Genomic DNA, 108,709 nt, shown 5'->3' with positions numbered 1-108,709 from the left:
GGCCAGCCAGAACAAGGCCGAAGCCGCGCAAAAGGCCGGCAAGTTCAAGGACGAGATCATTGGCTACACCGTAAAGACCCGCAAGGGCGATACGGTGGTGGATCAGGACGAATATATCCGCCACGGTGCCACGCTGGACAGCATGGCAAAGCTACGCCCTGCCTTTGCCAAGGATGGGTCGGTTACCGCAGGCAATGCGTCTGGCCTGAATGACGGTGCTGCCGCCGTTCTTCTGATGACCGAAGAAGAAGCTGCCAAGCGCGGTCTGACCGTCATCGCCCGCATCGCCTCTTATGCGACCGCCGGACTTGACCCGTCGATCATGGGCGTTGGCCCGATCCATGCCTCGCGCAAGGCGCTGGGCAAGGCAGGCTGGTCGGTTGGCGATCTGGATCTGGTGGAGGCGAATGAAGCCTTTGCCGCACAGGCCTGTGCGGTGAACAAGGATATGGGCTGGGATCCGTCGATCGTGAACGTCAACGGCGGTGCCATCGCCATCGGCCACCCGATCGGGGCTTCGGGCTGCCGCATCCTGAACACGCTGCTGCATGAAATGACACGGCGCGATGCGAAAAAGGGTCTGGCGACCCTGTGCATCGGAGGCGGCATGGGTGTCGCCATGTGCCTGGAGCGTTAAAAGAAATTAGGACAATAACTGCGCAATGGGCGCGCAATAATCTTGCGCGCCCATTGTCTTAACGATAGCTATATTTCAAGGATTGCCAGAATAGGGAGGATACCATGGCTCGTGTTGCATTGGTTACGGGGGGGTCGCGCGGGATTGGCGCGGCGATTTCCGTAGCTCTGAAAGCCGCTGGCTATACGGTTGCCGCGAATTACGCCGGCAATGAAGAGGCGGCAAACGCCTTTACCAAAGAGACCGGAATCCCGACCTATAAATGGTCCGTGGCTGATTATGATGCCTGCGCTGCTGGCATCAAGCAGGTGGAGGCGGATCTTGGCCCCGTCGATGTGCTGGTCAACAACGCGGGAATCACCCGCGACTCGATGTTCCACAAAATGACCCCCGGGCAGTGGAAAGAGGTGATCGACACCAACCTGAGCGGGCTGTTCAACATGACCCATCCGCTGTGGACAGGCATGCGCGACCGCAAGTTTGGCCGGGTGATCAACATCAGCTCGATCAACGGGCAAAAGGGGCAGGCCGGGCAGGTGAACTATTCCGCCGCCAAGTCGGGCGATCTGGGCTTTACCAAGGCGCTGGCGCAAGAGGGCGCACGGGCAGGCATCACGGTCAACGCGATCTGCCCCGGGTATATCGGCACCGAAATGGTGCGGGCGATTGATGAAAAGGTGCTGAACGAACGCATCATCCCGCAAATTCCGGTGGGCCGTCTGGGCGAGCCTGAGGAAATTGCGCGTTGCGTGGTGTTTCTGGCGGCAGAAGATGCCGGTTTCATCACCGGGGCCACGATCACCGCGAATGGCGGCCAGTATTTCGTCTGATCCGGCCTGACAAAAGGAAAGGGCCGTCCCAAGCGGGGCGGCCCTGTTCTGTCAGACTTTCGCCATGCCGCCCATTGGCTTGCGGCGGAAAAAGCTGATGATGCTGCGCATCAGGTCTGCCATGGCTTGGGCACGCAAGGCGCGGGCTTCGCGCATGATTGCGTCGTGGTCGATCTTCACTGAGGTTTCCATCGGACATTCCTTGAATGGACATGTCCTCCCTGTGTTTGAAAATGCCTGTCCTTTCAGAGTATTGCAAGGGCAGAGGCCATGCAGTCTGTGCATTGCCGCTGCCCGCAAAGTGCAAGTCCGGGCTTGACCCGGGCGCGCCGCTGGCGTCTGGTCTGCGCCGGTTGACGGGTGCAAAGGGGCGGAAACGTGACACAGGGCAAGGCCACCGCCATCGGTTTTTCCGCCGTTCTGATGTGGGCGCTGCTGGCGCTTTTCACCATCGGATCGGCCCCGGTGCCGCCATTCCTGCTGAACGCCCTGTGTTTCGGCATTGGCGGCGGGTTGGGTCTGATCTGGACCGCGCGGCGCGGCTTCGGGGTGCTGCGCCAGGTATCGTGGAAGGTCTATGCCTTTGGCACTCTTGGCCTTTTTGGCTATCACTTCCTGTACTTCACCGCATTCCGCATCGCACCAACAGCGGAAACCGGCTTGATCGCCTATCTGTGGCCGCTGTTCATCGTATTGTTCTCGGGCCTGCTGCCGGGGGAGCGTTTGCGCGCCCAGCACATCATCGGCGCGTTGGTGGCCTTTGCCGGGGCGGCGCTGATCGTGCTGCGCGGCGGGGTTGATCTGACCGGGGCCTCGGCCCCCGGTCTGCTGCTGGGTTTTGGTTGCGCGATCACCTGGGCGGGGTATTCGGTGCTGTCGCGGCGTCTGGGCAAGGTGCCGACCGAAAGCGTGACGGTGTTCTGTCTGGCCACCGCAGCGCTGTCTTTGGGGGCGCATCTGGCGCTGGAAGAAACGGTCTGGCCGGCGACGGGCCTCGGCTGGCTGTCGGTTCTGGCGCTTGGCCTCGGGCCGGTGGGGCTTGCATTTTTTACCTGGGATATCGGCATGAAAAAAGGCGACATCCAGATGCTTGGAGTCGCCTCTTATGCTGCGCCCTTGCTGTCCACGCTGGCGCTTATTGCTGCCGGGGTTACGCCTGCCACCCCGGTTATCGGCGTGGCCGCGCTGCTGATTGCCGGGGGGGCTGCGCTGGCGGCGCGGGCAAGCGCCGCCGCGCCAAAACCCTAGGGCGTTTACGCCTGCGCCAGGCGGATGATTTCTTCCTTCAGCTTCATTTTCTGCTTTTTCAGATCGGCGATCTTCAGGCCATCCGTTGCCGGACTGCGCTGCTCCCGTTCGACGATTTCCGAGAGGTGCTCATGCTTGCGGCGCAGTTCCTGCAGGTGCGAAGCAACGGTCATCTTAACCCTCCTTTGGTCGGTTCAAGTATGACGATTGCATCACAAGACCCGAGTCGTGTCGCCCTAAATCGACAGGAAGGTCACGGCTGTTGTCTCAAATTCAGCGAAAACGCGCCAAAAGATCACTTCCTGAGCGCAGAACCGCGCTCGCCTCTGGCGTGTAACTTTCGCGGTCGCCGTCATGGGCTTGTCCGGCATGAATAACCAGCGGGGAGAGCAGCCGGAACGGCCCGCGCCCGCCCTTGCGCGCCTGCACGATGATGCGCAGCGCGGTGCGCCCTTCGCGCGGGGCCAGCGGCAGCACGGCGATCGACCCCAGCTTTGCCATGCCAGCCAGTACGGCGGGCAGACCGTCGGTGCCACAGATCAGCGTCAGCCAGCCGCCGGGGGCCAGTCTGCGCGCCCCGGCCAGCACCCAGTCGCCCAGCGGCAGGTCGACCTGCATCGCACGGGCGCGTTCCGCGACCGGCGAGCGTGTGCCTGCGGGCGGGTAATAGGGCGGGTTCATGATGACATGGTCGAAATCCACCCGCAGCGCCGCCGGCATCTGCGACAAATCGCCGTCATGCACCTGCATGGCAATGCCGTTGCGCGCCGCATTGCGCCGGGCAAGATCGGCATAGGCGGGCTGCACCTCCAGCCCCGAAAGCTGCGCGCCGGGCACCCGCGCGCCAAGGCACAGACTGGCCGCCCCGGCACCGCAGCCGATATCCAGCACGCGCTGACCGGCCTGCGCCGGGCAGGCGGCGGCCAGCAGCACCGGATCGGTCGCCGCACGGTAGCCGCGGGCGGGTTGCAGCAGGTTCAGCCTGCCGCAGAGGAATTTGTCATCGGTCAGATCGGCATCACCGAACATCGCGGACCCTGCCTCTATTGACCAAGGTCGATATCATTGTCGCGCAGCACGCTGCGCGCGAGGAACAGATCGGAATCGCGTACCATCAGCCGACGCGGCAATATGCCAAGGCTGCCATCAAGGATGCTCATGTGGACGTCCATTTCAAAGGTCGCTATACCCTCGCCCTGTAGAAGGGCCTGTGCATAGGCGATCACGGTGATGTCGTTGGTGCGCAATAGCTCTTTCATGCGCCCAGAGTTATGGTCTTTTCCATGAAAAGGCGAGAGTGGAGCAGACAGGGGATGAGTTTGGATCACATGGCAGCAGGGCAGCCCGCGCAAAAGCCGCAGGAACGGCTGTCTGCATGGTTGGCAGGCGATATGGATGCGGTCAATCTGCTGATCCGCGACCGCATGGCCAGCGAACACGCACCCCGAATCCCGCAGGTAACCGCGCATCTGATCGAGGCGGGGGGCAAACGGCTGCGCCCGATGCTGACTTTGGCGGCAGCGCGGCTGTGTGGCTATGACGGGCCTTTCCATGTGCATCTGGCGGCGACGGTTGAATTCATTCACACCGCCACCCTGCTGCATGATGATGTGGTCGACGAAAGCGCGCAGCGGCGCGGGCGGCCCACAGCGAACCTTTTGTGGGACAACAAATCGAGTGTGCTGGTCGGCGATTACCTGTTCGCCCGCAGCTTTCAGCTGATGACCGAAACCGGCAACATGCGTGTGCTGGCTATACTGGCCAATGCGTCCGCCGTGATTGCCGAGGGTGAGGTGTTGCAGTTGACCGCCGCGCAGGATCTGCGCACGGATGAAGGCATTTACCTGAAAGTGGTGCGCGGCAAGACCGCCGCCCTGTTCTCTGCCGCGACAGAGGTGGGCGGCGTGATCGCCGGGGCCACGCCCGCACAGGTGCAGGCGCTGTATGAGTATGGCGATGCGCTTGGCATCGCCTTTCAGATCGTCGATGACCTGCTCGATTATGGCGGCACTGACGTGGCCATCGGCAAGAACACCGGCGACGATTTCCGCGAACGGAAATTGACCCTGCCGGTGATCAAGGCCGTGGCCTTGGCCAGCCCCGAAGAACGGGCGTTCTGGGAGCGGGTGATCGAAAAAGGTGACCAGCGCGACGGCGATCTGGATCACGCCCGCGCAATCATGGCCCGGCACGGCACGATGGAGGCGGCGCGTCAGAATGCGCTGGCCTGGGCGGCAAAGGCCCGTGCGGCGCTGAATAGTCTGCCCGAGCATGATCTGCGCGACATGCTGGCCGATCTGGCCGATTACGTGGTCGAACGCATCAGCTGAGCATCCGCGCCGGGGCGACCCACCAATCGGGCTGCGCGGCGTGAATGGCGCGGGCGGCGGCTTGGGCGGTTTTCTCATGGTGGAACAGGCCAAAGCAGGTGGCCCCTGACCCCGACATCCGCGACAGCAGGCACCCCGGCTGGGCCGACAGGGCCGACCGGACGCTGCCGATCACCGGCGCAAGTTCCGTCGCCGCCGCTTCCATATCGTTGCGCATCTGCTTCAGGAAGGCGGCAAGCGCCGCAACACTGGGGACGGGCGGAAGCAGTTGCGGCATCGGCGGGTTGTCCTTGCGGGTCACCCCGCGAAAGACCAAAGGGGTTGCCACGGCCACGCCCGGATTGACCAGCACCAGCCAGGCCTGCGGCAGATCCGGCACCGGGGTCAGCACTTGCCCTACGCCCTGCATCCGGGCGGCGCGGCCCGTCAGGCAGACCGGAACATCGGCCCCGAGGGCCAGCACGGCGCTGTCCTCCGGCAGGGGCTGGCGGTGCAGCCGCGCCAGCGCCCGCAGGGTGGCGGCGGCATCTGCCGACCCGCCGCCGATGCCCGAAGACACTGGCAGGATCTTCTCCAGCACGAGTCCCGCCTGCCCGCCCATCAGCCGTGCGGCGCGCAGCACAAGGTTATCCTCCGTCACCGGCAGCGCGGCTGCCTGCGGTCCGGTGATCTGCAACTGCACCCCATCCGCCGCGCGCACCGACACAAGGTCACCCACATCGGCGAACACGACGAGCGAATCCAGCAGGTGGTAGCCATCGGCGCGTTGCCCGGTGACGTGCAGCGTCAGGTTGATCTTGGCGGGCGCAAATTCGGTGACGGGCGCCTCAGTTGCCATTCGCCACCGCTTGCAAAGACGGCGCGCCCTCTTCGACCAGCACGGCGTCCAGCCCCACTTCCAGCTTGCGCCGGATGCGCGCCGCATCCTTTTCCACCGGGTCAAAAGACAGCGCGCGCCGCCATTGGAACCGCGCCTCCAGCTGCCGCCCGACTGCCCAGTACACATCGCCCAGATGGTCGGTGACCACCGGATCAACAGGCTCCAGCAGGCTGGCCCGTTCCATCTGCGGCAGCGCATCGGCGTAACGGCCCAGCCGGAAATAGGCCCATGCCAAGGAGTCGATGATATAGCCCGCATCCGGGCGGGCGGCGACCGCGCGTTCGATCATGCCAAGCGCCTCGTCCAGATTCTCACCCCGGTCGACAAAGCTGTAGCCAAGGTAATTCAGCACCTGCGGCTGGTCGGGGTTCAACGCCAGCGCCCTGCGAAAATCGGCTTCGGCCTTGTCCCATTGATCAGACCGTTCATGCGCCACGGCCCGGGCGTAAAACAGGCCCCAGTGCCGGTCTTGCGGGTCAGGGACAAGTGCCACAGCGGCATCATAGGCATTGGCCGCCTCTTCAAACCGGTCCACCCGGCGCAGCGCGTCGCCATAGGCCATCTGCACCATCAGCAACGTCGGATGGCTTTCCGACAGCGCCTGAAGCACGGCCACCGCCTCGTCTTTCTGGTCGCGCGCGAACAGGGTGGCCGAGCGGCCGATTTCGGCGGCATGGAAACTTGGGTGACCGGCTGGCAGCAGCGCATAGGTGTCGCCGGCCAGTTCCGGCTGGCGCAACTGTTCCAGCAATCCCGCCGACAACAGCAATGCTTCGGCATGGTCGGGTTTCAGGTCAAGGGCAGCCCGCGCATACAGCAGGGTGTACCCATTCTCAGCCTCACCGTTCAGGGCGACGGCGACGGTAAAGAACACCTCGGCGATGCCGTCCTTTGCGCTGCGCACCACATCAAAGGCCAGCGGCGTGTCGGCCTGCAGGGCCGTGCGCAGGGCCAGCAGCTCCGGTTCGGGTTCGGTGCCGAAGCTGCGTTCCAGCAGGGCCAGCGCGTCGTCGAACTTCTCCAGCTGGCTCAGAATCTGGATATGGGCGATGATACCCCGGCGATTGACCACCAAGGGCCCTTCGGCCCGGCCCGACAGAATGTCATCGGCACCCTCAAAATCCCCGACCGCGGCCAGCGCCAGCGCCTTGTGATACAGGCCAAAAGCTTTCAGCCCGTCGGTGCGGGCAATGGTATCAAACGCCGCCACGGTCTCCGACATCCGGCCTTTGCCGAATTCGGCCCAGGCGCGGGTCAGATCGTCCAGCAGGTTGCCGATCTTGCGGCTGTCGGGCAGGGTCAGGATCGCATCGTAATCCTCGGCCTGCACGTCGCGGACCAGCAGCGCGATGTTGGCCCCGATGCTGCGACCGCCAAGCTCGGTCAGCCGTGCAGCGGCCCCGGCGGAGTTCGCAAAATCACCGACGCCGATGTAGGACAGGATCGCGCCTTCCAGCATCTGCATATTGTCGGGGTCGCTTTGCAGGGCCCGGGCAAACCAGCGCGCGCCTTCGCGGAAATTGCTTTGCACCGCCGCTGAACGCGCCGCCAGATAGGCCCCGGCGTCGCCTGGCTCCATCACTTGCGTTGCGGGTTCGGTCGGTGTTTCCGGTTCGGTCTGGGCGGCCAGCGCCTCCGGCTGCACGAAGATCAGGGCCGCCAGCATCAGGGCAGTCAGACGGGGCGGCAAAGCGTGGGTCATTTGTGCACTTTTCCAAAGGTCATTGTGCGCAAAACTAGCTGTCGCCCTTGCCGGTGGCAATGGCGGCGGGCGGGATCAGGCGATGATCGCGCAAATGTCAGAGCAGACGCAGGACCGCAATCACCAGCCCCGCCAGAACCGGAAGCCCGATCACGATCAGCGGCACGTTCAGCCATTGCCGCGATGGGGCCACGGTCAGCACCGGATAGATCACCGGCCAGTGCCCGGTCTGCGCGGCCTGTGTCAGCGTGCTGACCGCAACCGGCAGGCGCACCCCGAACAGATGCGGCGGCGCAAACGGCCAGCCGGGGCGCAGGACGCGGCCCGCGTCACGGTGATGAAAGCGCGGTTCATATCCGGTCAGGTCCACCCCGAACCGGGCCGCAAAGCTGGCCATGAAGGCTGCGGCAGCATCGCCATCGGCGTCCAGCGCCGCCAGCACATCGGCCTCTTGCATCTGCGTCAGCCGCCGACCGGACCGGGATTCGATAAACATCAGAATGTCTTCCCGCCCCGGTCCGTTCATGCCGCCTCACATATTGGGGTAGTTCGGCCCGCCCGCCCCCTGCGGCGTGGTCCAGACGATGTTCAGACTGGGGTCCTTGATGTCGCAGGTCTTGCAATGCACGCAGTTCTGGAAGTTGATCACAAAGCGCGGCTCCTTGCCCTCTTCGACCACCACCTCATAGACCCCCGCCGGGCAATAGCGCTGCGCCGGTTCGGCATATTTCGGCAGGTTGACCGCAATGGGGATCGACGGATCTTTCAGCTTCAGATGCGACGGCTGCGCTTCATCATGGTTGGTGAAGCTGTAGGCCACATTTGTCAGCCGGTCGAAAGACAGTTTGCCATCGGGGCGCGGATAGTCGATCGGTGCGAAATCCGATGCCAGCCCGGTTGCCGCGGCATCGGATTTGCCGTGTTTCAGCGTGCCGAACAGCGAAAAGCCAAGCGTGTTGGTCCACATGTCCAGACCCCCACCCAACAGGCTGGCGATCAGGCCGTACTTTGACCACAAGGGTTTGACATTGCGCACCTTTTTCAGATCGCGCCCAATGGCACCACCGCGCACCTCTGCCTCGTAATCGGCCAGCTCGTCGCCCTGCCGCCCGGCCTTGATCGCGGCATTTGCAGCCTCTGCCGCCGCCTTGCCCGACAGCATGGCGTTGTGGTTGCCCTTGATGCGCGGCACGTTGACCATGCCGACCGAACAGCCCAGGAGCGCCACGCCCGGCGCGACCATCTTCGGCATCGACTGATAGCCGCCTTCGGAAATCGCCCGCGCGCCGTAAGCCACGCGTTTGCCACCCGCCAGCAGGTCAGCCACCATCGGGTGATGCTTGAAGCGCTGGAATTCCATATACGGGTACAGATGCGGGTTTTCGTAGTTCAGATGGACCACAAAGCCGACGTAAACCTGATTGTTTTCCAGATGATAGATGAACGACCCGCCGCCCGCGTTCTTGCCCAAGGGCCAGCCCATGGTGTGGGTGACCGTGCCCTCACGGTGCTTGGCCGGATCAATCTCCCAGATTTCCTTCATGCCAAGGCCGAATTTCTGCGGGCAATGGCCTTTGGACAGGTCGTACTTCGCCATCACCTGCTTGGCCAAAGACCCGCGCACGCCTTCGGACAGGAACACGTATTTGCCGTGCAGCTCCATCCCCGGCTCGTAGAATGCACCCGGCTCGCCGGTTGCCGGGTCACGCCCGAATTCGCCCGCCACCACACCGGCCACACGGTCACCGTCATACACCAGCTCGCTGCATGACATGCCGGGGAAGATTTCAACCCCCAGCCCCTCGGCCACGCCCGCCATCCAGCGGCAGACATTGCCCATCGACACGATGTAATTTCCGTGGTTGCCCATCAGCGGCGGCATTGGAAAACTTGGAATGCGGATCTGCCCGGCAGGCCCGAGCATGTAGAAATTGTCTTCCGTCACCAGGGTCTTGATCGGCGCACCCATGCTGCGCCAGTCCGGCAGCAGCGCGTCCAGCCCCGACGGGTCCAGCACCGCGCCCGACAGGATATGTGCACCCACCTCTGACCCTTTTTCCAGCACCACGACCGAAAGATCGGCATCCAGCTGCTTCAGCCGGATCGCCGCAGACAGGCCCGCCGGGCCTGCGCCCACGATAACCACGTCATAATCCATTTTCTCGCGCGTGATCTGGCTCATCTTAGGTCTCCGCTCGCCGGGCAGGCCCGGTATCTGGTCTGTTGATTTTGCTGGAACCGTCATTGCCCGATGGCGCACCCACGGTCAACCGTAACGCAACATCACGGTTCCGCATTGCAGCATTGGGGCAATTATATTTCTCTTTGGCGGGCGGCTTTCTGTCCTGTGGGCAACAAGGTGCCGCCTTCGGGCGCCATGCCCCCTTGCAATTCATGTCGCCATCCGCTTGGGTAATGTTCAGTAAGCGCCGGGCCATGGCCCCCGACAGGGGCCGTGGCCTCCCTTTTCGTGGAAGATGACGATGGAAAAGATCCCGATGACCCGCGGTGGGTATGATGCTCTGGATGAAGAGCTGAAAATCCTCAAATCGGTGGAGCGCCCGGCGGTGATCCGCGCCATTGCCGAAGCGCGGGAGCATGGCGATCTGTCCGAGAACGCCGAATACCATTCCGCCCGCGAAAAGCAGTCCTTCATCGAAGGCCGCATCAAAGAGCTGGAAGGTATTCTCTCGCTGGCCGAGGTCATTGATCCGACCAAGCTGTCCGGCTCGATCAAATTCGGGGCTACGGTGGTGCTGGTGGATGAAGACACCGACGAGGAAAAGAAATTCCAGATCGTCGGTGAGACCGAGGCCGATATCGAACGCGGGCTGCTGAACATCCGCTCGCCATTGGCCCGCGCGCTGATCGGCAAGGACGAAGGCGACAGCGTCGAGGTGAAGACCCCCGGCGGGGATCGCAGCTATGAAGTGCTCAGCATCCGTTACGTCTGAACCCCGGAACGGAACGAGGCGACAATGCCCGACAGTGCCGACAAACGCAGCGACCCGGCGGCCTTTGCCCGCGGCGAAGAGCCGGGCGTTTCAATGACTGAAATCGTGGCGGCAGCACTGGCGGTGGTCTGGGTGGCGGCAGTGGTCATCTATGTGGTGACCGCGCCCGAAGGTGCCGGATCAGACAGCACCGGCACGTTGGGGCTGGTGATGACCCTGCTGGTGGTGTTTCTGCCGCTGGCGCTGATCTGGGCGGCGGTCACCACGCTGCGCTCGGTCCGCGTGCTGCGCACAGAGGCGGCGCGGCTGCAGGCCTCGGTCGATGCCATGCGCAACGCCTATATCAGCAGCCAGCAGACCGGGGCCGCCGCGCGGCACCCGTCGGTCGACAAAAAGCTGGAGGAAATTGCCCGGCAGACCGAAACCGCGCTGGCCACCTTTTCCTCGCGTCGTGATGCGGTGCTGACCCAGGCCTCGGCTGACCGCAAGGCAGCGCTGATCCCGGCACCTGCCCCGCCGCCCGGCGAAGAACAACCCGGTCTGGCCCTTGGCACGCCCGCCGATGCATTGCGGGCGCCGCTGTCGGTCAGCGATTTCATCCGCGCGCTGCAGTTCCCCGAAAACCCGGATGACCGTGACGGCTTCCGCGCCCTGCGGCTGGCGCTGGAAGACCGCGATGTCGCCAAACTGATCCGCGCGGCGCAGGATGTGCTGACCCTGTTGTCGCAGGAAGGCATCTACATGGATGACCTGCGCCCCGACCGCGCCCGGCCAGAGCTGTGGCGGCGCTTTGCCGCCGGCGAACGCGGGCGCGGCATTGCGGCCATCGGCGGCGTGCGCGACCGCTCGTCTCTGGCGTTGACGGCAGGGCGGATGCGTGAAGACCCGGTGTTCCGCGATGCCGGTCACCATTTCCTGCGCACCTTTGACCGGATGTTCCAGCAGTTTGAAAAGAACGCCTCCGATGCCGAAATCGCCGATCTGGCCGACACCCGCACCGCCCGCGCCTTCATGCTGTTTGGCCGGGTGATGGGTGTGTTTGATTAAGGCTGAACCGGGGGCCGCGGTGCCGCCGCCCGGCGCAGCCGGTCATTGATCGCGCGGCCCAGCCCGGTTTCGGGCACCGGCGCAAAGCCAATCCGCCCGCCCGGTCCGGCCAGCGCGTCCGCCTCGCGCAGCGTCTGGAACAGCGCCGCCGCCGCCTCCACCAGATCGCCATCGGGCGACAGGGAAAGCGCCGCCCCTTCGCAACCGGGGCCAAAGCCCACCCAGATCTCACCCGCCGCAGGTTCCGTCACCCCCAGCCGTACCCCGGCCTCGGGCGCGTAATGGCTGGCCAGTTGACCGGGGGCGTTGGGTTTGTGCGCATCGCCGCCCATGGCAATCGGCCCCAGCATCGCCTCCAGCGCCTCAACCGGAATGCCGCCGGGGCGCAGCAGCGCGGGCGGGCCGTCCAGCCCCAGAATTGTTGATTCGATCCCCACCGAACAAGGCCCCCCGTCCAGCACAGCCTCAATCCGCCCCGCCAGACCCTGCCGCACATGATCGGCCCGCGTCGGCGATACCCGCCCCGATGGGTTGGCCGAAGGGGCCGCCAGCGGCCCGCCAAAGGCCCGCAGCAGCGCCTGCGCCACGGCGTGCGCCGGGCAGCGGATCGCCACCGTGTCCAGCCCTGCCGTGACCAAGGGCGACAGCCCGGCATCTGGTCGCAGCGGCAGCACCAGTGTCAGCGCCCCCGGCCAGAATGCCGCCGCAACCGCCCGCGCCCGGTCGTCAAACACGGCCAGCGACTCTGCCATCGCCACCCCGGTCACATGCGCGATCAGCGGGTTGAACGTGGGCCGCGCCTTGGCGGCAAAGATCCGCGCCACGGCCACGCCATTGCGCGCATCGCCCGCCAGCCCGTAGACCGTTTCGGTCGGCATCGCCACCAGCCCGCCCGCCCGCAAGATTGCGGCGGCGCGGGCAATGCCTTCGTCCGAAGGCTTAAGGTCTTGCGTATCAAATGTCATGTGACGCAGCGTAGGGCTTGAGAGGTCGGCCCCCATGGCTAACCTTATGCCCATCGCCCATACGCCCGCCCGCCGCCTTTGCCAAGACAAGCCACCCAGACCCGAGGTTCCGATGCCCTACCGCGCCCCCCTGTCCGACCTGCGATTCCTGATGGATCATGTGGTTGGCTTCGCTCAGGTCTCTGCCACCGACCGCTTTGCCGAAGCCACGCCGGAAACGGTCGAGGCTGTGCTGACAGAGGCAGGTCGTCTGGCGGCAGAGGTGCTGGCCCCGGTCAACCGCGCGGGCGACACCCATCCGGCGCGGCTGGAAAACGGGGTGGTGCGCACCTCGCCCGGCTATGCCGAGGCCTACAGTGCCTTGGCGACAGGCGGCTGGGTCGCGATCACCGCCGGGGCAGAGCATGGCGGCATGGGCCTGCCGCTGACCCTTGCCAGCGCGGTCAATGACATGTTTTCGGGGGCCTGCCTGTCGCTGCAGCTGAACCCGCTGCTGACGCAAGGTCAGATCGAGGCGTTGGAGCATCACGCCAGCGATGAGCTGAAAGCCACCTATCTGCCCAAGCTGATCTCCGGCGACTGGAACGGCACGATGAACCTGACCGAGCCGCAGGCCGGGTCAGATGTGGGCGCCTTGCGGTCAAAGGCGGAACCGAACGGCGATGGCAGCTACGCCATCAGCGGGCAGAAAATCTACATCACCTGGGGGGATTCGGATTTTCAGGCCAATACCATCCATCTGGTGCTGGCCCGCCTGCCGGATGGTGCCCCCGGTACCGCTGGCATCAGCCTGTTTCTGGTGCCGAAATTCCTGCCCGATGCTGCGGGCGAACCCGGCCCGCGCAACAGCCTGTCGGTGGTCAGTCTGGAACACAAGCTGGGCATCCACGGCAGCCCGACCTGCGTGATGCAGTTCGATGGTGCCAAGGGCTGGCTGGTCGGTGCCCCGCACAAGGGGATGGCCGCGATGTTCACCATGATGAACAACGCCCGGCTTGGTGTTGGCCTGCAAGGCGTGGGCGTGGCCGAGGCGGCGTATCAGCATGCCTATGATTATGCGATGACGCGGCAGCAGGGCCGCACTGCAGACCCGGCGACGCCCAGCATCATCGGCCATGCCGATGTGCGCCGGATGCTGGCCACGATGAAGGCACAGGTGTTTTCCGCCCGCGCCATCGGCCTGTCCTGCGCTGTGGCCATCGACATGGGCCATGCCACGGGCCAGCCGGACTGGAAGGCCCGCGCCGCCTTCCTGACCCCGATTGCCAAGGCCTACGGCACCGATGTCGGCGTCGCGGTCGCGTCCGAGGGCGTGCAGATCCATGGCGGCATGGGGTTCATCGAAGAAACCGGCGCGGCGCAATTCCTGCGCGATGCCCGCATCACCCCGATCTATGAAGGCACCAACGGCATTCAGGCGATGGACCTTGTGGCCCGCAAGATGGCGGATAACGGCGAAGCCGCCTTCCGCCTGATCCGCGAAATCGAAATGGGCGCGCAATCGGCCCGCGCCGGGTTCCCCGATCTGGCCGAAGATGTCTGGCAGGCCTGCGAATCGCTGCGCGAGGCGACCGAAGGCTTGCTGGCGCAGGAACTGACCGACCGTTTCGCCGGGGCCGTGCCCTATCTGCGCGCCTTCGCGCTGGTGCTGGGCGCGCATTTCCACCTGAAGGCCGCCGGGGCCGAAGGCGGCACCGGCCCGCGCGCGGCCTTGGCCCGGGTGGCGATCAAACGGCTGCTGCCAGAGCATTCCGGCCTGCTGGCGCAGACCCGGATCGGCGCCGCCGATCTTTATGCGCTGACGCCCGATGATTTCGCCGCATGAGCGCTGACGGCCTGACCGGCATCCGCCACCCGTTCCCCGAAGCCCCCACCGAAGGGCAGGCGACCGAGGTCGCACCCGGCATCCTGTGGATGCGCCTGCCGCTGCCGATGGCGCTGGACCATGTCAACGTCTATGCGCTGGACGATGGGACAGGCTGGACCGTGATCGACACCGGGCTGGCCAGCAAACGCAGCCGCACAATCTGGCAGGCGCTGCTCGATGGCCCGCTGGCAGGCCGCCCGGTGCGCCGGGTGATCGTCACCCATCACCACCCCGACCATGTCGGCCTCGCCGGCTGGTTTCAGGCGCAGGGTGCCGCGCTGTCGATGCCGCGCACTGCATGGCTTTATGCCCGGATGCTGACCCTCGACGACCAGCCCCTGCCGGGGCCCGAGGCCCAGACGTTCTATCAGCGCGCCGGAATGTCCGCCGAAATGCTGGCAGACCGCGCCACCCAGCGCCCGTTCAATTTCTGCGATGTGGTGGCCCCCATGCCGCTGGGCTTCACCGCCCTGCAAGATGGCGGGACCATCCATATGGCCGGGCGCGACTGGACCATCCGCTTTGGCTCTGGCCACGCGCCCGATCATGCCACCTTCTGGTCGGGTGATCTGATCCTTGGCGGCGATCAGCTGCTGCCCGGCATTTCCGCCAATATCGGCGTCTACCCGACCGAACCCGATGCCGACCCGTTGGCCGACTGGCTGGCAAGCTGCCGCCGGTTTCAGCCGCTGGCGCGCGACAGCCAGCTGGTGCTGCCCGGCCACAAACTGCCCTTCACCGGCCTGCCGCTGCGGCTGACCCAGATGATCGACAACCACATCGGCGCGCTGGACCGTCTGGCCGCGCATCTGGCCACCCCCCGCACCGCCGCCGATTGCTTTGTGCCGCTGTTCAAACGCGAGATCACCGGCCCGGCCTATGGCATGGCGCTGGTCGAATCAGTGGCGCATCTGAACCATCTGCTGCATCAGGGCCGGGTATCGCGGTCCCTGTCGCCCGAAGGGGCCTGGCTGTGGCACAGGCTGTAACGCACACCGGACTCCCTGCAAAAACGCCGCATGTCACAGTCAGGTTTGTCGCATCTCCGGCCCCGTGACAGGGGCCGCTGAATCGGATATCAGCGGGAAAAGACCAGTCAGAGGATGTGACATCATGGCCGAACACAAGCATGGCAGCATGGATACCACCGCGCAGGAAAAAACCTTTGCCGGGTTCATCCGCCTGGTGACATGGGGAACCTGCATCAGCATCGGCATCCTGGTTTTCATGGCCTTGGTCAACGCCTGAAAGGCACACTCACATGCTTCGCCTGATCATCGCCCTTGTGGCGACGCTGACGCTTGGTGCCTGCGTGGCCGAACCCAAGTGGGCCACTGACGAGGCAGTGGCGCAGGCGCGCTATGTGCACAATGGCCCGTCGTCGATCACCCTGTTCACGGTCCTGTCCACACGGGACGGGTCGGGTGCCCATTCCGGTCTGTTGATCAACGGGTCCGAACGCATCATGTTCGACCCGGCGGGCACCTGGCATCATCCGCGCCTGCCGGAACGCAACGACGTGCATTTCGGCATGACGCCGAAGATGGTCGCCTTCTACATCGACTATCACGCGCGCGAGACGTTCGATGTGGTCGAGCAGACGGTCATTGTCTCGCCCGGCGTGGCGGAACTGGTGGCGCAGCGGGCCAAAGCCTATGGCGCCGTGCCAAAGGCGCAATGCACCAAATCGATCTCGGCCATTCTCCGCGATGTACCGGGGTTCGAGTCGCTGCCCTCCACCTGGTATCCCGCCAGATATATGGAAGCCTTCGCCAAGCTGCCCGGCGTTACCAGCCGCAAGATTACCGACTCGGATGCCGACAACAACCATGGTGTCCTGCTTGTGCAGGCAGACGATCCGCGCGTTCAGGATTGACCTTATTCTGTCTGACCTGCCGGTCAGACAGAACACGCCTTACAGCCACAACACCGCGTACAGCGTGACACCCCCGGCCATGATCGCCCCGATCACGCTGCGGGTGATGATCCCCACCACCAGCGTCACACAGGCGGCGGCCAGCCGGGCCGGGTCGGTTGCGCCTCCGGTTGCTGCGGGCCACAGCACCGCAGGGGCCACCAGCCCCGGCAGGATAGCCACCGCCGTATAGCGCAGCGCGCGGCGCAAGCCCGCAGGCAGCGGCTGGTTGCCCAGCACCCCCAGAAACGACAGCCGGATCAGATAGGTGCCGATCGCCAGCGCGGGCAGCACGATCCAGAACGTGGTCGGATCAATCTTCATGTGCCGTGCCTTTCCGTGTCAGCGCCACCTCGGCCCCGGCCCCCGCCGCCATCGCCAGCGCCGCCGCCAGCAACAAGCCGGTGCCATAGGGCAGCCCCGCCAACAGCAGCGCCGCCAGAATGGACACCGCCGCCGCAACCACATGCGGAATGCTGCGCAGCATCGGCGCACAAATCGCCAGAAAGGTGATCGGCACCGCGAAATCCAGTGCATATTCCGGCGGGATCGCCTCGCCCACCACGGCCCCGGCAAAGGTGGCCACAAACCACATCGGCGCAATCGGCGTGACCGTGCCGAAAAAGAACGCGACCTTGTCGGCCAGCGGCTGATCGGGGCGGCGCTCAAACTCTGCCTGACTGGCGGCAAAGCTCTGATCCACCAGAAAATACGCCATCAGCGCCCGGGTGCCAAAGGGGGCCGCGCCCAGATGCGGGGCCATCGCCACCGAATACATCACCATCCGCAGATTGACGGCGAGCGAGGTGGCCAGCACCACCAGCACCGGCGCCTGATCCTGCATCAGCTGCACGGCGGCAAATTGCGACGCGCCCGCAAACACGCTGAACGAAAACAGCATCACCTGAAGCAGGTTCAACCCGGCCTCGGTCGCCACCACGCCAAACAGCAGCGCAAAGGGGATCACGACAATCACAAAGGGCGCAGAGGCCACGCAGCCGCGCAGAAACGAAGATCGGACGGGGGTCATGCTTTGGCCTTTACCGGGCGTCCCCCACGGCTTAGGCATTTTGAACGCGACTGAAAAGGGACAAACAGGGTGCATGTCAGTCTTGGCCTTCCCGAACACCTGAAATCGCAGGCGGCCGATCTGTATTGGCAGGCCTTTGGCGGCAAGCTGGGCCGGGTGATGGGGCCAGAGGCGCGGGCGCACGCCTTCCTGCTGCGGGTGATGCGCGCTGATCATTGCTTTTGCGCGGTGGCCGATGACGGGCGGCTGCTGGGCATCGCCGGGTTCAAATCGCCCCAAGGCAGTTTTGCGGGCGGCGAGGCGCAGGACGTGCAGGCCATTTATGGCCGCATTGGTGCTGCATGGCGCTGCCGTCTGCTGGGCCTGCTGCAAAGCGATACCGACAATCACCGCTTCCTGATCGACGGCATCTGCGTCGCGCGTGACGAGCGCAGCCGCGGGGTCGGCAGCGCGCTTCTGGCCGCACTGATGGCCGAGGCGGTGGCGCGCGGCTATCCCGCGATCCGGCTGGAAGTGATCGACACCAACATCCGCGCCCGCGCGCTGTATGAGCGTCTGGGCTTCGCAGCCTTTGGCAGCGAAACCCTTGGCCCGCTGCGCCATGTGTTCGGCTTCTCCCGCGCCGTCACCATGGTCCGCAGCCTGCCCTGAACCAGACGTAAGCCATACGCAGGCCATACGTTTGCCATACGTAAATCTGGCGGGGTGTCGCGCGCGTTTTCCCCCTGCGAAACCGCGTCCGCCTGTGCCATAAACAAGCGGCGCAACGGCGCATGTGGGATCAGGCAAGCCTCCGGCAAGGCGGCAGCCAAAAGGGGATATGTGACTATGATCAATGAATTCAAAGCCTTCATCGCCAAAGGTAATGTGGTCGACCTTGCGGTCGGCATCATCATCGGCGCGGCCTTTACCGCCATCGTCAATTCGCTGGTGGCCGACCTGATCAACCCGATCATCGGCCTGATCACCGGCGGCGTTGATTTCTCTAACCTTTACATAGACTTGTCTGGAACAGACCCGGTATCACTCGCCGCCGCGCGCGAGGCCGGGGTGCCGGTGTTCGCCTATGGTTCCTTCATCACCGCCATCATCAACTTCATGATCATCGCCTGGGTGGTGTTCCTGCTGGTTAAGGCGGTGAACCGCCTCAAGCGGCAGATGGTCCGGCAAGAGGCGGCAGAGGCCGCCGCCGCAGTGCCCCCCGGCCCGACAGAGCTGGATGTGCTGAAAGAAATCCGCGACTCGCTGCAGCAGCGCAGCGCGTAGAGGGAAATGGCCCCTGCACCGGCAGGGGCCTGCCGCGTCAGATTTTTATTGCCTCATCAGCACTTAGCGATGGCAGACCCAAAGCCTCACCCACTGCGGCATAGGTCAGATGCCCGGCATGGGTGTTCAGCCCGGCCTTCAGGTGCGGGTCATCGGCGCAGGCGGTTTTCCAGCCCTTGTCGGCCAGCGCCAGCAAGAAGGGCAGGGTGGCATTGCCCAGAGCAATCGTCGAGGTGCGGGCCACGGCCCCCGGCATGTTGGCGACACAATAGTGCATGATTCCATCCACGTCGTAGATCGGGTCCTGATGGGTGGTGGCGCGGCTGGTCTCAAAGCAGCCGCCCTGATCAATCGCCACATCGACAATCGCCGCGCCCGGCTTCATCGTCGCCAACTGCGCCCGGCTGACCAGTTTCGGGGCCGCCGCCCCCGGGACCAGCACCGCGCCGATCACCAGATCCGCCTCGGCCACCGCCGCCGCTGTTGCGGCACCGCTGGCATAGGTGGTATGGAACTGCCCGGCGAACACATCATCCAGATAGCGGAGCCGGTTGAGCGAGCGGTCGAGCACCACCACATCTGCCCCCATACCCGCTGCAACCCGCGCCGCATGGGTGCCGACCACGCCGCCGCCGATCACCACCACACGCGCGGGCAGCACGCCCGGCACGCCCCCCAGCAACACGCCGCGTCCGCCGTTGGCCTTTTGCAGGGTCCACGCGCCAACTTGCGGGGCCAGCCGCCCTGCCACTTCGGACATCGGGGCCAGCAGCGGCAGCGCGCCCGCCCGGTCGGTCACGGTTTCATAGGCAATCGCGGTCACGCCAGACGACAACAGGTCGTGGGTCTGGTCCGGGTCAGGCGCCAGATGCAGATAGGTGAACAGCACCTGCCCTTCGCGCAGGCGCTTGCGCTCGGCCGCCTGGGGTTCCTTGACCTTGACGATCATGCCCGCCTCGGCAAACACGGTTTCGGCATCCGGCGCGATCTGCGCGCCCGCCGCTGTGTAATCATCATCCGTAAAGCCAGCGCCCACGCCTGCGCCGGTTTCCATCAGCACCGTGTGGCCATGCGCCACCGCATCGCGCACAGCATCCGGCGTCATGCCGACGCGGAATTCCTGTGGCTTGATCTCTTTCGGGCAACCGATTTTCATGATGACTCCCTGATGTTTATTTGGTTTATGACTCTCAGTGTCGCGCCGATTGGCCGTCACTTCTTTGAATTTCCCGCGACAGAAGGGCGGGTTTTGCGTAGAATGCCGCGCATAAACCCGATCTGGCGAAAGAAATTACCAAGCCCATGGATCTTGACGCAACAGACCGCCGCATCCTGAACGTGCTGCAACGCGATGGCCGCATCACCAATGCCGACCTGTCCGAACGGGTGAATCTGTCGCCCTCGGCCTGTCACCGCCGCACGCAGCGGCTGGAGGAGGAGGGGTATATCGCGGGCTATGTTGCCCTGCTCGACACCCGAAAAATGGGGCGGCTGACGACCGTGTTTGTGGAAATCACCCTGCAAAGTCAGGCCGAAGACCTGCTGGACGCGTTTGAGCGCGAGGTGGCGCGGGTGCCCGATCTTCTGGAATGTCACCTGATGGCAGGCTCGGCCGATTATCTGCTGAAGATCATGGCCGAGGATACCGAGGATTTTGCCCGTATCCACCGGCAATTCCTGTCGCGCCTGCCGGGCGTGCGGCAGATGCAGTCGTCTTTCGCGCTGCGGACCGTGGTGAAAACCACGGCGATTGCGGCGTGAACGGCGCGTGCCCGGCAGCCCCAATGGGGCCGCCGGATATGGTGCTTACGCCAGTACGGCCAGATCCGATGCTTTGAAATCTGCCATGTCCTGCGGGCGGTCTTCGCGCACTTTGCGCACCCAGTCCGCATCTGAAATCAGCGCGCGGCCCACGGCGATCAGGTCGAACTCGTCCCGCTCCATCCGCCGGATCAGACCGTCCAGCGGGGTTTTCTGCGAGGCTTCACCGGCAAAGGCACCGCCAAAGTCGGAATTGAGACCCACAGACCCGACGCTTATGGTGGCCGCCCCGGTCAGCTTTTTCGCCCAACCGGCAAAGTTCAGCCCCTCTTCGCCGTCCAACTCCGGGAATTCCGGCAGCCAGAACCGGCGTTGCGAGCAGTGCAGGATATCCACCCCGGCCTCGACCAGCGGCAGCAGCCAGTCGGTCATTTCTGCAGGCGTGGTCGCGAGCCGTGCGGTGTAATCCTGCTGCTTCCACTGGCTGACCCGCAGGATCAGCGGAAAGTCAGGCCCAAGTGCTGCGCGCACGGCCTTGACGATTTCGGCGGCAAAGCGTGACCGCTGGGCAATCGTCGCGCCGCCCCATGCGTCGGTGCGGGTGTTGGTGCCGGACCAGAAGAACTGGTCGATCAGATAGCCGTGCGCCCCGTGCAACTCCACCGCGTCAAACCCGGCGGCTTTCGCGTCTTTCGCGGCAGCGGCAAAGGCGGCGATGGTGTCGGCAATATCGTCTTCGGTCATCGCGCGTCCGCGCGGCTCACCCGGGCCGACGAGGCCCGAGGGGCTTTCCACCTCTGCCTCCGGCTCCCACTTGCCCGAACGGGTCGATCCGGTGTGCCAGATCTGCGGGGCAATCTTGCCGCCTGCGGAATGAACCGCTTTGGCGACATCTTTCCAGCCTGCCATCGCCTGTTCGCCGTGAAAGAACGGAATGCCTGGCAGGTTGCGCGATGCGGGACGGTTGATCACCGTGCCTTCGGTCAGGATCAGGCCGACGCCGCCGATCGCCCGCTTGCGGTAATAATCAGACTGCGCTGCAGCGGGAATGCCGTCCTTTGCCATCGCCCGCGTCATCGGGGCCATGACGATGCGGTTGGGCAGGGTCATGCCCTTGAGGGTGAACGGGCGGAAAAGCGTGTCTGACGTCATGGTCGTATCCTTGGTTTGTGCTGCACTGCAGCTAAGCACGAAGCCCGCCGTTTCAATTGCAGGCCCGTTGCACAGCGACTGTTCGGAAATGACCAGGTGTTGCCCTTGCACCGGGCTCGCCCACGCGGCGGCGCAAAGAAAAACCCCCGGCCTTGCGGACGGGGGTTGATCGGGGGGCGGGGGCTTGCGCCGCCCACCCAAGCATTCCAAGAACGACTTAAACGCCGCCTTCGCGCAATGCCTTTTTGCGCGCAAGCTTGCGCGCACGGCGAACGGCTTCGGCTTGCTCGCGCGCTTTTTTGACGGAGGGTTTCTCGAAATGTTGCTTGAGCTTCATTTCGCGGAACACGCCTTCGCGCTGGAGCTTTTTCTTGAGGGCCCGAAGGGCTTGCTCAACGTTGTTGTCACGGACGCTGACCTGCATGTGGTTGTCACCACCTTCCTAGGTTAGAGTTGCACTGTTTGTGCAGGCAGGCTGCGCTATAACAAAGCCATTGGCCCCTGTCCACTGCCATGACGTAAAGGATGACGACATGACGACCGAGACCACACCCACCCCCGCAGACCGTGTGCTGGATGCCGCTTTGCTGCATGTGCCGTTTGACGGCTGGTCTGAAACCACCCTGCGCGCCGCGATTGCCGAATCGGGCGTGCATGAGGCGCTGGCCCGGTCGCTGTTCCCGCGCGGCGGGGTCGATCTGGCGCTGGCCTATCACCGGCGTGGCGACGCGCTGATGCGTGAGAGGCTGGCCGCGACCGATCTGGCGGCCCTGCGCTACCGCGACCGGATCGTCACCGCTGTCCGCCTGCGGCTGGAACTGGTGGAGGATAAAGAGGCGGTGCGCCGGGGGTCGACCCTGTTTGCGCTGCCGATCCATACAGCTGACGGGGCCCGTGCGGTCTGGGGCACGTCGGATGCGATCTGGAGCGCGCTTGGCGACACCAGCCGGGATGTGAACTGGTATACCAAGCGCGCCACGCTTTCGGCGGTCTATTCCGCCACCGTGCTGTTCTGGCTGGGCGATGACAGCCCCGGGCATCAGGCAACATGGGAATTCCTTGACCGCCGGATCGAGAATGTCATGAGCATTGAAAAAGCCAAGGCCGCGCTGCGCGAGAACCCTGTCGCCAAAGCCTTGCTTGCCGGGCCGATGAAACTGATGGAAAAGATCCGCAAGCCTGACATTCCCGATGATCTGCCGGGCAAGATGATGGACCGTTTCCGCTGAAAGCCCCCCATTGAAAGACCCCCTATGACCCTGTCCCACACCATGCGCGCCGTTGAGATTTCAGAACCCGGCGGGCCGGAGGTCTTGACGCCCGCCACGATGCCGGTTCCGGTGCCGGGTCACGGTCAGGTCGTGATCCGCGTGGCCTATGCCGGGGTGAACCGCCCCGATGCGCTGCAACGCGCGGGGTCTTATGCGCCGCCGGCCAATGCCTCGCCCCTGCCGGGGCTGGAGGCGTCGGGGACGGTGGTGGAACTGGGGCCGAACGTCACCCGGTGGAGTGTGGGCGACAAGGTCTGCGCGCTGTTGCCCGGCGGCGGCTATGCAGAATACGTGACGACGCATGAGGCACATGCGCTGCCGGTTCCTGCCGGTATGGGGATGAAGGAAGCCGCCTGCCTGCCTGAAACCTGCTTCACCGTCTGGTCCAACGTGGTGATGCGCGGCGGCTTGCGCGGGGGGGAGCGGTTTTTGGTGCACGGCGGGGCGTCGGGTATCGGCACAACCGCCATTCAGATCGCCCGCGCCCTTGGCGCGCGCGTGTTCACCACCGCAGGCAGCGCCGAAAAAGTGATGGCCTGTGAGGCGTTGGGGGCCGAGCGCGCCTTCAATTACAAGACCGAAGACTGGGCGGCAGAGGTCAAGGCCATGGGCGGGGCGGATCTGATCCTCGACATGGTCGGCGGGTCGTATCTGCCGCGCAACATCCGCACGCTGGCCGATGATGGCCGCCTTGTGCAGATCGCGTTTCTGCAAGGCCCGAAGATCGAGCTGAACTTTGCCGAGATGATGATGCGGCGGCTGACCATCACCGGGTCCACCCTGCGCCCGCAATCGGATGCCGCCAAAGCCCGGATCGCGCGCGAGGTCGAAACCCACGTCTGGCCAATGATCGCGGCAGGTCATTTTGCCCCGGTGATGGACAGCGAATACCCGCTGGAGCGTGCATCAGAGGCGCATACCCGCATGGAAAGCTCGGGCCACACCGGCAAGATCGTGCTGAAGGTGGAAGCCTGAGACGAGGCGTTGTGTGGCTGCCTTGGCGCATGTCACATAAAGGTGCGGGATATCTGGTCGGAGCGAGAGGATTCGAACCTCCGACCCCCTGCTCCCGAAGCAGGTGCGCTACCAGACTGCGCTACGCTCCGACCGTGGAAGGCGCTGTAAACCCTCTCATTGCGCTTGGCAAGAGGGGTCGGGGGTCAGTCCCCGCGCCGCCGTTCGCCGCGTTTCAAAAGCAGGCTGATGCGCGGCATCAACCCGGTTTCGGGCCGCGATTTGTTGGACAGAACGGGGCTGTTTTTCGACACACTGCCGGTGCCTTCGCGCATCACAATGTAGACGCCTGACGCAATGATCACCCCGGTTCCGACCAGCGTGTAAAAATCTGCCTGTTCGTCAAACAGCAGCGCGCCATAAATCACCGCCCAGATGATCTGCGAATATTGCATCGGTGCCACGATGATGGCCGGGGCGGTGCGGTAAGCCATGATCGACAGCAGGGCCGCGACAAAGGCCAGCCCGGCAATTACCCCGGTCAGCGCCAGATGTGCCAGCGGCATCGGCACGTAGACAAAGGGCATCGTGGCCCCGGTCAGCAGGAAGGTCGCCACCATCGGATAGAGCATCAGCACGGCCGACCGTTCCTCGGCCCCGATCTTGCGCACGATCACCGAGGTCAGCGACCCGGTCAGCGCCGCCGACAGCGCCGCCAGATGGCCCCAGGACAGATCCGCCGATCCGGGTCGCAGCACGATCAGCACACCCACCAGCCCGACCACCACGGCGATGCCACGCCGGACCCCCACCTTTTCGCCCAGCATCGGAATTGCCAGCACGGTGATCAGCAGCGGCATGGCGAACAGGATGGCATAGGTCTGCGCCAACGGCAGCACTGTAAAGGCATAAAACGCCGCCGCCCCTGTCGAGACGGCGGTCAGGGACCGCAGCAGCGACCACCACGGATGGCGCGGGATCAGGTTGCCGTCTGTCCGGTCGCTCATCAACATGAAAGAGATCAGCGGAAAGCCCATCAGGCCCGAGAAAAAGATGATCTGGAACGAATTGTAGCTTTCACCCAGAAACTTGATGACAACATCATGGGTCGCGTAAATCGCAAAGGCCAGCAGCGCAAAAAGCGCGCCTTTCAGATTATGTCCCATGGTGTCTCCCCTCGGCAGCAGGGGCCAAAGCGCAACCCTGTTTGCGCTATCAATATGTGCAGAAACCGGCGCAAGGCTCAACGCTTTCCGACACATAAAACGACAAAGGCCCGCAACTTGGCGGGCCTTTGCGCAATGTCTCGGCTATGGATCAGAGGCTGGCGTCCAGTGCGGCCACAATCGCATCGCCCATCTGGGTGGTGCTGATCGGGGTGCCGCCATCGGGACCCATCAGATCGGCGGTGCGCAAGCCGTCGGCCAGCACCTTTTCGACCGCCGCCTCGATCCGCGTCGCATCGGTTCCCATGTCGAAGGAATAGCGCAACGCCATCGCAAAGGACAGGATACAGGCGATCGGGTTGGCCTTGCCCGTGCCCGCGATGTCGGGGGCAGAGCCATGAACGGGTTCGTACAGCGCCTTGGGTCGGCCATTGGCCATCGGCGCGCCAAGGCTGGCGGATGGCAGCATGCCCAAAGACCCCGTCAGCATCGCGGCAAGATCGGACAGCAGGTCGCCGAACAGGTTGTCGGTGACGATCACGTCGAACTGCTTGGGCCAGCGGGTCAGCTGCATGGCCCCTGCATCGGCATACATGTGCGACAGGTCAACATCGGGATATTCCTTGTCATGGATTTCCTGCACCACCTCGCGCCACAGGATGCCGGATTCCATCACATTGGCCTTCTCCATCGAGCAGACCTTGTTGCCACGCTTGCGCGCCAGCTCGAACGCCGAGCGGGCCACGCGGGCGATTTCCGACTCGGTATAGCGCTGGGTGTTGATGCCCACCCGTTCGTTGCCCTCGACAAAGATCCCACGCGGCTCGCCGAAATAGACGCCGGAGGTCAGTTCGCGCACGATCATGATATCCAGACCGGCCACGACCTCTTTCTTCAGCGACGAGAAGTCTGCCAAAGCGTCAAAGCACTGCGCCGGGCGCAGGTTGGAAAACAGATCCATTTCCTTGCGCAGGCGCAGCAGCCCGCGTTCAGGTTTCACGCTGAAATCGAGCGCGTCGTACTTGGGTCCACCCACGGCACCCAGCAGAACCGCATCCACCTCTTGCGCCTTGGCCATCGTGTCGTCGTGCAGCGGCACACCGTGCTTGTCATAGGCGCAGCCGCCGACCAGATCTTCGGTCACGTCAAAGGTGACGCCGCGCGCAGCACCCATCCAGCCGATGATTTTTTTCACTTCGGCCATGACCTCAGGGCCGATGCCGTCACCGGCGAGGATAAGAAGGGAAGGGTTGGCCATTGCAAAGGCTCCTGTCTTTTGGGTTGCCTGCGGCGTAGCCAATGGGCTGCACAGGGTCAAGCGGTCCTTGGGGAAAGCGGCGGTTCAGGGTGTGATTTCCACCCAGATCGGATGGTGCCGCGCTCCCGTGGGCACAGGTGCATGGCCGGCGCCGGTGACTGTGATCCCGGCAGAGGGCAGAATGTAGCTGACCCGCAGCGGCCCCAGCGTGCCGCCATAATCCACCGTGTCGCCCGGCAGCACATCCTGCAGCCGCGCATCCGCCAGCAGTGCCCGGATCGCCGCCGGGTCGCCATTGCCCTTTTCCGGGTCCGCATTGGCCTGACCGAGCAGCACGAACGGCTCTTGCGGGGCCTGCGGGCTGTTCAGCAAGTGCAGCCAGAACGCGGACTCATCATGGTTGCGCTTTGCGTTGCGGCGATCGGGCCCGTCAAAGGCCGGGGGCGTTGCGTGCCAGGTCAGCAGGCGCAGCCTGCGCCCGTCGGGCAGCTCGACCGCCGTTTCGTGATGCCCGGTCGTCGACAGCCGCAACACCTCTGCCGCGCCTTGCGGCAGGGGGGGCAGATCGGCCCCCGGCAGATCGCGCCACAGAACATCGGAATGATCAACGCTCTGGGCCGTATCCAGCGGCAGCCGTGACAGCACCGCCATGCCGCCTTCGCCCGGAAACCGGCCATAGCCGATGGCATCGCGCGCCTCATTGCTTCGCCCGTTGCCATCAAGGTCAAAGCCGCTGGGAATGCCGGTGTTGGGGCGCAGGGCGGCGCTGTGGGGGTAGGGGTACGCCAAGGCGGCATTCAGCGCCGAAAGCGCCAACCCACCGGCATCGTAGTCAAACCCGGACAGCACGATGACATCCGCGTTCATCGCATCAATCGCCGCAACGGCATGGGCCAGATCGGCAGACTTTGCCTGAACCAGATCGCGCAGCAACAGACCCGGGCCTGCGCGGTTCAGATTGGTGTTCCAGAACGCCACACGCAGCCCCTCGGCTGCGGCGGGCGCGGCCAGCAGCAGCAGGGTCAGAACGCCCGCGAGGCCCGCGCCATGGCCGATCTGTCCCGTGCGCCCTGCACACGGCGCATCTGACGGACCATATCGGCGATCCGCCCCATGGCGATACCGCGCATGAACAGGCTTGCAGGAAGAAATGCCCATGCTGTCATTGTCCAGATCAGGGTTTGCGATGCTGTCATGCTATCGGGATCGATACCAGTTGACGACAGGCTGACGACAAAGGGGATGATAAAGGGCAGCAGAAAGCCAAGGATGATGTTGATCCGCGCGTCCCGCTCCAGCCTTTCCACCAGATCGCCGGCGGTAGGGTCAAAGGTGGGCAGGTTGATCCAGACATTGAACATGCGGCCCTGCATCGGCCAGACACTGATTTTCAACAGGATGACAAACCCGGCAAGCGAGATCAGTGAGGTGATATAGGCCACGCCCGCCGCGTCACGCACCGCCTGCACCTGCGCAGGCGTCGCGGTTTCGGCCAGCATCAGCTTGGCAAGCCGCACCGGCGAATAGGGGAAATCCAGCGAGTGCCCGACAAGTTGGCCAATCGCCTGTACCAAGGCACCCAGACTTGTGGTCTGCACCCGGCTGCTTTCCATCACCGCCAGACACAGCACCGTGAAAAACAGCATCGTCAGCCGGACCCGGTTGAAAGGCGGCGCATCGCGGAACTCGATCAGGCTGGGGGCTTCGGTATTGTATTCGACAAAGGTCAGCAATCCGGCAAACAGCGCGACCAGTGCAGCCATCTGCTTGGCGTCACTGGAGACATCGGTCAGGATCACTGACGGCGTGATCACCACGAGGATGACCAGAACTGCCCTCAAGAAAGCGCCCGAGAATCGCGAGACCACTGCTTTGCCACCTTCCACCCGGTCGGTCCCGATGCTGTGCCGGGACCTTGTTCCGAAGATCTCCCGCCAAGTCTGACGGGCTGCCTTTTTCTTGCCCAATTTGTGCCTTCTTTCGTCGCGGCCCGCAATCGTCTGGTAATATTTGATTATATATTGTGGCACATTCGCGGCCAATGTGTCGCCCGATTGCATCAAGACGGCGAAAACAAAAGGGCCGCCCTGTGGGGCGGCCCAAGATGTTGTGGTTCAACGGTTTTCAGGCCCAAGGCCGCAGTGTGGCATTCTTGGCCTCAAAGCAGTCAATCGCCGCCACCTTTTCCAGCGTCAGGCCAATATCGTCCAACCCGTTCAGCAAACAATGCTTGCGGTGGCTGTCGACGTCAAAGCCAAAGCTCTGCCCGTCCGACGTGGTGACGGTCTGCGCCTCAAGGTCGATGGTGACGCGGGCGTTGGCCCCCTTGCGGGCATCGGCCATCAGCACATCCACCACGTCCTGCGGCATCACGATCGGCAGGATGCCGTTCTTGAAGCAGTTGTTGTAGAAAATGTCGGCAAAGCTGGTGGCGATCACGCAGCGGATGCCAAAGTCCAAAAGCGCCCAGGGCGCGTGTTCGCGTGAGGAACCGCAGCCGAAATTGTCGCCCGCGATGATGATCTCGGACTTGCGATAGGCGGGTTGGTTCAGCACGAAATCCGGGATCTCGGCACCGTCTTGAGTGTAGCGCATTTCGTCAAACAGGTTCTTGCCAAGGCCGGAACGCTGGATGGTTTTCAGGAATTGCTTGGGGATGATCATGTCGGTGTCGATGTTGACCAGCGGCATCGGGGCCGCAATTCCGGTCAGGGTGGTGAACTTGTCCATGGGGTCGTCCTTGATGCTGGGTGCCGGCAGGGCTTGGCTAAGCCGCTGACGCTGTTAAGATTGCGCGGCCCGAACCGGATCGCATTGCTTTATGTTTCAGACCATCGACGTATCTCTGCTGCACACGTGCACGTTCAACCGCTGGTCGCCCACCATTGGTGACCCGACCTTCTGGGGCTGGATCACGGTGGCGGCCTATGTTGCCTGCGCGGTTCTGGCTTTGGCTGTGGTGCGCCGCCGTCGGGGCGGATCGGCCCGGGCGCAGGTGTTCTGGATTCTGCTCTGTGCTGCCATGGCTTTTCTGGCCGTGAACAAGCAACTCGACCTGCAATCCCTGCTGACCGCCACCGGGCGCTGCATTGCCCAGCAGCAGGGCTGGTACGAAGACCGCCGCCCGTTTCAGCGCAATGTGATACTCGCGCTGCTGGCCTTTATCCTGATCGTGCTGGCCGCCAGCCTTTACCATATGCGGCGCGACCTGCGGCGCAACGGTCTTGCCCTTCTGGGTCTGATCGTCGTGGCAGGCTTTGTCGCGTTCAGGGCGGTCGGGTTTCATCATTTTGACGAGATCATCAATCTGCGGGTCAGGGATGTGCGGTTCAACGTGATCTTTGAACTGACGGGTCTGGTCATGATCACGCTGAATGCGCTGGTCTTGCTGCTGACAAAGGGACCGCGCCGCCGCTAGGGCCGCGCGGTCCCTCTGCCATGTGGTCAGACGGTTTCCGTCATCATCTCGCGCACATCGGTCAGATGCCCGGTGATCGCCGCCGCCGCCGCCATGGCGGGCGACATCAGGTGGGTGCGACCGCCCCGGCCCTGACGCCCCTCGAAGTTGCGGTTGCTGGTTGCGGCGCAGCGTTCGCCCGGGGTCAGCTGATCCGGGTTCATCGCCAGACACATCGAACAGCCGGCCAGCCGCCATTCAAAGCCTGCGTCGATGAAGATCTGCGCCAGACCTTCCTCTTCCGCCTGCGCCCGCACGAGGCCAGAGCCGGGCACCACCATGGCGCGTTTCACCGCAATCTTCTTGCCCTTCAGGATCGCCGCCGCCGCCCGCAGATCTTCGATCCGGCCATTGGTGCACGACCCAATAAAGACGGTGTCGATGGCGATGTCGGTCAGCTTCTGGCCCGGCGTCAGGCCCATGTAATCAAGGCTGCGCTGTGCGGCCTCGACCTTGCCGCCGGTAAAATCACCGGCTGCGGGCACGGTGCCGGTGATCGGCAGCACGTCTTCGGGGCTGGTGCCCCATGTCACCACGGGGGCGATATCTTCGCCCTTCAGGGTGACAACCTTGTCCCAATGCGCACCGTCATCGGAAAACAGGGTCTTCCAATAGGCGACAGCTGCCTCCCACTTGGCACCCTTCGGCGCGTGCGGGCGGCCCATGCAATAGGCAAAGGTCTTTTCATCCGGCGCAATCAGACCGGCACGTGCGCCACCCTCGATCGCCATGTTGCAGACCGTCATCCGGCCTTCCATCGACAGTTCGCGAATCGCCTGACCGCAGTATTCGATGACATAGCCGGTGCCGCCCGCGGTTCCGGTTTCGCCGATCACTGACAGGGTGATGTCCTTTGCGGTCACGCCGGGGCGCAAGCTGCCGGTGATTTCCACCTTCATGTTCTTGCCCTTGCGCTGGATCAGCGTCTGGGTCGCCAGCACATGTTCCACCTCGGACGTGCCGATTCCATGGGCGAGGCTCCCGAACGCCCCGTGCGTGGCGGTATGCGAATCGCCACAGACCACGGTCATCCCCGGCAGGGTCCAGCCCTGTTCCGGGCCGACGATATGCACGATGCCCTGACGCACATCGGACACCGGGTAATAGTTGATTCCGAAATCGCGGGCGTTCTTGTCCAGCGCTTCGACCTGAATCCGGCTGTCTTCGGTCATGGTCGCGGCATTGGCGCGGTCCAGCGTGGTGGGCACGTTGTGGTCGGGCACGGCGATGGTCTTTTCCGGCGCGCGCACGGTGCGGCCCGTCATCCGCAGCCCTTCGAACGCCTGCGGGCTGGTGACTTCGTGCACCAGATGGCGGTCGATATACAAAAGACAGGTGCCGTCTTCGGCCTGGTGGACGACATGGTCGTCCCAGATTTTATCGTAGAGTGTACGCGGAGCGGTCATGGCTCTCACCTTATGCTGGGATGGCTTTTTGAACAGGGCAGGGGGCAGCGCCGCCGGGGGCGCGGCTTTGCGTCAAAGTCGCGCAAGCACGCTGCGGGTCATGCCGAAGAAACGGGCCGGAAGCCGCGCACGGTCGGTGATGTTGAAATAGATGAACCCGCTCATGGCGCGCTTGATACGCCCAAAACCCGCGTCAGGCAAGGTTCCATGACTGTCATCGCGACCGTCTTCGCTTGCGCACGCGCGGAATCGGCGCTATGGCCCCCGGCTTGCCCCGATTTGTTGAGGTTGTGCCCCAAGGGTGCTACCCTAGGGCTGTCCCGGCGCCGGGGGTGGATCGGCGCGTCAGATGGAGGACGATGTCCTGTCTCACTCAGATCCTGCGACCGGGCTTCCGGTCGGACCCCGGGCAAACCGCGCAAGCGGCCCGGATTATACCCCGGAACACCTGCTCGAAGCGGTGCTGGCCTCGGTGGATGACGACAAAGCCGAAGGTATCGTGCAGATCGATCTGCGCGGCCGGTCGGACGTGGCCGATTACATGGTGATCTGCTCGGGCCGGTCTTCGCGTCAGGTCGCCGCCATTGCCGAAAAGCTGGCCGACCGGGTCAAGCAAGGCTTTGGCCTTGTCTGCAAGATGGAAGGCAAGGAAACCGGCGACTGGGTGCTGATCGACGCGGGTGATGTCATCGTCCACGTCTTCCGCCCCGAAGTGCGCGACTTCTATCAGCTGGAAAAGATGTGGCTGCCGTCAGGCGACGCGCTGCGCGGGTCGGTCGTCTGACCCCATGCGTGTGCATCTGTGCGCCGTGGGCCGGCTGCGGACCGGCCCCGAGCGCGAGTTGATCGACGATTATGTGACGCGGTTTGACCGTTCCGGCCGGGCGCTGTCGCTTGGTCCACTGGCGGAGCATGAGGTTGAGGACAAGCGCGGCGGCGGTATGGCTGCCGAGGCCGAGCTGTTGTCGCGCGCCATTCCTGCGGGGGCGTTGATTGTCACCATGGACGAACGCGGCGCACTGGTCAGCAGCCCCGAGTTTGCCGCAATGCTGGTGCGCTGGCGTGACGCTGGGCGGCAGGATCTGGCCTTTGTGATCGGCGGCGCGGACGGGATTGATCCCGGGCTGCGGGCGCGGGCGGATGCTTCGGTCAGTTTTGGCAAGATGGTCTGGCCGCATATGCTGGTGCGGGTGATGCTGTGCGAACAGCTGTACCGTGCGGCGTCGATCCTTGCGGGCGCGCCTTACCACCGGGCGTGAGGCGCAGCGGGTCGTGCGGAAGCGCGCCGCGCGGGGATATTTGAGGACAGATGAAACGGTTCAGGTTGTGGAAGCCCAGCGCTGTTGCGCCTTTGTCTCCACGGCGCAGGGGCGTGCGGCGCGCAGGCGGGTGAGGGCGGTGTCGGGGTCTTCGCCGGCATCGGTCAGCAGCCGCAGCACCACCATGCCTGACCGCCCGCATCCGCCCATGCAATGGGCAAGCACCCGGCCGCCACCGGCCAGTACGGCGCGGGCGCGGGCCGAAGCATCGGGCCAGAGCGCTGTGGTATCCGCTTTTGGCGTGCCGAAATCCGGCACCGGCAGGTGCAGCCAATCAATGCCCGCCGCCGCCAGATCGGCGGGCAGGGTACCTGCGCCCTTGGTCGCCAGTTCCAGCTTTGACGTCATGGTCAGCACCAACGCGGGCCGCCAGGCGAGCAGCGTTTCAAGGTCACCCGCATAATCGCCCGTCCGCCCCGGCATCGGGCAGAGCGCGAGGGTGCCATCAAGGGCCGGAATTTCTGCAATCTCAAGGGTCATCATCAGGGCCTTCGGGTGGACGCGGGACGCGGCAGCGCCTAGGTTGGGGCCAGCGCAACCCCGGAAGGCAGTATGTCCGACAGTCCCGAGAAATCCTATCAGGTTCTGGCGCGGAAATACCGCCCCGCCACCTTTGCCGATCTGATCGGGCAAGAGGCGATGGTGCGCACGCTGAAGAACGCCTTTGCCGCCGACCGCATCGCCCATGCCTTTGTGATGACGGGCGTGCGCGGGGTCGGCAAGACCACCACCGCGCGGATCATCGCCAAGGGGCTGAACTGTGTGGGGCCGGATGGCACAGGCGGGCCGACGACGGAGCCTTGCGGCCAGTGCGAGCCATGCCGCGCGATTGCCGAAGGTCGTCATGTCGATGTGATGGAAATGGACGCCGCCAGCCGTACCGGCGTGGGCGACATCCGCGAGATCATCGATTCGGTGCATTACCGGGCGGCCTCGGCGCGCTACAAGATCTACATCATCGACGAAGTGCATATGCTGTCGACCAGCGCATTTAACGCGCTGCTGAAAACGTTGGAAGAACCGCCGGCACATGTGAAATTCATCTTCGCCACGACAGAAATTCGCAAGGTGCCAGTGACCGTGCTGTCACGCTGCCAGCGGTTCGACCTGAAGCGGATCGAGCCTGAGGTGATGATGGCGCATTTGTCGCGCATTGCCGGGCTGGAGGGCGCGACACTGGCTGCCGACGCCATGGCGCTGATCACCCGGGCTGCCGAAGGGTCGGTGCGGGACGCCATGAGCCTGATGGATCAGGCGATTGCCCATGGCGCGGGGGAAACCACCGCGCTGCAGGTGCGCGCCATGCTGGGACTGGCCGACCGGGGACGGGTGCTGGACCTGTTCGACCTGATCATGCGGGGCGATGCCGCAGCGGCGCTGACCGAAGTGGCCGGGCAATACGCCGATGGCGCCGACCCGATGGCAATTTTGCGCGATCTGGCCGAGATCACCCATTGGGTGTCTGTGATCAAGATCACGCCAGAGGCGGCGGAAGATCCGACCACCCCGCCGGATGAACGCGCGCGGGGCCTGGATATGGCCACACGCCTGCCGATGCGTAGCCTTAGCCGGATGTGGCAGATGCTGTTGAAAGCCATTGAAGAGGTGGGGCTGGCCCCCAATGCGATGATGGCGGCTGAAATGGCGATCATCCGCCTGACCCATGTGGCCGATCTGCCCGACCCCGAAACCCTGATCCGGCGGTTGCAGGCCGGGCAAGGCACCGGGCCGGTCACTGGGCCGGGCGGGCCGGTTGCGGGCGGCGCCCCGGCAGGTGGTGGCACCGTTCATGGGGCGATGATGCGCGCGCCGTCGGCACCGATGCGCGGGCCGTCGATGAACGGGGCCGGGCAGGCGATGCAACTGGCCGCCGATCAGGTGGTCTATGCGACATTTGATTCTGTCGTTGCCCTGATCCGCGAGCGGCGCGACATGAAGCTGTTGTATGAGGTGGAAGAGGGCCTGCGCCTTGTGCATTACGCGCCCGGTCGGATCGAATTTGAACCCTCGCCCAAGGCAGGCTCTGACCTTGCAGCGCGGCTGGGCCAGCGGTTGCAGGCCTTTACCGGGCGGCGCTGGGGCGTGTCGGTGGTGTCGGGGGGCGGCCAGCCCACCCTTGCCGAGGCGCGCGACGCAGGCCGGGTCAAGGCCGAGGCCGAGGTGATGCAGACGCCGCTGGTACAGGCGGTGATGCTTGCCTTTCCGGGGGCAAAGATTGCCGGAATCCGCACGGCGGAAGATCTGGTGCAGGCCGCTGCCGCCGAGGCGCTGCCGGAAGTCGAAGACGAATGGGATCCGTTCGAGGATAGCTGAAAGGACAATGCGATGCTGAAGGGTTTGGGTGGTCTTGGCGATATGGCCGGGATGATGAAAAAAGCGCAGGAAATGCAGAGCAAGATGGCCGAGATGCAGGAGGAGTTGTCCCGCATCGTGGTTATCGGCGAATCCGGGGCCGGGCTGGTTCGTGCGCGCGCGACGGCAAAGGGCGAGCTGACCGGGCTGGAGATCGATCCGTCGATCTTTGTCGCGTCGGAAAAGGAAGTTGTCGAGGATCTGATCCTTGCCGCCATCAAGGACGCGCAGGCTAAAGCCGCCGAGCGCAGCCGGAGCGAACTGGCCAAGCTGACCGAAGGTCTGGGCCTGCCCCCCGGCATGCAACTGCCGTTCTAGGAAATGTCCGGCCCCCCGCGCGAGATTGACGCCCTGATCGCGCTGATGGCGCGGCTGCCGGGGCTTGGGCCGCGCTCTGCGCGCCGCGCGGTGCTGCATTTGCTCAAACGCCGCGATACGGTGATGGCCCCCTTGGCGCAAGCAATGGCGACGGTGGCGCTGACCGCGCAGGATTGCCGCGTCTGCGGCAATGTCGGCACCACCGACCTGTGCCCGGTCTGCGATGACCCGCGCCGCGCGACCGGGGAAATCTGCGTGGTGGAAACCGTCGCCGATCTGTGGGCGATGGAACGCGGCGGCGCGTTCAAGGGGCGCTATCATGTATTGGGCGGCACGCTGTCTGCGCTGGACGCCATCGGGCCCGAAGACCTGCGCATCCCCGATCTGGCGGACAGGGTGCAGGCGGAAGGGGTGACCGAGGTGATTCTGGCGCTGAATGCCACCGTCGATGGCCAGACCACCGCACATTACATCGCAGATGCGCTGGCCGCTTCGGGCGTGCAGATCAGCAGCCTTGCACAAGGTGTGCCGGTGGGGGGGGAGCTGGACTATCTGGATGACGGCACCATCGGTGCCGCCCTGCGCGCCCGCCGCAAGGTTTGAAGGCCAAGCTTGCCGGTCCAAGAGCCACAATGCGAAAAGGCACCCCGAAGGGTGCCCTTGCTGTTTTGGCGAAGATCGCAGCTGCGCTCAGCGGCGCGGTGCGTCATCCTCGTCCTCGTCTTCGTCATCATCCTGCTGCGGCAGGTTGAAAAAGCTTTCCGCATCCGAAAAATCGGCGGGCTTTTCTTCTTTTTCAGGCCGGGTGAACACCTCAAGCCCCGATGGCATCTTCGGCTCTGCCGACATGCCCAGCGACTGTTCGGTCGACACCAGTTTGCGGCGTTCGTCATCGCTCATCACCACGCCTTCCGAGGCGCGGCGGCGCACGGCGGCCTGAACCGAGGTGTCGAGCTCGGACTGTTTGCACAGGCCGAGCGCCACCGGGTCAACCGGGGTGATGTTGTTGATGTTCCAGTGCGTGCGTTCGCGGATCGCCTGAATCGTCGGCTTGGTGGTGCCGACCAGCTTGCCGATGGCACCGTCCGACAGTTCCGGATGGAACTTCACCAGCCACAGAATGGCGGCCGGGCGGTCCTGACGTTTGGACAACGGGGTATAGCGCGGGCCGCGGCGCTTTTCTTCGCCGACCGCAGCCGCGTTGAATTTCAGCTTCAGCTTGTAGAGCGGGTCTTTCTGACCCTTCTCGATCTCGCCCGCGTCCAGCTGGTTGTTGCCAACCGGGTCAAAACCCTTGACGCCGGGGGCCACGTCGCCATCGGCGATGCCCTGCACTTCCAGCTCGTGCATGCCGCAGAAATCGGCGACCTGCTTGAACGACAGGGTGGTATTGTCCACAAGCCAGACGGCGGTGGCCTTTGCCATGAGCGGCTTGTTCATGCCCAACTCCTTTACAAATCTGTCCCGTGCCGGGAAAACGGCTGCAGGCGCTTTGCCTGCGATTTCCACGATGTCGGGGAATTCAAGGCTCATATAGGCGGTTTTGACGGATAGGGGAAGCGAAAATGCGGAGGCTTTGGCTGGCACTGGCGCTGATCTGCGCAGCCGCGGGGGTCGCGCGGGCCGAGGGGGAGCGCGCAGGCGACTTCGACTATTACGTGATGGCGCTGTCCTGGTCGGCCAATTGGTGCGCGCTGGAAGGCGACGCGCGGCGCGATCCGCAATGCGACCGGGGGCGGGGTACGCCCTTTGTGCTGCACGGGTTGTGGCCGCAAAATGAACGCGGCTGGCCCAGCTATTGCCGCACCGGGGCGGCAGACCCGTCGCGCGGTGACACGGCGGCGATGGCGGATGTGTTCGGCGGGGCAGGGGCGGCGTTCTATCAATGGAAGAAGCATGGCCGCTGCTCGGGCCTGTCTGCGCGCGACTATTATGCGCTGGCCCGCAGGGCCTTTGGGTCGATCACCATTTCGCCGGTGTTTCCCCGCATCACCAAGGATCTGAAAGTCCCCGCCTTTGTGATCGAAGGTGCGTTTCTGGAGGCCAATCCCGGCCTGACCCGTGATCAGGTGACCGTAACCTGCCGCGCTGGGATGATTCAGGAGGTCCGCATCTGCCTGACCCGCGATCTGGAACCGCGTCGCTGTGGCGCGGATGTGATCCGCGACTGCACCTTGCGCGATGCGGGGCTGAACGCCGTACGCTGAGATCATAGCAAAACGCGCCCCCGGATGGGGGCGCGTTTTGCGGTTCCGGCTTTCAGACCCTATCAGGTTTCCGGCACCAGAATCTCGCGCTTGCCGACATGGTTGGCAGAGGTGACAACCATCTGTTCTTCCATCTGTTCCACCAGTTTTGCGGCCTTGTTATAGCCGATCCCCAGCTTGCGCTGGATATAGCTGGTCGAGCACTTGCGGTCCTTGGCCACAATCGCCACCGCCTGATCGTACAGCGCATCATCGCCGCCCTCGCCGGTGGACAGGCCCAGCACCACGTCGATATCGCCGACTGAATCCTCATCCGGGCCTTCAACGACGCCGGACATATAGACCGGCGGGCCAAAGGATTTCAGGTGGTTGACGATTTCTTCCACTTCCTCGTCGGAAACGAACGGCCCGTGGATACGGGTGATCTTGGCACCGTTGCCCATGTAGAGCATGTCGCCCATGCCCAGAAGCTGCTCGGCCCCCTGCTCGCCCAGAATGGTGCGGCTGTCGATCTTGCTGGTGACCTGAAAGCTGATCCGGGTCGGGAAGTTCGCCTTGATCGTGCCGGTGATGACGTCCACGCTCGGCCGCTGCGTCGCCATGATAAGGTGGATACCAGACGCCCGCGCCATCTGTGCCAGACGCTGGATGCAGGCTTCAATCTCCTTGCCCGCCACCATCATCAGATCGGCCATCTCGTCGACGATCACCACGATATAGGGCAGCGCCACGGGCGCGAATTCTTCCGTCTCGAACACCGGCTCGCCGGTATCCTCGTCAAACCCGGTCTGGATGGTGCGCTTGAACATCTCGCCCTTGGCCAGTGCTTCACGCACCCGGCCATTGAAACCTTCGATGTTGCGCACGCCCATCTTCGACATCTTGCGATAGCGTTCTTCCATCTCGCCCACGACCCATTTCAGGGCGACAACCGCTTTTTTCGGGTCGGTCACAACGGGCGACAGAAGGTGCGGGATGCCGTCATAGACCGACAGTTCCAGCATCTTGGGGTCGATCATGATCAGCCGGCATTCTTCGGGCGACAGCTTGTAGAGCAGCGACAGGATCATGGTGTTGATCGCCACCGATTTGCCCGACCCCGTTGTCCCTGCAATCAGCAGGTGGGGCATTTTGGCGAGGTTGGCGACAATCGCATCGCCGCCGATGTCCTTACCCAAAGCCAGCGGCAGGCGCATGTTGCTGTCGCCGAAATCGCGGGCGGCAATGATTTCGCGCAGAACCACCTTTTCGCGGGTGGCATTGGGCAGTTCGATGCCGATCACCGACCGGCCCGGCACAGTGGAAACCCGCGCCGACAACGCTGACATAGAGCGCGCGATATCATCGGCCAGACCGATCACGCGGCTGGCCTTCAGGCCGGGTGCCGGTTCCAGCTCATACATCGTGACAACAGGGCCGGGTCGGACCGAGACAATCTCGCCCTTGACGCCATAATCATCCAGCACCGATTCCAGCATCCGCGCGTTTTCTTCCAGCGCCTCATCCGACAGGGCAAACCGTTCCACCGTTGACGGGCTGGAGAGCAGCGACAGCGGCGGCAGCTCATAGGGCTGGCTGACCGCCTCGTCAAAGCGCAGGCGGGGCTGGCTTTCGGCCATGGCCTGCCGCGACGGGGTCATCGGTTTTTTGACGATATGCTGCACCACCGGCTTGCGCACTTCGGCCACAGGGATGCGCGGGGCGGCATATGTCTGGGCCGGGGCGGCACCATATTCCGCCGCATCCTCATCATCGTGCTGCCAGTCGTCTTCATCCTGATCCGCATAGGCCGCCACAGGCGAAGGTTCGGGCGTGAAGATATTGGCCGGATCTTCCCAATCCTCGACATCAACCTCAGCCTCAGGCACGTAAGTGCGCGGCATCGGCGGCATCTTTGGCGGGGCGGGGGGTACCGCCGTCCGGGCTGCTGGCACCACATGGGCCATGGTCAGCGGCGGTTCCGGCGGCAGACCGCCGGCCACAACCGGCGGCACCCGGCGGGTGTCGGCGATCAGCGGCTGCGGCCCGCGCAGGCGTTGGGTCAGGCTGCGCGCCACCGGAGGCTCGCGCCGGGCCTGCACAGCGGTGGTCACCGGGTTCAGCGCCGGGCCGGGGTGGCGCATCCGCGACTTGATCGCATCGGAAATCCGCGCCTTGATCCGGTCATCGTTCGGGGCCAGATCATCGGAAAACTCGGGCAGGATCGGTTCGACCAGTTCCGGCTCTGGCTCGGCTCGGCGCATCATTTGCGGCATCCGGGCCAGCAGCCCGGCCTTTTCGCGCGGCGGCGCATAGGACGGTGCCTCTGCCATCGGTTCGGGATAGCGCGGATCGGCCCGCAAGGTGCCTCGCAGCGCCGAAGGCCGGCCCCACTCGGCGGCGGTGGCAGCGGACTGCGGCAGGTCTGCCGTGCCCCGGTGAATCGCTGCATTGCGTGCGCCAGCCCTGACCGGCGCCACAGGCTCCGCCTCATCGGCATCATACCAGTCTTGCGAGCGGGTGGCGGCGCGATGACTCATCGCTTCGGCCTTGGTGGCCCGACGTTCCGCCAGCGCATGCGCCGCGCGGCTGGTGCCGCGTCCTGCCAGATGGATCACGCTGTCATAGGCAAAGATCGAGCCCACCAGAAGAAACCGCGCGATGACGGCCAGCTCTACAGCCGTAAACCCGGTGACCCAAAGCCCCATCACCAGCAACAGTCCGCCCAGAATCAGCGAAAACAGCGTCAGCCCGACGCCCGCACTGACCGGGGCCACGCCCAGCAACGTGCCCAGAATGGTATCGCCGAACAGCCCGCCCAAGCCAAAGGAATGTGGCCAACCCGCCCCCGGCACCAGCGTTGCGGCAAAGACCGAGGCCAGTGCCACCGCGATCACCGCAAACACGATGCGCCCCATCGCCCTGTCAGCGCCGCGATGCGTGACGAAGCGTACACCCCAGACACCAAGGATCACCGGCAGCATCCATGCGCCCTTGCCGCCGATGATCATCAGCGTTGACGCCACTGCGGCACCGAACCGGCCCAGCATGTTGTTGGCAGGTTCATCCGTCGCCACCATCCAGCCCGGATCTTCGGGCGAATAGCTTCCCAGCATCAGCGCAAACAACACCGCCCCGGCCAGCAGACCGAGCCCCATCAGCTCACGCCCCCGGCGTTCCAGCATGGCAGCGGTGTCCTGATCCAGAAGCGGGTCTCGTTGACGCATGTTGATGGATGCCATGACCTTACCTGTCCTCAATGATAGAGGCAGTCACGAAGGCGGATCAGCCCGTGCTGCAATTCTGTTTGTGGGGCGACCAGGGCCACCCTGATATAGGCTTTGCCGGGGTTATCCCCCCCGACATCACGCGACAGATAGGCCCCGGGCAAGACCCGGACCCCGGTTTCGCGCCATAATTGCAATGCGGCAGCCTCGCCATCCCCATCGGGAACCGGAAGCCACAGGAAAAAACCGCCCTCCGGGGCCACGCGGTTGTGCCGCCCGGCGAAAACCTCATCCGCCATGCGGAACTTGTCCTGATACAGGGCAAGGCTGTCCGCCACATGCGCTTCATCGTTCCACGCAGCCTCTGACACGCGCTGAATGGGCAGGGGCAGCGGGGCCCCAGCAAAGGCGCGCAACTGGCGGATGCGGGCCATGCTTTGCGCACCCGTCGCAACAAACCCCGACCGCAACCCGGGCAGGTTAGAGCGTTTGGACAGCGAATGAAACACCGCTACTCGCTCCGGATCGGTGCCGCTGGCCTGCGCCACGGCCAGTGCGCCGGGCGGCGGCGCGTCGCGCCAGATCTCGGAATAGCATTCATCGGCGAAGATGCGGAAATCATGTTTTTCGGCCAGCGCCATCAGCCGCGCCAGATAATCGGCAGGTGCCACCACCCCCTGTGGATTGGCGGGCGAGCACAGATAGGCTACCGTCACCCGGTCCAGCACCTCGGCGGGCAGCCCTTCGTAATCCGGCAGGAAGCCGGTCTCGGGCGTGGCAGGCACATAGACCGGCTCTGTCCCCACAGTCAGCGCCGCCACGGCATAGACCTGATAAAACGGGTTCGGCATCAGGATCACCGGCTGCTTGCCAGCCTTGGTTTCGGGCGACAGCGCAATGGCCGCGTTGAACAACCCCTCCCGCGTGCCGTTCAGCGCCATGATCTGATCGGGCGACAGTGCCACGCCATAGCGCCGCTGCACCCACCCGGCAATGGCCGCCAGCAGGTCCGGCGTGCCGTCATTCGGCGGATAGACGCCAAAGCCATCCAGATGCTGCGCCAGAATCGGCCCGACAAAGCCGGGCATCGGATGGCGCGGTTCGCCGATGGTCATGTGAACTGCAGGTCCACCCGGCGCATGCCCGTCCAGCAGCTTCCGCAAACGCGGAAACGCATAATCCGGCAGGTTCAAAAACCGCTCTGGAAACGCCATATCTGCCTCATGTTCGGGGTCGTATCGCCCCGTTTTGTCCCAAGATAGCCAGTGATCCGCGCCGGGTCCAGAAAAAGCCGCGACTGCACGGGGTTAGCCACAAGGGATTGTGTCTTTTTCGCCCGATCCCCGCCACTGACCGCTAGCGCAACGCCCGCTCTGCCGCCGCCCCCAGCCGCAGCAGACGTTCTTCCTGCATCGGCCCCGCCATCAGGCTGATGCCGCAGGACGGTTGCGACGTGGGCAGCGTCAGCGCGCAGCCCCCCATCAGATTGCCGATCCGGGTGTTGCGCAGCGCCAGCAGGTTTTCGGTGACGTAATAGGCCTCATCGCTCAGCAGACGCGCGGCATCGGGTGGCAGGATCGGTGCGGTCGGCACCAGCACGGCATCATAGCCCGCCACCGCCTGCGCCCAGATGGCGCGAAGCGCGTGCAGCCGCCGCCACGCCGCCACATAATCCGCTGCCCTGAACGTCGCCCCCGACCGGAACCGTTCCAGAATGGGCGGGAACATCTTTTCGGGTGCGGCCTCGATCACCTTGCCCCAGATGCCATAGGCCTCGGCCGTAAACAGGATCGGTGACAGGCCCATCGCTTCGGTCAGGTCTGGCACCACCCCACGCTCAATCCGCGCGCCTGCCCGCGCCAGCCGCGCCAGCGCATCGTTAAACCCGCGCGCAGGGGCATCGCGCAGATCATCCAGCGCCACCGTTTCCAGCACCAGAAGCCGCGCCCCCGACAGACTGGCCCCGCCCAGATCGGCCGCTCGGCCACCTTCGAGAGCGGCCAGCAGCAGCGCGCAATCCTCGACCGTATGGGCCAGTGGCCCGACGGTATCAAACATCTCGCACAACGGCACCACGCCTTTGGTCGACACCCGGCCATGCGTGGTCTTCAACCCGACCAGATCGTTCCAGGCGGCGGGAATCCGCACCGACCCCCCGGTATCCGACCCGATTGCCGCCGGGGCCAGCCCATGCGCCACCGAGGCGGCGGCACCGGAAGATGACCCGCCCGCCACCGCAGCATCGTCATTGATGCAGGGCGGTGTGGCGGTCACCGGGTTCAGCCCCAGCCCGGAAAACGCCAGTTCTGACATGTGGGTTTTCCCAAGGCAGACAAGCCCTTGCAGCGTCGCCATCTGCAACACTTCGGCGTCCACCCCGGGTATGCGCCCTCGCAGCAAAGCCGATCCGGCTTCGGTCGCGCGGCCTGCTGTGTCGAACAGATCCTTCCAGCTGACGGGCACCCCGTCCAGCACCCCACGCCGCAACCCGGCCTTGGCACGGGAGGCCGCCGCCAGCGCCTCGGACCGGCTGCGGTTGGGGGTCACGCGGGCAAAGATCCGGTCGCGCAGCGGGTGGCGGTCAATCGCGTCCAGCTGCATCTCGCACAGCTCCACCGGATTGATCCGGCCTGCGCCGATACCTGCGCCCAGCTCTGCCGCTGTCATGTTCGCCCACGTCTTTGCCATGCCATTCCCTGCCCGTACCCGGATGTGCGGCAACGCTAGCGGCAAGGCGGCGCATGGACAATTCCGATCTTTGCCCCATAGTCTTCGGAATGGAATATGACAGCGATATCCTGATTGCCGGGGGGGGATTGAACGGCCCGGCACTGGCGCTCGCGCTCGCGCAAGCGGGGCTGAGCGTGACTGTGGTCGATGCCCGCCCAGCCCCCGCACGGGCCGAAGCCGGGTTTGACGGGCGCAGCTATGCGTTGGCCATCGCCTCGAAACGGCTCCTGAGCGCGATCGGCATCTGGCCTGCCGTGGCCGAACGGGTGCAGCCGATCCTGCAGATCAAAGCCTCGGACGGCATCGCCGGGCAGGGTGCCGCGCCGTTCTTTCTGCATTTCGATTCTGCCGAGATCGAAGAAGGCCCGATGGGTTTCATGCTGGAAGACCGCCACCTCTACCGCGCCTTTCTGGACGCGATGGATGCGCGCCCCGGTCTGACCCTGCTGTCTGGCGAGACCGTTGTGGCGCAAGAGGTGGCACCGCAAGGGGTAACCGTCACCCTCGCCTCCGGCAGAACCCTGACCGCCCGGCTGCTGATCGGCTGCGACGGGCGCGGTTCTGGCACGGCCCTTCGCGCCGGGATCACGCGTGTTGGCTGGGGCTATGGCCAGACCGCATTGGTCACTGCCATCCGGCATGACAAAGACCATGAGGGCATCGCCCAGCAATTCTTCATGCCCGCTGGCCCGCTGGCGATATTGCCGTTGCCCGGCGGCCACCATTCGTCGATCGTCTGGAGCGAGACCGACAGCGCCGCCGCCGCCATTCAGGCGCTTTCCGATGCCGATTATCTGGACGTGCTGCGCCCGCGCTTCGGCGATTTCTTGGGCGAGATTACGCTGGCAGGGGCGCGATTTACCTATCCGCTGTCTCTCAGCCTTGCGCAGAGTTTCATCGCGCAGCGTCTGGCACTGGTCGGCGACGCCGCCCATGGTGTTCACCCGATTGCCGGGCAGGGCCTGAATCTTGGCCTGCGCGACGTGGCGGCGCTGGCCGAAGTGCTGGTGGACGCGACGCGTCGCGGCGAAGACATCGGCGCGCCGGATGTGCTGGAGCGGTATCAGCGCTGGCGGCGGTTTGACGCGACCACGCTGGCGCTGGGGATGGATGGCGTCAACCGGCTGTTTTCAAACGACAACCGGGCACTTCGGCTGGCGCGTGATCTGGGCATGGCCGCCGTCAGCGCGGTGCCGGGCCTGCGCCGCGGCTTTATCCGGCAAGCCGCAGGGCTGACGGGCGATCTGCCGCGTCTGCTGTCGGGCAAAGCCTTGTGACCGAAGCGCAGGGGCCGTCGCGGGTGGCATCGAGCCACCCGTGACGGCGTTGCCACGGAAGGCTGCCCGTGTCCGGGCTGAGTGCCGATGGGTGCTTTTGCGATCCCGGCGGATGCCTCCGGCGGGAGTATTTCAGAAAGGTGCAATGTAGGTAACGGCCCGTTAACCGTGCTGATCGAGACTGAACAGGCGGTACAGGGAGGAGTCCCGATGACCGTAAAGGTGCAAGTCGCCCCGGTCGCGTGGAAAGCTCTTCCTGCGCACTGGACCAGTGCCGTTGGCCGGGGCGCAACTGCTGCTGAATTGCACCTTTTCCAAATACTCAAAATGCGACGGTACCGTTGATGCAGCGGCGGGGCGGTGTGTCACCGGCTGGTCAGTCCGTCAGATGCGCGTGGAACATCTGCACCACCTGATCATAGACCGTGCGTTTGAAAGGCACGATCACGTCGCACATTTCGGTCGCCCCGATCCATTTCCACGCCGCAAACTCGGGGTGCTCGCGGGCGATGTTGATCTGGTCATCGCGGCCGAGGTAGCGCAGCAGGAACCATTTCTGTTTCTGGCCGCGGAACCTGCCTTTCCAGACTTTGCCCAGCAGCTCTGGCGGCAGATCATAGGTGACCCAGTCGTCGGTCCTGTCGATGACCTGTACCAGATCGGAGGAGACTCCGGTTTCCTCCCAAAGCTCTCGCAGCGCGGCACCTTCAGGCGACTCTCCGTCGTCGATGCCGCCTTGGGGCATCTGCCAGGCGGGGGAAGGCGAATCTATGCGCTGGCCGGTCCAGATGCGGCCTTCGGCATTGATCAGCATCACCCCGACACAGGGGCGGTACGGCAGGGTTTCGGGATCTATCGACATTGGCTCCGCCATTCCGGACTTTTGGCGCAGGGGGCGGATCGCCCCCTGCGCCGGTTCTCGCAAGATCAATCAGACCTTATTGCGCCACGGCTGCAAGGCCGCGCAGGATGTCGACGGCATAGGCCAACTGGTAGTCTTCATCGCGCAGTTTGGCGGCTTCTTCGGTGCGGGCGCGCTCTTCGTCCAGCAGTTTGCGCTCATCGGCGGACATCGAGTCGTTGGACAGGGTGCCGCGCAGATCGGCCTCTGAGGTTTGCGGCCGTGCGGGGGGGGCTTCTGTGGCAGCGGTCTGCGCTGTCGGATCGCGGCGGGGTTGGTTGACCACGATATCGGGCATCACGCCCAGTGCCTGGATCGACCGGCCCGACGGCGTGTAATAGCGTGCCGTGGTCAGACGCATCGCGCCTTCGCCCCGTAGCGGGATCACGGTCTGGACCGAGCCTTTGCCAAAGCTCTTGGTGCCGACCACGATTGCGCGGCGGTGATCCTGCAACGCGCCAGCCACGATCTCGGACGCCGAGGCTGATCCGCCGTTGACCAGTACGACCATGGGCTTGCCCTCGGCCAGATCGCCGGGTTTCGCGTTGAAGCGTTCACTGTCCACGGCTTCGCGCCCGCGGGTCGAGACGATTTCACCCTTGTCGAGGAAGGCATCCGACACCCGGATCGCCTGTGTCAGCAAGCCGCCCGGGTTGTTGCGCAGGTCGATGACAAAGCCGTTCACATTCTCCATCCCGCCAGCCTCTTCCACAGCGGTTTTCAGGTTTTCCTGCAGGCCGGAATAGGTCTGGTCGTTGAAGGTGGTCACCCGCAGCACCACGGTTTCCCCCAGAACGCGGCTGCGCACCGCGGTCAGCTTGATGGTGTCGCGGATGATTGAGACGTCAAACGGTTCTGCCACGCCTTCGCGCACCACGGTGATGATGATCTCGGACCCGACCGGGCCGCGCATCAGGTCTACGGCCGCATCGAGTTGCAGGCCGAGCACGGATTCACCATTCACATGGGTGATGAAATCGCCGGCTTCGATCCCGGCCTCATCGGCGGGGGTATCGTCCATCGGCGAGACGACCTTCACAAAGCCCTCTTCCTGCGTGACCTCGATCCCCAGACCGCCGAATTCGCCGCGGGTCTGCACCTGCATGTCGTCAAAATCCTTGGCGGCAAGATAGTTGGAATGCGGGTCGAGCGAAGTGAGCATGCCGTTGATCGCGGCCTCGATCAGCTTTTTGCTGTCCACCTCTTCGACATATTGCGCGCGCACCCGTTCGAAGATGTCGCCGAACAGATCCAGCTGTTCGTAGACATTGGCGTTGCGGCTGTTTTCCTGCGCGATCAACGGGGCCGCAAGCTGTGTCGTAAGGACGACCCCGGCCACGGTGCCGCCGATTGCGGCCATTACGAACTTCTTCATGCCTCGTCCTACTCTCTCAATGCTGCGAACCATTCGGCCGGATCGACCGGGTCTGCCCCTTGCCTAAGTTCCATATAGAGCGTTTGCGTGCCCTGCACGCCACCACCTTCTTGCGCGCCTGCCAGAAATTCGGCAACCCCCGGGTCACCCCCGCCCATCAGGCCTAGGGCGGCACCGGGTCCCACAACCTCACCCACCTGACCGTAGACTGTTTGAAGGCCTGCGAGGATCAATAGATAGCCCCCTCCGGGCTCCAGCACGATCACATTTCCGTAGTCCAGCAAGGGCCCCAGATAGCGGATGGTCGCGGGCCAAGGCGTTGTGACCAGCGCGCGGGCACGCGTGGCCAGCGTCAGGCCCGGGCGGCGCACCCCGGCGGCATCGGATTCCATCGACCGGCGCAGCACCGTGCCCAGCACCGGCAGCGGCAACCGCCCTCTGGCACTTGCGAAACTGCTGGTGTCACTTTCATCGAGGGCGAGGCCAGAGGCAAAGGCATCCAGCGTATCAGCGCTTTGCAGCAACCCGCGCAGCGTTTCCGGGTCTTCGGTAAAGCGGCGGGGCAGTTCTGTGCGGTCCGACATGGCCTGTGACAGCCCGGTGCGCGCCTCTTGCGCGACCTTCAGCCCGCCGAGCAGGGTTTCGCCGGCCGCCTGTTGCAGCGCCCGAAGGTCGCGCAACTCGGTCAGCTCTGCCCGCAGGGTTTCAGCCTCGGCCTGCAGCGCCGGGGTCACATCGGCCAGCATCATGCCCGACCGCACCGTGCCCAGCGGACCCGCCGGGTGCAGCAGCAACAGCGGCCCGGGACGGCTTTCCATCTGGCTCAGCACGCCGACCAGCTGCGCCACCCGGTCGCGCTTGGCCTGAAACTGCAGGTCGAGCGTGGCTTCGCGCAAGTGCGCCTGCCGCAACGCTTCGCGCAGGGCGGCCAGCCCGTCCTCATAGGCGCGGATGGTCCGGGTCAGCGCGTTCACCCGGTCGCGCGCGCCGGTCGCGGCCTCCAGTGCCGTTACCGCCTCTTGCAGACTGGCCGAGGCGGTGGCGGCCTGATCCGCCACGCCCTGCGCGAGTGCAGGCGTGGTCAGCAGCATCAGGCCAAGGGCGGCGGCGCGGATCATGTCAGCAGGCTTACCCCGGTCATCTCGGGTGGTTGCGGCAGACCCATCAGCTGCAACACGGTGGGCGCAAGATCGGCCAGCCGCCCCCCGTCGCGCAGGCGCGTGCCCGCAGGCGCGCCCATGACGATGACCGGAACAGGGTTCAGCGTATGGGCGGTATGCGGGCCGTTGGTGACCGGGTCCCACATCTGTTCGCAATTGCCATGGTCGGCCGTGACGATCATCGCGCCGCCGCGCGCCTTGAGGGCAGCAACGGCGCGGCCAAGGCCATCATCCACGGCTTCACAGGCCCGCATCGCGGCCTCAAGCATCCCGGTATGGCCCACCATATCGGGGTTGGCAAAATTGACCACGATCAGATCGTGGCCCGCCTCGATCGCCGCCACCAGCTGATCGGCCACTTCGGGTTCGCTCATCTCGGGTTGCAGGTCGTAGGTCGCCACCTTGGGCGACAGCGGCATGAAACGCGACTCGCCGTCAAACGGCACCTCGCGCCCGCCGTTCAGAAAGAACGTCACATGCGGGTACTTCTCGGTTTCTGCCAGCCGGAACTGGGTCCTTCCCTGCGCCGCCACCCATTCGCCAAGGCAATTCACGATCACCCGTTTCGGAAAGGCAGTGGCCATATAGGCGTTGTGCGCTTCGGAATATTCCACCATGCCCAGCATCGCCGACCATACGGGCCGCGGGCCGGTGTCAAAGGCCTCAAACCCCGGCTGCCCCAGTGCCGCCAGAATTTCACGCGCGCGGTCGCCCCGGAAGTTCAGGCAGAACAGCCCGTCACCGTCCTGAGCCCCGGCATATTTCCCGATGATGGTCGGGGCCAGAAATTCATCAGTTTCGCCCTTGGCGTAGGACTGCGCCACGGCGGCTTCGGCATCCGACACGCGCTCGCCGGTGGCGTTCACCATCGCCGCGTAGGCCCGCGCCACCCGGTCCCAGCGGTTGTCACGGTCCATCGCCCAATAGCGCCCGGTCACGGTGGCCACGCGCGCGCCTGCCGGCAGGCCCGCCACCAGTTGCGCCATGAACCCGGCGGCGGAAGAGGGCGGCACATCGCGGCCATCGGTGATGGCGTGCAGCGCGACCGGAACGCCCAGATCTGTCAGTGCGCGGGCCGCTGCCAGCACATGGCTGATGTGACCGTGCACGCCGCCGTCGGACACGACGCCCATCAGATGCGCGGTGCCCCCGGCGTGTTTGACCTTTGCGGCGAAGGCCAGCAGCTCGACGTTGACGGCAAAACTGCCATCCTCCACCGCCAGATCAATCGCCCCCAGATCCATCGCCACCACCCGGCCCGCACCGATATTGGTGTGGCCCACCTCGGAATTGCCCATCTGCCCGCGCGGCAGGCCGACATCGGGGCCAAAAGTGGTCAGCGTCGAATGTGGGCAGGTCGCCATCAGCGCGTCGAAATGCGGGGTGTGGGCCAGTGCGGGTGCGTCCCATTCCCGCACCGGACCAAGGCCCCACCCGTCAAGGATGCACAGGACGACGGGTTTGGGGGTGGCGGGATCGGGCGGGTTGGTCATGACGCGGCCTCATCTGCATTGCCCATGGGTCATAGCCCGTGGTGCCGGTCCGGGCAACAGGCCCGTGGCCGGGTGCCATGGGCAGGGGCCTTTGGTCAGGGTGCCGTCTCACCGGCATCCGAGATGATCGGCACCGGCCTGCCCTCATCATCCAGCGCGACGAAGGTGAAGTTTGCCTCGGTCACCTTTTCGCTGACAGGGGTGGCGCGCGGGCGGCGCCAGGTATCGACATGGATCGTCATCGAGGTCCGCCCCTGCCGGACCAGCGAGGCATAGATCGACACCTCATCCCCCACCTTGACCGGCCGGTGAAAGATCATCGCGTCCACCGCCACCGTGGCACTGCGCTTGCCCGAGGTCAGCGCCGCCACGCTTCCGGCGGCAAGGTCCATCTGGCTCATCAACCAGCCGCCGAAGATATCGCCTGACGGGTTGGTATCAGCCGGCATGGCGATGGTGCGGATCGTGGGGCTGCCCGAGGGTGGCTGGTCTTCGCGGCTCATGCTGGTCCTTTGGTCTGTGATGCTTGTGGCGGTCTGATCCCTGTGCGGCAGCACGATGACGCCGTCGTCTCAGCACCAGTCGGTAAGACATCAGCCATCTGCGTCAACCAATTTGCACCGGCCAGAGCCATTTTGCCCCCCGTAAACCGCGCCATCCGCACCATTCAGGTCACGCCGACGCACAAATTGACGGAGGGCCGACCCCTTCAGGCGCATATGCGGGTGCAGCGGAAATAAGCGATTTCCCCTAAGGAAGCGCATGCCTTGCAAGCCACACCATAACCCGCCGGGGCCGCTCAGAACCCATGCAGCCGGTCAGCCCATTGCCAGCCGATCATGATCCCCTTGACTCGGGGCAGCATCAGAAGACTGCCCGCCAGCACCACCGTGCTGATCGTCAGGGCAGTCGCCATCGGGCCGAGGCTGCTGTAGACAATCATGAAGTGCAGCATGAATCCGGCAATATGGCACATCACAAGAATGGTGAAATAGGCCGGGCCATCATCGGCCTTTTGCTGGGTAAAGCTCTGGCCACAGGCCTCACAGGCCGGGGCAACCTTCAGATAGCTGGTGAACAACCGCCCCTCACCACAATTCGGGCAGCGCTGCCTCAGGCCATTCAGCATCGCAGGTTTTCTATGGCGCTGGTCGTCTTGCATCGCAGTCTCCTGAAGATCGCCTCGATATAGGCAATCAAGCGCCCTGATCAATAGCCTTGACCGCGACCAATCATCCCGCCCCCGCTTGCCTGAGCCAAGCATGCTTATCTTTCAGGTCTGACCCAGGGCCGGCCTGAACAGATTCAGACACCCGCGATCGTTGCCAGGTATTGGCCGACGGTGCTGTCGGGTGCGACCCCGAACAGGCCGGTGAGCACGACGATATAACCTGAAAACCGCGTGCTTTCGCGCCGGATCACCGAATGCGCCATCACAGCAGCCCCGAGGGGAGGCCAGACCAGAATCAATGACGCATTCAGCACATGGGTGGTGATCCGCATCGGCGCGCGCAGATGCCGAACCGGCGGTTCGGGCTCCATCTGGTTGAACGCGCCGCGGACACGGGCGAATTCGAAGTTGAATTTGCCAGGATGCGGGGAACCGTCAGCCGCGATCAGGGGGATCAGCGCATCACCCCTTGCTGGCGCGGTAAAATGGGTTCTGCCCCGCGAGCGGGCTGTGACAGCCCGCGCCCGCGCACGGGCACTTGCGGATCTTGCCATAGTTTTCGGGGTGATCCGCTTTGCGCATTTTGCCTCTGGTCCGAACGAAGCAGCGGACTCAGGCTCAGAAGAGGGGCGAGCAAGTGGCCCGAAGCCCTCGCTGTGTCGCGTGCGCCGATACTCTGCATCTGTCCCTAAGATGTCATCCTGTGCCGGACCGATGGGCCTGTGCGCCAGCAGCGGCAAAGCCGCGACCAGACGGTCGTGCAAAGCACTCGTCAACGGCTCATGTACCTGATGCCACAGGATCGTCACCGCAGGGTAGCTGCGATGCAGGTAATCGACCAGACTCACGCAGGTTTCTTCGAAACCTGCGCTGGCGGCAGCGTGTGATCCGTCGGCTGAAGGCTCCACGGCGACTGTCAGGCAGGCCGAATGGCCGCTGCCCGGGTGATGCGCGATTCCCAACACAATCCTGACAGCGGACAGGTCGATATATGCAAGACCGTCACCCTCCCAGCCGAGCGGCAGGCCGGTGTCATCCAGCCGCGACAGCGACCGATGCAGATCCGTGGCCAGCTGCGTGAAATCAAACGGTTGCTCGTTTTTGTACAGCAGTTGAGCAATTCTGCCAAAAGAAGATCCGGTCACAGCCCCACCCCGCCAGGTTGCGTCAGGGTCAACAATCTAGCCAAATTTGGAAGAAATTGTGGCGCTCACAGGAAATGAAACAGGTATTTCGCCTTTGTTCGGCCTTGTTTCAGTCTGCACCCAGATCGTTCACCTGAAACCGCCCGCCCCGACCGTCAGCGGCCCAGCCCGACACCTGATACGATTACAGAAATACCCCTGAGTTCAAAGGGGTTTTCAGCAAAATCAATACGAGGGGTGGTTGGGTGAGAGGCTGGACAACGACCCAAGCGGGGCTCGTTACGGCTGCTTCCTTCCGGACCTGACCGGGTTGGCGAGGCGCTCGCCCGCGCCAACCTCTCACCGCGTCAGATAGGGCAGGGCGGCAGGGTTTGCAAGCCCCCGGAATCAGGCGCTGCCGGATCGCCTGTTCTGTCAGGCCCAAATCCCGGCCCAGCGGGCACCGTCGGTCAGGCTGCGGGCCACGTGGTGGGCAAACCGGCCCGAGGCGGGGATGATGTCAGGCACCTGAACCACGGTCATGCCCGCAGCAAAGGCCGCCTCTGCCCCCGGTTCGCTGTCTTCGAACACCAGACAGCGGGCAGGGTCGACACCCAAAGTGGCAGCGGCCAACAGGTAGGGTTCGGGATGCGGCTTTGGCGCGGTCACGTCATCACGGGTGATCACTGCGCGAAAGGCCGGTCGCAGCCCGGCCTGCACCAGCCGCACCTCTGCCGGATCGCGGCGCGATGACGTGACCAGCGCCAGCGCATGGCTGTCGCGCAGTCCGTGCACAATCTGCGATGCGCCAGGTTTCAGCAGCAGATCCACCGCCTGTGCCGCCAGAAACGCGGTCTGCCAGGTGGCGGTGAGGGCGTCCAGATCCAGCCCCGGAAACCGCGACAGGATCATGCCGGCCGATGTCACCTGATCGACTCCGACCAGACTGTGCAACAGGTCTTCGACATCATGATGACCCTGCGCCGCAAAGGCAGCGGTTCCGGTCTGTACAGTCAGACGCTCACTGTCGACCAGCGTTCCGTCAAGGTCGAAGAACACGGCATCAAACACGGATCATTCCTTTCGCAGCAGGGACATTTGGTCCCGGTCCGGGCCGGGGTAGCAGATTGCCATCGGATGAGAAAGGCACCCTTGCCGCCTATAGCGTCAGCCTCAGCCGCAGGAACCCGTCTTGCGTGCGGCACATGGGCGTCAGCGCCAGATGCGGCTGATCGGACAGATGCTGACCGGCCAGTGGGCTGGTGTCAAAGATGACCGAGGTTCCGGGCAACGGCCGGAACCGCCAGCCGGGGCAGTCAGATCCTTGCGCCGACCCGCCAGCGGATAGCGTGCGGCTGATATGGGCGATCAGGATGTCACGGTTTGCGATCTGTTCGTCCAGAACGACACGGGTGTTTTCGCATTTGGTGTAGCCGCCGTTGCCCGACCCGCGATAGCTGTTTGTGGCAAGGATGAAATCCTGCGCCGGATCCAGTGGCGCGCCCTGCCAGCACAAAGAGCGGATCCGCTGGCCGCCCTTGTCCACCGGCTTTGCGGACAGGTCGATCTCGTAAGTCAGTCCAAAGATCGTGTCATAGACAAAGGACGGCAGATCTGCTCCGATCAGGGGCTGATCCGCCAGACCGGGCACGACCTGCAAATATCCGCGCGCTGCATATTCCAGCCAGGTGCGCAGACCCGCCCCGGTGATCTGCAGGGCCATGATGGTGTTGGGGTGCATGTACAGATCAGCCGCATGGCGCAGCAGGATATCCCCCGGCGGGATATAGGTGTAATTTTCCGGCCCGCCAACGCCGCCAGCCCGGAACGGAGCGGTGGCCGACAGAACCGGCAGATGCGCCAGCGGCCCGCCCGCCAGCCGTTTTGTCACATAGCGGATCTGGGCCTGATTGATGATCTGCACTGACGAGCAATCGGTGGCCAGCGCAAAAAAGCTGTGGATCGCCCGCGGGGTATGGCCCACCGGCTTGCGCGCCCAGGTGCGCGTCGCCTCGTGCGCGGGGCGGATCAGCGCCGTCAGGGTCTCATCCGGGGCAACCAGCCCGACCGGGGCACCATCTGCACCACGGCCAGAGATCGGGCGCGCTGCGACCCGGTGGCTTGCCACCCGCCAGATCGTGCCGTCGCGGATCAGGTCAAGATCAATCACCCCCAGATGCGAGCCGAAAAAACCCGGCATCACAGCGGGTTTGCCATGCAGGGTGCCGGCACTGGCATCGAGGCCGGGCGTCGGTGCCAGCCCAGGGCCGGGAAACACCATATGAACATGGCCCATGACAACCGCATCCACCCCGTCAAGCGCGGCGATATCCAGCGCGCCCTCTGGCGGGCCGCTGCCAGTCACGGCGGTCAACGCCCCGCAATGGGCCAGTACCACGATTACATCGGCTCCGGCTGCTTGCAGATCCGGAATGTGGCGGGCCACCGTCTCGGTCATCGGGCGCATCCTGACCTGTCCCGCAATCGCCTGCCGGTCCCAGATTTCAGTCTCCATCGGCAGCACGCCGATGACTCCGATCCGCAGCAGATGCGACTGCCCGTTCTGATCGGTCAATTGTCGCTCCAGCATCGTCCAGGGCCGGATCAGCGGCGAAACCGGATTGGCCATCCGCGGCAGGGTGTTGGCGGACAGAATCGGAAAGGGTGCCTCGGCCAGCGCTGCGGCCAGTGTGGCGGTTCCATGCGAGAATTCATGATTTCCAAGGTTTACCGCATCATAGCCCAGATGTGCCATCGCGTGGATCATCGGGTGGGGCCGCAAACCGACCCGCGCCACGTAATCCCCCAGCGGACTGCCCTGCAGAAAATCGCCATTGTCCAACAGAATCGAACCCGCAACCTCGGCTCTGGCCTGCGTGATCAGCGATGCGGTCAGACACAGCCCTTTGAGCACACAGGGGGAATCGGCGTGATAGTCGTGACCCGACAAATGCATGTGCAGATCGCTGGTCGCCATGAGCCGGAGAAGAACCTTCGCTGTCCCGGCGCTGGGTTGGTTATCCGCAAAAAAGACGGCACTCGTTAAGTCGGCTGTCATACTCGTATAAGATTTCAGGTTTTGGGGCGGAAGTCCCGGTCCCCAATGCTAGATCTGGATAGACCGAAGGAAAGTGGTGGGGGTAGAAAAAAGACATCTGCCCCACAACTACACATTCTTGCGTTGCAATTTAACAATAACCCACCACCCCTGATTTACGCGCCCGTCATGTCATGGCATCACGGCAAGGCGCGGCAGGACGGGAAAACACGATGCAGCTTGCGGAAACGGTGACATTTGGCGGCTCGGGCCTGAATCGTGCTGCAGAGTTGCGCAGCGACGCACAGGCGCAGGCCGATCTGCTGGCGCGGGGGTGGGTGCTTCCCATCTGGCGCGGCAAGCCGCTTGTGCAGGCGGGCGGTCTTGGCTGGGTTACATCCGATTCTGTGGTGCTGCACCATGCCGGGGTGCGGGTGTTTCTGGGTTTTGACGGCGACCGGCCCTGCTTTGCCGCCGATATCACCGGCTGGCAGCCCGATGCGGGGGCCGAGGCGGTGCAGGCGGGCTTTCTGGACACCAGTGAACAGCATCACCCGGCCTTGCCCGACAGCTTTGCCTTTGCCGAACTGCGCGCCACCATGCTGAGTCTGGCCGCGCGCGAGGCAGAGCTGGTGGCGACCGCCAAGGCGGTTCTGCAATGGCACCGCAGCCACGGTTTTTGTGCCGTATGCGGTGCGGCCTCGACTCCGGCCATGGCGGGCTGGCAACGCAACTGTCCCGCCTGTGGCGCGCAGCATTTCCCGCGCACCGACCCGGTGGTGATCATGCTGGTCACCCATGGCAACCGCGCGCTGCTGGGCCGCAGCCCCGGCTGGCCCGAAGGCATGTATTCCTGTCTGGCCGGCTTTGTCGAACCCGGCGAAACGGTCGAGGCTGCCGTCCGGCGTGAGGTGTTTGAAGAGGCAGGCATCCGGCTGGGGGCCGTGCGTTACCTGTCCAGCCAGCCCTGGCCGTTTCCCGCCAGTCTGATGCTGGGCTGCGCGGCCGTGGCGGTGACGGATGCCATCACGCTTGACCCCAATGAGATTGAACACGCCCTGTGGGTCACGCGCGAAGACATGGTTTCGGTGATGGCTAGCACCCACCCGCTGATTAAGCCGGCCCGAAAGGGCGCGATTGCCCATTTCCTGATTCAGAACTGGCTTGCAGACCGGCTGGATTGACTTCAGATTCACCCAAACGGGCGAAAACAGCCCGAGCGGGTCGCGGAGTCAAACCCGCCCGGCCCACCAGACAGACAGGGACAGCAGCATGCATTTTTCATCAAGAACCGACATTGAGGCCCCGATCGACTTTGTCTATGCCGCGCTGTCCGATCTTGAGGCGTGGGAGCGCGCGGCGATGCGGCGCGGGGCCGACGTTAACCGCACCGACAAGCTGCGCGCGCCCGGCGTGGGCATGGGCTGGCATGTGGTGTTCCGGTTTCGCGGAAAACAACGCGAGGTTGATATCCGCCTGACCGGGCAGGAACCCGGGGCGAAGCTGGCTTTTTCCGGCGCGGGCCGCATGCTTGAGGCAGATCTGTCGGTCGACCTGCTGGCGCTGTCGCCCAAACGCACCCGTATGGTGCTGCACACCGACGTCCGGCCGCTCACCCTTGCGGCGCGGTTGTTCCTGCAGTCTATGAAGCTTGCCAAGGGCAGGGTTCAGACCAAGCTGAACAATCGGATGGAACAGCTGTCGACCGAGATGGAAAGCCGCTTTGCCGCATCGCGACCGCGCTGAACGCGCGGCGGCTGCGGCGGCGTCAGCCGCGCGCGCGGTCTGATGGATAAACGCCCATAATATTGATATTGTTTGTGAAATACCGTAATTCTTCCAGCGCAAGTGCCACGTTTTCATCTTCCGGGTGGCCCTCGATATCGGCATAGAACTCGGTCGCGATGAAGCTGCCGCCGACCATATAGCTTTCCAGCTTGGTCATGTTGATGCCATTGGTCGCAAAGCCGCCAAGCGCCTTGTACAGCGCCGCCGGAATGTTGCGGACCTGAAAGGTAAAGGTGGTGACCATCTGCGGCGCGCGGCGGCTGTGATCGGCGTCACGGCTCATGACCAGAAAGCGGGTGGTGTTGTTCTTCTGATCCTCGATCTGCGGGGCCAGCACTTTCAGCCCGTAGATCTGCGCAGCCAGCTCACTCGCCAGTGCTGCACGCGTCTTGTCGCCGGTTTCGGCCACCTCGCGCGCGGCGCGGGCATTGTCGGAACTGACACGGCCCACAATGCCATGGCTGCGCAGAAACTGCGCGCATTGCGGCAGGATCACCACATGGCCATGCGCTTCGCGCACATCGGCAAGCTCGGCGCCCTGCACGCCCAGCAGGTTGACATGCACCCGCACAAACGCCTCATCCACGATATGCAGCCCCGATTTCGGCAGTAGGCTGTGCACATCGGCCACCCGGCCATAGGTCGAATTCTCGACCGCCAGCATCCCCAGATCGACCGCGCCCGATCGGGTCATCTCGACCACATCCTCGAATGTGGTGCAGGGCACGACCTCCATGCCGGGTCGGGCCTGCTGGCAGGCCTGATGCGAATAGGCCCCAAGTTCGCCCTGAAATGCGATGCGACCGGTCATGTTTCGGGCTCCGATAGATAAACGTGGACAAAAAGGGGCATTAGGTCGCGCACCTACACCTTGAAACATGTATAGGGAAGCGGGTAGAAGCCCTGCAAAGAGATGCCAAGGGAAAGCGCGACATGTTCGACACGATGACGATGACCAAGGTGTTGGGGGCGGTCTGCGGCTCGCTTCTGGTGTTTTTGCTGGGCGGCTGGGCAGCCAGCGCGCTGTACACAACCGGCGGCGGCCATGGTGAAGGCCATGAACAAGCCTATGTGATCGACACCGGCGTATCCGATGCCCCGGCCGAAGTGGCAGAGGCCCCCGACTTTGAGGCAATCTTTGCCGCCGCTGATGCTGGCGCGGGTGAAGCCGTGTTCGCAAAATGCCGCGCCTGTCACAGGCTGGATGGTGCCGATGGCGTTGGCCCGCATTTGGACGGCATCGTCGACAAGGCCAAAGCGGCGTCTGACGGCTACGCCTATTCTGCCACGCTCATGGGCATGGCTGGCGAGACGTGGACACCGGAAAACCTGTACGCCTTCCTGCAAAACCCGCGCGGCTATGCGCCGGGCACCAAGATGGCCTTTGCCGGTCTGCCCCGCAGCGACGAACGCGCCAATCTGATCGCCTATCTGGGCACCATCAACTGATCTGGCACCTGAACCGGGCCAGAGTCATGGCCTGAAAGCCCGAATCCACGGCAACGGCCGCTCTGCAAGGGGCGGCCGTTTTGAATTCTTGCGCTGATCACGCAATCGCCACTTGAGCCATCGACAATCCGCGCTTTACTTCCCCTAATGAATCAAAGCCGCATCAAAGCGGCGATGACAGATAAGGGGAAGGTCAGATGGCACAGACATATGGCACATGCGCAGCACTGGGTGTGGCTCTGATCGCGTCGGCTCCGGTCTGGGCGCAGGAAACGGTGATCACCGCGCACGGCATTTCCACCTTTGGCGAATTGCAGCTGCCCGCCGACTTCTCCCATCTGCCCTACGTCAACCCAGAAGCCCCCAAGGGTGGCGAGATCTCGATCTGGGCGTTTGGCGGATTCGACAGCATGAACCCTTATTCCGTCAAAGGTCGTGCGGCGGGCCTGTCCTCGGCCCCTTACGAATCGATCCTGACAGGCACCGCAGATGAAATCGGCGCAGCCTATTGCCTGTTGTGCACCACGCTGGAATACCCTGAAGACCGGGCTTGGGTGATCTTTAACCTGCGCCCCGAGGTGACGTTTTCTGACGGCACGCCACTGACCGCCGAAGATGTGATGTTCACCTATGAAACCTTTCTGGCCAAAGGCCTGACCGATTTTCGCACCGTTCTGGCCACGCAGGTCGAAACGGTCGAGGTGCTGGACCCGCACCGCATCAAATTCACCTTCAAAGAGGGCGTGCCCTACCGCGATCTGCCCGCCAGCATGGGCGGCCTGCCGGTGATTTCCAAAGCGCATTACGAGGCGAATGCGCTGGACCTGGAAGAAAGCACGATGACCCCGATGCTGGGCAGCGGCCCCTATGTGCCGGGCCGCATTGATGTGGGCAAATCGGTCGCCTGGGTGCGCAACCCCGACTATTGGGGTGCTGACCTGCCGCTGAACAAGGGTCGCAGCAACTTCGACACCATCCGCATCGAATACTACTCCGACTACGACGCCGCTTTCGAAGGGTTCAAGGCCGGAAACTACACCTTCCGCAATGAAGCCAGCTCGATCAAATGGGCCACCGGCTTTGATTTCCCCGAAGTTGCGAATGGCCAGATCATCAAGGCGGAAATCCCTGATGGCAGCAAGGCTTCGGGTCAGGCCTTCCTGTTCAACCTGCGGCGCGAAAAGTTTCAGGACCCGCGCGTGCGCGAAGCCATCGGGCTGATGTTCAATTACGAATGGTCAAACGCCACCCTGTTCTACGGCCTTTACGCCCGCATCAATTCCATCTGGGAAAACACGTGGCTGGAGGCGACAGGAACCCCCACCCCGGCCGAGGCCGCCATCCTGCAGCCATTGGTGGACGAAGGGCTGCTGCCCGACACCATCCTGACCGAAGAGCCGGTCATGGCCGCCACCTCGGGTGAGCGGCAGCTGGACCGCGCCAACCTGCGCCGCGCCAGCGCCCTGCTGGATGAGGCGGGCTGGACCGTGGGCAGCGACGGCATGCGCCGCAACGCCGCGGGGCAGGTGCTGTCGGTCGAAATGCTGAACGACAGCCCCAGCTTTGACCGCATCATGAACCCCTATATCGAAAACCTGAAGGCGCTGGGCATCGATGCCAGGCTGACCCGGGTCGACAATGCCCAGATGGAATCGCGGACGCGCCCGCCGTCCTATAGCTTCGACATGATCACCGGAAATGCCCGGTCCAGTTACATTTCGGGCTCGGAACTCAAGCAGTTCTACGGGTCGGACACCGCCGATGTCTCGGCCTTCAACATCATGGGCCTGAAAAGCCCCGCCGTTGACAGGCTGATTGACGTGGTCATGGCCTCGGAGTCGCTGGATGATCTGACGGTCGCCACCCATGCGCTGGACCGGGTGCTGCGGGCCGAACGGTTCTGGGTGCCGCAGTGGTACAAGGACGCCCATACGGTTGCCTATTACAACATGTTTGAGCACCCGGAAACCCTGCCGCCCTATGCTCTGGGCGAACTCGATTTCTGGTGGTACAACGCAGAAAAGGCAGAGGCGCTTCGGGCAGCCGGCGTTCTGCGATAACAAAAACAACAGGCAGGCAGGCCACATGGGCGCCTATATCCTCCGGCGGATCTTACTGATCATCCCGACGCTGATCGGGATCATGATCATCAACTTTGCTCTGACCCAGTTCGTCCCCGGCGGGCCGATTGAACAGGTGCTTGCCCGCATCGACGGCGGTGGCGATTCCATTCAGGCAATCAGCGGGGCCGGGGATGCCGGTATCGGCCAGCAGGGCAACGATTCTGGTTATGTCGGTGCCCAAGGCCTTGACCCCGGTTTTCTGGCCGAGCTGGAAGTACAGTTCGGCTTTGCCCGCTTTGTCTGCGCACCCGACTTTACCGGCAGACCCTCTGCCCGCGCCACCGAATGTGTGAAAGAAGCCATCCCGGCATGGGAACGCTTTTTCATCATGATGTGGAATTACATGCGGTTCGACTTTGGCGAAAGCCACTTCCGGTCGATCGGCGTGCTGGAACTGGTTTGGGAAAAGCTGCCCGTCTCGCTGACGCTGGGCCTGTGGTCGACGCTGATTGCCTATGCCATTTCGATCCCGCTGGGCATCCGCAAGGCGGTGCGTGACGGATCACGGTTCGACACCTGGACCAGCGGGGTGATCATTGCGGCCTATGCCATCCCCGGCTTTTTGTTCGCCATCCTGCTCTTAGTGCTGTTCGCAGGCGGCAGCTATTTTCGCTGGTTCCCGCTGCGCGGCCTGACATCCGACAATTTTGATCAGCTGTCGATGATCGGCAAGGTGCTGGATTACCTGTGGCACATCACTCTGCCGGTGATCGCCTCGACCATCGCCAGTTTCGCCACGCTGACCCTGCTGACCAAGAACAGCTTTCTGGACGAGATCAAAAAGCAATACGTGATGACCGCCCGCGCCAAGGGCCTGTCGGAAAGCCGCGTGCTGTATGGCCATGTGTTCCGCAACGCCATGCTGATCGTGATCGCGGGGTTTCCGGCACTGTTCCTGTCGGTGTTCTTCGGTTCCAGCCTGATCATCGAGACGATTTTCAGCCTCGACGGGCTTGGCCAGCTTGGCTTCCGCGCAGCGGTCGAACGCGATTATCCGGTGATCTTCGGCACGCTGTTCTTCTTTGGCCTGATCGGTCTGGTGGTCGGCATCCTGTCTGACCTGATGTATGTCTGGGTCGATCCGCGCATTGATTTCGAGCGGAGGGGCTGACATGGCCCTGTCCCCGCTGAACCAGCGCCGCTGGCGCAACTTCAAGGCCAACCGCCGCGCGTGGTGGTCGCTGATCCTGTTCTCGATCCTTTACGGCGTCTCGCTGTGTGCCGAGCTGGTCGCCAATGACAAACCGCTGCTGGTGCAGTTCCGGGGCGAATGGCACGCACCTGTCGCCCGCTTCTACCCCGAAACCGCCTTTGGCGGCGATTTCCAGACCGAGGCGAAGTACAAGGATGTCGAGGTGCGCTGCCTGATCATGGCCGCCGGGTCCGAGGCCTGCTGGGACGATCCCGAGGGCATTCTGGCCGAGGCCACCGCGAACGGCACCGCCGCAGGCGAGCCGGTCCAGACCGGCCGCATTCTCTGGGCTCCGGTGCCCTACAGCTACAACACCATCAATGATATTGGCAAAGCCGCCCCGTCCGCCCCCGATGCGCAGCACTGGCTGGGCACCGATGACACCGCCCGTGATGTGTTGGCCCGGGTGATCTATGGCTTCCGCCTGTCAGTCAGCTTTGCGCTGATCGTCACCGTGCTGACTTCTGTGATCGGCATCGCCGCCGGGGCGGTGCAGGGATATTTCGGCGGCCTGACCGACCTGATCTTTCAGCGCGTTATCGAAATCTGGGGGGCCACCCCCACGCTTTATGTCATCATCATCGTGGCGGCCATTTTCACCATGAATTTCTGGATACTGGTGTTTCTGATGGTGCTGTTCGGCTGGACCGGGCTGGTGGGTGTGGTGCGGGCCGAATTCCTGCGGGCGCGCAATTTCGAATATGTCCGCGCTGCCCGCGCGCTGGGCGTCCCCGACCGGGTGATCATGTTCCGCCATGTGCTGCCCAACGCCATGGTGGCCACGCTGACCCTGCTGCCCTTCATCCTGACCGGCGCCATTGGCGCGCTGACCGCGCTCGATTTCCTGGGCTTCGGCTTGCCGTCTTCCTCCCCCTCCTTGGGTGAGATGACGCAACAGGCCAAGCAGAACCTGCAGGCCCCCTGGCTCGCCTTTACCGCGTTCTTCACCTTTGCCATCATGCTGTCGCTGCTGGTCTTCATTTTTGAGGGCGTCCGCGATGCCTTTGACCCGCGAAAGACCTTTCAATGAGCGTGCTTGCGGTCAAGGATCTGAAGATCAGCTTCCGTCAGGACGGACGGGTGATTGACGCGGTCAAGGGCGTGACCTTCACCGTGGGCAACGGCGAAACCGTGGCGCTGGTGGGCGAATCAGGTTCCGGCAAGTCGGTCACGGCGCTGTCGACTGTGGGGCTGCTGGGCGACAACGCCATCGTCAGCGGGTCGGTCACCTATCAGGGCGCGCAGATGGTCGGCGCGTCAGAATCCGATCTGCGCCGGGTGCGCGGCAATGACATCAGTTTCATCTTTCAGGAACCGATGACCAGCCTGAACCCGTTGCACACCATCGAACGGCAATTGGGCGAAAGCCTTGCCCTGCATCAGGGTCTGGCGGGGCCGGCGGCGCGCGACCGGATTCTGGATCTGATGAACAAGGTTGGCATCCGCGACGCCGAAAGCCGTCTCGGGGCCTATCCGCACCAACTGTCTGGCGGGCAGCGGCAACGGGTGATGATCGCCATGGCGCTGGCCAACGGGCCGGACCTGCTGATCGCCGATGAACCTACCACCGCGCTGGATGTCACCATTCAGGCGCAAATCCTGGACCTGCTGGCTGATCTGAAACGGTCCGAGGGCCTCAGCATGTTGTTCATCACCCATGATCTTGGCATCGTGCGCCGCATCGCCGACCGGGTCTGCGTGATGCAGGGCGGCGAGATTGTCGAACAGGGGCCGACGGCCGAGATTTTCGCCAACCCGCAGCACCCCTACACCCGAAAACTGCTGGCGGCAGAGCCGACTGGCCTGCCTGACCCTGTACCGGCAGATACGCCAGAAGTGGTCAGCACCAAATCCCTGCGGGTCTGGTTCCCGATCACAGCCGGTTTCCTGCGCAAGACCGTGGGCCATGTAAAGGCGGTGAACGATGCCACGCTGTCAGTCCGCGCGGGCGAGACGCTGGGCATTGTCGGCGAAAGCGGGTCCGGCAAGACCACGCTGGCGCTGGCCATCCTGCGGCTGGTGCCATCGACCGGGCCGGTGGTGATTTTGGGCCGCGACATTTCGGCGTTGTCAGGCTCTGCCCTGCGTCCGGTGCGCCGGGATATGCAGGTGGTGTTTCAGGACCCGTTCGGCAGCCTGTCGCCGCGCATGACAGCGGAACAGATCATATCTGAAGGGCTGGCGCTGTACGGCACAGATACCCCCGCCACCTCGCGCGAAAAGGTCGCGGCCATCATGGCAGAGGTGGGGTTGGACCCCGCCACCATGGCCCGCTACCCACATGAATTCTCCGGCGGTCAGCGCCAGCGTATCGCCATCGCCCGCGCCATGATTTTGCGGCCAAAGCTGGTGGTGCTGGATGAACCCACATCGGCGCTGGATATGACGGTGCAGGTTCAGATCGTCGATCTGCTGCGCGATCTGCAGCGCAAATGGGGGCTGGCCTATATCTTCATCAGCCACGATCTGCGCGTGGTGCGGGCGCTCTCGCATAAGGTTATGGTGATGAAAGCGGGCGATGTGGTGGAATCGGGCGATGCCCGCGCTGTGTTCGATGCGCCGCAATCGGACTACACCCGCGCCCTGATGCTGGCCGCCTTTGGCAAACCGCCGGGGGAAGCGTCGCAGGCCGGGGCATGAGGATTCTGTTCCTGCATCAGAATTTCCCGGGCCAGTTCCTGCATCTGGCCCCGGAACTGGCGGCGCGTGGCCATGATGTGCTGGCGTTGACCGATGCCGGAAACACCCGGAAATCCACCATCCGCACCCTGCGCTACAAACACGCCCCGGCCAAGGTAGACCCTGCGCAAACCCGGTTGGGGCGGAATTATACCATCATGTCAGATCGGGGCGTCAGCGTCGCCCGCGCTTGCGCGCAACTGCGCGACGCGGAAGACTATCATCCCGATGTGATCTTCGGCCATTCCGGCTGGGGCGAAACCTTGTTTGTCAAGGAAATCTGGCCGCAGGCAAAGCTGATCGTCTATGCCGAATTCTACTATCGCGGGGTCGGGGCCGATGTCGGCTATGACCCGGAATTCCTGCCCTATGGCCTTGACCAGATTTTGATCGCGCAGGGCCGCGCCGCGCATCTGGGGCAGGCGCTGATCCATGCCGATGCCGGGGTTGCGCCAACCGCATGGCAGGCCAGCACCTACCCCGCCCCGCTGCGCAGCATGATCCGGGTGATCCATGACGGGGTGGATTGCACCGCGCTGCACCCTGACCCACAGGCCAGTTTGACCTTGCCCGATGGCCGCAAATTGCGGGCGGGCGATGAGGTGCTGACCTTCGTGAACCGCAATCTGGAACCGTACCGCGGCTATCACAGCTTCATGCGCGCGCTGCCTGAAGTGCTGAGCGCCCGGCCCAATGCCCATGCCGTCATCGTCGGCGGGGATGAGGTCAGCTACGGCAGCCCGCCCAAGGGGGCAAAGGGCTGGAAAGACCATATCCTGTCCGAAGTGCAGGACCAGCTGCCGATGGACCGGGTGCATTTCATGGGCAAAGTGCCCTATGCCGCCTTTGTCACCATCCTGCAGATCAGCCGGGTGCATGCCTATCTGACCTACCCCTTCGTGCTGTCATGGTCGATGCTGGAGGCGATGGCGGCGGGCTGTTTGGTGGTCGGCTCAGACACCGCCCCGGTGGCCGAGGTGATCCGCCAGGGCGAAAACGGGTTGCTGGTCGATTTCTTCGATGTGAAGGCGTGGGCGCAGTCGCTGATCGACACCCTGGCCCAACCCGAAAAATATGCCCCCCTGCGCCGCACCGCACGGGCAACGGCGCAGGAAAGATATGACCTGCGCAGCATCTGCCTGCCGCGCATGGTCGATTTCGTCGAAAGCTTCGGGCCAACGGCCTGATCCGCCTCAGGCCGCCTTGGCCTGCGACAGTTCGGCCAGTACCTCTGCCGCAATCGCAAATGATTTCAGGCGTGCGGCGTGGTCATGAATCATGCCGGTCACCATCAGCTCATCGGGCTGATAGCGGTCAATCATCGCCGCCATCTCGCGCCGCACGGTCGCGCGAGACCCCACCGCCGCTACTGACAGCGCGGCATCCACCCCCGCCCGAACGTGCGGCGGGATCTGCGCTTCAACATCATGCACCGGGCGCGGCAGTTTGCCGGGATTGCCGGTGCGCAGCCGGGCAAAGGCCAGCATCTGCGACGTGCGCAGGTACTGCGCTTCGGCGTCGGTATCCGCCGCACAGACCCCCGCCGCCATCATCGCATAGGGCTGCGCCAGAAAGCGTGACGGGTGGAAGGTGGCGCGATAGGTGGCCAAGGCATCCTCCAGCATCGCGGGGGCGAAATGCGAGGCAAAGGCGTAAGGTAGCCCCAGATAGGCCGCCAGTTGCGCGCCATACAGGCTGCTGCCCAGAATCCAGACCGGCACCTGCGTACCCTCACCCGGGATGGCGCGTACGGCTGCCCCTTCGGCTGCGGGATCGAAATAATTGATCAGCTCCACCACATCCTGCGGAAAGCTGTCGTCCGGGGCCATATGCCGGCGCAACGCTCGTGCCGTGGCCATATCGGTGCCGGGCGCACGGCCAAGCCCCAGATCAATCCGCCCCGGATACAGGGTTTCCAGCGTGCCGAACTGTTCAGCCACGATCAGCGGCGCGTGGTTGGGCAGCATGATGCCCCCGGCACCCAGCCGGATGGTTTTCGTCGCCCCCGCCACATGGCCGATCACAATGGCGGTGGCGGCACTGGCGATACCGGGCATGTTGTGATGCTCGGCCAGCCAGAAGCGGTGATAACCTGATGCTTCGGCCAGTTGCGCAAGGGCAACCGTATTGGCCAGCGCATCAGCTGTGCTGCTGCCTTCGGGCACGGGGGAAAGATCGAGTAGGGAAAAATGATGCATTGCGGTGTCTCCTGCCCGTAAAGGTAGGGTCAGGGCCACCGCAATGTAAGACCCAAGGGTCAGACCGCTATGGAATGCTGCGCCGCTGTCTGGCTATAGGCGTCAAAGGCGCGCGCCACCATGCGCGTCAGCGGGCGCGCGGCAGGCGGGATCGTCAGCCCGTCCGCATCCACCGTGACCATCCCGCCAAACGCCTCGGACGCGCTGCGCAGCAGCGCGTCCAGCCGGTCCGGCGTGCAGTCGAAATCGCGCAGGATCTCGGCGCGCGAGACGTGGAAATCGCACATCAGCGCCTCAATGATCCGGGCGCGCATCTGGTCTTCTCCGGCAAAAACATGGCCGCGATGCGTGGCAAAACGCCCGGCCCGGATCGCCTTTGTGTAATCGGATGTGCCGCTGACATTCTGCGCAAATCCCTGCGGAAACCGGCTGATCGATGATGCGCCCAGCCCGATCAGCACCGGGGCCGTGTCATCGGTATAGCCCTGAAAATTCCGCCGCAGCGTCCCCGCCGCCAAGGCCCGCGCCAAGCCGTCGTCCGGGCGGGCGAAATGGTCGATGCCGACGCTGGTATATCCATCGGCGTTGAACAGCTCTGCGGCCGTCTCAAACAGGCGCAGGCGTTCCTGCGGGGTCGGCATGGTGTCAGACGGGATCATCTGCTGGCGCCGACTCATCCACGGCACATGGGCGTAGCCATACAGCGCCACCCGGTCAGGCGACAAGGTCAGCAGCTTTTCCACCGAATCGATCATCCGCGCCGTGGTCTGGTGCGGCAGCCCGTACAGGATATCGGCGTTCAGACTGCGCACCCCCCGGTCGCGGATCATGTCTGCCACGTCGCGTGTCAATTCATAGCTTTGCGCGCGCCCGATGGTTTTCTGGATCAGCGGGTCAAAATCCTGCACCCCGATCGAGGCGCGGTTCATCCCCGCCGCCACCAGCGCATCCAGCCGCGCGGCATCAATCTCGTTCGGGTCAATCTCGACCGAAAACTCCGCCCCTGCGCCCAGAGGCACCGCCTCGAACACCGCCGCCGCCAACCGTTCGATCTGTGCTGCGGGCAACAGTGTGGGCGTCCCGCCGCCCCAATGCAGCCGCGACAGCGTCACGCCCTGCGGCAGGTGCCGCCGCAACAGGGCAATCTCGGCCAGCAGAGTCGCCACATATGCGATCACCGGCGCTTCGCTCTGGGTGCCCTGGGTGCGGCAGGCGCAGAACCAGCACAGCCTGCGGCAGAACGGCACATGCAAATATAACGATATCGCAGATCCTGCGGGAATAGCCTCGACCCAGGTGGTAAACAGCGTATGATCCACCGATCCGCCGAAATGCGGTGCTGTGGGGTAGCTGGTGTAACGCGGCACGCGTGCGTCAAACAGACCAAGCCGGGCAAGTTGCGGTTCATATCTCATTCCCGTATCTTCGCCGCACAGAACCAGATCTGCCTTGATGCAGATCAAATAGGGAAAGGGTGGCCATGTCCGTCCACCGTGAAATCCGAACCCAGATGCAGGATTGCGGCGATTGCCCGATCCGGCACCGGGCCGTCTGTGCCCGCTGCGAAGCGGATGAGCTGTCACAGCTGGAACAGATCAAATATTACCGCAGTTATCAGGCCGGTCAGACTGTGATCTGGTCGGGTGACAAGATGGATTTTGTGGCCTCGGTCGTCACCGGCATCGCCACGCTGACCCAGACCATGGAAGATGGTCGCCGCCAGATGGTGGGCCTGCTGCTGCCGTCGGATTTTGTTGGCCGCCCCGGGCGTTCCTCTGCCGCCTATGACGTGACCGCCACCACCGATCTGGTGATGTGCTGCTTCCGACGCAAACCGTTTGAGGAGCTGATGGCCAGCACGCCGCATATCGCGCAGCGTCTGCTGGAGATGACGCTGGACGAGTTGGACGCCGCCCGCGAATGGATGCTGCTGCTGGGTCGCAAGACCGCGCGCGAGAAAATCGCCAGTCTGCTCGCCATCATCGCCCGCCGCGATGCCAGCCTGAAAGAACCCCGCGCGGCCATGGCGTCGATCACGTTTGATCTGCCGCTGACGCGTGAGGAAATGTCCGACTACCTTGGCCTGACGCTGGAAACCGTCAGCCGACAGATGAGTGCGCTTAAACGCGATGGCATCATCACGCTGGATGGCAAGCGGCAGGTCACCATCCCGTCGATCGACGCGCTGATGGATGAAACCGGCGACGACAGCGACGGCGGATTTCTGGTTTAGGGTGCTGGCTCCGGCTCCCATGCCGGGGGGCAAACCGCCCCCGGCATGTACCAGCCTTAGTGCGCCATCAGCACCGGCACGGTGCATTGTTCCAGCATGTTGCGGGTGGCCCCGCCCAGAATGGCCTCGCGGAACCGCGAATGGCCGTAGGCCCCCATCACCAGCAGATCGGCATCCCTGTCGCGCAGATGGCGTAGCAACACATCCGACACGCGGGGCAGGCTGCGGGCCAGCACCGTCACTTCGGCCCGCACGCCGTGGCGCACCAGCATCTGGCACAGCATGCCGCCGGGGTCTGACCGTTCGGGCCCATGTACCGGCGGATCGATTACGGTGATCGCCACCTGATCGGCCTGTTTGAGCAAGGGCAGCGCGGCGCGCACCGCCGCCATCGCCTCGCGGCTCTGGTTCCAGGCCACCACCACCCGCTTTGGCACCGCGTGGGTCAGCCCGGTTTCCGGCAGCACCAGAACCGGGGCGCGGCCTTCGAACAGTGCGGCTTCGACGACGGCTTCCGCCTCGACTCCCTGTTCCTTGCCATAGGGCCGCGCCAGCACCACCAGATCGGCAAAGCGCGCGCGCTGCGCGACCAGATCGGTCATCGCGCCGATCTGGGTCACCGCCGCCTCGACACTGGCGCGCAGGCCGGGGGCTTCGGCGGCAAGGGCAGCCTTGACCGCGCCCTCCAGCGCAAGGGCGTCACTTTCGGCACGCTCTTGCGACACCTGCAACAAGACGGCCCCCGATCCGATATAGGAATAGCCGATCTGCGTCCGGTCAACCCCCAGCGCCAGAATGTCCAGATGCGCATCGGTCTGCGCGCACAGCCTTGCCGCTGCAGCGATAGTCTGCGGCACCTGCGCGGTGTGGGTGGCAACGGTAAAGATGGATTTATAGGTCATGGATCCCTCCTGTTTTCCGGCGTCCCTGCGTCCCGGTCCTGATCGCGAAGCCGGGGGCTGAGTGATGACGTCGCATTGATCTTTATCAGGCAGTTGGTGACGTTTGGTTGATATGGATCAAGGACCGGAGGGGTCTTCACGCGCACAAGCAGATCTGTCGGTAAGCGCGCGGACTGGCACCCGAATCATGCCGGGGGCAGATCCAGCCAAGGACGAAGGGACGTGAAATGTGGGATTATCTGAAACTGGTCGTGCTTGGTCTGCTGGCGGTAGGTGCGGCAATTGCGGCCAACTACGCCCGTGACCTGGCCTATCTGGTCAACGCGGTCACGGTCATGCTGGCGGCGAGCATCATCTTTCTGGTGGTGCTGCGCGGCATGGACGAGGTGAAAACCGTCAACCGCAACGAATATATGGACGGGGTCGTGCGCGCCGGCGTGATCGCCACCGCGTTCTGGGGCATCGTCGGCTTTCTGGTCGGCGTGGTGATCGCCAGCCAGCTGGCCTGGCCCTGGCTGAACTTTGAAGCGTTGCAGGGCATGGGCAACTTTGGCCGACTGCGCCCGCTGCACACCAGTGCGGTGATCTTTGCCTTTGGCGGCAACGCGCTGATCATGTCGTCGTTCTACATTGTGCAGCGCACCAGCGCCGTGCGGCTGTGGGGCGGCAATCTGGGCTGGTTCGTGTTCTGGGGCTGGCAGCTGGTGATCGTGCTTGCGGCTTCCGGCTATGTGCTGGGCGCAACCCAGTCCAAGGAATATGCCGAACCGGTCTGGTATGTGGACATCCTGATCACAGTGGTCTGGGTCGCCTTTCTGGCAGTGTTTGCCGGCACGCTGATGAAGCGCAAGGAACCCCATATCTACGTCGCCAACTGGTTCCTGTTGGCGATGATCATCACCATTGCCATGCTGCATCTTGTGAACAACATGGCGATCCCGGTGTCGTTCTTCGGCTCGCAATCGGTGCAGGTCACCTCTGGCGTGCAGGATGCGATGATCCAGTGGTGGTACGGCCACAACGCAGTAGGTTTCTTCCTGACCACCGGCTTTCTGGGGATGATGTACTACTTCGTGCCCAAGCAGGCCGAGCGTCCGATCTACTCGTATCGCCTGTCCATCGTGCACTTCTGGGCGCTGATCACCCTGTACATCTGGGCCGGTCCGCACCACCTGCACTACACCGCACTGCCGGATTGGGCGCAGTCCCTCGGTATGGCGATGTCGATCATCCTGCTGGCACCAAGCTGGGGCGGCATGATCAACGGCATGATGAGCCTGTCGGGCGCCTGGCATAAGCTGCGCACCGACCCAATCCTGCGCTTCCTGGTGGTATCGCTGGCGTTCTACGGCATGTCGACCTTCGAAGGTCCGATGATGGCGATCAAAACCGTCAACGCCCTGTCGCACTACACCGACTGGACCATCGGCCACGTTCACGCCGGCGCGCTCGGCTGGGTGGCGATGATCTCCATTGGCGCGCTGTACCACCTGCTGCCTAAGGTTTTCGGTCGTCCACAGATGCACAGCGTTGGCCTGATCAATGCGCACTTCTGGCTGGCCACCATCGGCACCGTGCTGTACATCGCCTCGATGTGGGTCAACGGCATCACCCAAGGCCTGATGTGGCGTGCAGTCAACGAAGACGGCACCCTCACCTACTCCTTCGTTGAAGCGCTGGAAGCCAGCCACCCGGGTTACGTGGTGCGCATGATTGGTGGCGCCTTCTTCGTCGCCGGCATGCTACTGATGGCTTACAACACCTACCGCACCGTGCGTGCCGCCAAGGCTTCGGAATACGAAGCAGCCGCACAGATTCCTGCCGCCCAACTCACAGCAGGGAGCGCGCACTGATGAAACACGAAATCCTTGAGAAGAATATTGGCCTGATGGCGCTGCTGATGGTTCTGGCCGTCAGCATCGGCGGCCTGACTCAAATCGTTCCGCTGTTTTTCCAGGACGTTACCAACGAGCCGGTGGAAGGCCTCAAGCCTTACACCGCGCTGCAACTGGAAGGCCGCGATGTGTACATCGCCAACGGCTGTGTCGGCTGCCACTCGCAGATGATCCGTCCGTTCCGTGCTGAAACCGAACGTTACGGCCACTACTCGGTAGCCGGTGAAAGCGTCTGGGACCACCCCTTCCTGTGGGGTTCCAAGCGTACTGGTCCGGACCTGGCCCGCGTCGGCGGTCGTTACTCGGATGAATGGCAACGTGCGCATCTGTACAACCCGCGCAACGTGGTGCCGGAGTCGAAGATGCCGGCATACCCCTGGTTGGTCGAGCACAAACTCGACGGCAAGGACACCGCCAAGAAGATGGAAGTCATGCGTGGTTTTGGCATCCCTTACACCGATGAAGACATCGCTGGGGCCAAGGACGCAGTAAAAGGCAAGACCGAAATGGACGCACTGGTTGCGTACCTGCAGGTTCTCGGCACATCCATCAAGAACAAACGGTAACGCACATGGATATCGGGATGATTCGCGGCATAGGCACAGCAGTGGTGTTCGTTGCCTTTATTGGCGTGGTGCTCTGGGCCTATAGCAGCAAGCGTAAATCCAGCTTCGACGAGGCCGCTAACCTGCCCTTCGCCGACGATCCCAAACCCAATGAGCGTGACGAGCAATCTTCCAGGAGCAATAACCAATGACCACGTTCTGGAGTTGGTACGTAACCATTCTGTCTCTGGGCACCATCTTTGCCCTGACCTGGCTGATCTTCGGCACCCGTAAGGGCCAGCGCGAAGAAACCACCGAAGAAACCGTTGGGCATGAGTTCGACGGTATCGAAGAGTTCGACAACCCGCTGCCCAAGTGGTGGTTCATGCTGTTTGTCGGCACCATCATCTTTGCCCTCGGCTACCTGGCGCTCTACCCGGGCCTGGGTAACTGGAAAGGTCTGCTGCCGGGCTACGACTACCTCGACAGCGAGGCCAAGACCCCCTTCGCCACCAATATCCAAATTGCCGGTGGTGTAGAGCGCAATGCAGGCTGGACCGGTGTGCACCAGTGGGAAAAGGAGATGGCCAAGGCTGAAGGCCAGTACGGGCCGATCTTCGCCAAATATGCCGCCATGCCAATCGAGCAAGTGGCCCAGGACGAGCAAGCGTTGAAAATGGGCGGTCGCCTGTTTGCTTCCAACTGCTCGGTCTGCCACGGCTCCGACGCCAAGGGCGCTTATGGCTTCCCGAACCTGACCGACAATGATTGGCTGTATGGCGGCGAGCCAGAAACCATCAAGACCACCATCATGGGCGGCCGTCAGGCAGCCATGCCAGCGTGGAAAGACAGCATCGGCGAAGAAGGCATCCGCAACGTGGCCGGTTACATCCGCAGCCTGTCCGGTTTGAAAAACCCGGAAGGTATCGCGGTTGATCTTGCCGCAGGTCAAGACATCTTCGCGACCAATTGTGCAGTCTGTCATGGCGCTGAAGGTAAGGGCCAACAGGCCATGGGCGCCCCCAACCTGACCGACAAAGTCTGGCTTTACGGCTCCAGCTTTGCTCAGGTGCAACAAACTCTGCGCTATGGCCGCAACGGCAAGATGCCCGCCCAGGCTGACTTCCTGGGCAACGATAAGGTGCATCTGCTGGCGGCTTACGTGTACAGCCTGTCGCACGCAAAAACCGAGAAGTAATTCTCCTGCCTGACAGGCGCGACCGCAGGTCGCACCTGTCAGGCAATCGTCAGGCGTACCATAGCGCAAGAGCCCGTATGACCCCGGCCGGCACGTATCGACCAGGGCAGCCAATCAACCGCCGTGGTACGAACTGATGAGTGCACAGATTCCAGTTAAAGACGTCACCCCTGCCCCGGCCAAGGTCGAAGTTGTTGACCTGTACGCCAACCGCGAAAAAATCTACACCCGCTCCTTCACTGGCATCTTCCGCAACTTGCGCATGCTCGGTGGCGCAGCCCTCTTCCTGTTGTACTTCGGCACCGTATGGTTGACCTGGAATGGCCGTCAGGCCGTCTGGTGGAACCTGCCGGAGCGCAAATTCTATATTTTCGGCTCCACCTACTGGCCGCAGGACTTCGTTCTGCTCTCGGCGCTGTTGATCATTGCCGCCTTCGGTCTGTTCTTTATCACCGTGTTCGCCGGCCGCGTGTGGTGTGGCTACACCTGCCCGCAAAGCGTATTCACCTGGGTATTCATGTGGGCGGAAAAGGTCACCGAAGGTGATCGCAACCAACGCATGAAGCTCGACAAGAGCCCGATGACCACGCAGAAATTTCTGCGCAAACTGGCCAAGCACGGCATCTGGGTCGGCGTATCGCTGGTTACCGCGATCACTTTCGTCGGCTACTTCACGCCAATCCGCGAACTGATCCCCGAGCTGTTCAGCCTGCAAGCAGGCGGCTGGGCGCTGTTCTGGGTCGGCTTCTTTACTGTCGCTACTTACGGCAACGCTGGCTACCTGCGCGAGCAGGTGTGCATCTACATGTGCCCCTATGCGCGCTTCCAGAGCGTGATGTTCGACCAGGACACCCTGATCGTCTCCTACGACCCGCGGCGCGGCGAACACCGTGGCCCACGCAAGCGCGATGCCGATTACAAGGCCGAAGGCCTGGGCGACTGCATCGACTGTAAAATGTGCGTGCACGTCTGCCCTACCGGCATCGACATCCGCGACGGCCTGCAGATCGAATGCATCGGCTGCGCGGCCTGCATCGACGCCTGCGACAGCATCATGGACAAGATGAACTACCCCAAAGGGCTGATCAGCTACACCACCGAGCACAACCTCTCCGGGCAGAAAACCCAACTGGTACGACCACGCCTGATTGGTTACGCCGTAGCTTTGGTCGCGATGTTCTGCGTATTTGCCTGGGCAGTTGCCGACCGCTCGCTGGTGGAACTGGATGTGCTCAAGGACCGCGTGCTTTACCGCGAAAACGAAGAGGGCCGGATCGAGAACGTCTACACCCTGAAGATCATGAACAAGGCCCAGCACGAGGTCACTTACCTGATCGAAGCCGACGGCCTTGACGGCCTGGTGTACGAAGGCAAGCGCGAGATCAAGGCAATCGCTGGCGAGGTGCTGTCGCTGCCTGTCGAGCTGTCCATCGACCCGGAAAAACTACCTTCGAGCACCAATGAAATCACCTTCCGCCTGCACTCGGCGGATGACCCAAGCATCAAAACCGACGCCGCCAGCCGCTTTATCGGCCCCAGCGTGCGCTGATTAGAGAAGACCATGTCTGAACCCATAGCTGAAAAGAACGCCGAAATCATCAAGCCCTGGTACAAGCAATTCTGGCCCTGGTTCCTGATTGGCCTGCTGGCCTATTCAGTGGTCCAGGGGCTGACCCTGCTGACCATCGCCACGAAGAACCCGCCAGGGCTGATCTCCGATGACTATTACGACGTCGGCAAGGGCATCAACCAGTCGCTGGAGCGGGAAAACCACGCCATTCGCCTGAAGCTGCACGCCAGCCTGCTGCTCAACGATGACAACGGCACCGCCACCCTGCAGCTGAGCGGCAATAGCCGTCCGCAGCAGCTGGTGCTCAATCTGATATCGCCGACCCAACCCGAGCGCGACCGCCGGGTGATCCTGCAACCTCAGGCCGATGGCAGCTACAGCGGACAGATGATCGACGCCGTGCAAGGCCGGCGCTTTGTCGAGCTGATCGGCCAGGAAGGTGGCAAGGACTGGCGCCTGTTTGAGGAAGAAAACGTGCAAAGCGGGCAGAACATCCTTCTCGGGGATGCTCAATAAGCGCACCGATGGCCAGCCCGACTCCCTGCTATCACTGTGGTCTGCCGGTTCCCGCCGGCAGCCGTTTCCAGGCCCAGGTACTGGGCGCGACCCGCGAGATGTGCTGCCCGGGCTGTCAGGCAGTGGCCGAAGCCATCGTCAGCGGCGGCCTGGAGCATTACTACAAGCACCGCAGCGAAAGCGCCGCCAACCCGCAAAGCCTGCCCCAAGCGCTGCCCGATGAGCTGGCGCTGTATGACCGCAGCGACGTGCAGCAGCCGTTTGTCGAGCATGACGGCGAACTCAGCGAAACCTGCCTGCTGATCGAGGGCATCAGCTGCGCGGCCTGTGGCTGGCTGATTGAAAAGCACCTGCGCGCTCTGCCCGGCGTCAGCGAGGCGCACCTCAACCTGTCCAACCACCGCCTGCAGGTGCGCTGGGCTGACAGCCAACTGCCGCTCAGCAGCCTGCTCAAGGCACTGCGCAAAATCGGCTACGCCGCCCACCCCTGGCAGGCCGATGCCGCCGCAGAACAGCTGCAGCGCGAGAACCGCCGCGCCATGCGCGAACTGGGCGTGGCCGGCATGCTGTGGATGCAGGTGATGATGGCGACCATGGCCACCTGGCCGGAATTCAACATCGACCTCAGCCCTGAGCTGGACAAGATCCTGCGCTGGGTCAGCCTGTTTCTCACCACGCCGATTGTCTTCTACTGCTGCGGCCAGTTCTTCCGTGGTGCGCTGCGTGACCTGCGCACCCGCCACCTGACCATGGATGTGTCGGTGTCCTTGGCGATTGGCGGTGCCTATATCGCCGGCATCTGGTCGACGGTGACCGGCCAGGGCGAGCTGTATTTCGATGCAGTAGGCATGTTCGCCCTGTTTTTGCTGGCCGGCCGCTACCTGGAGCGCCGCGCCCGCGAACGCACGGCCGCCGCCACCTCACAGCTGGTCAACCTGCTGCCAGCCTCCTGTCTACGCCTGGCTGCCGACGGTCAGAGCCAGCGCATTCTGCTCAGCGAACTGCGTATCGGCGATCAGGTGCTGGTGCCGCCTGGCGCTCTACTGCCGGCTGACGGACGGATTGTTCAGGGCCAGTCGAGCGTCGATGAATCGCTGCTCACCGGCGAATACCTGCCGCAGCCGCGCAAGGCCGGCGATGCCGTTACCGCCGGCACTCTGAATGTCGAAGGACCATTGAGCGTCGAAGTGCAGGCCTTGGGCGATGCCACGCGGCTGTCGGCCATCGTTCGCCTGCTGGAGCGCGCGCAGAGCGACAAACCGCGCTTGGCGGTACTGGCCGATCAGGTCGCGCAGTGGTTCCTGCTGATCGTCCTGGTGGTGGCAGCCATCGTCGGCCTGGTCTGGTGGCAGCTCGATCCCTCCCGCGCGTTCTGGATCGTCCTGGCCCTGCTGGTGGCCACCTGCCCTTGCGCGCTGGCGCTGGCCACACCCACGGCACTGACGGCAGCGACCGGCTCACTGCACAAGCTGGGTATGCTGCTGACCCGTGGCCACGTGCTGGAAGGGCTGAACCAGATCGACACCCTGGTGCTGGACAAGACCGGCACCCTCACCGAAGGCCGCCTGACTCTCAGCGCCATTCACCCTTTGCGCGAGCTGGATGCCGACAGCTGCCTGGCCCTGGCCGCTGCGTTGGAAAATCGCTCCGAACACCCGATTGCCCGCGCCTTCGGCCAGGCTGCAGAAGCCGCAGAAGCGGTCGACAGCCATCCGGGCTTGGGCCTGCAAGGACGGGTTAGCGGCCGCGTGCTGCGCATCGGCGAGGCGGGCTTTGTCTGCGCGCTGAGTGCGCAACCCGCGCCGACGATTGCCGGTGAGCACGGCCAATGGCTGCTGCTGGGCGATGAGCAAGGGCCGCTGGCCTGGTTCGTGTTGAATGACCGCCTACGCGAAGACGCGCCGCAACTGATCGACATGGCCAAGGCCAAAGGCTGGCAGATTATGCTGCTGTCCGGCGACAGCTCGCCGATGGTCGGCGAAGTGGCGCGCCAGCTAGGCATCATTGACGCCCGTGGCGGCCTCACCCCAGATGCCAAGCTGGACGTATTGAAGCAGCTGCACAGCCAGGGCCGCCGGGTATTGATGCTCGGTGATGGGGTTAACGATGTGCCGGTATTGGCCGCCGCCGATATCAGCGTGGCCATGGGCAGCGCCACCGACTTGGCGAAAACCAGCGCCGACGCCGTGCTGCTCTCCAACCGCCTAAGCAGCCTGGTGCAGGCGCTACACATGGCGCAACGAACCCGCCGCATCATCATCGAGAACCTCACCTGGGCCAGCCTGTACAATGGCCTGGTGCTGCCCTTCGCCGCTATTGGCTGGATCACCCCCATCTTGGCCGCGCTGGGTATGTCGGTCAGCTCATTGCTGGTGGTGGTTAACGCCCTGCGCCTGACTCGCACGTAGGGTGGATCACGCTTCACCGATCCACCACAACGTTGCTCCGGTGGATGTAAAAAGCGACAGCTACGCGCCCCGATCCACCCTACACCCAAGCCGTACCCGGAGACCTTATGCCCGCGCTCTATATCCTGATCCCGGTGGCCATTGCCCTGGTCGGCTTCGCCATCTGGCTGTTCTTCTGGGCGGTGGACAGTGGCCAGTACGACGACCTCGACGGTCCAGCCCACAGCATCCTGTTCGACGACGAAGACCCCAAGCACACTGCAGCCGTAAGCCAGGTGCAGCAACTCGACGAGCCTCAGGCCGAACAGGACAAGCGCGGTGCTTGAGCTGCTGCCACTGCTGGTTTCAGCGCTGATCCTCGGCCTGCTCGGTGGCGGCCACTGCCTGGGCATGTGTGGCGGCCTGATGGGCGCACTGACCCTGGCCATCCCACCCGAGCGGCGCGCACAGCGCTTTCAGCTGCTGCTGGCCTATAACCTGGGGCGCATTTTCAGTTACAGCCTGGCCGGCCTACTGCTCGGCCTGGCCGGCTGGGCAGTTGCCAATAGCCCTTTGGTCATGGGCCTGCGCGTGATTGCGGCGTTACTGCTGATTGCCATGGGCCTGTACCTGGCCGGTTGGTGGAGCGGCCTGACCCGTATTGAAGCCCTCGGTCGTGGCCTGTGGCGCTATATCCAGCCACTGACCCGGCGTTTTATGCCGGTCACCAGCCTGCCGCGTGCCCTGGTGCTCGGCAGTCTGTGGGGCTGGCTGCCCTGCGGCCTGGTCTACAGCACCCTGCTGTGGGCCGCGAGCCAGGGCAATGCATTGAGCAGCGCAGCGCTGATGCTGGCCTTCGGCCTCGGCACCCTGCCAGTGCTGCTTGCCACTGGCATGGCTGCCGAACGCCTGACCGCCCTGCTGCGCAGACAAGGCGTGCGCATGGCCGGCGGTATTCTGGTAATCCTCTTCGGCCTGTGGACAATGCCCGGCCCGCACCAGCACTGGCTGATGGGCCACTGAGACGAGAAGGGTGTAGCCCGGATGCAATCCGGGGATCGCCGGCACCTTGTTCCCGGATTGCATCCGGGCTACGGAGTCACAACACCCCAGCGCTCGACGCACCCTTGATTCAGGTCAAGGCCCCCGCCCATCTGCCTCCCTAGACTGGCCCCACTGCCTTTCCAGGATTTTTTCCATGCTCAACGCCATCCAGTGGGACAGCACTCTGATCCGCCGCTACGACCAGGCCGGCCCGCGCTACACCTCCTATCCGACCGCCGTGCAGTTTCATGAGCGCGTCAGCCAGTTCGACCTGCTGCATGCCCTGCGCGGCAGCCGCAAGGCGCTGCGGCCGCTGTCGCTGTATGTGCACATCCCGTTCTGTGCACACATCTGCTACTACTGCGCCTGCAACAAGGTGATCACCAAGGATCGTGGCCGCACCCAGCCCTACCTGGAAAAGCTCGAACGCGAAATCGAGATCATTAGCCGTCATCTCGACCCGCAGCAGAAGGTCGAGCAGCTGCACTTCGGCGGCGGTACGCCGACCTTTCTTAGTCACTATGAACTGCGCCACCTGATGGGCCACCTGCGCCAGCACTTCAATCTGCTGGATGACGACAGCGGCGATTACAGCATCGAGATCGACCCGCGCGAAGCCGACTGGTCGACCATGGGCCTGCTCCGCGAGCTGGGCTTCAACCGCGTCAGCCTGGGCGTGCAGGATCTCGACCCAGCCGTGCAGCGAGCAGTCAATCGCTTACAGACCCTGGAAGAAACCCGCGCCATCGTCGAAGCTGCGCGTACCCTGCAGTTCCGCTCGATAAACATCGACCTGATCTACGGCCTGCCGCTGCAAACCCCGGAGCGCTTTGCCCACACCGTGGCTGAAGTGATTGCCTTGCAGCCTGATCGTCTCTCGCTGTTCAACTACGCCCACCTGCCGGAGCGCTTTATGCCGCAGCGGCGAATCAACACCAGCGACCTGCCCAACCCCGGTGACAAGCTGGCCATGCTGCAGGCCAGCATCGAGCAACTGAGCGCCGCCGGTTACCGCTATATCGGTATGGATCACTTCGCCCTGCCCGACGACGAACTGGCCAGCGCCCAGGAAGATGGCAGCCTGCAACGCAACTTCCAGGGCTACACCACCCACGGCCACTGCGACCTGATCGGCCTGGGGGTGTCATCGATCAGCCAGATTGGCGATCTCTACTGTCAGAACAACAGCGACCTGAGCAAATACCAGGACAGCCTCGGCCACAGCGAACTGGCCACCGTGCGCGGCCTGCACTGTGACGCAGACGACCGTTTGCGCCGTGCCGTGATTCAGCAGTTGATCTGTCATTTTCAGCTGCGTTTTGCCGCTATCGAACAGACCTACGCCATCGATTTTCGCAGTTACTTTGCCGAGGTCTGGCCGCAACTGCAGCAGATGGCCAGTGACGGGCTGATCGAATTGAATGCCCTGGGCATCGAAGTACGGCCAGCGGGCCGTCTGCTGGTGCGCTCGCTGTGCATGCTGTTTGATCGCTACCTCAGCGAATTAAACCAGCAACGTTTTTCCCGGGTGATCTAGCAGGCTGCCGACTATACGAGCCGAGGCTTATTTCATCACCAGGCCGGCCACTTCCTGCATCTGTTGATCACTGAGGTCCTGCTCACGCATAGTCTTGATCAGCGTCGCGTTGGCGCTGCTCAGGGCGCCCTGCAGCGAGGCCAGTTCACCCTGCAGCGCTTCGATCCTTATGCGTTTAGCCTCGGGATCGAGGCTCTGGTCCTGCATGACCTCTTGTAACTCGGCTTTCTTCGCCTCGATCTGCGCCTTGATCTCACGGATTCGCTTGAGCAGGTCCTTGAGCACATCCGGCAGGCTGCTCTCATCAATATCGCGGTTCTTCTCTGCGGCGGCGGAGCGTGCCTTGCCCAGCTCCGACAGGCTTACCCGCAGGCTGTCGCGCAACGCCTGCTTGTCCGCCTCGCTGCTCTCCACACCGCTTTCGGCCGCAGCGCTCTTGCGCTCCAGCGACAGGTTCATGCGGGTGCTTAATTGGGTCGATTCCAGACGCATACGAACGCTCCTTGCAGATATTCAAAGCCGCCTGGTTTATCGGCCGCACCGATTAAAACTTGAACATTCGATCAGACTGCGTCTTAGTGGCCCTGCCCTGCCCCCTGCTGTAACCTTACAGCTATTGTGTGTTTACCCTCAGGATCGCCAGCGATGTCCGAAAGCATCAAGTTGCATAGCCCACACCAAGCCCATTGCAAGGATTGCAGCCTGGCGAGTTTGTGCCTGCCGCTGTCCCTGAACCTGGAAGACATGGACGCCCTCGACGAAATCGTCAAACGCGGCCGCCCACTGAAAAAGGGCGAATTCCTGTTCCGCCAGAGCGATGCCTTCAACTCTGTCTTCGCCGTGCGTTCCGGGGCGCTGAAAACCTTCAGCCTGAGCGACAGCGGTGATGAGCAGATCACCGGTTTCCACCTGCCCAGCGAACTGGTCGGCCTGTCCGGCATGGACAGTGACGCGTACCCGGTGTCAGCCATGGCATTGGAAACCACCTCGGTGTGCGAAATCCCCTTCGAGCGCCTCGACGAGCTGTCGGTGCAACTGCCGCAACTGCGCCGCCAGTTGATGCGCGTCATGAGCCGCGAGATCCGCGACGATCAGCAAATGATGCTGCTGCTGTCGAAGAAAACCGCCGACGAGCGCATCGCCACCTTCCTGGTCAACCTCTCGGCGCGCTTCCGCGCCCGTGGTTTCTCGGCCAATCAGTTCCGTCTGGCCATGTCGCGCAACGAAATTGGTAACTATTTGGGCCTTGCGGTGGAGACCGTATCGCGGGTATTTACCCGCTTCCAACAGAACAAGCTGCTCGAAGCCGAAGGCAAGGAAGTGCATATCCTCGATCCCATCGAGCTGTGCGCATTGGCCGGCGGCAACCTTGAGGGCTGATCGACCCGCATAGCGCAGGACCTAGCCGATGATCTTCGACGAATTCAGCATCAAAACCCTGATCCGCCCGGTGGTGGACTTCCCCAAGCCGGGGGTGATCTTTCGCGACATCACCCCGCTGTTCCAGTCACCACGTGCCCTGCGTATGGTCGCCGACAGCTTTATCCAGCGTTACGTCGAAGCAGATTTCAGCCATATCGGCGCCATGGATGCGCGCGGTTTTCTGATCGGTTCGATCATCGCCTATGAGCTGAACAAACCGCTGATCCTGTTCCGCAAGCAAGGCAAGCTGCCCGCCGACGTACTCAGCGAGAGCTACCAGACCGAGTACGGCGAAGCCAAACTGGAAGTGCACGCCGACAGCCTCTGCGAAGGCGACAAGGTGCTGATTTTCGATGACCTGATCGCCACCGGTGGCACCCTGCTGGCTGCTGCACAGCTGGTACGGCGTATGGGCGCGAGCATCATCGAAGCCGCCGCAATCATCGATCTACCCGAGCTGGGCGGCTCACAGAAACTGCAGGACCGTGGCATCCCGACTTTCGCCCTGACCAGTTTCGCTCTCAACGACCAATAAAACCGCCCCAAGGCCCTGACGACAGCGCTGCATGTCCGGGCCTGGCGGACCTTCGCGAACTACTCGCCCACTGTTTACACAAGTACCCTACACGCCATGAATGAAACCCCAATAAGCCCCACGCCCAGCCACTGGCGTCTGCGCCTCGGCGCGCTGATGGAAAGCACAGCCATCACCCGCCTGGTCACCACCCTGATCATCCTCAACGCAGCGATTCTCGGCATCCAGACCTACCCTGGGCTGATGGCCAACTGGGGCGAGTTGCTGCTGATGCTGGATAAACTGATTCTCGCGGTGTTTATCCTGGAACTGGCGCTGCGCTTTATCGCTCGCGGCCTGGGCCTGCTGCGTGATCCCTGGGCGGTATTCGACTGCCTGGTGGTGGGCGTGGCGCTGGTGCCGTCCAGCGGGCCATTCGCCGTGCTGCGTGCGCTGCGCGTGTTGCGCGTGCTGCGGCTGATTTCGATCAACCCGAACATGCGCCGGGTGGTCGAGGCGCTGCTGTCCTCGCTACCGGGCATGGGCAGCATCGCCATGCTGCTCGGCCTGGTGTTCTACGTAGCGGCAGTAATGGCCACCCAACTGTTTGGCGCAGCCTTCCCCGAGTGGTTTGGCAGCCTCGGTGCCAGCCTCTACACCCTGTTTCAGGTGATGACGCTGGAAAGCTGGTCGATGGGTATCGTGCGCCCGGTGATGGAGCAGTTCCCGCTGGCGTGGCTGTATTTCCTGCCATTTATCCTGATTGCCACTTTTATGATGCTCAACCTGTTTATCGCCGTGGTGGTCAATGCCATGCAGACCACCCATGAGCAGGAAGCCAAACTGGCGCCACCTTCACCCACCGAGCAATTGCTGCTCGATGAACTGCGCGCCCTGCGCGCCGAAGTCGCCGAGCTGCGCCAGCAACGCTGAGGCACAGTTCCCGGATAAGCCTCTTGAGGTTGTGGGCTCAGGGAATTTGTAGGAGCGGCCCATGGCCGCGAATGGCATGTTCGGCAAAGCCATCGCGGGCACGGCCCGCGCCTACGCCCGGCAAGACTGCGTAGCATCCACTCGGCGAGATTACAGGCCCTCGGGATCAGCACCGGCTGCTGCGTCATAGACGCGATCCCTCGCAGCCAACTGTCCGACAACTATCCATAAGTTGGCGCAATTCCGGCTGCCCTGGCCAGGAATGACCTCGCGCCAAAAACGCCCTCGGCTAAAGATAAATCACGGCCCAAGACAGCCCAGCCTGTCGTCCCAAGCCCCATAACAAGAGCGGTCGCGAACCGCGACCAAGATGCCGAGGAGTCGCCCTTATGACAGCCAAAACCAGCACCCCAACCGCCAGCTTTCCCGTGCGTCGCATGGACTTCACCTTTGATGAAAGCCAGAAGTTCTGGTTTGCCGGCGACCCCTTTATGAGCCACTTCATGAACAACCTGTCGTCGCTGTTTCCCTATGGCGAAAAGTTCTTCGTCGACAGTGTGCGCGCCGTGCGCGAACAGGTGAGCGAGCCGCAGCTGAAGAAGGACATCAGCGCCTTTATCGGCCAGGAAGCCATGCACTCCAAGGAACACGCGGCCTATAACGACTACGCCGCCGAGCACAATATCGACCTGGAACTGCTGGAACTGCGCATCAAGGTGCTTCTGGAGTGGGTCACCAAGATCACCACCAAGAAACAGCGCCTGGCCGCCACCTGCGCCCTGGAGCACTTCACCGCAACCATGGCCGAGCAACTGCTGCAGCGCGAAGACCTGACCACCCAGATGAACGATCCCAAGCTGTACCAGCTGTGGATGTGGCATGCGATTGAAGAGAACGAGCACAAGGCGGTCTGCTACGACGTGTACCAGAAGGTCTACGGCGGCTATTTCACCCGCGTCGGCATGATGGCGATTGCCACCGTGATCTTCTTCGGCGTGATCGGCTGGTTCCAACTGCACCTGCTGCGCAAAGACGGCCAACTGTTCAACTGGCGCAGCTGGGGCAAGGGTTTGAAGATGCTGTTCGGCCCACGCAATGGCTTTCTGACCAAGCTGATTCCATCGTACCTGGACTACTACCGCCCCGGCTTCCACCCCTTTGACCACGACAGCAAAGCACTGGAACTGCGCTGGCGGCAGCGTTTGGGCTTTAACAACTGATACCCGACAGATGCCGGGGGCTCTGCAGCCCCCGCATCAACCTTCCCCGGCAAAACGCGGCAAATCGTCGGCCAGCTCAAACCAGGGTAAGCGCGACGCATACCAAATGTGTTTCTGCGGCGCAAACCACTCGGGATGGTCAAGCGTCACGCTATTGAGTCCAACCTCTTCACGGCCCTGCTCGCGATACTCCAACGGAGTACCACAATCACGACAGAAGCGCCTTTCTCCACGGGTGCTGGAACGGAATACACCGATATCACCACTCAGGTAATGCAGTGCCGCACCAGGCACCATGGCCCAGGGCATGGCAGGTGTAGCACCTGATTTCTGGCAGATACGGCAATGGCAGTAACCAGTCTCGGTGGGCAGACTTTCCAGGCGGTAGCGCACACTGCCGCACGCGCAGCCGCCGAACAGAGGCAATGACACCATGCTGCCGATCTCCATTGAAATTTAATCCACCGGCAACTTGAGCTGCCCCAGCCCCTGCAACACGCTGGCCCCGGTAAACAGCATAACGACCTGCTCCTCGGCCAGTGCACAGATTGCCGCTTGCCGCTCGGGTTGGCCGATATAGTCCAGCGACAGCTGGAACAGGTTGCGGCTGATCAGGTTCGACACCTGCAGCACCACCGCTGGGTTGACCATTTCCGGCAGCAGCTTGAAGGCGATGATGTCCTCGGCCATGTCCGCGCCAAACTCATCCATCACCTCCTGCAGCGCCGCGCGCAGCACGGCCGAGGCGCCATGCAGCTCGCGCACGCCGATGATAAAGGCCTCGGGGTTTTGCGCGACGAAATCAAAGAACAGCTGCACGGTTTCATGGCACACCCGCCGACCGCGTTGCAGGTCGATGCCAAACAACATCGGCGAGCTTGCCTGAGTCGACTGCACAGCCCGCTCAGCGGCTTCACGGCGCAGATCGCGCAGCGGTTGACGCAGCTGGGTGGAGATCTGGCGGATCACGGTCAGCCCCAGGTCATCGACATCCTTGAAGTGCCTATAGAAGGTATTGGGATTGAGCCCGGCCTCACGGGCCAGCTCACGCAGGCCCAGATTGCTCAGGCTGCGGCTGGTTGAGGTGAGACGTAACGCGGCCTCCAGTAACAGGGTCTTGCCTGGGGCCTCGCTGGCTTTTTCTGCGGCTGGCTGCTGCTCGCTGGCATCTGCCTGCATGACGAACCCTACCTAAAAGTTGGCTTGTGAGAATGCTGCTTGTTGGCGAGTATACATTTGTCTACCTTGGTATACAGCTGTATACGCCAGCAATAAACATAACAGGAGCTTGGCCATGAATGCACCCGTCTCACCCCCTTCTGCCACCCGCCACTGCAAGGTCGCCATTATCGGTACGGGCTTCTCCGGCCTGGGCATGGCCATCCGCCTGAAGCAGGCCGGTGAACATGACTTCCTGCTGTTCGAGAAAGAAGCCGGCGTCGGCGGCACCTGGCGGGTGAACAATTACCCGGGCTGTGGCTGTGACGTGCAATCGCATCTGTATTCCTTTTCGTTCGAGCAGAACCCCAACTGGACGCGCATGTTTGCCAAGCAGCCAGAAATCCAGGGTTACCTGGAAGGCTGCTGGAGCAAGTACCGCCTGCAGAATCACACTCAGCTGAACACCGAGATCACCCGCCTGGCCTGGGATGAGCAGCAGGAGCTGTGGCAGATCAGTGACCGCGCCGGCAACAGCTACACCGCGCAGTTTGTGGTCTCCGGCATGGGTGCGCTGTCCACCCCATCGATTCCGGCGCTCAAGGGCCTGGGCGACTTCACCGGCAAGGTCTTCCACTCGCAGCAGTGGGATCACAGCTACGACCTCACCGGCAAACGCATTGCGGTGATCGGCACCGGCGCCTCGTCGATCCAGTTCGTGCCGCAGATTCAGAAGCAGGTCAGCCAGCTCGATCTGTACCAGCGCACCGCGCCGTGGATCATGCCCAAGCCAGACCGCGCTATCAGCGAGCGTGAACGCAACCGCTTCAAGCGCTTCCCGCTGCTGCAAAAACTCTGGCGCGGCACCATCTACGCCCTGCTGGAAAGCCGGGTGATCGGCTTTGCCATGCTGCCCAAGGTGATGACCATCGCCCAGAAGGTCGGCAAGTGGTATATCAACAAGCAGATCAAGGACCCGGTCCTGCGCGCCAAGGTCACCCCGGATTATCTGATGGGCTGCAAACGCGTGCTGATCTCCAACGATTACTTCCCGGCGCTGACCCAGCCCAACGTCGACCTGATCACCGACGGCATCGAGGAAATCCGCAGCGGCAGCATCCGCACCGTGGATGGCAAAGAGCGCGAGATTGACGCGATCATCTTCGGCACCGGCTTCACCCCAAGCGACCCATTGCCACGTGGCGTGGTGTTTGGCCGTGGCGGCGTCGACCTGCTCGACACCTGGCCGGAAGGCCCGCAGGCCTACAAAGGCACACTCACTGCCGGTTTCCCCAACCTGTTCTTCCTGATGGGGCCAAACACCGGTCTGGGCCACAACTCGATGGTCTATATGATCGAGTCGCAGATCCATTACGTGCTTGGCGCGCTCAAGCTGGTTGGTGAGCAAGAATTGCAAAGCCTGGAAGTCAAACAGGCGGTGCAGGATAAATTCAACGGCAAGCTGCAGGGCAGCCTGGGCAACACCGTGTGGAATGCCGGCGGCTGCACCAGCTGGTACCTGCATCCGGTCAGTGGCCGCAACTGCACGGTATGGCCGGGCTTTACCTGGCGCTTCCGTCTGCTGACGCGCAACTTTGACCCAGCGGCCTATCATTTCAGCCGTAAACACGCGGCACACCCGGCGCAGAACAGCGCTATCCAGTTGACTGCCCAGGAGGCCAGCGCATGAAGTCGTTTGAAAACAAGGTAGCCGCCATCACCGGCGCCGGTTCCGGCATCGGCCGCGCCCTGGCCTTCGGTCTGGCCCGCCAGGGTTGCCAGTTAGCGCTCTCCGATGTGAATGCTGAAGGCCTGGCGGAAACCGCCGCCCAGGCGCGCAAGCTCGGTGTGCAGGTCAGCGAAACCCTGGTCAACGTTGCCGACCGTGAAGCGGTGCATGCCTGGGCGGACCAGGTGGTGGCCGAGTTCGGCCGGGTCAACGCGATCTTCAACAACGCCGGCGTAGCCCAGGGCGGCACCGTGGAAGGCAATGACTACGCCGACTACGAGTGGATCATGAACATCAACTTCTGGGGCGTGGTCAATGGCACCAAAGCCTTCCTACCGCATATCAAGGCCAGCGGTCAGGGCCATATCGTCAACGTTTCCAGCGTGTTTGGTCTGTTCGCTCAACCGGGCATGAGCGCCTACAACGCCAGCAAATTCGCCGTGCGCGGCTTTACCGAGGCGCTACGCCAGGAGCTGGACATGGCCGATTGCGGCGTATCGGCCAGCTGCGTGCACCCCGGCGGGATCAAGACCAATATCGCCAAGACCGCGCGGATGAACGCCAGCCTGAGCAGCGTCACCGGTCAGGATGCTGATAAGGCACGCCAGCAGTTCAACGACCAGTTGCTGCGCACCACGCCGGAGAAAGCTGCCCAGGTGATCATCAACGGCGCATTGGCAAACAAGAGGCGCATCCTGATCGGCCCGGATGCCTACGCCCTGGATGGCATGCAGCGCCTGTTTCCAGCCTTCTACCAACGCCTGGTAACCGCCTCCATGCGCCTAGCCGCCCGCTTTGCGCCAAAAGGCTCAAGCAAGAAAGCCCAAGCTGCCGTGGAGTAACCGGCCAACCCACAAGCCCCAGCGCCGCCGGTGTCTGGGGCTTTTTTGGTTCATCGCGCTTTCCCGGGGAAGGCGGCCTTGATTTTCAGGAAGAAGTAGTCCGAGTCCCTGAAGCCATAGGCCATACGCTTGATCACCTTGATGCGGTTGTTCACCCCTTCCAGCAGGCTGGTATGCATGCGGAAGCGCGCACTGGCGAGGATTCCTCGGGCATAGCGTTTGAGGTTTCGGGCAAAGCGCTGCAGTGGTGGCAGATCACTGTCCCGCGCATGGCGCAACCAGGTCCTCCAGCGCTGCCAGCCTTCACGCACGCTGGGGGCATACCAGATCTCTTTCAGGGCATCCTTGAGCACGTAAACAGTGGCCAGCGGCTGATTGGCGGCCAGTAGCTCCTGCAACTGCACCGCCTGCTCATCTTTGAGGTTGTCCCGGTTACGCAGGAGCAGCCAACGACTCTGTTTGACCACTTTGCGGGCGGGCTTGTCATGGCTCAGCGCGTTGGCCTGGTCGACCCGGATTCGGTCAATCACGTCGCGACCATAACGCGCCACGACATGGAACAGGTCGTACACCACTTCGGCCTGAGGGCAGTGCTGTTTCACTTCCAGATCGAAGGCGGTGTTCATGTCCATCGCCACTGCTTCGATTTGCCGGCAACGCTCGCCAAGCAACTCGAAGAACGGGCGTATGGCCTCACGGCTGTTGCCCTTGCCGACCCACAGCACGCGCGTGCGCTCGGCATCCATGATGACCGTGGCGTAGCGGTGCCCCTTGTGCAAGGCAAACTCATCCATCACCAAGCGCCGGACATTACCTGGCTCGAATGCCCCTACGCTGGCTTGCAAGCGGCGCTTATCGATGTCCTTGATCGTGTGCCAGTGCAGCCCAGTGAGTCGGCTGATATGGCTGATTGGCAGCATCTGCAGCAACATTTCGACCCATGCGCGCAGCCTACGCGTCAGGCGTGATGAGGGTTCCAACCAGTCAATCCGCTCGGGAGCGCGACCACAGCTCAGGCAGTCCACGCGGCGCACAGGCACCTGCAATTGGACGCGCTGATCGAACAGATCACGATCACGCACATAGCGGATACGCCGATCATGGATCAGGGGGCTAGGTTCAAGGCAGCGTCCACAACGCGGCAGTGCAGAGGCGAGTGGCTCCAGGGTGAGCGTTAGGTTGTTTTCGGCGTATTGGCGGCTGGCTACGACAGCGTAGCCTGGCCAGAAAGCGGCAAGATCAATAGGATGCATGGTGACAGCAGGGTGCAGGGGTTGGTGTGTTTGGCGACTGCCAATTTACCTGCATCCCTGACTGTCAATCCTCTCTTTCCCACGATCCCGCGAAGAACCATAAAAAAGGCTCTGTACCAAAACTGTGTTGCAGGCTGCTTGTGTAGGGTGGGTTAGTGGCGCTGAGGCTTGTGATGGCCGGCACCACGCAATTCGGGCGCCGCGTAACCCACCATTGCGGTTTGCCGGTAGACCGCCATGGTGGGTTACGGCGCGTTGAAAGTCGGTGGTGTTTGCCTGATCCCGGTTCGCGCCTAACCCACCCTACGTTTTACCGCGATTCATGCACCGTATAGCTGTTCGGGATGACTCAGCAGAACGCGCACGATCCAACTGCCCGGACGAGCCCTGCGTGGTGCGCACGCTGCACGCGGCCCATGGCATGCAATAGGTAATAAACAGGTACAGAGCGTTTTTATGAGCATACGACTGTGGTCGAGGGGGCTGTCGCGCGAGCGCTATCAGCAGTTTCGCGGTGCGCTGGTAATTGTGGCTCTATACATCGAAGGTTTTAGAGCAACTATCAGGGGCCGAGCGACTGCCACTGCGGTAAGGCGTTGGTCTGTCGGCGCAAAAGCCGCCGCCACTGGTCGCGATAGAACAGACTGAGCGTGGCACCTGAGCGCCTGTGTTTAGGCAATCCAGAACGCGCGTTAGGAGAGACCGGCACCCCCTAGCCACAAGGTATGCGCTGCACGTCGAGTGCAGTGCCCTGCGCATAGCTGCTCTTGCCGGCTTGTGCCCCGATACGCTACGCCATTCAGGCCAAGCGGACGCTGCTCATCATTGATCGCACTGTGCGACTGACCAGCTTGCCGAGAAATTGCCGCAACCTTGTTTGGTGCCCAATAGGGGCAAGGTTATTTCAGGGCACAGCCGTGGGCATGGAATAAGAGGGCGTGTTATCGGAGCGGGGGATTGTGCTGCAGGAGTGGCTGTGAAGGCTTGGCAGCGGATTGCCCGCTGCCAAGTTGGCCAGCATCAGCTGGCGGGGGTGATGCCGTAGTTCTGCTGGAACTGTTTGATCAGTGACTCCGGCTTCTTTTCTTCTTTTTGCATCAAGTAGATCACGCGCTCGCCCTTCGGGCCGCTGGCGATCTCGGTGTGACGAAAGATCGGTTCGCCGATATTGTTCAGGTCGATCATGTCGCCGTAACGCTGGCCGACGAAGATCATGCCGTCCTGGCGGATTTCACCATAGAACTTACTGGCTGGTGGCATGTTTTGGCGCAGGAAGCGGTAGGCGGAAACGTCATCCAGCTTTTTCTCGGCATCGTCAGCGCGCAGGGCCAGAACAATTTCCTGGCCGTACTTGTCCTTCTCGCCCAGGTCTTTGATGACCGGTGCATTGCCGCTGACTAGAAAGTCGCGATAGACCTTGTAGTCATCGAACAGGAACAGCTTCTCCTCGGTACGCACCTGGTACCAGTCTTCGTTGTTCAGGCTGGCTTCAGCCTTTGCAGCAGGGGCCGTCGAATAGCTGCTGCATGCGCTGATGCAGGCTGCGAGCAAGGCAATGGATAAAGGTTTAATGGTTGTTTTGGCGGACATCGAATTCCCTCCCTAGGAAGTTGGCAAGAGAGTTTCGCCGTGCTTGGTTACAGAGTGATGACCATTTCGTATCGATTGGCGCGGGTCTGTAGCAGGTATCTCCGGCTGTCTGGCCACCGAGCTTTGCAGCTATAGTGCCGCCTTAGCCACCGCACTGAGCAGCCGAGATTGCTGACCCGCCTGAATGCCATCCATGAAATTGCCGCCAGTCAGTGGGATGCTCTGCTGACTGATGCGCAGCCTTTCTTGCGCCATGCTTTTCTCTCGGCGCTGGAGGACAGTGGCAGTGTTGGCGGGCGCAGTGGCTGGCAGCCGGCCCATGCGGCTCTACTCGGCGAGCAAGGCCAACTGCTGGCGGCCATGCCGGGCTACGTGAAAAGCCATTCCTATGGTGAGTACGTGTTCGATCACGGCTGGGCGGATGCCTGCCACCGCGCCGGCATCGACTATTACCCCAAGCTGCTTGGCGCGATTCCCTTTTCGCCTGTCACGGGTCAGCGCCTGCTGGGTGAGCCACTGGCCGCCGGGCAACTGCTCGATGGCCTGAGCGCTGGCCTGGAACAACAAGGTCTGTCGAGCCTGCATATCAACTTCACCACCGAGGCCGAGAATGACCTGCTGCAGGGCCGCGACGGTTGGTTGCAGCGCCTGGGGTGCCAGTTTCACTGGCGCAACCGCAGCTATCGGGACTTTCAGGATTTTCTCGATGCACTCAGTTCGCGCAAGCGCAAGCAGATGCGCAAAGAGCGCGAGCAAGTGGCGGGGCTGGGCATCGAATTTGACTGGCGTGAGGGCCATCAGCTCAGTGAGCTGGAGTGGGATTTCGTCTACCTGTGTTACGCCAACACTTACCGCGTGCGCGGCCAGTCACCCTACCTGACGCGCGCCTTCTTCAGCCTGCTGGCCGAGCGCATGCCCGAGATGATCCGCGTGGTACTCGCCCATCAGGTCGGTAGACCGCTGGCCATGGCCTTTAGCCTGGTCGGCGGCGACAGCCTGTATGGGCGCTACTGGGGTTGCCTGGCAGAGTTCGACCGGCTGCACTTCGAGACCTGCTTCTATCAGGGCATGGACTTTGCCATCGGCGCTGGCCTGCAACGCTTCGACGCCGGCGCCCAGGGCGAGCACAAACTGATTCGCGGCTTCGAGCCCGTTATCACCCACTCCTGGCACTACCTCCGCCACCCCGGTCTGCGTGCGGCCGTGGCGAACTTCCTTTCCGAGGAACAACACGGCATCCGCGTTTATGCAGAGCAGGCCCGCGAGCTGTTGCCGTACCGCCAGAGCTGAGTTTTCTCGCGGCCATGGGCCGCTCCTACAGAAACAGCGTGTTGTCAGTCTATCCTCGACGTAGGAGCGGGCCATGCCCGCGAGCTTCTTAAGGAGAGCGCTTATGGATGAGCGTTACAGCTACCGAAAACCGGGGCACGCAGCATTACGCAATGGCCGTGCATCTATCTGCAATACGACTTATCTGATCACTACAACAACTGAGAATCGCGAACCGTTGTTTCTCCACTTTCCTGCGGCCTGCGCCGCCGCGCGCTGTTTTGAAGACGCCGCCTTGCTCAGACGTAGCCGCATGCTGGCCTGGGTGTTAATGCCGGATCATGTGCACTGGTTGCTTCAGCTTGGAGAGACCGACAACCTCGGTGATGTGGTGAGTCGGCTCAAGTCCGCCAGCTCCCGCCACAGCAATCGGACCCTAAGTAGAACGGGCCCGCTCTGGTCGAAAGCTTTTCATGATCACGCCCTGCGCGAAGAGCAAGACTTGCAAGCCGTCGCCCGTTACATCGTGGCCAATCCTTTGCGGGCAGGCCTGGTCAAGCGGCTTGGGGATTATCCGTTCTGGAATGCCATCTGGTTTTGATCCGGTCCCGCGTTGGTGGTGTATCCACGTTTTCTCGCGGCCATGGGCCGCTCCTACGGATAGTGCGCATATCTCTTATGCGCAGTTTAGCGGGGCGGCAACTACGCTCAGAGCATGTCCGCTGCTGCGCGAGGTGTGTCGTGAGTGCATTTGCCCTGATCGAGGAGTTCTGGCTGCTGCCGGGCGTGGCGGTCAATCTGACCCTGTTTCTGAATATGCTCGGCGCGCTGTTGCTCGGCCTGCTGGTCGGTTATGAACGTTCATACCATGGCCGGGCGGCGGGCATGCGCACCTATGGCATGGTCTGCATGGCCTCCTGTGCACTGACGGTGTTGTGCGTATACCCGCAGCACTGGTTGGGTGATCACTCATTGGCCAGTGTCGACCCGACGCGGGTGATTCAGGGCGTGGTCACCGGTATCGGTTTTCTTGGCGCTGGGCTGATCATGAAAGACGGCATGAGCATCAGCGGCCTGACTACCGCAGCGTCGATCTGGGCCTCTTCGGCGATTGGCGTGCTGGTGGGCGTGGGCTTTTATGGCGCGGCGGTGCTGCTTAGTCTGATTTCCGCCGGGTTGATGATGTGGGGCGCCAAGCTGGAGGCGCGCCTGCCGTCGCGCCCGGCGATTGCCATTGTGCTGCGTTTCGCCCCCGGTTTTGTCCGCCCGCATGAGGCACGCTTGCGTGAGATTGCCCGTGCGCGCGGCTATGTGATTGCCGGTGGCTCATTCACCGTGAGCTTTGACCAGGGCCAGCTGGAATGGCGCTTTGTCGCCGTGGCGGTGGACGGGCAGAAGAGTGCGCGGATCAGCGATATGGCCGATGAGCTGGCGCAGCTGGAAGGTGTAGCGAAGTTTCAGATGGCCCATGCGCGCAACTGAGCTTCGCCAAGTGTCAGCTCACCCTCAATCCACTCCAACAAAGCCCCCCGTCTGATGCTGCCAAAGGCGCGCATAGAGGCCGCCTTGGGCGATCAGCTGACTGTGGCTGCCGGTTTCGATAATGCGACCCTGGTCGATCACTACTAATCGATCCATGCGCGCGATGGTCGATAGGCGGTGGGCGATGGCGATCACCGTTTTGCCGTGCATCAGGGTATCCAGGCTTTCCTGGATAGCCGCTTCGATTTCCGAGTCCAGTGCCGAGGTGGCTTCGTCCAGCACCAGGATCGGTGCGTCCTTGAGCAGCACGCGGGCGATGGCGATGCGTTGCCGCTGGCCGCCGGAGAGTTTCACCCCGCGCTCGCCGATCTGCGCGTCGAAACCATGGCCGCCCATGCCGTCGTCCAGTAGTGGGATAAAGCTGTCGGCGCGGGCCTTGCGCACGGCATCGAGCAATTGCTCTTCGCTGGCGCCAGGTTTGCCGTAGAGCAGGTTGTCGCGGATTGAGCGGTGCAGCAGCGAGGTGTCCTGGGTCACCATGCCGATCTGCGCGCGCAGGCTTTCTTGAGTCACTCCGGCGATGTTCTGACCATCAATGAGGATGCGCCCGCTCTCCAGGTCGTAGAGGCGCAGCAGCAGGTTGGCCAGGGTTGATTTGCCGGCGCCGGAAGGGCCGACCAGGCCGATCTTCTCGCCGGGTGCCACCGTCAGGCTCAAACCGGCGATTACCCCGTGGCGCTTGCCGTAGTGAAAGTGAATGTTGTCGAACTGCACGGCGCCCTGGCTAACGTGCAGCGGCTTGGCCTCGGTCTGGTCGAGCACCTGGCGCGGCTGGACGATGGTTTGCATGCCGTCCTGCACGGTGCCGACGTTTTCAAAAATGCCGTTGACCACCCACATGATCCATTCAGCCATGCCGTTGATGCGGATCACCAAGCCAAGCGCCAGGGCAATCGCGCCAGTGCTGATCAGTTGCTGATCCCACAACCACAGGGCCAGCGCGCCGGTGCCGACGATCAGCAGGCCGTTGAGGCAGGTAATCAGGAAGTCCAGGGTGGTGATGATGCGTGATTGCAGGCGGAATTTTTCAAGCAGCTCCTGCATGGCGTCGCGGGCGTAATGCTCCTCAACTTGGGTGTGGGCAAACAGTTTGAGGGTGGTGATGTTGCTGTAGCCGTCGACCACTCGGCCCATGACTTTTGACCGTGCGGCTGAGGCTGCAGCAGAGCGCTGCTTGATCCGTGGCACGAAGTACCAGAGTGCCGCGCAGTAACCAATAATCCACAGCAGCAGCGGGGCAATCAGGCGCAGGTCGGCTGCTGCGAACAGGTACAGCGCACTGGCGGCATACACCAGCACATGCCAGAGCGCGTCGACCACTTGCATGGCGGAGTCGCGCAGCGAAGGGCCGGTCTGCATGATGCGCTGGGCGATACGCCCGGCGAAGTCGTTCTGGAAGAAGTTCAGGCTCTGTTTGAGCACATAGCGATGGTTCTGCCAGCGGATTAGATTGGTCAGGCCAGGATTGATGGTCTGGTGCGTCAGCAGGTTGTGCAGACCGAACACCAGCGGACGGATCACCAGCGCCACCAGCAGCATCCACAGCAGGGTGTTCTGGTGCTGCTCGAAGAACTCACCACTCGGGGTGGTCTGGGTCATGTCGATCAGTTGGCCGAGGAAGCTGAACAGCGCCACTTCGATCAAGGCGGCGACGAAGCCGACCACCAGCACGGCGATCATCAGCGGCCAGACCTGCCTCAGGTAGTGAGCGTAGAAGGCCAGCATGCCGGCCGGCGGTTCGACGTCGGGGCTGGCTTTAAAGGCATCGATCAGGTTTTCAAAACGACGGAACAGCATGTCAGGCATCCTGCCTAAATCAGGGAGTAGCGCCGGATTCTAACCAGTTTGCCAGGGTGGGTGTTGCGCAGAAAAAGCAGACGGGCTTTAACGCGCGGAGTGAGCAGGCCCACTCCGCGGGGGGCTATCAGAGACGCTTGGCTTCAGTGATCAGCACGGGCTCACGCGGCACGTTCTGATGGCCGCCACGGTTGGCGGTCGGCACCTGAGCGATCTTGTCGACCACGTCCATGCCCTTTACCACCTTGCCGAACACCGCATAACCGAAGTCGCGCGAGCCGTGGTCGAGGAAGGCGTTGTCCTTGTGGTTGATAAAGAACTGGCTGGTGGCGGAGTCGCGTACCTGGGTACGGGCCATGGCCAGGGTGCCGCGCACGTTGTGCAGGCCGTTGTCGGCTTCGTTCTTGATCGGTGCCTGGGTGTCTTTCTGCTGCATGTCGGCATCAAAACCGCCGCCTTGCACCATAAAGCCTGGAATCACGCGGTGGAACTGGGTGCCGGCGTAGTAGCCGCTGTCGACGTAGGCAAGGAAGTTGGCGGTACTGATCGGCGCCTTGTCGGCATCCAGTTCGATCTCGATTTCACCGAGGCTGGTGGTCAGCAGCACTTTCGGGTTTTCGGCGGCCAGCAGGCTGCCGGCAAACAGGATGGAGCAGGCGGCGAGGGTGAGGGTCTTGAACATGCGGGTAGTCCTTATTGTGGCTGGGCAGTGGGGGCGGCTTGTTCGACTTCGGCAAGGAAGGCGAGCAGGCTGCTGTTGAAATGTTCGGGTTGGTCCAGCGGTGTGGCGTGACGCGAATCTTCGATCACCAGCAGGCGCGCATTAGGCATTTCGTCAACGTAAGCCTGCTTCTGCGCCACCGGGGTGTAGTCGCGGTCGGCCGTGACCACCAGGGTCGGACAGCTGATCCGCGCCAGGTGTTCCCGCACGCCCCAACCGATAATCGCATCCAGGCTGGCCAGGTAAGCACGCTTGTTGTTCTGCGGCCAGCGCGCCAGGATTTTCTGCCGCAGCTCTGCCTGCTCTGGTTTGGGGAACAGCAGCTTGCCCAGGGCCTTGGCAATGGTATCGAGGCTGAGCAGGCGCGACAGGCTCCAGCGCTTGGCGATCTCGATATAGTCGCGCGGGCTTTTCGCCTTCACTTCCGGGCCGCTGTTGACGATGCACAGGCTCTTCAGCAGTTCGGGGCGATCGACGCCCAGTTGAAAACCGATCATGCCGCCCATGGAGATGCCCACCAGATGCACCTGCGGCAGTTGCAGGTGCTCAATCAGCGCCGCTACATCCTCGGCAAAACCCTGGATGCTGTAGCGTTCGCGGGGCTTGTCCGAGCGACCATGGCCGCGCACATCGAGGGCGATAACCCGGTAGTGACGAGCCAACTCGGGAATCTGGTATTCCCAGTCGCGGGTGCTCGAACCGAGGCCGTGGACCAGCAGCACGGGCGCGCCATGGCCGTATTCTTCGTAGTGCAGCTGGCAGTCGTCATTATTGAAATAGGACATCTGCTGGACTCCTTATCAGGCCGAGGGCAGGGGCGCAGCAAAGGCTGCATGCAAAGGGACGGCATCGAAGCGCTGGATCAGCTCGACAAGAATCTGCGTGGCCGGGCCCAGGGGTTTGTCCTTGTTCGAGTACAGGTAGAACAGTGGGTTGCGGCTGCCGCCCTGATCCAGCAGCAGGGGCTTGAGCAGGCCGTCCTTGAGCTCGCGCTCGATCAGGTGGCGCGGCAACCAGGCAAAGCCCAGGCCATTGCTGACAAAGGTGGCGGCGGTGGCCAGGCTGCCAACCGTCCAGCGTTGTTCGGCGCCGAGCCAGCCAACATCGCGCGGTTGCTGGCGACCGGAATCGCGGATTACCACCTGCATCTGGGCCTCCAGGTCCTGGAAGGTTACGACGCGCTGCAGGCGGTGCAGCGGGTGTTCCGGGTGGGCGACGGCGACAAACTCCACGGTACTCATTTCAGCGCCGAGAAAACCGGGAATATTTAGCGCGCTGATGGCCAGGTCAGCCATGCCGTCCTTGAGCACTTCTTCCACCCCGGACAGCACTTCTTCGCGCAGGCGCACGCGGCAACCACGGCTTTGCGGCATAAACGCGGTCAGTGCGCGCACCAGGCGGGCGTTGGGGTAGGCGGCATCGACCACCAGGCGTACTTCGGCTTCCCAGCCCTGTTCCATATGGTGAGCCAGGTCTTCTAGCTGGCTGGCCTGTTTGACCAATTGCCGCGAGCGGCGCAGCAGCACGTCACCCGCTTCGGTGAGCACCGCCTTGCGCCCGTCGATACGCAGCAGCGGCACGCCCAGCTGCTCCTGCATACGTGCCACGGTATAGCTGACCGAGGATTGCGAGCGGTGCAGCACCTCGGCCGCCTGGGCAAAGCCGCCATGATCGACCACCGCCTGCAGGGTGCGCCACTGATCGAGGGTTACGCGGGGGGCTTTCATATTCAGTTCCTGTGCTCGCTCAAGTTCCAGGGTGCCAATGCCAGCGTAATCAACCTAAACTGGCCGTCTTTTGCTGGAGACTGCCCTGATGAAAAAGCTTTGTTGTGCGCTGCTTGCCTGCTTGCCGCTGACTGTGATGGCCTACCCGATCGAGGTGGAGAAACAGCTCAATGGCGCTGAAGTCTCGGCCACCACCCAGGAAATCGACCACAACATGGGCGCCGTGCAGCTGTACAACTATGGCCGCAGCGACGCCAAGTGCACGGCACTGTTTCGCAACGGCCCGGAAGCGCCGCGCACCCGTAAGGTCAGCCTGGCGGCCGGTGAAAGCAGCAACCTGGCGGTGAAGTTCAGCCGCAGCATTATCAAGTTGCGGGTCAAACTGACCTGCGAGCTCAGCTAGCCAGTAGTGGCCGCAACAGCCCAGAGACTAAGCGCGGGCTGGCTATAAATCAAATTATTAGATTGTTTGGCGCAGGTATTTGCGCTTTTTAATCGGATTGTGCGCTCCTATTCTTTACCCATCGACGTTCAACAACCCTTCGATGGAGCACACAACATGGCAAACGTCCTGGTAATTGAAAGCAGCGCCCGTCAGCAAGGTTCGGTTTCGCGTCAGCTGACTGCGCAATTTATCGCCAACTGGTCGGCTGCCAACCCGGCCGATCAGATCAAGGTGCGTGACCTTGCGGTTGATCAGGTGCCGCACCTGGACGCCAACCTGCTGGGCGGCTGGATGACCCCGGCCGGGCAGCAGAGTGAAGCCGAGCAGGCAGCGCTGGCGCTGTCCAACCTGCTCACCGACGAGCTGCTGGCCGCCGATGTGCTGGTGCTGGCTGCGCCGATGTACAACTTCGCCATCCCCAGCACCCTGAAAGCCTGGCTCGACCATGTGCTGCGCGCCGGGGTCACCTTCAAGTACAGCGAAACCGGCCCGCAAGGCCTGCTCAGCGGCAAGCGCGCCTTTGTTCTGACTGCTCGTGGCGGCATCTACGCTGGCGGCACCCAGGATCATCAGGAACCCTACCTGCGTCAGGCGCTGGCCTTTGTCGGTATCCACGATGTCAGCTTTATCCACGCCGAAGGCCTCAACCTGGGCGGCGACTTTATGGAAAAGGGCCTGAACCAGGCCAAGGCGCAACTGGCCCAGGCCATCTGATTTTCCGCTGCATCCTGCTCTCCTGGCGTCCGCTGCTCCTGGACGTCTCTGCCCGCTCGGCTGATGCAGTGCGGGCTTTTTTATGTCCTGCGGTTTTGCGCTGTACGGCTGTTTAAGTGCCTGGCTGTGTCGCTTTGTGGCTGTGGTCTTAACTACAAGCCAGGCAAGATGTCGGGGTTTGATTGAGCAGGGTGATGTGATGCAGCTGTCTGGGCGCGGTGTGGCGCTGTCGATTATTGCTTCGGTGTTGTTTGCGCTGGTGCCCGGCTATGTGCGGCTGTTGGCACCGCTGGATGGCTTGCAGGTGTTTGCCCAGCGGGTGCTCTGGTCGATGCCGGCAGTGTTGCTGCTGATTACCCTGTCGCGGCAATGGCCGGTGCTGCTGGCTGCCTGCGGCCGTGTGCGGCGCGAGCCGTTGCTGCTCGCCAGCTTGCCGCTGGCTGCGCTGCTGATGGGTATTCAGTGGGCGCTGTTTGTCTGGGCGCCGCTGGCCGGGCGCATGCTGGAAGTGTCGCTGGGCTATTTCCTGCTGCCGCTGGCCATGGTGCTGGCCGGGCGGGTGTTCTATGGCGAGCGACTGCGGCCGTTGCAGCGCCTGGCGGTGTTCTGCGCGTTGCTCGGCGTGGCTCATGAGCTGTGGCTGACCCAGGCGTTCTCCTGGGTGGTGATGGTCACGGTGCTGGGGTATCCGCCGTATTTTATGCTGCGCCGCTGGATGCGCCTGGACGCCTTGTCCGGCTTTGCCTTCGAGATGCTGTTTATGGCCCCGGTGGCGATCTGGCTGGTGCTGCAATGGAGCCCGCCACAATTGTTCAGCCAGGCGCCGCAGCTGTGGTGGCTGCTGCCGGGGTTGGCGATCCTCAGTTCCCTGGCGTTTGCCGCGATGATGGCCGCCAGTCGCCTCCTGCCGATGGGGCTGTTCGGCATTCTCAGTTATGTCGAGCCGGTGCTGCTGTTTCTGGTGGCGCTGCTGTTTCTCGGCGAGCAGTTCAACAGCGCGCAATGGCTGACCTACCTGCCGATCTGGCTGGCGGTGCTGCTGGTCGGCTGGGACAGTGCGCGGCTGCTGATCAAGCAGGCGCGGCAAGGGTTATAGAACGCTATCCGCAGGGTTTTCTGGCAGCACCTGATAGTGCAGTTGCACCACGCCGCTGCTGAAGCTGCGTTGTTCGTGCAGCCTCAGGCTGCGTTCCAGACCGCTGGAAAACATCGGAATACCGGCGCCCAGCAGATAGGGCTCCAGGCTGACCACCAGTTCATCAAGCAGGCCGGCGGCGAAGCAGTTGCCGGCCAGCGAGCCACCACCGACCAGCCAGATACGTTGATGGCCTTGCTCGGCCAGCTCCATCAGGGCTTCACTCGGCGTGCAGTGGCGCATGCTTACGCCCGGTGGCACGTGCTCGTGCCGATAGCGGGTCAGCACCCGACAGGGTTTGTTGGGGTAGGGCCAGGGCCCCTGGCAGTCCATCAGTGCATCGAAGGTCATGCGGCCCATCAGCAGGGCGTCGATGCCGTCATAAAAAGCGTGGTAACCGTGGTCGTCGCCAGAGGTCTGGATGGCTTCCAGCCAATCGACCCGGCCATCCGGGCGAGCGATATAGCCGTCCAGACTGGCGGCTACGTAGTAGATCAGGGTGGGTTTCATGGCGAGTCCCCAGTCACAAACGCAGGGCTCGGTTGAGGTCCCTGATCAGTGGAGTGGCAATAGGGGACAAAGTTTCCTGACGGTCTTCAGTCCAGCACGTTCTGCAAAATCTCGTAGATCAGTCCCGTAGCCAGGGTGACGAGCACCACGTCGGTGCCCACTTGCTGCCATTCGTAGCCTTCGTAGCGCGGCAGTTGGCCGAGCAGGCGATTGTCGAAGCGCTTGGCAATGCCCGGCGGCAGCGGCTTGCCACGCGCCAGGTTCTTGCGAATACCCGGCGGCAGAGACTGGGCTGGGCCGATCAGCGCGCGGTTGTCGCCAAGGATGATGCGCACCTGGCCAATGTCGATGCTCGGGCCACGTATGTCGACGCGCACATCGCTGTCATCGCCATGTTTGTGGGCTTTGTCATGTTTGGGCGCGGCTTCGGCGTTGGCGAGTGTTAGCGCCAGGCCAAGGCCGGCGAATAACAGGGGTAGCGAACGGGACATGGCAGAACTTCGTAGCGGGGTATAAACGTTGGAGGTCGGCCTGACGCTATGGTTCCTCAGGCCGTTTTCGCCGTGGTGGTGGTCATGACGCGGAGTATGGCATTGAGCAGCATGCCGTAGAGCGGCACGAACAGCAGCAGGCTGACGACCAGTTTGACCCCGTAGTCAATCGTGGCGATTTCCACCCAGTGCTCCGCCATAAACGGGTTGCTGCTGTTCCAGAAGGCCACCGAGAAGAACGCGTAGGTATCCAGCAGGTTGCCGAAGATGGTCGACACGGTGGGTGCGACCCACCACAGCGACAACCGGCGCAGGCGGTCGAACACCTGGATGTCAAGGATCTGCCCCAGCACATAGGCGAGGAAGCTGGCGATGGAGATGCGCAGAACGAACTCGTTGAACTCCAGCAGTGCGCCGAAGCCGCGGAAGCTGGCTTCCTGGAACAATACCGAGACGATGTAGGAAATCAGCAGCGCCGGCAGCATCACTCGGGCGATTACCAGGCGCGCCGTGCGTTTGCCGAGCAGGCGCACGGTCAGGTCGGTGGCCAGGAAAATAAACGGGAAGCTGAACGCGCCCCAGGTGGTGTGCCAGCCGAACAGGGTGATCGGCAGCTGCACCAGGTAGTTGCTGGCGATGATGATCAGGATGTGGAACAGCACCAGTGCAGCAAGCGCATTGCGTAGGCGCTGGGGGGAGGTAAGCAGCATGACGGAACCTTTTTGCTGAATGGGGTTAGGGAACCCATGCCATCCGGGATTGAACGGCGGCGCGCATTCTACCGGCGCGACGCGGCGCTTGCGTAGTGGCCTGACGGGAGGCGTCGATCTGCGCCGTTTTAGCCTCCTGCTGGCAGTCTGCGCACTGGGCTACAGACGCCGTTGGCCAGGCCGTTCGGGCTTTTAGCCGGCAGAACCGGTAATCTATGCCGCTGTATTGCTGATTTTTTGTCGAGGTATACCCGTGTTTTCCCAATTCGCCCTGCATGAACGCCTGCTCAAAGCCGTGGCCGAGCTTAAATTTGTCGAGCCCACCCCGGTGCAGTTGGCGGCCATTCCGCTGGCGCTGCAAGGAAAAGACCTGCGGGTTACTGCGCAAACCGGCAGCGGTAAGACCGCAGCTTTTGTGCTGCCAATGCTCAATCGTCTGCTCGGCGATGGCGCTTCCCAGCCACGCATGAGCGTACGCGCGATGATCCTGCTGCCGACCCGCGAGCTGGCACAGCAGACCCTCAAGGAAGTCGAGCGCTTCGCTCAGTTCACCTTCCTCAAGGGCGGGTTGATCACCGGTGGTGAAGACTTCAAGGTACAGGCCGCCATGCTGCGCAAAGTCGACATCCTGATCGGCACGCCAGGCCGGCTGATCGAACATGCCAACGCTGGCAATCTGCTGCTTGATGAAGTCGAAGTGCTGGTGCTCGATGAAGCCGACCGCATGCTCGACATGGGCTTTGCCGAGGACGTGCAGCGTTTGTCCGAGCTGTGCAACGCCGACCGCCAGACCCTGCTGTTCTCCGCCACCAGTGGCGGCGCAGTGCTGCGCGAAGTGGTTGGCAAGGTGCTGAAAGAGCCTGAGCACCTGCAGCTCAACCGCGTCAGCCAGCTCAATGAAGGTACCCGTCAGCAGATCATCACCGCTGACCACAACCACCACAAAGAGCGCCTGGTTGAGTGGTTGCTGAAGAACGAGACCTACGACAAGGCGATCATCTTCACCAATACCCGGGTTCAAGCCGACCGCCTGTACGGCAAGTTGGTTGCCCACGACTTCAAGACTTTTGTATTGCACGGCGAGAAGGACCAGAAAGATCGCAAGCTGGCCATCGACCGCCTCAAGCAGGGCGCGGTGAAGATTCTGGTGGCCACCGATGTCGCCGCCCGTGGCCTGGATGTTGACGGTCTGGACCTGGTGATCAACTTCGATATGCCGCGCTCCGGCGACGAATACGTACACCGTATCGGCCGCACTGGCCGTGCCGGCGCTGAAGGTCTGGCGATTTCGCTGATCTGCCATAACGACTGGGCGCTGATGTCGAGCATTGAACGCTACCTCAAGCAGCGTTTCGAGCGCCGCAATATCAAGGACCTCAAGGGCATCTATCAGGGCCCGAAAAACCTCAAGGCGTCCGGCAAAGCAGTCGGCCCGAAGAAGAAAAAGATCGACCCGAAAACCGGCAAGAAGCTCGCCACGAAAAAGCCGGCAGCCAAGGCGCCGAAGCGCAACACCATCAACCGGCCGAAACCCGATGCGCCGGTGCTGGTCAGCCAGGACGGCCTGGCGCCGCTGAAACGCCGCGCTCCAGCCGCCGAGTAAGCCAATGGTTTGGCGTCTGGGTCTGTTCGCCGCGCTGGCTGTGGCTACGCAGGCGCAGGGCGCGGTACACAAATGCATGCAGCCTGACGGTGTGGTGCTCTACACCGATCAGCCCTGCAGCATCGCGCATAGCAACCTGGCCTTGAGTGTCAGCGACTACGCCAGCTACCCGCCGCTGCTGCAGGGTGTCGCGCAGCTCTGGCACGAACGGGTTCAGCCGCTGCTGGTCGGGGTTGATGTGCTGTCTGTGCTCGCGCTGGTTTACGGGCTGATGAGCCTGATCTGTTTTATCGCCTACTACCGCGACAAACAATTCGCCATCAAAGGCCAGCAGCGCACACCCGAGGCGCGCCTGCATCTGTATGAGTTATTGGGCGGCTGGCCCGGCGGGTTGCTGGCGCAGCGGCTGATTCGCCACAAGAACCGCAAGCTGAGCTATCAGCTGCTGTTCTGGTTGATCGTCCTACTGCACCTGTCCCTAGCAGGGCTGGTGCTCTGGTTGATCAATACGCCAGCAGGCGGCTGAAGACGGCGGGCTATCCGCCGTCTGCTGCTTGATCCTTACTTCGGTACGATCAAAATCTTGCCATCGCGCTCGCCGCTGGCGGCTGCTGCCACGGCCTGCTTGATCTCGCTGACGTCATAGGTTGCAGCCACTCGGGTATGCAGTTTGCCGCTGGCGATCAGTTGCACCAGTTCGCCAAATACCTTCATCTGCTCGGCCTGGCTGGCGTTCTGGAACCACTTGGCCAACCAGAAGCCGCGCAGGCTGACATCGCGAAACACGAAGGACGCTGGCGATACCTGACACGGCTGGCGGCTCATCATCCCGTAGTTAACCAGCACGCCGCCTTCGCACAGGCTGGCAGCCAGGTGATCGGTGGACTCGCCGCCCACGGCATCGATGCCCAGGCGCACACCTGCGCCGCCAGAGGCTGCGCGTACGCGCTTGGCCAGGTCCGGGCCATCGACCAGCACCACGTCACCGCCTTCGGCCTCAACGCCGGCCACTGCCGACTCACGGCGTACCACGTTGATGGTTTTGAAGCCGCGCAGCTTGGCCAGCTGGATCAGGTAGCTGCCGACGCCGGAGTTGGCAGCGTTCTGGATAACCCAGTCGCCGGGCTTGAGGTCGACGAACTGGCTGAGCATCAAGGATGCAGTCGGTGGGTTGACCGTGAGCATCGCCAGCTGCTGCGGGTCGGCTTCGGGCAGGGGAATAAGTTTATTGGCCGGTGCGTTCAAATGGCTGACCCAAGTGCCGCAACCCACCGGCAACAGCACCATCTGGCCAACCTTCAGGTTGCCGACCTCGGCGCCTAGCGCTTCTACCCGGCCAACGCCTTCGTTGCCGCCAATGGCTGGCAGCGGCGGCAGCATGCCGTATTCACCGGTGAGGGTCAGCACGTCGGATGGGTTGATCGGCGCAGCCAGCACCTTGATGCGTACCTGGCCGGCGCCAGGCTCTGGCAGTTGCAGTGCCACAGCGGCAATTACTTCGTGAGGTTGCGGGCCGCGTTGTTGGTATTCGGCTTTAAGCATAAAGGTTCTCCAGTGGGCAGCGACTGACTCAGGTGGGTCGAGTCTAGCCCTGTATGTGCCTTGGGCGACTAATTCGGATTAATCGATGTCAGTGATAGAACAATGCAGAGTCAGGCCATAGCCGGCTATGCTGGGCGCTGGTTCAACTCGGGTATCACCATGAAGTGGTTGTGGGTCTGTTGTTTGTTGTCGTGCAGCCTGAACGTGTCGGCGCAAGCCTTGCGCGTAGGCTTTGGCACGCACAAACCGCCGTATATCTTCGAGAACGAAGCCCGCGGCCTTGAGTACGATATCGTGATGACTGCTGCGCAACGCGGCGGGCTGGAGCCGGTGGCGCATTACGCGCCGATGGAGCGCTTGAACCTGATGCTGAGCAAGGGCCAGATCGACGCTATTGCCACCACCAATGAGCGCAGCGGAGGTTCGATTTTCTATTCGGATGCCTATATCCGCTACCAGAACGTTGCGGTGGCCTTGCGCTCGCGAAACCTGGATATCCAGCGCATCAGTGACCTGGTTGGCTACTCGGTGAATGCCTTCCAGCGTGCGCGTTTTCTGCTCGGCAGCGAGTATCAGGCCATGGCTGAAAACAACCCGCGCTACCGCGAGGAGGCCTTTCAGATTGCCCGTAATCGCATGCTCTACAGCGGCCGGGTGGATGTGGTGGTGACGGACATGCGCATCCTGCGCTACTTCAACCGCGAGGTGTACACCCAGGTTGATGTGACCCAGCCGCTGACCCTGTATCCAATATTTCCGCCAACCGACTACAAGCTGGGTTGCCGCGAGCAGGCCCATTGCGAGCGCTTCAATCAGGGCTTGGCAGCGATTCGGGAAAGTGGCGAATACACCACCATCGAGCGCCGCTACGCCATGCACTGACGGCGTCTGGATGCCGTCAGTGCTTCAATTGCTTATGGCGTGGGCGCAACTTTGTCGAGATTTTCCTGAGTTGCCAGCAGTTCCGCTTCGGTCGCCAGCGGCTTGCTGCTGACGCTGAAGTCGACAATCTCGATAGCGCCCTGGCCCTGACCCAGCAGGTGGAAGGAGAACGCCTTGCGTGCAGTGAGGTTGTCGAAGCTAAAACTGACTTCGACGGGTTTGTCACGGGTCAGCAGCGGCAGTTGCGGGATCGTCAGGTCGACGTTGCGGTCGTATTCCTTGGTTTTCAACTGCAGCGTGGCACCGTTTTTATCCATACGCAGGGCGCGAATTTTCAGGGTTACTGTGGTCTGGGTGTCCTTGCCCAGGGTCAGGTATTGCGCGCCCACCAGGTTGTCGGCCCAGTCATCGCTGACGCTGGGTTTGAGTTTCACCGGTCGCTGGTTGGCAAACTGGTAGCGCTGCTCGGCCTGGTCGCCGTGGCTTAGGGATTGGTCAAGCAAGGCCGCCTGCTGGCTGATCAGGCGCGCCGGTTTGCCGCTAAAACGGCCCAGGTAGCGTGCGCTGTCGGCAATAAAACCAGGGCTGGCGTAGCGCCGGCAGACATTCTGGAAGTCGCACTCGGTCAGCGTGCCCTGGCCGTCATGCTGGCGCAGCAGGCCATTGGTGTAGGAGATGATCTCGCGGCCTGTAGCGTAGTCGCGCAGCAATGAGCGCCCGGCAATATTGGCCGGTACCGGGAAGGCGAAGTAGTCGAGCACTGAGGCTGTCAGGTCAACATGGCCATACACGCCCTGCTTAAGTGCCGGCAGCTGCGCCTGTTCAGGGGCCAGTAGCAGGTTGAAGCCCCAGGCCGAGGCCAGGCGTACGTTCTCCACACCGTGGGATTCATCCGAGGTGACGATCACCAGGGTGTCTTTCATCACCCCCTGTTTTTCCAGTGCGTTGAGGAAGTCGGCGACGGCATCGTCCAGGTAGGCAATCGCCGCCATCTTGGCATTGGGGTGGCGGTCGAGGTAGTCCTGCGGAGCGGAGTAGGGTTGGTGAGTGCCAACGGTCAGCAGGGTCAGCATCCAGGGTTGGCGCTTTTTGCGCAGCTGCTGCACGTAACCCAGGGCGCCTTCGAAGTAGGCCTTGTCGTCCATGCCCCAGGGGAATTCGATATAGGGCTTGTTCTTGAACCAGTCGCGGCCCAGGGTCTGGTCGAAACCCATCTGCGGCATGATCTGATCTTTGGCCATAAAGCGCAGCCCGGCACCTTGTAGAAAGTGCGTGCTAAGGCCGCGTTCGCGCAGCTGTGCAGGCAGGCATTGCTCGCTGCGCGCCGGGTTGTTGAGCAGCTCAACGCCTTTCGGGGTGCCGGAGTCGAGTTTGTTGTAGTCACCGCAGAGCATGGCGTAGAGGCCGCGGATGGTCTGATGGCCATGCAGCACATAGTCAGTGGTGAGCATGCCGCGCTCGGCCCACTGGCTCAGACGTGGCATCGGGTCCTGCTCATAGCTGCTGCCGATGGCTTGGCGACTGGCTTGCAAATAAGCGCCGGTGACGCCTTCGAGGGTGATGATCAGCACGTTGCGGGCGCTGCCGGCCTGTTTGAGCAGCGGCGTGCCATGCAGGTCGAGTTGGTTCAAGCCGCTGATATCGGGTGGGCTGCTCGGTTCATCACCCGCCAGCCAGTCGGCCAGGTGTTGTTGGCCGCTATTGCTACTTTCCGCCAGCAGCTTGTGCGGCAGGTTGAATTGCAGCCATTGGGCAGCTTCGCTGGGTTTGAGTTGTTGCCCGACTGTGTGCACGGCAAACAGGGTCAGCGGTAGCAGCAGCCAGATGCGCGATAGCGCTGCCGCGCGGCGGGGTCTTTGTAAACTGCGCAGACCCAGGTAAAGCGCCACCAGTACGGCCATGGCCAAGGCCAATAGCGGTTGGCTCAAGCCGCTGCCCTGGGTCGAATGGCTGACGAATTGCGCATCGCCCAGGTATTGCAGGTCGGCCGGCTCCGGCATGCGACCCACCGCATTGACCAGCTCGGCGGTGCTCAGGGTAAAGATGCACCAGACCAGCAGCAGGGGAATGCTCAGCAGCCAGGTGCGTTGGTAAAGGAGCACCACCAGCAAGCTGCCGATTGCCAGGTCAGACAGATAGCCATAGGCATGCGACCAGCCCAGCGTGTAGCGGCTGAGCAACGGCAGGGCGAGTAATAGCAAACCGAGGGTAAGCAGGGTGCTGGAAGGCTGTCGCAGCCAATTGCAGGTAACGCGCACGGGTACTCCTGGGGCGATTGCCATCGTTCAGCAGTGGCAATGCCGAAACAGCCGCAAGATGCGGGCTGACATGATTCTGAAACAAGGTTGTGCTAAGCGCCAGAGGGCGGGGCGCAAAAGGGTAAAACAACTGATGTCGGGATGAGGAATGGCGCAGGTGATAGCGAGGGCTTATGCACTGGCCAGCGCCTTGTCATTGCGAGCAAAGCGCTGCATGGCCAGAAAGCGCTACTTTTTGCCGATGGTGATCTGCTTGGTGGTGCCGTACACCTGGCCGCTGACGCCTTTGGCAATTTGCTGAATTTCCCCGCCGGATTTCAGGAAGGCTTCGATCTGTGCGTCGATCGAGGCGCTGGTTTCCACGGCTGGAGCCGGCTTGGGTTTGCTGTTGGATGCTTTTACGCGCATGACGGCCATTAACCTATCTCAAAAATTAATTTGGCCGCGCATAATACTCGAAATGCTTGACAATTGCTTGGTAAATAAAGCTCGGATGTGGCGATATGCAGAAAGATTATTCTGTAAATAGTCCGGGTAATTAGGGAAACTCTGAAGAAGACTTCCTGATTTTGGCAAAATACCCGGATTCCACCTGCCGAGTTTTCCGATGAAGCAAATGACCTTCGCCGACGCCGAGTACGCCGGCAAGCGCAAGCAGACCCGCAAGGAGTTGTTCCTGA

General features: G+C 63.0%; 110 protein-coding genes, 1 tRNA gene and 1 other RNA gene. 57 read left to right on the top strand and 55 right to left on the bottom strand.

Features of this window, described 5'->3' with window-relative positions; genetic code table 11:
* Together Q7J44_RS19545 and phbB are read left to right on the top strand one after the other, a co-directional pair.
* On the top strand, window positions 1-637 hold a 637-nt coding region (locus Q7J44_RS19545; RefSeq protein WP_304882802.1), incomplete at its 5' end, for an acetyl-CoA C-acyltransferase.
* 104 nt (window positions 638-741) lie between these two features.
* Window positions 742-1,467: an acetoacetyl-CoA reductase gene (gene phbB, locus Q7J44_RS19540; protein ID WP_304882801.1), complete on the top strand. Its 726-nt coding sequence runs from the start codon at window positions 742-744 to the stop codon at window positions 1,465-1,467.
* Window positions 1,468-1,518: 51 nt separating this feature from the next.
* Here phbB and Q7J44_RS19535 read toward each other — a convergent pair whose 3' ends face one another.
* Complete coding sequence (locus tag Q7J44_RS19535) at window positions 1,519-1,659, bottom strand: RSP_7527 family protein (RefSeq protein WP_304882800.1); 141 nt, start codon at window positions 1,657-1,659, stop codon at window positions 1,519-1,521.
* A 186-nt stretch (window positions 1,660-1,845) separates the two neighbouring features.
* Here Q7J44_RS19535 and Q7J44_RS19530 point away from each other — a divergent pair, with 186 nt between their 5' ends.
* On the top strand, window positions 1,846-2,715 hold the full coding sequence (locus Q7J44_RS19530) for a DMT family transporter (protein WP_304882799.1): 870 nt from the start codon (window positions 1,846-1,848) through the stop codon (window positions 2,713-2,715).
* Window positions 2,716-2,720: 5 nt separating this feature from the next.
* Here Q7J44_RS19530 and Q7J44_RS19525 read toward each other — a convergent pair whose 3' ends face one another.
* The 3 genes from Q7J44_RS19525 to Q7J44_RS19515 all read right to left on the bottom strand — a co-directional run bounded on the left by Q7J44_RS19525 (window position 2,721) and on the right by Q7J44_RS19515 (window position 3,974).
* Window positions 2,721-2,888, bottom strand: a complete 168-nt coding sequence (locus Q7J44_RS19525; RefSeq protein WP_304882798.1) for a YdcH family protein — start codon at window positions 2,886-2,888, stop codon at window positions 2,721-2,723.
* A 100-nt stretch (window positions 2,889-2,988) separates the two neighbouring features.
* A complete protein-coding gene (locus Q7J44_RS19520; protein ID WP_304882797.1) occupies window positions 2,989-3,744 on the bottom strand; it encodes a tRNA1(Val) (adenine(37)-N6)-methyltransferase in 756 nt (251 codons plus the stop codon).
* 14 nt (window positions 3,745-3,758) lie between these two features.
* Window positions 3,759-3,974 (bottom strand): DUF2007 domain-containing protein, encoded by a 216-nt coding sequence (locus Q7J44_RS19515; RefSeq protein WP_304882796.1) that lies wholly within the window; start codon window positions 3,972-3,974, stop codon window positions 3,759-3,761.
* Between the two features lie 54 nt (window positions 3,975-4,028).
* Here Q7J44_RS19515 and Q7J44_RS19510 point away from each other — a divergent pair, with 54 nt between their 5' ends.
* Window positions 4,029-5,045 carry a polyprenyl synthetase family protein gene (locus Q7J44_RS19510; RefSeq protein WP_304882795.1) on the top strand — a complete coding sequence of 339 codons (1,017 nt, stop codon included), beginning with the start codon at window positions 4,029-4,031 and terminating at the stop codon, window positions 5,043-5,045.
* Here Q7J44_RS19510 and Q7J44_RS19505 read toward each other — a convergent pair.
* From Q7J44_RS19505 to Q7J44_RS19490, 4 genes are all read right to left on the bottom strand, one after another.
* The gene (locus Q7J44_RS19505) at window positions 5,038-5,883 is read right to left on the bottom strand and encodes a 4-(cytidine 5'-diphospho)-2-C-methyl-D-erythritol kinase (RefSeq protein WP_304882794.1); all 846 of its coding nucleotides are present in this window, start codon (window positions 5,881-5,883) and stop codon (window positions 5,038-5,040) included. The genes Q7J44_RS19510 and Q7J44_RS19505 overlap by 8 nt on opposite strands.
* Entirely contained in the window at window positions 5,873-7,627 is a 1,755-nt protein-coding gene (locus Q7J44_RS19500) for a tetratricopeptide repeat protein (protein ID WP_304882793.1), read from the bottom strand. Before Q7J44_RS19500 ends, Q7J44_RS19505 begins: the two co-directional genes overlap by 11 nt.
* 97 nt (window positions 7,628-7,724) lie before the next feature.
* Window positions 7,725-8,123 (bottom strand): hypothetical protein, encoded by a 399-nt coding sequence (locus Q7J44_RS19495; RefSeq protein ID WP_304882792.1) that lies wholly within the window; start codon window positions 8,121-8,123, stop codon window positions 7,725-7,727.
* A gap of 36 nt (window positions 8,124-8,159) precedes the next feature.
* Window positions 8,160-9,809, bottom strand: a complete 1,650-nt coding sequence (locus Q7J44_RS19490; protein WP_304882791.1) for an electron transfer flavoprotein-ubiquinone oxidoreductase — start codon at window positions 9,807-9,809, stop codon at window positions 8,160-8,162.
* A gap of 301 nt (window positions 9,810-10,110) precedes the next feature.
* On the opposite strand from Q7J44_RS19490, the gene greA reads away from it, so the two are divergent.
* The gene (gene greA / locus Q7J44_RS19485) at window positions 10,111-10,581 is read left to right on the top strand and encodes a transcription elongation factor GreA (RefSeq protein WP_304882790.1); all 471 of its coding nucleotides are present in this window, start codon (window positions 10,111-10,113) and stop codon (window positions 10,579-10,581) included.
* A gap of 24 nt (window positions 10,582-10,605) precedes the next feature.
* Entirely contained in the window at window positions 10,606-11,628 is a 1,023-nt protein-coding gene (locus Q7J44_RS19480; RefSeq protein WP_304882789.1) for a hypothetical protein, read from the top strand.
* On the opposite strand, the gene Q7J44_RS19475 is transcribed toward Q7J44_RS19480, so the two are convergent.
* Complete coding sequence (locus tag Q7J44_RS19475; protein WP_304882788.1) at window positions 11,625-12,593, bottom strand: L-threonylcarbamoyladenylate synthase; 969 nt, start codon at window positions 12,591-12,593, stop codon at window positions 11,625-11,627. The genes Q7J44_RS19480 and Q7J44_RS19475 overlap by 4 nt on opposite strands.
* Before the next feature lie 112 nt (window positions 12,594-12,705).
* On the opposite strand from Q7J44_RS19475, the gene Q7J44_RS19470 reads away from it, so the two are divergent.
* From Q7J44_RS19470 to Q7J44_RS19455, 4 genes are all read left to right on the top strand, one after another.
* Window positions 12,706-14,418, top strand: coding sequence for an acyl-CoA dehydrogenase (locus Q7J44_RS19470; RefSeq protein ID WP_304882805.1), 1,713 nt, complete (start codon window positions 12,706-12,708; stop codon window positions 14,416-14,418).
* Window positions 14,415-15,449, top strand: a complete 1,035-nt coding sequence (locus tag Q7J44_RS19465) for an MBL fold metallo-hydrolase (protein ID WP_304882787.1) — start codon at window positions 14,415-14,417, stop codon at window positions 15,447-15,449. Before Q7J44_RS19470 ends, Q7J44_RS19465 begins: the two co-directional genes overlap by 4 nt.
* Before the next feature lie 124 nt (window positions 15,450-15,573).
* Complete coding sequence (locus Q7J44_RS19460) at window positions 15,574-15,708, top strand: aa3-type cytochrome c oxidase subunit IV (protein WP_103332300.1); 135 nt, start codon at window positions 15,574-15,576, stop codon at window positions 15,706-15,708.
* Between the two features lie 13 nt (window positions 15,709-15,721).
* Window positions 15,722-16,336 carry a hypothetical protein gene (locus Q7J44_RS19455; RefSeq protein ID WP_304882786.1) on the top strand — a complete coding sequence of 205 codons (615 nt, stop codon included), beginning with the start codon at window positions 15,722-15,724 and terminating at the stop codon, window positions 16,334-16,336.
* 39 nt (window positions 16,337-16,375) lie between these two features.
* Here the strand turns inward: Q7J44_RS19455 and Q7J44_RS19450 are convergent, their stop codons facing one another.
* Together Q7J44_RS19450 and Q7J44_RS19445 are read right to left on the bottom strand one after the other, a co-directional pair.
* Entirely contained in the window at window positions 16,376-16,699 is a 324-nt protein-coding gene (locus tag Q7J44_RS19450) for an AzlD domain-containing protein (RefSeq protein WP_304882785.1), read from the bottom strand.
* Window positions 16,689-17,405, bottom strand: a complete 717-nt coding sequence (locus tag Q7J44_RS19445) for an AzlC family ABC transporter permease (protein WP_304882784.1) — start codon at window positions 17,403-17,405, stop codon at window positions 16,689-16,691. Before Q7J44_RS19445 ends, Q7J44_RS19450 begins: the two co-directional genes overlap by 11 nt.
* Window positions 17,406-17,474: 69 nt before the next feature.
* On the opposite strand from Q7J44_RS19445, the gene Q7J44_RS19440 reads away from it, so the two are divergent.
* Both Q7J44_RS19440 and mscL read left to right on the top strand, forming a co-directional pair.
* Window positions 17,475-18,056 carry an N-acetyltransferase gene (locus Q7J44_RS19440; protein ID WP_304882783.1) on the top strand — a complete coding sequence of 194 codons (582 nt, stop codon included), beginning with the start codon at window positions 17,475-17,477 and terminating at the stop codon, window positions 18,054-18,056.
* 171 nt (window positions 18,057-18,227) lie between these two features.
* Complete coding sequence (gene mscL, locus Q7J44_RS19435) at window positions 18,228-18,671, top strand: large conductance mechanosensitive channel protein MscL (protein WP_304882782.1); 444 nt, start codon at window positions 18,228-18,230, stop codon at window positions 18,669-18,671.
* A 37-nt stretch (window positions 18,672-18,708) separates the two neighbouring features.
* On the opposite strand, the gene ald is transcribed toward mscL, so the two are convergent.
* A complete protein-coding gene (ald, locus tag Q7J44_RS19430) occupies window positions 18,709-19,827 on the bottom strand; it encodes an alanine dehydrogenase (protein WP_304882781.1) in 1,119 nt (372 codons plus the stop codon).
* A 146-nt stretch (window positions 19,828-19,973) separates the two neighbouring features.
* On the opposite strand from ald, the gene Q7J44_RS19425 reads away from it, so the two are divergent.
* Window positions 19,974-20,432: an Lrp/AsnC family transcriptional regulator gene (locus tag Q7J44_RS19425; RefSeq protein ID WP_103332305.1), complete on the top strand. Its 459-nt coding sequence runs from the start codon at window positions 19,974-19,976 to the stop codon at window positions 20,430-20,432.
* A gap of 45 nt (window positions 20,433-20,477) precedes the next feature.
* Here Q7J44_RS19425 and Q7J44_RS19420 read toward each other — a convergent pair whose 3' ends face one another.
* Window positions 20,478-21,584 (bottom strand): NADH:flavin oxidoreductase, encoded by a 1,107-nt coding sequence (locus tag Q7J44_RS19420; protein ID WP_304882780.1) that lies wholly within the window; start codon window positions 21,582-21,584, stop codon window positions 20,478-20,480.
* 217 nt (window positions 21,585-21,801) lie between these two features.
* A complete protein-coding gene (gene rpsU / locus Q7J44_RS19415; RefSeq protein WP_100196301.1) occupies window positions 21,802-22,008 on the bottom strand; it encodes a 30S ribosomal protein S21 in 207 nt (68 codons plus the stop codon).
* A gap of 109 nt (window positions 22,009-22,117) precedes the next feature.
* Between rpsU and Q7J44_RS19410 the strand changes: the two genes are divergently transcribed.
* Window positions 22,118-22,813, top strand: a complete 696-nt coding sequence (locus tag Q7J44_RS19410; RefSeq protein WP_304882779.1) for a COQ9 family protein — start codon at window positions 22,118-22,120, stop codon at window positions 22,811-22,813.
* Window positions 22,814-22,837: 24 nt separating this feature from the next.
* A complete protein-coding gene (locus tag Q7J44_RS19405; protein ID WP_304882778.1) occupies window positions 22,838-23,830 on the top strand; it encodes an NAD(P)H-quinone oxidoreductase in 993 nt (330 codons plus the stop codon).
* A gap of 54 nt (window positions 23,831-23,884) precedes the next feature.
* On the opposite strand, the gene Q7J44_RS19400 is transcribed toward Q7J44_RS19405, so the two are convergent.
* The 6 genes from Q7J44_RS19400 to leuD form a co-directional block, all read right to left on the bottom strand.
* A tRNA-Pro gene (locus Q7J44_RS19400) sits at window positions 23,885-23,961 on the bottom strand.
* A gap of 54 nt (window positions 23,962-24,015) precedes the next feature.
* A complete protein-coding gene (locus tag Q7J44_RS19395; protein ID WP_304882777.1) occupies window positions 24,016-24,975 on the bottom strand; it encodes a DMT family transporter in 960 nt (319 codons plus the stop codon).
* Window positions 24,976-25,126: 151 nt separating this feature from the next.
* On the bottom strand, window positions 25,127-26,233 hold the full coding sequence (leuB, locus tag Q7J44_RS19390) for a 3-isopropylmalate dehydrogenase (RefSeq protein ID WP_304882776.1): 1,107 nt from the start codon (window positions 26,231-26,233) through the stop codon (window positions 25,127-25,129).
* 84 nt (window positions 26,234-26,317) lie between these two features.
* Window positions 26,318-27,211 carry an endonuclease/exonuclease/phosphatase family protein gene (locus Q7J44_RS19385; RefSeq protein WP_304882804.1) on the bottom strand — a complete coding sequence of 298 codons (894 nt, stop codon included), beginning with the start codon at window positions 27,209-27,211 and terminating at the stop codon, window positions 26,318-26,320.
* A 44-nt stretch (window positions 27,212-27,255) separates the two neighbouring features.
* Window positions 27,256-28,074 carry a hypothetical protein gene (locus Q7J44_RS19380; protein ID WP_304882775.1) on the bottom strand — a complete coding sequence of 273 codons (819 nt, stop codon included), beginning with the start codon at window positions 28,072-28,074 and terminating at the stop codon, window positions 27,256-27,258.
* A 283-nt stretch (window positions 28,075-28,357) separates the two neighbouring features.
* Window positions 28,358-28,963: a 3-isopropylmalate dehydratase small subunit gene (leuD, locus tag Q7J44_RS19375; RefSeq protein WP_304882774.1), complete on the bottom strand. Its 606-nt coding sequence runs from the start codon at window positions 28,961-28,963 to the stop codon at window positions 28,358-28,360.
* Window positions 28,964-29,054: 91 nt separating this feature from the next.
* Between leuD and Q7J44_RS19370 the strand changes: the two genes are divergently transcribed.
* Entirely contained in the window at window positions 29,055-29,651 is a 597-nt protein-coding gene (locus Q7J44_RS19370) for an isopropylmalate isomerase (protein WP_304882773.1), read from the top strand.
* 26 nt (window positions 29,652-29,677) lie between these two features.
* Here Q7J44_RS19370 and leuC read toward each other — a convergent pair whose 3' ends face one another.
* Window positions 29,678-31,096 carry a 3-isopropylmalate dehydratase large subunit gene (gene leuC / locus Q7J44_RS19365; RefSeq protein ID WP_304882772.1) on the bottom strand — a complete coding sequence of 473 codons (1,419 nt, stop codon included), beginning with the start codon at window positions 31,094-31,096 and terminating at the stop codon, window positions 29,678-29,680.
* Between the two features lie 349 nt (window positions 31,097-31,445).
* Between leuC and rsfS the strand changes: the two genes are divergently transcribed.
* Both rsfS and rlmH read left to right on the top strand, forming a co-directional pair.
* Complete coding sequence (gene rsfS, locus Q7J44_RS19360) at window positions 31,446-31,880, top strand: ribosome silencing factor (protein ID WP_304882771.1); 435 nt, start codon at window positions 31,446-31,448, stop codon at window positions 31,878-31,880.
* 4 nt (window positions 31,881-31,884) lie between these two features.
* Entirely contained in the window at window positions 31,885-32,355 is a 471-nt protein-coding gene (rlmH, locus tag Q7J44_RS19355) for a 23S rRNA (pseudouridine(1915)-N(3))-methyltransferase RlmH (protein WP_304882770.1), read from the top strand.
* A 60-nt stretch (window positions 32,356-32,415) separates the two neighbouring features.
* On the opposite strand, the gene Q7J44_RS19350 is transcribed toward rlmH, so the two are convergent.
* Window positions 32,416-32,895, bottom strand: coding sequence for a protein phosphatase (locus tag Q7J44_RS19350; RefSeq protein ID WP_370693041.1), 480 nt, complete (start codon window positions 32,893-32,895; stop codon window positions 32,416-32,418).
* Window positions 32,896-32,967: 72 nt separating this feature from the next.
* Between Q7J44_RS19350 and Q7J44_RS19345 the strand changes: the two genes are divergently transcribed.
* From Q7J44_RS19345 to recR, 3 genes are read left to right on the top strand one after another with little or no spacing between them, the layout of a single operon-like run.
* A complete protein-coding gene (locus Q7J44_RS19345; protein ID WP_304882767.1) occupies window positions 32,968-34,728 on the top strand; it encodes a DNA polymerase III subunit gamma/tau in 1,761 nt (586 codons plus the stop codon).
* Between the two features lie 12 nt (window positions 34,729-34,740).
* A complete protein-coding gene (locus Q7J44_RS19340; RefSeq protein WP_304882765.1) occupies window positions 34,741-35,085 on the top strand; it encodes a YbaB/EbfC family nucleoid-associated protein in 345 nt (114 codons plus the stop codon).
* Window positions 35,086-35,088: 3 nt separating this feature from the next.
* Window positions 35,089-35,688, top strand: a complete 600-nt coding sequence (gene recR, locus Q7J44_RS19335) for a recombination mediator RecR (protein ID WP_304882763.1) — start codon at window positions 35,089-35,091, stop codon at window positions 35,686-35,688.
* 87 nt (window positions 35,689-35,775) lie between these two features.
* On the opposite strand, the gene Q7J44_RS19330 is transcribed toward recR, so the two are convergent.
* Window positions 35,776-36,525, bottom strand: coding sequence for a DUF1013 domain-containing protein (locus tag Q7J44_RS19330; protein WP_304882761.1), 750 nt, complete (start codon window positions 36,523-36,525; stop codon window positions 35,776-35,778).
* A 125-nt stretch (window positions 36,526-36,650) separates the two neighbouring features.
* Here Q7J44_RS19330 and Q7J44_RS19325 point away from each other — a divergent pair, with 125 nt between their 5' ends.
* The gene (locus tag Q7J44_RS19325) at window positions 36,651-37,292 is read left to right on the top strand and encodes a ribonuclease T2 (RefSeq protein WP_304882759.1); all 642 of its coding nucleotides are present in this window, start codon (window positions 36,651-36,653) and stop codon (window positions 37,290-37,292) included.
* A gap of 62 nt (window positions 37,293-37,354) precedes the next feature.
* Here Q7J44_RS19325 and Q7J44_RS19320 read toward each other — a convergent pair whose 3' ends face one another.
* The 3 genes from Q7J44_RS19320 to Q7J44_RS19310 all read right to left on the bottom strand — a co-directional run bounded on the left by Q7J44_RS19320 (window position 37,355) and on the right by Q7J44_RS19310 (window position 43,186).
* Window positions 37,355-40,513, bottom strand: a complete 3,159-nt coding sequence (locus Q7J44_RS19320; RefSeq protein ID WP_304882757.1) for a DNA translocase FtsK — start codon at window positions 40,511-40,513, stop codon at window positions 37,355-37,357.
* Between the two features lie 14 nt (window positions 40,514-40,527).
* On the bottom strand, window positions 40,528-41,712 hold the full coding sequence (locus Q7J44_RS19315) for an aminotransferase class I/II-fold pyridoxal phosphate-dependent enzyme (protein ID WP_304882755.1): 1,185 nt from the start codon (window positions 41,710-41,712) through the stop codon (window positions 40,528-40,530).
* 142 nt (window positions 41,713-41,854) lie between these two features.
* On the bottom strand, window positions 41,855-43,186 hold the full coding sequence (locus tag Q7J44_RS19310) for an amidase (protein WP_304882753.1): 1,332 nt from the start codon (window positions 43,184-43,186) through the stop codon (window positions 41,855-41,857).
* Window positions 43,187-43,275: 89 nt separating this feature from the next.
* On the opposite strand from Q7J44_RS19310, the gene Q7J44_RS19305 reads away from it, so the two are divergent.
* Entirely contained in the window at window positions 43,276-44,505 is a 1,230-nt protein-coding gene (locus tag Q7J44_RS19305) for a UbiH/UbiF/VisC/COQ6 family ubiquinone biosynthesis hydroxylase (RefSeq protein ID WP_304882803.1), read from the top strand.
* Window positions 44,506-44,881: 376 nt separating this feature from the next.
* Here the strand turns inward: Q7J44_RS19305 and Q7J44_RS19300 are convergent, their stop codons facing one another.
* From Q7J44_RS19300 to Q7J44_RS19255, 10 genes are all read right to left on the bottom strand, one after another.
* Window positions 44,882-45,367, bottom strand: coding sequence for an RNA pyrophosphohydrolase (locus Q7J44_RS19300; protein ID WP_304882751.1), 486 nt, complete (start codon window positions 45,365-45,367; stop codon window positions 44,882-44,884).
* Window positions 45,368-45,443: 76 nt separating this feature from the next.
* Window positions 45,444-46,781, bottom strand: coding sequence for a S41 family peptidase (locus Q7J44_RS19295; protein WP_304882749.1), 1,338 nt, complete (start codon window positions 46,779-46,781; stop codon window positions 45,444-45,446).
* Between the two features lie 8 nt (window positions 46,782-46,789).
* A complete protein-coding gene (locus tag Q7J44_RS19290; RefSeq protein ID WP_304882748.1) occupies window positions 46,790-47,899 on the bottom strand; it encodes a murein hydrolase activator EnvC in 1,110 nt (369 codons plus the stop codon).
* Window positions 47,896-49,434 (bottom strand): 2,3-bisphosphoglycerate-independent phosphoglycerate mutase, encoded by a 1,539-nt coding sequence (gene gpmI, locus Q7J44_RS19285; protein ID WP_304882746.1) that lies wholly within the window; start codon window positions 49,432-49,434, stop codon window positions 47,896-47,898. Before gpmI ends, Q7J44_RS19290 begins: the two co-directional genes overlap by 4 nt.
* Window positions 49,435-49,529: 95 nt before the next feature.
* On the bottom strand, window positions 49,530-49,937 hold the full coding sequence (locus Q7J44_RS19280) for an acyl-CoA thioesterase (protein ID WP_304882745.1): 408 nt from the start codon (window positions 49,935-49,937) through the stop codon (window positions 49,530-49,532).
* Window positions 49,938-50,233: 296 nt separating this feature from the next.
* Entirely contained in the window at window positions 50,234-50,596 is a 363-nt protein-coding gene (locus Q7J44_RS19275; protein WP_304882744.1) for a DUF983 domain-containing protein, read from the bottom strand.
* Window positions 50,597-50,739: 143 nt separating this feature from the next.
* Window positions 50,740-51,750 carry a hypothetical protein gene (locus Q7J44_RS19270; RefSeq protein WP_304882743.1) on the bottom strand — a complete coding sequence of 337 codons (1,011 nt, stop codon included), beginning with the start codon at window positions 51,748-51,750 and terminating at the stop codon, window positions 50,740-50,742.
* 243 nt (window positions 51,751-51,993) lie between these two features.
* Window positions 51,994-52,092, bottom strand: an RNA gene (gene ffs / locus Q7J44_RS19265) — signal recognition particle sRNA small type.
* A 72-nt stretch (window positions 52,093-52,164) separates the two neighbouring features.
* Window positions 52,165-52,800, bottom strand: a complete 636-nt coding sequence (locus tag Q7J44_RS19260; RefSeq protein WP_304882741.1) for an HAD family phosphatase — start codon at window positions 52,798-52,800, stop codon at window positions 52,165-52,167.
* A gap of 88 nt (window positions 52,801-52,888) precedes the next feature.
* Window positions 52,889-54,787 carry a bifunctional 2',3'-cyclic-nucleotide 2'-phosphodiesterase/3'-nucleotidase gene (locus Q7J44_RS19255; RefSeq protein ID WP_304882739.1) on the bottom strand — a complete coding sequence of 633 codons (1,899 nt, stop codon included), beginning with the start codon at window positions 54,785-54,787 and terminating at the stop codon, window positions 52,889-52,891.
* Between the two features lie 212 nt (window positions 54,788-54,999).
* On the opposite strand from Q7J44_RS19255, the gene nudC reads away from it, so the two are divergent.
* Both nudC and Q7J44_RS19245 read left to right on the top strand, forming a co-directional pair.
* Complete coding sequence (gene nudC, locus Q7J44_RS19250) at window positions 55,000-55,950, top strand: NAD(+) diphosphatase (RefSeq protein ID WP_304882737.1); 951 nt, start codon at window positions 55,000-55,002, stop codon at window positions 55,948-55,950.
* 88 nt (window positions 55,951-56,038) lie between these two features.
* On the top strand, window positions 56,039-56,512 hold the full coding sequence (locus Q7J44_RS19245; protein WP_304882735.1) for an SRPBCC family protein: 474 nt from the start codon (window positions 56,039-56,041) through the stop codon (window positions 56,510-56,512).
* Window positions 56,513-56,534: 22 nt separating this feature from the next.
* Here Q7J44_RS19245 and Q7J44_RS19240 read toward each other — a convergent pair whose 3' ends face one another.
* Window positions 56,535-57,365, bottom strand: coding sequence for a prephenate dehydratase (locus Q7J44_RS19240; RefSeq protein WP_304882734.1), 831 nt, complete (start codon window positions 57,363-57,365; stop codon window positions 56,535-56,537).
* A gap of 122 nt (window positions 57,366-57,487) precedes the next feature.
* Here Q7J44_RS19240 and Q7J44_RS19235 point away from each other — a divergent pair, with 122 nt between their 5' ends.
* The 6 genes from Q7J44_RS19235 to Q7J44_RS19210 all read left to right on the top strand — a co-directional run bounded on the left by Q7J44_RS19235 (window position 57,488) and on the right by Q7J44_RS19210 (window position 65,184).
* Complete coding sequence (locus tag Q7J44_RS19235) at window positions 57,488-58,003, top strand: cytochrome c family protein (RefSeq protein WP_304882732.1); 516 nt, start codon at window positions 57,488-57,490, stop codon at window positions 58,001-58,003.
* 197 nt (window positions 58,004-58,200) lie between these two features.
* On the top strand, window positions 58,201-60,063 hold the full coding sequence (locus Q7J44_RS19230; RefSeq protein WP_304882730.1) for an extracellular solute-binding protein: 1,863 nt from the start codon (window positions 58,201-58,203) through the stop codon (window positions 60,061-60,063).
* Window positions 60,064-60,088: 25 nt separating this feature from the next.
* Entirely contained in the window at window positions 60,089-61,237 is a 1,149-nt protein-coding gene (locus Q7J44_RS19225; protein WP_304882728.1) for a microcin C ABC transporter permease YejB, read from the top strand.
* A gap of 1 nt (window position 61,238) precedes the next feature.
* Window positions 61,239-62,348: an ABC transporter permease gene (locus tag Q7J44_RS19220; protein ID WP_304882726.1), complete on the top strand. Its 1,110-nt coding sequence runs from the start codon at window positions 61,239-61,241 to the stop codon at window positions 62,346-62,348.
* Window positions 62,345-63,958 carry an ABC transporter ATP-binding protein gene (locus Q7J44_RS19215; protein ID WP_304882724.1) on the top strand — a complete coding sequence of 538 codons (1,614 nt, stop codon included), beginning with the start codon at window positions 62,345-62,347 and terminating at the stop codon, window positions 63,956-63,958. The genes Q7J44_RS19220 and Q7J44_RS19215 overlap by 4 nt, the downstream gene beginning before the upstream one ends.
* Window positions 63,955-65,184, top strand: a complete 1,230-nt coding sequence (locus Q7J44_RS19210) for a glycosyltransferase family 4 protein (protein WP_304882722.1) — start codon at window positions 63,955-63,957, stop codon at window positions 65,182-65,184. The genes Q7J44_RS19215 and Q7J44_RS19210 overlap by 4 nt, the downstream gene beginning before the upstream one ends.
* 6 nt (window positions 65,185-65,190) lie before the next feature.
* On the opposite strand, the gene Q7J44_RS19205 is transcribed toward Q7J44_RS19210, so the two are convergent.
* Together Q7J44_RS19205 and hemN (Q7J44_RS19200) are read right to left on the bottom strand one after the other, a co-directional pair.
* Window positions 65,191-66,195 carry an LLM class flavin-dependent oxidoreductase gene (locus Q7J44_RS19205; RefSeq protein ID WP_304882720.1) on the bottom strand — a complete coding sequence of 335 codons (1,005 nt, stop codon included), beginning with the start codon at window positions 66,193-66,195 and terminating at the stop codon, window positions 65,191-65,193.
* Between the two features lie 59 nt (window positions 66,196-66,254).
* Window positions 66,255-67,610, bottom strand: a complete 1,356-nt coding sequence (gene hemN / locus Q7J44_RS19200; protein WP_304882718.1) for an oxygen-independent coproporphyrinogen III oxidase — start codon at window positions 67,608-67,610, stop codon at window positions 66,255-66,257.
* Window positions 67,611-67,675: 65 nt separating this feature from the next.
* Between hemN (Q7J44_RS19200) and fnrL the strand changes: the two genes are divergently transcribed.
* On the top strand, window positions 67,676-68,428 hold the full coding sequence (fnrL, locus tag Q7J44_RS19195) for a transcriptional regulator FnrL (protein WP_304882716.1): 753 nt from the start codon (window positions 67,676-67,678) through the stop codon (window positions 68,426-68,428).
* A 56-nt stretch (window positions 68,429-68,484) separates the two neighbouring features.
* Here fnrL and Q7J44_RS19190 read toward each other — a convergent pair whose 3' ends face one another.
* A complete protein-coding gene (locus tag Q7J44_RS19190) occupies window positions 68,485-69,330 on the bottom strand; it encodes a universal stress protein (protein WP_304882714.1) in 846 nt (281 codons plus the stop codon).
* A gap of 227 nt (window positions 69,331-69,557) precedes the next feature.
* On the opposite strand from Q7J44_RS19190, the gene ccoN reads away from it, so the two are divergent.
* From ccoN to hemN (Q7J44_RS19140), 10 genes are all read left to right on the top strand, one after another.
* Entirely contained in the window at window positions 69,558-71,183 is a 1,626-nt protein-coding gene (ccoN, locus tag Q7J44_RS19185; protein ID WP_304882712.1) for a cytochrome-c oxidase, cbb3-type subunit I, read from the top strand.
* Window positions 71,183-71,791, top strand: a complete 609-nt coding sequence (ccoO, locus tag Q7J44_RS19180; protein WP_304882710.1) for a cytochrome-c oxidase, cbb3-type subunit II — start codon at window positions 71,183-71,185, stop codon at window positions 71,789-71,791. The genes ccoN and ccoO overlap by 1 nt, the downstream gene beginning before the upstream one ends.
* A 5-nt stretch (window positions 71,792-71,796) precedes the next feature.
* Complete coding sequence (locus Q7J44_RS19175) at window positions 71,797-71,982, top strand: cbb3-type cytochrome c oxidase subunit 3 (protein ID WP_304882708.1); 186 nt, start codon at window positions 71,797-71,799, stop codon at window positions 71,980-71,982.
* A complete protein-coding gene (gene ccoP, locus Q7J44_RS19170) occupies window positions 71,979-72,968 on the top strand; it encodes a cytochrome-c oxidase, cbb3-type subunit III (protein WP_304882706.1) in 990 nt (329 codons plus the stop codon). Before Q7J44_RS19175 ends, ccoP begins: the two co-directional genes overlap by 4 nt.
* A 136-nt stretch (window positions 72,969-73,104) precedes the next feature.
* Window positions 73,105-74,517, top strand: coding sequence for a cytochrome c oxidase accessory protein CcoG (gene ccoG, locus Q7J44_RS19165; protein WP_304882704.1), 1,413 nt, complete (start codon window positions 73,105-73,107; stop codon window positions 74,515-74,517).
* A gap of 12 nt (window positions 74,518-74,529) precedes the next feature.
* Window positions 74,530-75,054, top strand: a complete 525-nt coding sequence (locus Q7J44_RS19160; RefSeq protein ID WP_304882702.1) for a FixH family protein — start codon at window positions 74,530-74,532, stop codon at window positions 75,052-75,054.
* 8 nt (window positions 75,055-75,062) lie between these two features.
* Window positions 75,063-77,462 (top strand): heavy metal translocating P-type ATPase, encoded by a 2,400-nt coding sequence (locus Q7J44_RS19155; protein ID WP_304882701.1) that lies wholly within the window; start codon window positions 75,063-75,065, stop codon window positions 77,460-77,462.
* Between the two features lie 107 nt (window positions 77,463-77,569).
* Entirely contained in the window at window positions 77,570-77,788 is a 219-nt protein-coding gene (gene ccoS, locus Q7J44_RS19150; protein ID WP_304882699.1) for a cbb3-type cytochrome oxidase assembly protein CcoS, read from the top strand.
* The gene (locus Q7J44_RS19145) at window positions 77,781-78,464 is read left to right on the top strand and encodes a sulfite exporter TauE/SafE family protein (RefSeq protein WP_304882697.1); all 684 of its coding nucleotides are present in this window, start codon (window positions 77,781-77,783) and stop codon (window positions 78,462-78,464) included. The genes ccoS and Q7J44_RS19145 overlap by 8 nt, the downstream gene beginning before the upstream one ends.
* 175 nt (window positions 78,465-78,639) lie before the next feature.
* Complete coding sequence (gene hemN, locus Q7J44_RS19140; RefSeq protein ID WP_304882696.1) at window positions 78,640-80,022, top strand: oxygen-independent coproporphyrinogen III oxidase; 1,383 nt, start codon at window positions 78,640-78,642, stop codon at window positions 80,020-80,022.
* A gap of 27 nt (window positions 80,023-80,049) precedes the next feature.
* Here the strand turns inward: hemN (Q7J44_RS19140) and Q7J44_RS19135 are convergent, their stop codons facing one another.
* Window positions 80,050-80,514 (bottom strand): hypothetical protein, encoded by a 465-nt coding sequence (locus Q7J44_RS19135; protein WP_304882694.1) that lies wholly within the window; start codon window positions 80,512-80,514, stop codon window positions 80,050-80,052.
* A 153-nt stretch (window positions 80,515-80,667) separates the two neighbouring features.
* On the opposite strand from Q7J44_RS19135, the gene fnr reads away from it, so the two are divergent.
* The 4 genes from fnr to Q7J44_RS19115 all read left to right on the top strand — a co-directional run bounded on the left by fnr (window position 80,668) and on the right by Q7J44_RS19115 (window position 84,111).
* Window positions 80,668-81,402 carry a fumarate/nitrate reduction transcriptional regulator Fnr gene (fnr, locus tag Q7J44_RS19130; RefSeq protein ID WP_304882693.1) on the top strand — a complete coding sequence of 245 codons (735 nt, stop codon included), beginning with the start codon at window positions 80,668-80,670 and terminating at the stop codon, window positions 81,400-81,402.
* Window positions 81,403-81,430: 28 nt separating this feature from the next.
* Window positions 81,431-81,979, top strand: a complete 549-nt coding sequence (locus Q7J44_RS19125; protein WP_304882691.1) for an adenine phosphoribosyltransferase — start codon at window positions 81,431-81,433, stop codon at window positions 81,977-81,979.
* Window positions 81,980-82,075: 96 nt separating this feature from the next.
* Window positions 82,076-82,891 carry an ion transporter gene (locus Q7J44_RS19120; protein ID WP_304882689.1) on the top strand — a complete coding sequence of 272 codons (816 nt, stop codon included), beginning with the start codon at window positions 82,076-82,078 and terminating at the stop codon, window positions 82,889-82,891.
* Between the two features lie 389 nt (window positions 82,892-83,280).
* Complete coding sequence (locus Q7J44_RS19115; RefSeq protein ID WP_304882687.1) at window positions 83,281-84,111, top strand: metal-dependent hydrolase; 831 nt, start codon at window positions 83,281-83,283, stop codon at window positions 84,109-84,111.
* A gap of 36 nt (window positions 84,112-84,147) precedes the next feature.
* Here Q7J44_RS19115 and Q7J44_RS19110 read toward each other — a convergent pair whose 3' ends face one another.
* Window positions 84,148-84,561, bottom strand: coding sequence for a GFA family protein (locus Q7J44_RS19110; protein ID WP_304882686.1), 414 nt, complete (start codon window positions 84,559-84,561; stop codon window positions 84,148-84,150).
* A gap of 6 nt (window positions 84,562-84,567) precedes the next feature.
* Entirely contained in the window at window positions 84,568-85,290 is a 723-nt protein-coding gene (locus tag Q7J44_RS19105) for a TetR family transcriptional regulator (RefSeq protein WP_304882684.1), read from the bottom strand.
* A gap of 115 nt (window positions 85,291-85,405) precedes the next feature.
* Between Q7J44_RS19105 and Q7J44_RS19100 the strand changes: the two genes are divergently transcribed.
* The gene (locus tag Q7J44_RS19100) at window positions 85,406-86,959 is read left to right on the top strand and encodes an NAD(P)/FAD-dependent oxidoreductase (RefSeq protein ID WP_304882682.1); all 1,554 of its coding nucleotides are present in this window, start codon (window positions 85,406-85,408) and stop codon (window positions 86,957-86,959) included.
* Window positions 86,956-87,840 (top strand): SDR family oxidoreductase, encoded by an 885-nt coding sequence (locus tag Q7J44_RS19095; RefSeq protein WP_304882681.1) that lies wholly within the window; start codon window positions 86,956-86,958, stop codon window positions 87,838-87,840. Before Q7J44_RS19100 ends, Q7J44_RS19095 begins: the two co-directional genes overlap by 4 nt.
* Before the next feature lie 50 nt (window positions 87,841-87,890).
* Here the strand turns inward: Q7J44_RS19095 and Q7J44_RS19090 are convergent, their stop codons facing one another.
* Together Q7J44_RS19090 and Q7J44_RS19085 are read right to left on the bottom strand one after the other, a co-directional pair.
* Window positions 87,891-89,093 carry an ISL3 family transposase gene (locus Q7J44_RS19090; protein ID WP_304882679.1) on the bottom strand — a complete coding sequence of 401 codons (1,203 nt, stop codon included), beginning with the start codon at window positions 89,091-89,093 and terminating at the stop codon, window positions 87,891-87,893.
* 1,020 nt (window positions 89,094-90,113) lie between these two features.
* On the bottom strand, window positions 90,114-90,683 hold the full coding sequence (locus Q7J44_RS19085; RefSeq protein WP_304882677.1) for a hypothetical protein: 570 nt from the start codon (window positions 90,681-90,683) through the stop codon (window positions 90,114-90,116).
* Window positions 90,684-90,851: 168 nt separating this feature from the next.
* On the opposite strand from Q7J44_RS19085, the gene Q7J44_RS19080 reads away from it, so the two are divergent.
* From Q7J44_RS19080 to Q7J44_RS19070, 3 genes are all read left to right on the top strand, one after another.
* On the top strand, window positions 90,852-91,973 hold the full coding sequence (locus Q7J44_RS19080) for a GNAT family N-acetyltransferase (RefSeq protein WP_304882675.1): 1,122 nt from the start codon (window positions 90,852-90,854) through the stop codon (window positions 91,971-91,973).
* Window positions 91,974-92,076: 103 nt separating this feature from the next.
* Complete coding sequence (locus tag Q7J44_RS19075) at window positions 92,077-92,553, top strand: transposase (protein WP_304882673.1); 477 nt, start codon at window positions 92,077-92,079, stop codon at window positions 92,551-92,553.
* A 140-nt stretch (window positions 92,554-92,693) separates the two neighbouring features.
* Entirely contained in the window at window positions 92,694-93,434 is a 741-nt protein-coding gene (locus Q7J44_RS19070) for an MgtC/SapB family protein (RefSeq protein WP_304882671.1), read from the top strand.
* Between the two features lie 24 nt (window positions 93,435-93,458).
* Here the strand turns inward: Q7J44_RS19070 and Q7J44_RS19065 are convergent, their stop codons facing one another.
* The 4 genes from Q7J44_RS19065 to Q7J44_RS19050 all read right to left on the bottom strand — a co-directional run bounded on the left by Q7J44_RS19065 (window position 93,459) and on the right by Q7J44_RS19050 (window position 97,739).
* Window positions 93,459-95,291 (bottom strand): ABC transporter ATP-binding protein, encoded by a 1,833-nt coding sequence (locus tag Q7J44_RS19065; RefSeq protein WP_304882669.1) that lies wholly within the window; start codon window positions 95,289-95,291, stop codon window positions 93,459-93,461.
* A 127-nt stretch (window positions 95,292-95,418) separates the two neighbouring features.
* Window positions 95,419-95,973, bottom strand: a complete 555-nt coding sequence (locus tag Q7J44_RS19060) for a peptidylprolyl isomerase (protein WP_304882667.1) — start codon at window positions 95,971-95,973, stop codon at window positions 95,419-95,421.
* Window positions 95,974-95,984: 11 nt separating this feature from the next.
* Window positions 95,985-96,797 (bottom strand): alpha/beta fold hydrolase, encoded by an 813-nt coding sequence (locus Q7J44_RS19055; protein WP_304882665.1) that lies wholly within the window; start codon window positions 96,795-96,797, stop codon window positions 95,985-95,987.
* A gap of 15 nt (window positions 96,798-96,812) precedes the next feature.
* The gene (locus tag Q7J44_RS19050) at window positions 96,813-97,739 is read right to left on the bottom strand and encodes a LysR family transcriptional regulator (RefSeq protein WP_304882663.1); all 927 of its coding nucleotides are present in this window, start codon (window positions 97,737-97,739) and stop codon (window positions 96,813-96,815) included.
* A gap of 88 nt (window positions 97,740-97,827) precedes the next feature.
* Here Q7J44_RS19050 and Q7J44_RS19045 point away from each other — a divergent pair, with 88 nt between their 5' ends.
* From Q7J44_RS19045 to rarD, 3 genes are all read left to right on the top strand, one after another.
* Window positions 97,828-98,142, top strand: coding sequence for a hypothetical protein (locus Q7J44_RS19045; RefSeq protein ID WP_304882661.1), 315 nt, complete (start codon window positions 97,828-97,830; stop codon window positions 98,140-98,142).
* A 66-nt stretch (window positions 98,143-98,208) separates the two neighbouring features.
* Window positions 98,209-98,898, top strand: a complete 690-nt coding sequence (locus tag Q7J44_RS19040) for an FMN-dependent NADH-azoreductase (RefSeq protein WP_304882659.1) — start codon at window positions 98,209-98,211, stop codon at window positions 98,896-98,898.
* 82 nt (window positions 98,899-98,980) lie between these two features.
* Window positions 98,981-99,994, top strand: coding sequence for an EamA family transporter RarD (gene rarD, locus Q7J44_RS19035; protein ID WP_304882657.1), 1,014 nt, complete (start codon window positions 98,981-98,983; stop codon window positions 99,992-99,994).
* Here rarD and Q7J44_RS19030 read toward each other — a convergent pair.
* The 3 genes from Q7J44_RS19030 to Q7J44_RS19020 form a co-directional block, all read right to left on the bottom strand.
* Window positions 99,989-100,543 carry a dihydrofolate reductase family protein gene (locus tag Q7J44_RS19030; RefSeq protein ID WP_304882655.1) on the bottom strand — a complete coding sequence of 185 codons (555 nt, stop codon included), beginning with the start codon at window positions 100,541-100,543 and terminating at the stop codon, window positions 99,989-99,991. The genes rarD and Q7J44_RS19030 overlap by 6 nt on opposite strands.
* Before the next feature lie 86 nt (window positions 100,544-100,629).
* Window positions 100,630-101,034: an anti-virulence regulator CigR family protein gene (locus Q7J44_RS19025; RefSeq protein ID WP_304882653.1), complete on the bottom strand. Its 405-nt coding sequence runs from the start codon at window positions 101,032-101,034 to the stop codon at window positions 100,630-100,632.
* Window positions 101,035-101,090: 56 nt separating this feature from the next.
* Window positions 101,091-101,744: a 7-cyano-7-deazaguanine/7-aminomethyl-7-deazaguanine transporter gene (locus Q7J44_RS19020; RefSeq protein ID WP_304882651.1), complete on the bottom strand. Its 654-nt coding sequence runs from the start codon at window positions 101,742-101,744 to the stop codon at window positions 101,091-101,093.
* 253 nt (window positions 101,745-101,997) lie between these two features.
* Between Q7J44_RS19020 and Q7J44_RS19015 the strand changes: the two genes are divergently transcribed.
* Window positions 101,998-103,347: a DEAD/DEAH box helicase gene (locus tag Q7J44_RS19015; RefSeq protein WP_304882649.1), complete on the top strand. Its 1,350-nt coding sequence runs from the start codon at window positions 101,998-102,000 to the stop codon at window positions 103,345-103,347.
* Window positions 103,348-103,351: 4 nt separating this feature from the next.
* Complete coding sequence (locus Q7J44_RS19010) at window positions 103,352-103,873, top strand: DUF1294 domain-containing protein (protein WP_304882647.1); 522 nt, start codon at window positions 103,352-103,354, stop codon at window positions 103,871-103,873.
* Window positions 103,874-103,908: 35 nt separating this feature from the next.
* Here the strand turns inward: Q7J44_RS19010 and Q7J44_RS19005 are convergent, their stop codons facing one another.
* Window positions 103,909-104,889 (bottom strand): zinc-dependent alcohol dehydrogenase family protein, encoded by a 981-nt coding sequence (locus Q7J44_RS19005; RefSeq protein ID WP_304882645.1) that lies wholly within the window; start codon window positions 104,887-104,889, stop codon window positions 103,909-103,911.
* Between the two features lie 102 nt (window positions 104,890-104,991).
* Here Q7J44_RS19005 and Q7J44_RS19000 point away from each other — a divergent pair, with 102 nt between their 5' ends.
* The gene (locus Q7J44_RS19000; RefSeq protein WP_304882643.1) at window positions 104,992-105,771 is read left to right on the top strand and encodes an ABC transporter substrate-binding protein; all 780 of its coding nucleotides are present in this window, start codon (window positions 104,992-104,994) and stop codon (window positions 105,769-105,771) included.
* A gap of 32 nt (window positions 105,772-105,803) precedes the next feature.
* Here Q7J44_RS19000 and Q7J44_RS18995 read toward each other — a convergent pair whose 3' ends face one another.
* Together Q7J44_RS18995 and Q7J44_RS18990 are read right to left on the bottom strand one after the other, a co-directional pair.
* Window positions 105,804-108,029, bottom strand: a complete 2,226-nt coding sequence (locus Q7J44_RS18995) for an LTA synthase family protein (RefSeq protein WP_304882641.1) — start codon at window positions 108,027-108,029, stop codon at window positions 105,804-105,806.
* Between the two features lie 228 nt (window positions 108,030-108,257).
* Window positions 108,258-108,437, bottom strand: coding sequence for a hypothetical protein (locus Q7J44_RS18990; RefSeq protein ID WP_090251159.1), 180 nt, complete (start codon window positions 108,435-108,437; stop codon window positions 108,258-108,260).
* Window positions 108,438-108,709: the final 272 nt, after the last annotated feature.

It is taken from the genome of Pseudotabrizicola sp. (assembly GCF_030656345.1).
Classification (GTDB): domain Bacteria; phylum Pseudomonadota; class Alphaproteobacteria; order Rhodobacterales; family Rhodobacteraceae; genus Pseudotabrizicola.
This window is presented reverse-complemented; position numbering and strand designations above follow the sequence as displayed.

Bases quoted from the DNA above. Each gene is read 5' to 3' on its own strand.
- Q7J44_RS19000 (WP_304882643.1), top strand. From the start codon at position 104,992: ATGCAGAGTCAGGCCATAGCCGGCTATGCTGGGCGCTGGTTCAACTCG.
- Q7J44_RS19215 (WP_304882724.1), top strand. From the start codon at position 62,345: ATGAGCGTGCTTGCGGTCAAGGATCTGAAGATCAGCTTCCGTCAGGAC.
- Q7J44_RS19455 (WP_304882786.1), top strand. From the start codon at position 15,722: ATGCTTCGCCTGATCATCGCCCTTGTGGCGACGCTGACGCTTGGTGCC.
- Q7J44_RS19255 (WP_304882739.1), bottom strand. From the start codon at position 54,787: ATGACAGCCGACTTAACGAGTGCCGTCTTTTTTGCGGATAACCAACCC.
- Q7J44_RS19120 (WP_304882689.1), top strand. From the start codon at position 82,076: ATGAATGAAACCCCAATAAGCCCCACGCCCAGCCACTGGCGTCTGCGC.
- Q7J44_RS19370 (WP_304882773.1), top strand. From the start codon at position 29,055: ATGTTTCAGACCATCGACGTATCTCTGCTGCACACGTGCACGTTCAAC.
- Q7J44_RS19020 (WP_304882651.1), bottom strand. From the start codon at position 101,744: ATGCTGCTTACCTCCCCCCAGCGCCTACGCAATGCGCTTGCTGCACTG.
- ccoS (WP_304882699.1), top strand. From the start codon at position 77,570: ATGCCCGCGCTCTATATCCTGATCCCGGTGGCCATTGCCCTGGTCGGC.
- Q7J44_RS19475 (WP_304882788.1), bottom strand. From the start codon at position 12,593: ATGACATTTGATACGCAAGACCTTAAGCCTTCGGACGAAGGCATTGCC.
- leuD (WP_304882774.1), bottom strand. From the start codon at position 28,963: ATGGACAAGTTCACCACCCTGACCGGAATTGCGGCCCCGATGCCGCTG.
- Q7J44_RS19535 (WP_304882800.1), bottom strand. From the start codon at position 1,659: ATGGAAACCTCAGTGAAGATCGACCACGACGCAATCATGCGCGAAGCC.
- Q7J44_RS19510 (WP_304882795.1), top strand. From the start codon at position 4,029: ATGAGTTTGGATCACATGGCAGCAGGGCAGCCCGCGCAAAAGCCGCAG.
- Q7J44_RS19005 (WP_304882645.1), bottom strand. From the start codon at position 104,889: ATGCTTAAAGCCGAATACCAACAACGCGGCCCGCAACCTCACGAAGTA.
- Q7J44_RS19075 (WP_304882673.1), top strand. From the start codon at position 92,077: ATGGATGAGCGTTACAGCTACCGAAAACCGGGGCACGCAGCATTACGC.
- Q7J44_RS19480 (WP_304882789.1), top strand. From the start codon at position 10,606: ATGCCCGACAGTGCCGACAAACGCAGCGACCCGGCGGCCTTTGCCCGC.
- Q7J44_RS19110 (WP_304882686.1), bottom strand. From the start codon at position 84,561: ATGGAGATCGGCAGCATGGTGTCATTGCCTCTGTTCGGCGGCTGCGCG.
- Q7J44_RS19065 (WP_304882669.1), bottom strand. From the start codon at position 95,291: ATGCTGTTCCGTCGTTTTGAAAACCTGATCGATGCCTTTAAAGCCAGC.
- rlmH (WP_304882770.1), top strand. From the start codon at position 31,885: ATGCGTGTGCATCTGTGCGCCGTGGGCCGGCTGCGGACCGGCCCCGAG.
- Q7J44_RS19395 (WP_304882777.1), bottom strand. From the start codon at position 24,975: ATGGGACATAATCTGAAAGGCGCGCTTTTTGCGCTGCTGGCCTTTGCG.
- ccoP (WP_304882706.1), top strand. From the start codon at position 71,979: ATGACCACGTTCTGGAGTTGGTACGTAACCATTCTGTCTCTGGGCACC.
- Q7J44_RS19090 (WP_304882679.1), bottom strand. From the start codon at position 89,093: ATGCATCCTATTGATCTTGCCGCTTTCTGGCCAGGCTACGCTGTCGTA.
- Q7J44_RS19240 (WP_304882734.1), bottom strand. From the start codon at position 57,365: ATGACCGGTCGCATCGCATTTCAGGGCGAACTTGGGGCCTATTCGCAT.
- nudC (WP_304882737.1), top strand. From the start codon at position 55,000: ATGCAGCTTGCGGAAACGGTGACATTTGGCGGCTCGGGCCTGAATCGT.
- Q7J44_RS19190 (WP_304882714.1), bottom strand. From the start codon at position 69,330: ATGACCTATAAATCCATCTTTACCGTTGCCACCCACACCGCGCAGGTG.
- gpmI (WP_304882746.1), bottom strand. From the start codon at position 49,434: ATGACCAACCCGCCCGATCCCGCCACCCCCAAACCCGTCGTCCTGTGC.
- Q7J44_RS19350 (WP_370693041.1), bottom strand. From the start codon at position 32,895: ATGACCCTTGAGATTGCAGAAATTCCGGCCCTTGATGGCACCCTCGCG.
- Q7J44_RS19325 (WP_304882759.1), top strand. From the start codon at position 36,651: ATGCGGAGGCTTTGGCTGGCACTGGCGCTGATCTGCGCAGCCGCGGGG.
- Q7J44_RS19025 (WP_304882653.1), bottom strand. From the start codon at position 101,034: ATGTCCCGTTCGCTACCCCTGTTATTCGCCGGCCTTGGCCTGGCGCTA.
- Q7J44_RS19320 (WP_304882757.1), bottom strand. From the start codon at position 40,513: ATGGCATCCATCAACATGCGTCAACGAGACCCGCTTCTGGATCAGGAC.
- hemN (WP_304882718.1), bottom strand. From the start codon at position 67,610: ATGAGATATGAACCGCAACTTGCCCGGCTTGGTCTGTTTGACGCACGC.
- Q7J44_RS19295 (WP_304882749.1), bottom strand. From the start codon at position 46,781: ATGAAGAAGTTCGTAATGGCCGCAATCGGCGGCACCGTGGCCGGGGTC.
- Q7J44_RS19445 (WP_304882784.1), bottom strand. From the start codon at position 17,405: ATGACCCCCGTCCGATCTTCGTTTCTGCGCGGCTGCGTGGCCTCTGCG.
- Q7J44_RS19060 (WP_304882667.1), bottom strand. From the start codon at position 95,973: ATGTTCAAGACCCTCACCCTCGCCGCCTGCTCCATCCTGTTTGCCGGC.
- rpsU (WP_100196301.1), bottom strand. From the start codon at position 22,008: ATGCAGGTCAGCGTCCGTGACAACAACGTTGAGCAAGCCCTTCGGGCC.
- ccoN (WP_304882712.1), top strand. From the start codon at position 69,558: ATGTGGGATTATCTGAAACTGGTCGTGCTTGGTCTGCTGGCGGTAGGT.
- Q7J44_RS19520 (WP_304882797.1), bottom strand. From the start codon at position 3,744: ATGTTCGGTGATGCCGATCTGACCGATGACAAATTCCTCTGCGGCAGG.
- Q7J44_RS19055 (WP_304882665.1), bottom strand. From the start codon at position 96,797: ATGTCCTATTTCAATAATGACGACTGCCAGCTGCACTACGAAGAATAC.
- Q7J44_RS19115 (WP_304882687.1), top strand. From the start codon at position 83,281: ATGACAGCCAAAACCAGCACCCCAACCGCCAGCTTTCCCGTGCGTCGC.
- leuC (WP_304882772.1), bottom strand. From the start codon at position 31,096: ATGACCGCTCCGCGTACACTCTACGATAAAATCTGGGACGACCATGTC.
- Q7J44_RS19315 (WP_304882755.1), bottom strand. From the start codon at position 41,712: ATGGCGTTTCCAGAGCGGTTTTTGAACCTGCCGGATTATGCGTTTCCG.
- Q7J44_RS19300 (WP_304882751.1), bottom strand. From the start codon at position 45,367: ATGTCGATAGATCCCGAAACCCTGCCGTACCGCCCCTGTGTCGGGGTG.
- greA (WP_304882790.1), top strand. From the start codon at position 10,111: ATGGAAAAGATCCCGATGACCCGCGGTGGGTATGATGCTCTGGATGAA.
- Q7J44_RS19220 (WP_304882726.1), top strand. From the start codon at position 61,239: ATGGCCCTGTCCCCGCTGAACCAGCGCCGCTGGCGCAACTTCAAGGCC.
- Q7J44_RS19290 (WP_304882748.1), bottom strand. From the start codon at position 47,899: ATGATCCGCGCCGCCGCCCTTGGCCTGATGCTGCTGACCACGCCTGCA.
- Q7J44_RS19330 (WP_304882761.1), bottom strand. From the start codon at position 36,525: ATGAACAAGCCGCTCATGGCAAAGGCCACCGCCGTCTGGCTTGTGGAC.
- Q7J44_RS18990 (WP_090251159.1), bottom strand. From the start codon at position 108,437: ATGCGCGTAAAAGCATCCAACAGCAAACCCAAGCCGGCTCCAGCCGTG.
- Q7J44_RS19095 (WP_304882681.1), top strand. From the start codon at position 86,956: ATGAAGTCGTTTGAAAACAAGGTAGCCGCCATCACCGGCGCCGGTTCC.
- Q7J44_RS19515 (WP_304882796.1), bottom strand. From the start codon at position 3,974: ATGAAAGAGCTATTGCGCACCAACGACATCACCGTGATCGCCTATGCA.
- fnrL (WP_304882716.1), top strand. From the start codon at position 67,676: ATGTCCGTCCACCGTGAAATCCGAACCCAGATGCAGGATTGCGGCGAT.
- Q7J44_RS19230 (WP_304882730.1), top strand. From the start codon at position 58,201: ATGGCACAGACATATGGCACATGCGCAGCACTGGGTGTGGCTCTGATC.
- Q7J44_RS19085 (WP_304882677.1), bottom strand. From the start codon at position 90,683: ATGTCCGCCAAAACAACCATTAAACCTTTATCCATTGCCTTGCTCGCA.
- phbB (WP_304882801.1), top strand. From the start codon at position 742: ATGGCTCGTGTTGCATTGGTTACGGGGGGGTCGCGCGGGATTGGCGCG.
- leuB (WP_304882776.1), bottom strand. From the start codon at position 26,233: ATGGCCAACCCTTCCCTTCTTATCCTCGCCGGTGACGGCATCGGCCCT.
- Q7J44_RS19310 (WP_304882753.1), bottom strand. From the start codon at position 43,186: ATGGCAAAGACGTGGGCGAACATGACAGCGGCAGAGCTGGGCGCAGGT.
- Q7J44_RS19505 (WP_304882794.1), bottom strand. From the start codon at position 5,883: ATGGCAACTGAGGCGCCCGTCACCGAATTTGCGCCCGCCAAGATCAAC.
- Q7J44_RS19135 (WP_304882694.1), bottom strand. From the start codon at position 80,514: ATGCGTCTGGAATCGACCCAATTAAGCACCCGCATGAACCTGTCGCTG.
- Q7J44_RS19245 (WP_304882735.1), top strand. From the start codon at position 56,039: ATGCATTTTTCATCAAGAACCGACATTGAGGCCCCGATCGACTTTGTC.
- Q7J44_RS19225 (WP_304882728.1), top strand. From the start codon at position 60,089: ATGGGCGCCTATATCCTCCGGCGGATCTTACTGATCATCCCGACGCTG.
- Q7J44_RS19045 (WP_304882661.1), top strand. From the start codon at position 97,828: ATGAAAAAGCTTTGTTGTGCGCTGCTTGCCTGCTTGCCGCTGACTGTG.
- Q7J44_RS19470 (WP_304882805.1), top strand. From the start codon at position 12,706: ATGCCCTACCGCGCCCCCCTGTCCGACCTGCGATTCCTGATGGATCAT.
- Q7J44_RS19030 (WP_304882655.1), bottom strand. From the start codon at position 100,543: ATGAAACCCACCCTGATCTACTACGTAGCCGCCAGTCTGGACGGCTAT.
- fnr (WP_304882693.1), top strand. From the start codon at position 80,668: ATGTCCGAAAGCATCAAGTTGCATAGCCCACACCAAGCCCATTGCAAG.
- Q7J44_RS19235 (WP_304882732.1), top strand. From the start codon at position 57,488: ATGTTCGACACGATGACGATGACCAAGGTGTTGGGGGCGGTCTGCGGC.
- Q7J44_RS19160 (WP_304882702.1), top strand. From the start codon at position 74,530: ATGTCTGAACCCATAGCTGAAAAGAACGCCGAAATCATCAAGCCCTGG.
- Q7J44_RS19425 (WP_103332305.1), top strand. From the start codon at position 19,974: ATGGATCTTGACGCAACAGACCGCCGCATCCTGAACGTGCTGCAACGC.
- Q7J44_RS19155 (WP_304882701.1), top strand. From the start codon at position 75,063: ATGGCCAGCCCGACTCCCTGCTATCACTGTGGTCTGCCGGTTCCCGCC.
- Q7J44_RS19405 (WP_304882778.1), top strand. From the start codon at position 22,838: ATGACCCTGTCCCACACCATGCGCGCCGTTGAGATTTCAGAACCCGGC.
- Q7J44_RS19050 (WP_304882663.1), bottom strand. From the start codon at position 97,739: ATGAAAGCCCCCCGCGTAACCCTCGATCAGTGGCGCACCCTGCAGGCG.
- Q7J44_RS19275 (WP_304882744.1), bottom strand. From the start codon at position 50,596: ATGCAAGACGACCAGCGCCATAGAAAACCTGCGATGCTGAATGGCCTG.
- Q7J44_RS19210 (WP_304882722.1), top strand. From the start codon at position 63,955: ATGAGGATTCTGTTCCTGCATCAGAATTTCCCGGGCCAGTTCCTGCAT.
- Q7J44_RS19010 (WP_304882647.1), top strand. From the start codon at position 103,352: ATGGTTTGGCGTCTGGGTCTGTTCGCCGCGCTGGCTGTGGCTACGCAG.
- Q7J44_RS19100 (WP_304882682.1), top strand. From the start codon at position 85,406: ATGAATGCACCCGTCTCACCCCCTTCTGCCACCCGCCACTGCAAGGTC.
- rarD (WP_304882657.1), top strand. From the start codon at position 98,981: ATGTCCTGCGGTTTTGCGCTGTACGGCTGTTTAAGTGCCTGGCTGTGT.
- Q7J44_RS19495 (WP_304882792.1), bottom strand. From the start codon at position 8,123: ATGTTTATCGAATCCCGGTCCGGTCGGCGGCTGACGCAGATGCAAGAG.
- Q7J44_RS19305 (WP_304882803.1), top strand. From the start codon at position 43,276: ATGGAATATGACAGCGATATCCTGATTGCCGGGGGGGGATTGAACGGC.
- Q7J44_RS19125 (WP_304882691.1), top strand. From the start codon at position 81,431: ATGATCTTCGACGAATTCAGCATCAAAACCCTGATCCGCCCGGTGGTG.
- Q7J44_RS19105 (WP_304882684.1), bottom strand. From the start codon at position 85,290: ATGCAGGCAGATGCCAGCGAGCAGCAGCCAGCCGCAGAAAAAGCCAGC.
- ald (WP_304882781.1), bottom strand. From the start codon at position 19,827: ATGAAAATCGGTTGCCCGAAAGAGATCAAGCCACAGGAATTCCGCGTC.
- Q7J44_RS19465 (WP_304882787.1), top strand. From the start codon at position 14,415: ATGAGCGCTGACGGCCTGACCGGCATCCGCCACCCGTTCCCCGAAGCC.
- Q7J44_RS19410 (WP_304882779.1), top strand. From the start codon at position 22,118: ATGACGACCGAGACCACACCCACCCCCGCAGACCGTGTGCTGGATGCC.
- recR (WP_304882763.1), top strand. From the start codon at position 35,089: ATGTCCGGCCCCCCGCGCGAGATTGACGCCCTGATCGCGCTGATGGCG.
- Q7J44_RS19205 (WP_304882720.1), bottom strand. From the start codon at position 66,195: ATGCATCATTTTTCCCTACTCGATCTTTCCCCCGTGCCCGAAGGCAGC.
- Q7J44_RS19525 (WP_304882798.1), bottom strand. From the start codon at position 2,888: ATGACCGTTGCTTCGCACCTGCAGGAACTGCGCCGCAAGCATGAGCAC.
- Q7J44_RS19340 (WP_304882765.1), top strand. From the start codon at position 34,741: ATGCTGAAGGGTTTGGGTGGTCTTGGCGATATGGCCGGGATGATGAAA.
- rsfS (WP_304882771.1), top strand. From the start codon at position 31,446: ATGGAGGACGATGTCCTGTCTCACTCAGATCCTGCGACCGGGCTTCCG.
- Q7J44_RS19490 (WP_304882791.1), bottom strand. From the start codon at position 9,809: ATGAGCCAGATCACGCGCGAGAAAATGGATTATGACGTGGTTATCGTG.
- Q7J44_RS19345 (WP_304882767.1), top strand. From the start codon at position 32,968: ATGTCCGACAGTCCCGAGAAATCCTATCAGGTTCTGGCGCGGAAATAC.
- Q7J44_RS19420 (WP_304882780.1), bottom strand. From the start codon at position 21,584: ATGACGTCAGACACGCTTTTCCGCCCGTTCACCCTCAAGGGCATGACC.
- Q7J44_RS19450 (WP_304882785.1), bottom strand. From the start codon at position 16,699: ATGAAGATTGATCCGACCACGTTCTGGATCGTGCTGCCCGCGCTGGCG.
- hemN (WP_304882696.1), top strand. From the start codon at position 78,640: ATGCTCAACGCCATCCAGTGGGACAGCACTCTGATCCGCCGCTACGAC.
- Q7J44_RS19460 (WP_103332300.1), top strand. From the start codon at position 15,574: ATGGCCGAACACAAGCATGGCAGCATGGATACCACCGCGCAGGAAAAA.
- Q7J44_RS19280 (WP_304882745.1), bottom strand. From the start codon at position 49,937: ATGAGCCGCGAAGACCAGCCACCCTCGGGCAGCCCCACGATCCGCACC.
- Q7J44_RS19175 (WP_304882708.1), top strand. From the start codon at position 71,797: ATGGATATCGGGATGATTCGCGGCATAGGCACAGCAGTGGTGTTCGTT.
- ccoG (WP_304882704.1), top strand. From the start codon at position 73,105: ATGAGTGCACAGATTCCAGTTAAAGACGTCACCCCTGCCCCGGCCAAG.
- ccoO (WP_304882710.1), top strand. From the start codon at position 71,183: ATGAAACACGAAATCCTTGAGAAGAATATTGGCCTGATGGCGCTGCTG.
- Q7J44_RS19500 (WP_304882793.1), bottom strand. From the start codon at position 7,627: ATGACCCACGCTTTGCCGCCCCGTCTGACTGCCCTGATGCTGGCGGCC.